This is a genomic window from Nitrosococcus wardiae, assembly GCF_004421105.1.
In the GTDB taxonomy this organism is placed as follows: domain Bacteria; phylum Pseudomonadota; class Gammaproteobacteria; order Nitrosococcales; family Nitrosococcaceae; genus Nitrosococcus; species Nitrosococcus wardiae.
Genome location: NZ_CP038033.1, coordinates 229,331 through 342,710, shown reverse-complemented (window position 1 = coordinate 342,710; position 113,380 = coordinate 229,331). Strand labels below are relative to the sequence as shown.

Sequence of the window (113,380 nt, the reverse complement as noted above, 5' to 3'; positions counted from 1 at the left end):
TGCCGGCGAGCGACTGGAGATCCAGGAGGTGACTCGTATCCGGGCGCTCGGGGAGCGGCGCCTCGCCGCCGGCGCGGCGCGCCAGATCGCTCAACTTAGCAATAAACTCTCCGGCTGCAGCCGCCTCTTCGTTCGGCTTGCAGGGCACTCCGGCCGTGGTGATGAGCTTGCGGACCTTGAGGCGCTGGCGGGTGTCGATGGTCGCGCTTTCGACTCGGAAGTCGGTAGCCGATATCTTCGCCTGATCGAGTTGCCCCGGCTTCAGCGGGGTACCGTTGGTGGTCGCCCGGAGATGTCCGGTGCCGAACAGGCTGATGAGCGCGGCATCGACGGCATCGCGCGACCAGCCATAAGGCGGATCGGAAAAATGAGCGCGGACGTCCTTGCCCTTTTTCCCTGAGCCCACGAAGGACAGGACCGCCGAGCAAACCGGGTGATCCTCCGTCTTGCCGCTGTAGTCCAGCACTTCCAGAGGGTGCTCGGCGCCTTTTCGGGCGCGCTCGATGACCTTGGGCCAGCGGTGGTGGTCGGCGTCCCTGAAATTGTAGAAGAGCCGGTCGAGGGAGGCATTTGCCGACTCCTTGACCTTGTCGAGCAGTGTCGCTTCAAGTCGCTCATTGCCGCCACCTTGGTACACCTTTGCACCATCGACCACCTCGGCAACCAGTGCTCGCAGACTGTTGCTGGCCTCGGTCAGCCGAGTTTCCATGCCCTGGCGGGCCTCGATGCCTTCCGGCGTCGAGGGCACACCCTTGTATTCGAGGGTGTCTTTCGCGGCGCTCTGGGCGGCGATAACCCGTGCCAGCGCCTCGGCACGGGACCTGGGCACAAAGACATGGATGGTCGGGCTGTCGGGCCCAGCCGCACGCGCATCGGCGATGACGCTTTTCTCATCCACGCCCCAGCCATCGCGTATCCAGACGGGGATCTCATGGGGGGCACCTTGAGGCGGCTCGGCACCGAAGTGCAACGCGAGCTTTCGGGGCTCCTTGCACTTGCCGTGGAGCAATTTTACGGAGCCAATCGAATCCTGCACTGCCGCGCCCAGCAGCTGAGCGCGCTTGCTGCTCATCCTAGTCGGATCGTTGACCAGTTTCGTTTGCCGGTTACGGAACTCCGCCTCCCACTCGCTGCTCTCCCGGGTCTGCAGGCTGTACTCGTTATCGAGCTTCATCAGCGTGCCGGTGGCGACGAGTTCATCGAGCAGCTTTGGCAGCTGACCGCGCAGGGAAGCACCATCCTTGGAGAGATCCTTCACCAGCAGATCGGCGAGCACTTCTGCCGTGGCTCGAACGCCGATGTCGACGCCAGCCTCACGGGGGAGCTTTCGAATCAGGAAGACCAGTGCGCACAAGCGCGACTTCAGACGACCATCCGGCGAACCATCGTCCTGGCTGGCGATAGTCTCGTTCACCTCCCGCAACAGCACACCGCTTTGCAGTAGGTTAGCGGAGATCTCCTCAAACAGGAAATCGGCGGGCACGACCGTGCCGAGCGGATCGTCGGTCGTGTGTCGGATGGCATCGTAGACGATCCGCAGTTGGGTGCGAAGCTGACCGGCCGTGCCCGCACGATCGACCGCGCGCAACGCATGCTCCCAGAAGCGGCGTCGCACCGGCAACAGCGGGTAATCCTCCACGAGAACGGGCTTATCTTCGCTGCGAGGACCGATCTTGGTCCCGACAAGATGCCGGTCCAGCTCGCCGGCATTGCCGTCCAGGGTCGCCTTGACGTCGTTGACACGGTCTGAGCGCTTCGCCAGCACCACCCGCCGGGTCACGGTCTCGACATCGGTGTCGGAGAGCTCGACGTTTACGGTGAATCGGCCTTGTAGGCGCTGGAGCGCCGGTGTGCCGGATAGCGCTGTCTGGCCAGTCCCCAGGAACAGGAGGCGATCGCCGAATCGCTTGCTGCAGGCCTCCACCACTTCCTGCACGACGTATGACCGACTGGTGTCGTCGCCGATGTACTGCTGTACCTCGTCGAGGATGATGACCGTGCAAGGCATTTTGCCGTCAGGCGCCAACGTGTCCTGGAGCGCAGTGACGAATTCGTCGGTGGTAATGTCCTTGGGTTTGGGGAACTGGGCTCGGAGTGCGGCCCTCGCGTCCTTCTCGTTGCCAGCGAAGTTGGGGTCGGCCGCCAGCAGCCCCTTGGCGATGAGCGGGCTCACATACATGTCGTTCAGCTCGCGCCGAAAATTGCGGTCTTCTGCCTCGACGGCGGCGCAAACCTGCTCGTAGATGTGGTTCTTCTTGAGCCAGAGGCAGAAGCGCGCCTGCGGATAGCTCTCGGGTAGATCCGCGGACTTGAACACGATACCGAGCAGCGCCAACCGAACGCTATCGCCAGCGCCGGCGCCCAATGTGCCCGCCGCCGCGTGAAGGCCGGCGGCGCGCTTACCCAGTGTGGTGATCTCCTTGAGCAGGTCCTGCACATCGGTCGGCAGCCGGGCCAGCCCCCGCGCACTCGCGCCATCTTCCGGAAAGGTGTAGTCGGTCCACAGGAAACGCAGCATCTTCGCGAGGTGGGACTTACCGCTGCCAAAGAAGCCGCTGACCCAAGCCGCCGGCTGCTCGGGTTGGCCCTGGTTGCTGACGTACGAGTCGAGGATGCGGACGAGGCCCCGCTGGTACTCACCCTCGCAGACAAAGTGCTCCAGCTCGAAGCGTAGGGTGCGGCGCTCGTCGTCGGTCAGGGCGTCGGCCATGGTTGCAACGCCGTTGTTCAACAAAGCGATCTTACTGGGGTTTCGCTGGTAGATATCCCGGTTTTTCATACCTGGTACACTTCTTGGTCTTCTTGCAAGGTTATCGGGACGGCGAGGTAGTTCCACCCATCCCGGGCATCCAATAACCGGTAGTTGCTGTTCTCATACTCTCCAGGGAAAAACACCACCACGCGACCTCTAATGTTTCCCTCGATCTCCCTCATGAGCTCCGACACGCGGATGAATCCAAATAGCGAAGCAATACCGTAGAGGCCCACGACCGAGTTCTCATCCACCTCAGGCGATATCAGCACTTCCCTCACACACCCGGCTACGTGCTCGAGAAAATCGTCCTCCAGCTTGAGATCAAGATCCTCCGGCGACTCGAAATAGCTGTCGCGGTACTCGGTTTCGGCCATCCACTGCGCGAAGACCCGGGACAGGTCACACTCGCTCCAGTTGTGCCCTGCCTCTCTGGTCACCAATGCAAATAAATCTTTGCGTGCCCGCAGCCGCCGTTCATCGGCTTTGTCATAGACAACAAATATGGCGCGCTGCGCACCCGCCAGGTCCTTTTGCCACGGAAGCGCAATGTAGCGCTTATAGTGGTCAGCTAGCTTCTCGATGCGTCCCATGGAGCAGCTCCCTTTCTTTCTCGGTCAATATTGTTGGAAACGACACGTCAATCATCGACCCAGATTGCTTGAGATTGAGTAGTCCTAGCTGTTTTGCATCAACTGCAGCATCAATGAGCTCATCGGGGCCGGCATCCAACACGACGGTCCACGGGGTCTCGAACAGCAGACGACCACGCTGGCCGACAGCGAAACCTAGCAACAATGCGTATGCAGTTGCAGCTGGCGTTGCCACAACACACCGCCTAGTCTTTCGTCCCCTTCCTCGTAAGTGGCCAGACTGGGTCCATGACGAAGAAGCATTGCGTATTACCTTATCGAGTGTCGCTTCGCTTAGGCGCTCCCCAACAGCATCAGAGAGGGCGTCCTTCATAGGTTGCCGCGCGAACTCGTGGCCATAGGGAGTGCCAACCACCGCCCGTGTTGTAGCCCGTAGCAGTGGATCCCGTGCAAGAGCAAGCAGGAGCGCCAGAAGGGGACGGCTAGTTTCAAATCGACCCCATAGGTCCCTAAGAACACGAAAGAGAATCACTCGACCATCAAGGCCATAGAGCTCGCTCAGCCGCTGGAGTGAAAGCTTGCGGGTTGCTGCCGTCCGCTTACCCAGACAGTTGGCTTCCATAATGGCATCCGCGTAGTCCTTGCGGGAAACCTCGCCTGGGACTGCCTCCAGAAGATCTGACAGCTCCTTAAGCATGATGGTGCGGCTGGTGTGGGTGCCGCGTTCACCCAAGCGGAATCCCCAAGCCAAGGCCTGGATAGGAGAGAGACCGGCAATCCCAGTTTCGAAATTCAAATCGGATATAACACCCATGATGGGACACTATAAAGTACTCTGACAAGATGTAAAGTTTCGCCGGCAAATTTGCCGGCGCTATTGTGGGTGCAATGACACACCGCACTGCTTTCACTATGGCCAGGACACCTCAGGTTATTCTCGTGGCGTTGAGCCGGTATAGGATGTACTTGCTCTGGTGGGCTGTTGCGAGGGTGGAGCGGGTGTATGACTCCAAATGAGGCTAAGGCCGCGGTTACTTGGCGAAGGTGTTCGACGACAATTAACCTGCCTGGTCAACGACAACTATCTTGGCCGGTTGAGTGAAACTGGCACCTATCCATGGGACTTTACATGTGGAGGGGTCAGGTGCCAGGTGCTCGAATTACTCAACGACAGGAGAAGATTTATATAAAAAGTCGTCAACAAGGATTGACCCAAGAAGCGGGAGTAGCAAAAACGGGCCTATCGGGGCGTTCTGGCCGCCGCATCGAGAAATCGGAACGGTTTTTACCCCCGGTATCCCGCCATTGGCGCACCCGTCCAGCTCCTTGGGAGGCGGTTTAGAGCTCTGGACGCCCCGTAGAGGGGCGATAAGAGGCCTTTACATTCCCTTCCATACCCCGACCTATCTTCCTCCACCGCCGCATAACTTATTGATTTTTTTGGAGCGGTTACATGGGCACAAATGAATTAAGTTGTTGATTCAATTAGAATGTAGCGGAAGATGGGCCCGACATCAGAAAACGCGACCAGAGGTTGCTGAAGCTGTTCTTTAAAGCGGGGCGTCTAGGGCCGATGATGAAGAGATCGCTTCTAGAGTCTATTCGGTGATTCTTCTTTGCTATTACGAGGCTGAGCAATAGGCAGGGTTACCTGATTCGGTAACCCTTTCCAAACCGGGGACAGCCACAGGGCTAACGCATGAAATTGGCCTGGAGAAGTTGGAGCATGTAATCGTCATCCCAGGCTGCCTTTTTGCGTTTGCCACGCAAACTGGTTTTGGTGGAGCGGTCCCGGCCGAGCAGGTTGATAGCGATCTTGCGGAGCAGGGCGAAGTGGCGTACTGCCGTGGGATCGCGAACACGACTATCATCCTCCCGGAAGGTGACATCCAACACCCAGTGCAGGTTGTTCTCGATCGACCCATGGCGGCGGATGGCCTGAGCCAGAACCAACGGATCACCCGTGAAGCTGGAGAGGAAGTAACGAATCTCAGCTTCAACCTTGCCGCTCCCGTTGACCCCACGAATCGCCTCAACCGCCAGTACGGTGTGCAATCGCGGCCAGTCCCCCAGCGTCTCCAATAAGGCGGCCTGAGGGCTGGCAAACACCCGCCGGCGCACCCGTCGGCCATGGCTCTCATCGAAGGCATCGAAAACGGGTTTAGCCGTGGCACCTCGCCCAAAACAATGTTGTTCGAAATGCTTCTGCACGGCCGCATAGTCATGGCCATGGTTGGCCTTGAGCACCCGCAGATAGTCCGCCTGGCGATCCACAATCCGCTGGGCAATGTCCTTCTGGCAGCCCATGGCATCCATAGTCACCAGGGTATTCTCTAGCGCCAGACTCTCCAGCAGTTCGGGAATGGCCGTGATCTCGTTGGACTTCTCATCTACACAATGCTGACCCAGCACTACCCCCTGCTCGCTGGCCCAGGCACTCACCAGGTGCAGCGGGGACTGTTCCCGGCCCCGGTCGAAGGATCGGCGCACCGTCTTACCGTCGATGGCGACCACTTCCCGCTCGCCGGGCGTGGCAACGGTACCGACCCAGGCCGTAAAGCAGGCTTCAAAGGCCTGCGGGTCGATTAGCATGAACACCCGACGAAATGTGTCGTGAGAAGGAATACCATTAGGAAGGGCGAGAAATTGGCGCAGCCAGGATAATTTGCTGCAACCATATAAAGCAATGTCTTCCCAATTCTCGGCGCAGGCGATCAAGCCACAGATCGCAATGACCAAAATATCGATCAGTTGGTGCTCGATCTTCCCTGCACAGCGCGGGTCTTCAAGGTCAGAAAATTGCTCAATTAGCTGCTCGATCACGGTGAGGCCTCTTCACAGAAATGTAAAAAGGCATTTTACCTCCGGGGTTAAGCTTCAGATCACTATTCTGCAATTTCATGCGTTAGCCCTGGAGACAGCCACTCTCTGCCGTGGGTGGCTTTGGGCAATCTTTCTTGCTCTTTCTTGATCAGCCAGCCGACGAGCATCTTGATTCAAGCTCGGTGGCGATGGGTGAAATCCAGGTCTGAGGAAATCCATAAGGCCAGTTCAATATTGAGTTGATAGACGGTACGGTGCTGGCGGTTTACTGAATCAACAAGCAAAAACAGGGGGGCAGGGAGCACAGTGGATAAGGCTAGAGAGGGGTTCATGGCCGTGCTCCCCAATCGGAGAAATCCAATTTTACAGTATACTTGGAATCAGCGTTTTCCTCCACACATCATCGGCATTGATAGGGGTGTCGTATTGTCACGGGTGATATTTTCGGCAGATGACATCTTGTCACCCCTAGCAGTATCGGGGGTGTCCTATTGTCATCCCTGGGCCTGTAGCCGGTCTTCACTCCTCTTGGTGGCCGGCATGGCCCCCAAGGGCCAAGAGGCGTGGTCGATCAGCGCTAGAAAGAGAAGTCGGGTAGGCAAACGGCGGAAGAGAAAAAAACAACACCTCCGCCGCTGCCTGGGTTTTGGAGTTATCACGCCGGTTTGTACCAGCTGGGAAGGAGGATAGTGTAAAAAGAAAACCCCAGCCAAACAGCACTAATCTTTGTGGCAGGCCGCTATAGTCACCGATTAGGGCAATCACCTATATTGATTTGCACACTTTGTAATTGCCTCATTTGAGGGTAATTCAAGACAGTGCCTAATATCAAAACTTGGGCGTTTTGTTTTTTCATCAGGCGCATGTGTCGGTGTGCTCTGCAATAGCATGGGTGGATTCGGAGGCGGCACAAGCTGAATTTGCTGTGGAGATTCAATATGAGAAGGCGGTGTAGGTTTATCCGTAACTATACTGTAGAGAAAGATAGCAATACCTATTAGAACGAAAATACCTCGAAGCCAAGACTTTTCTATCGTTCGTGGGAGTACAAGTGTCGGAGGTTCTGAACGTGTTGGGGTAGTTAGCTCTTGGTTGTTTATATAGCTTCTGCCTAACGCATAAGCTATAAGCACACCGATTAAGTCAGCGGCAATATATGTAGAGTTCCCCGTTACTGCGCCGATAGAACCGGCAATAATGGCAGCAAAAATCAGTGCTATCTTGCTCTTTGTCCATGCGCCGATGATGAATACAGGAACAGCGTGAAGCAATACGATAAAAAGAACCGTCATTGCCAAGCCCAAACGTCCCGAAATAAAGATAACGCACCAGCCACACTACTTGTCAGAGCCCGAACACTTCGAACTTTACTTGATCCGTCTACTGTCACCGATTGATCTCTCCGACTTCCTTGGAAACTAACTTTGGCACTCCTTGGCTCTGATCTGGAATGGAACCTCTAAAGGATTTTAAGTACATCGGCAGAAGTTTTTAGGTATTTAATTTTTTCTGGTGAGGAGAGCAAAGCCACGGTATGTTTGGCCTCAATTGGGAACGCGTAGCACTACTTTCCACGAGGCCCGCTCAAAGCAGAAAGCGTTATTGCTTTGGCTTCACCAAGACCAATAGAGGTCTGGTAACTAATTTCGCCGATTCTTTCACACATCCACACGACTGCACCAGCGTCCTCCCTGATATTTCCTTTTAAACTTGCTCAAGGATAGCAATGGAATGCTGATATATCCCCTATAGACGTTACTTTATTACGCCTTTTCATTTCAAAGGATTCTGATGAGCTATGTGAAAACTATTGTCTGCTTCGCAAACTCCCGAAAGAACTTCGGGAGATGCACTGCAGGAAAAGAGTGGATAAATGGTAAGCCAGGAGAGTGGGTACGTCCTATCAGTCGGCGCGTAACCCATGAAATATCCGAGGAGGAGCAAAAATTCGAAAATGGGTATGAGCCTCAGCTTCTCGACATTATCCAAGTACCATGCGAAAGTCGTTATCCTCTGAATCACCAACGGGAAAACCACATTATTGCTTCAAGATATTTTTGGTTAAAGCGGGGGAAATTAGAGTTCCAAGACGCCCACAACTGGCTTGACGCTCCCAATACACTCTGGGGTACCGGACAGGGGAGTTACACTGGTCTAAACAATCGTGTAGCTATCGGGGCGGAAAACGGCACTTCACTGCACCTTATTTCTGTCAAGCGCTTACAACTCTTAGTTGGACTTAAAGCCCCCGAGTATCCAGACTCAAAACGGGCCGTACGGGGACAATTCGTTTATCAAGGGAGTGCTTATCGTATGGACGTAACTGATCCAGTGATAGAGCGGAAATTTATGAGCCAAGCTGATGGCCACTATGAAATCCATCACCCCTTACTATGTGTCAGCCTCGGCGATCCATACAAAGGTTATTACTATAAACTCATAGCTGGAGTCTTGTATGAGGAAAGGTTTAGATGAATTTTGAGGTTTACACTATAGGTCATTCAAACCATGAGATGGCAGCGTTTATTGGGTTACTACGCCGGCATGCTATTACAGCTCTAGGGGATGTACGGTCCTATCCTTATAGTCGCTACGTACCACAATATTCCCGTGAGCTCCTTAAGGCCACGTTAGCGAGTTCTGATATTGCCTATGTGTTTCTTGGCAAGGAGCTAGGTGCACGGAGCAATAATCCTGCCTGCTACCGGCAGGGCAAAGTTCAATATAATCGCTTAGCTAAAGAGCCCCTATTTGCTGAAGGGGTAAAGCGTATAATGCAGGGCATAGAACGTTACCGTATCGCCCTTATGTGCGCGGAGAAAGATCCAATTGAATGCCACCGTGCATTACTGGTTGCCCGCAAGCTTTCAGAAATAGGAATCCCTATCAACCATATTCACGCTGATGGTTCTGTAGAAACTCACCAAGCAATAGAGTCCCGCCTATTAGCCATTTGTAACCTGCCAGAGGGGGATATGTTTAAGAGCAGAGAAGAGTTCCTTGCCGAAGCATACACGATACAAGGCAAGCGCGTTGCTTATCAAGACAAGAATATGGAACAAGGGGAGAGGAATGCAGAGCGATGAAGATTTTCACTATTGGATTTGCTAAGAAGAACGCAGAACAGTTTTTTTACGCGCTTGAAACAGCCTGGTCTGGAACGAGTGGTGGATGTACGTCTTAATAATGTCTCGCAGCTCGCGGGCTTTACTAAAAAAGAGGACCTCCGCTTTTTCCTCCCAAAAATCTGCGGTCTAAGCTACGTTCATTTGCCTGAATTGTCTCCTACTAAAGAGATTCTTGATGAGTACAAAAAAAGCGGTGGCGATTGGCAAACCTATGAAAAAAAGTTCTTGTCGCTTATGGACAAGCGGCATGTAGAGGAAGTATTAGATAAGTCATTGATTGATGGAGGATGTCTGTTATGCAGTGAACCTACTCCAGAACACTGCCATCGCCGGCTGATCGCAGAGTATCTTCGTAAAAAATGGGGTAACATTGATATTCGGCATCTTTAAGTCGACGTCAGTTCGACATAAGCTAGATCCCGATGGGTAAGGATTGATCGGGGTGAAAGCGAAGGTGAAGAGAGGGTTTTTTGTCCTGATAGGTGTAGGCAATCAGGGCGGCCACTAGATTGACCATAAAATTAGCGATGCTGCGATGGCGGGTGTGCTCAATTGGGGAGATATTTTTGAGCTGATCGTTGACCGTTTCAATGAGGGCCCGTTTTCGGGTGAGGATCTTATCAAACAAGGGAAGAAGTTTGTTTTTCATGTTTTTCTTGAGCTTGGTGATAAGTTGTAAGTCCCGCTCAAACAAGAGGTCGAAGAGGGGCTGAGAAATAGACCCCTTATCCCCGAAGAGCTTTCCAAACATCCCTCGGGTCATCTCGGGAACGGGTTGGCGGTCATCGACATTGGCCGGGGTCAGCTTGAAGGCGAGCAGTTCCCCTTCATCGTTGATGATCAAATGCAGCTTAAATCCATAAAACCATCCCATGGAATTCTTGCCCCAGTGGGACTTTTTTCTAAAGAGTTGATGGGTAGGAGCCCGTTGGCGATGGCAGACGATAATGGGCGTAGAATCAATAAAACCAATACCGCTGACCTGGCCTTTACGGGTGTGCAGATAACTGCACAAGGGAATCAACGCCGAGCTCATCAGTTCCACAAAGCGGGGATAACTGACCAGCATAGGAAAGGCTCCCCGCCAGTATTTCGCCACATAGCCGGTGTAATAGTGCTTAAATGTGCGATAGGTCGAGCGATGGAAAGCAATGATAATCGTCATCACCTCACTCAGTGACAGGCTTGAGGTTTTTCGCCGCTTTCTCTCGCCTGAGTGTAGAAGCTGCTGATGCCACTGGGGTTCAAACGCTTGGCAGAAATCATCGACCTCACAAAAAACCCGCTCTAAATCTATCATGACCCTCACCTGCTTCTTTGAATAACCCTCTGAACAGGCACATCCTATCTCCTACCCAGGACTATGAAAACAGCCCCCCGCTTATGTCGAACTGACGTAAGTCGACTAAATAGTCAACGACTTTCGTGGCAAGCTTCTAACTCGTGGAATTTCACAGCCGGAGCTCAACCACTTTCTTAACCTATGTGCTTGGGTAGGAAAATGGACATACTCATTATCACGATTACAGTTATATTTACGACTTGATAAAAGTTCTTATCCATCAGTATCCGCCAATGAGATGCTTCAAACAAAGATACGCAATATGATGTAGGTATTTCGCTAAATTATGGAGTTAATGGGATTATCGGTTTATCTCAGTCCCCAAATTTTAGAATCTGCCCTAAGGGGATGTCCTAGCAGAACTCGCTCCGATTCATGCTCGAGGGTAGCTAGTCATTCCGCAGCCATAACCCCTATAATCGCCTCCTTGTTGACCAGGCATCAAATTGAAGTTCATGCCCCACGAACACTCGAGGTGATGACCTCATAACGCTCTGAAAAAACAGCGTGGATACAGAATGACTGACAAACGAAAAACCTTACCCCAATTGTTTAAACCGGGCCAGTCTGGGAACCCTGCGGGGAAGCCTAAAGGTACCCGCAACCGCTTGTCCGAAGATTTCCTGAGGGATTTGCACGAAGACTGGCAAAAACAGGGCAAGGATGTGCTGGCGGCGGTTAGGAAGCGGAATCCTGCCGCATATCTCAAAGTGGTGGCCAGCCTTATTCCAAAGGAAGTGCCTGGGCATTTTCTAGATGAGTTGAAGGAAATGAGCACTGAGGAGATAGAGCAAAAGCTTGAGCGTCTGCGCAGGGAAAGGGAAAAGCTGACGAAGCACTGAGGGGAAGGTCCTCTCTTCACCGGAAAAACCGCTTCTGGTGCCGTGGAAGTAAGTATCATCCTTAAGCATGAATGTTTCTAACTTTCAAGCATTACGCTGGGCGCCGCTCTATCAAGGACTGGCAGTGCACTACGAGCTTACGACGTAAAAGGGTGCTTGACCACAAGTAAGGCTCTCAGCTTTCCAGAATTCAACTTGTTTTCAACCCTGCTATGGTTTCGCCCTGGCGGGGTTTTGTTACCTCATTGGGAGGCCTTGCATAGTTGCTGGCAGGGAAAATGCAGTTTACTCAGCACAAAGTGATGGATGCGTGCTGAGTTAAGCCATCCAAAACCCATGCCTGTGCTGGATGTGACGGAAATGACGGAAAATCCGTCAACTTTACCCCATACAGTAGTAAGTAATTCGCAAGGTTGCTCTTCCCAACGATGTTCTTGCTTTAAAAAATATATTAGGGCGGGTCGGGATTATCCGCGGCACTGCTGGACAAAGCCAACGAATGATTAACTTAGTCCTAAGTTGGTGCTGCAACTTTCTCCCGGCTCTTTATATATGGCTCGATTGCGGGAATAAGGAAGTTTTTTGTGGTGCCACTCTTCAGCGTGAAGGAGATTCAGGCTTTTTTAGAAAGAACTCGAACGGCGTCATCCTTGTAAGCTTTCTCGCCGAGCAAGGAAAAAAAGATGCTTTTTATGGATCGTGGGCTTGATATGGACTTGGAATTATCTAAGGTAAAGAAGGCCGCTTCGAATTAGGGAAATTTCATTGTTATAAGTTATTGTTTTCAATGACCTATAACTGGTGGAGCCGAGGAGGATCGAACTCCCGACCTTCGCATTGCGAACGCGACGCTCTCCCAGCTGAGCTACGGCCCCAGAATTTAGAACTAAATTTTACCCTGAAAAGTTTGGAGTGTCATCTCAAAGTTATAAATTAGGCGAGAAAGCTTGGAGTATTGCTTTTAAACTTAAACTCGTCCTAGGAGGGAGCGGGATGCTGAGGCAGAGGGCAGTAGATCACCTCCAGGGCCGTAAGCGGCAGGTTTAAGTTCCTGTCCACTCAGTATTGTTAGGGCTTGCAGAATTTGGTGACGATTGCGGTTTATCAGGCTGCCATTAAGTTGATTCTGATCGCAGCATTGCTGTAACCGCCTTTGTCGTTGTTCCCAAAAGGTCGAGAGAGGCTCTTGTCCCTGGGAGGCATTAGCCTGGATATAGGCATCAATGCCCTCGAGAGTGGAAGGTAGCCCGGAGGCTCTAAGTTGTTCTTCATAATTTTGAAAGATAGCTTCCAAGCATTTCATAGCATTTTGTTTCTTGCTAACTGCGGCATCAATATTGGTTACCTCCCTCTGGCATAGGGCAAGGTATTCATCTTGCAACGCTTGCCAGAGGTATTCGAGGCAACTTAACTCATCTTGGACGAGTCTTATCAGAACGTGGATCGACATGCCTGAATGACTATTTATTCAAGGCTTGTTCTAGGGCAATCAGTTTGTCCGCAATACGTTCAGAATCAATTTGGTAACTGCCATCCTGGATTGATTGTTTAATTTGCTCAACTTTTTGATTATCTACAACGGATACACTGGCTAGAGATGCCTCCGTCTCCCTAAGTTGTTCAGCCGTGTTAGTCAAGGTAACAGTTTCCGCGGCCGGATGACTTAAGGCGCTAGAACCTTCCGCTGACTTAGAGTGGGAGAGGTCATTAGTAGCTGTTTCTAGCGATTTTTGCACGGAGCCGTTACTATAGCCAGATAGTCCATTGATTTCTGTGGACATTTTGGCTTTCTCCTCAAATCTTTTGCCCATTGTTATCGGCGTTTAAGACTTCAGCTTTAAGAGTGTAGGTATTCTGCCTATTACATTTGCACTTGCACTATCCCGTTAGCCGTTACCGTCCCTTCGACAACACGCTGGGATGAAATGTTCCTGACACGAATCTGTTCTCCCGCGCCGGCATCTTCAAGAGCCTGGCCTTTCATGCGGACCTGTAGCCCAGGGACTTTAGCTATTAAAATGACTTGTTGCCCCCGCCGGACCAGTTTGGGAATTTTCAATACCTCAGGAGTAATGACTGCCCCCAAGCCCAATGGTCGCTTGAGGCGTTTACCCACCACTTGCGCTGGGTCGCTGAGATAACCTTGCCTTAGTCGTTCTAGATTGCGGCGCTCCAGATGGATATCAACGAGGCTTAGGGGGGAACCTGATCCTAGGGGGCGGGTTGCAACCACTACTTTACCATAGACAGCTACTTTGACAGAGAGGTATACCGTCCAGGGGGTGCCCCCAGTACAGCGGACACCTACTGTGGTGTTGCCTGTGGGGCGACTGCCACTAGGGAAGAAAGCCTTTAAGGGATGAGAGCATTTGGGGAGGCGTAAGCGCCGATCTAATGGGCCTGGGACGACTTCGATATTTCCTGGTAATGCTTCCGCCTGCCTGAGGACAAATTTGCGAGCTATCTCCTGGATTTCAGGCAAGGATTGATTATCCTTGGCCATGCCATGAGCAGGAGGGAACAGCATTAAGAAAAGCCAAAATAAGCAATAGAGAAGACGCATAAAAAGGTTATTGGGCATTAATAGCTTTATTATAGGAGGACACGGCACGCCGTGCCCTTCCAATAGCGTATCGGCACTAATGGGGTATCTTTAAATCGGCTATTTCGGTTTTTTGTAAGTAGGGGCGCGGCGCGCCGTGCCTTTGTTCAATTTCTCTTCCAATCTCCCGATTTTCCGCCGGTCTTCTCCACTAGGTAGATGTCTGTCATTGTCATCCCCCGATCTACAGATTTACACATGTCATAGAGGGTAAGAAGGGTGATCTGGACGGCGGTTAAGGCTTCTATTTCCACACCGGTTTGACCATGAGTCTCTACCGTAGCCCGGCAGTCAATGGCAGAAATTTCGGGATAGGGGAATAACTCAATGGCGACCCGGGTGAGCACAAGGGGATGGCATAGAGGGATCAAGTCGGCTGTTTTTTTGGCCGCCATAATTCCAGCTATTCGTGCAATGCCTAAAACGTCGCCTTTCTTATGGTGGCCCTCATTAATCATATTCAGGGTTTGAGGCTGCATCAGGATCCGGCCCGTAGCGATTGCAACTCGCTGAGTAATGGCTTTATTTCCTACATCAACCATATGCGCTCTACCGGACTCATCAAAATGTGATAACTTTTTCATTACATAGATCCGGTCATTAAGGATTAATAATCTAGTCTGTACCCATTAGCATTTATTCATAGGTACTTCTTCTTGGAACAAAATATATTACCTACTCTTAACCAAGGTGTGGAGTGATGAGTCATGGCGATCACAGTCAAGTTTTTTGCTAGCTTGCGCGAACGTCTGGGTTGTACGGAACGTCAGATTGATTTCAGCGAGCCAATAACGGTGGCGGAGGTTTGGACTCTTGTGGGTAGTGGTCAACCGATTTCAGAAAATGTATTAATAGCCGTAAACATGGAATATGCTGACGCTGAGACGGTGGTAAGGGATGGGGATGAAGTTGCTTTCTTTCCCCCGGTGACAGGTGGGGGTAGGCTGTGACTATTCACATTATTAATGCTCCATTTGAGCCTTGGCAAGAAGTTGCTAACTACCAGCAAGCCTATTTAGGGCAGATGGGGCGATTTGGGGCGACTGCCTGCTTTGTGGGCACCATGAGAGACTTCAATGAAGGGGAGAATGTCCAAGCTATGGAGCTAGAACATTACCCCGACATGACTGAAAAATACCTCGGCAAGCTTACCGAGGAGGCAAGACGCCAATGGCCTATTCTCGACTCTCTTATTATTCATCGCTATGGCCATTTACAGCCCAACGAACCCATTGTGCTTGTGGCGGTTTGGTCTGCCCATCGGGCGGCTGCCTTCAAGGCCTGTTATTATCTGGTGGAGGAGTTAAAAGCCAGCGCTCCTTTTTGGAAAAAGGAAACGCTTGCAACCGGTACCCGCTGGGTCGAGAGCAATACCTCCTCCTAAGGTGGGTATGCGTGTTTTCTGATAGGGGCGAAGCGCTATTGGGCACTAGGCGATGAAACAGGGAAGTGATTTTAAGGCCAAGAGGCCAACCATCCTCGAAGTTTTACGCCCTATTGCCCAGGCTGCGAGTGATCACGCCGATATAGACAGACTACTTGCCGTTGCCGTGGATTCTGTCTTTTTCCTCTTTAATTGTAACCGGGTATGGCTGCTTTATCCTTGTAGTTCCATCGCTACGAGTTATCGTGTTTGTTGCCAACGCTCAAAGCCGGGGTTTTCTCAAGTTCAAACTTTGAAGCAGGATCTCCCTGTGGATGAGTTTACAGGAAGGTTATTCCGTTTAGCCTTAGCCCGCCGGTCGCCGGTCGTTTTTAATGATGATTTCCCTCTTCCCGCTCGATTCGGCGAGCAAGAGCCCTTAGGTTCTCAAGCCCTCATGGCGATTGCCCTTTATCCTAACCAGGGTGAGCCTTGGCTGCTGGGGATGCACCGGAGTCAGCCAAATCACCTTTGGAACAAACAGGAGGAGGCTTTATTCCTGTCGGTGGCGGAATTTTTAACGGAAATTCTCAATACCTTGACGCGGCATAGCAATCTCTACGAGGTCTCGCAGAGATTGCTGGATTTATTAGCTCATGCAACCGATGAGGAATATTTGTTGCGAGGCGGAATGGATATCCTGCAGGAATTAGCACAGTCTGAATATGCTGTGGCGACTACACTGAATGCTGAGGATCACTTAAAGACCTTTGTTTTCTCTGGTGTGTCTAAGGAGAAAGCAGAAATTATCACTCAAATTTTAAGCAGTAAAGAACTCTTGGGAGCCCGGCTAGAGCGAGAGCGGGCACTGCGTGTTGATGATCTGAGTTCACATTCAGATTTAGTGGAGTTTCTGCCTCCTGATTTTTCCCTGAAGTCATTGCTTATGGCACCTATCATCAATGAAGGGAAGATCATCGGGCGGATTTATCTTTGTAATAAACGCAATCATCGCGGCTTTACTCTCGATGATGAAGTGTTATCAATGAGTTTTGCGAATGCTTTTGCCCAGACTCTCATCCGCTTTCGGAAGATCATGGTGAGTCAGAGGGCGCAAGAAGCTTTATTTTTAGACCATCAGCGGGCTCAGGTGACTTTGGAGTCGATTGGAGATGCGGTGATTACCATTGATTCTCAGGGCCGGATCGATTATCTCAATCCATTAGCAGAAGAACTTATTGGCACAACTCAAAGTCAGGCCCAAGGCAAGTCCCTGGAGAAGGTTGCTTGTCTTCTCGATGAAGAGAGCCGCTCTCATGTGATTCGTGATATTGCTGCTTGGTTAGCGCAGGAGCCTGTTGAGAGTCATTCCTGCACAGCCTTATTGCAGGACGCGCGGAATCAGGAATTAATTGTTCAAACATCTATTGCGCCTCTCCGTGATTCCCAGGACCGTATTTTCGGTGCCGTCCTGGTACTACGGGATATCAGCCCCCTGCGGGCGCTTGCAAGCCAGCTTAGCTATCAAGCGACTCATGATGCTTTAACTGGTCTCATCAACCGGCGTGAATTTGAAGTTCGGCTGCGGCAGGCATTGGATGATGTCCGCCAGAACGATACCCATCATGTCCTATGTTATTTAGATTTGGACCAATTTAAGGTAGTCAATGATACTTGTGGGCATTTAGCCGGCGATAAGTTACTTCGTCAACTGGCTACCTTGTTACAGGAGCGAATCCGCGAGGCAGACTGCCTGGGCCGGCTGGGGGGGGATGAGTTTGGTGTACTGCTGCTGGGATGCCATTTAGACCAGGCTCGAGGGATTGCAGAGAGTCTGCGGATTTTGATCCGTGATTTTCGCTTTAACTGGAAAGGAAAGGCTTTTCAGCTGGGTGTCAGCATCGGTTTGGTTTCCCTTGCTCGAGGCAGTGGAGGGCTGGAGGAAGTACTGAGTGCTGCAGACACAGCCTGTTACGTGGCCAAAGACCAAGGGCGTGATCGTATTCACACCTATCGCCTCGATGACTGCATCGTTGAGCGCCACCATGGCGAGATACAGTGGGTGGCTCGTATCCAGCAGGCCTTTGAGGAGAGCCGGTTTCTAATTTATTACCAGCCGATACATGCCTTAAATGAGGAAGAGCATATCTGCCACGGTGAGGTGTTATTGCGAATGAAAGGCGAGGACGAAGGCCTTATTCCGCCAATGGCTTTTATTCCGGCTGCGGAGCGGTACCGCTTAATGTCGGCCCTGGATCGGTGGGTAATCAGTAACACCTTTATTGCCTTAGAGAAGCACTCAATAGGGCATGGGCTGATAGGCATCAATCTTTCCGGTCAATCGGTTTGTGATGAATTATTTTTGAAGTTTGTGATTGAGCAACTGCAACGGAGTCCGATTAACCCTCGGATGATTTGCTTTGAGATCACGGAAACGGCAGCGGTGGCCAACTTTGATAGTGCGATTCGATTTATTCGAGAATTGAAGGAGATCGGATGTCGTTTCGCATTAGATGACTTCGGCAGTGGTCTATCGTCATTTAATTACTTAAAGAATTTACCAGTTGATTACCTAAAGATTGATGGTAGTTTCGTCAAAGACATGGTGGATGATCCTGTGGATTATGCCATGGTAGAGGCCATTCATAAGGTAGGTAAAGTGATGGGCTTGAAGACTATTGCTGAATTTGTCGAAAATGAAGCTGTCCTGGAAAAGCTACGAGGCATTGGAGTTGATTATGTCCAAGGCCTTGTCATTGGAGTTCCTCGGCCATTTCATAACAGGCCTTTGATAAAGAATAAAGAGAAAAAATGACTATTTCCCTTCGATGAGTTGACCCTTACCACCTCTGGGTCTTCTCCCAGATCCATGACAGGCCTACGTCTTGGCAGCAGTAGATAAATCGGCAGGTTTAACTTTCAACCCTAAGTTATTCCAGATAGCAAGGGTGGGGTCTGCCCGGTTTAGCGTATAGAAATGCAACCCTGGAGCACCAGATTCCAGCAAGCGATGACAGAGATCACTGATGACATCAAGAGCAAAGGCGCTCATGGCGGCCGGATCACGAAATTCCTCCAATCGTTTCCGTAGCCAGCGCGGGATTTCTGCGCCGCAGGCATCAGAGAAGCGGGCTAACTGCACGTAATTGTTAATCGGCATGATCCCAGGAACAATGGGGAGGTCGATGCCTACGCTTTCACAGCGATCTACAAAGCGGAGATAAGCATCGATATTGTAGAAATACTGGGTAATGGCACTATTAGCCCCTGCCTCGACCTTGCGTTTGAAATTCATAAGATCAGCGCGTGCAGAGCGCGCTTGGGGATGGACCTCGGGATAAGCCGCCACCTCAATGTAGAAATAATCCTCTGTTTCGGCGCGAATGAATTCCACCAATTGGTTCGCATAATGAAAATCTCCGGGATCAACCATTCCAGAAGGTAAATCGCCTCGGAGAGTGACCAGGCGTTTGACTCCCTGTTGTTGGTAAGCCTTTAGAATTTCTCGAATATTCCCGCGGGTAGCCCCCACACAAGAGAGATGGGGGGCAGCTTCAATACCAGTTTTCTTCGCTTCTGCCTGGATTGCTGAAATTGTCTCGAAGGTTCGGTCACGGGTAGATCCACCTGCCCCAAAAGTCACCGAATAGTAACGAGGATGGAGTCGGGCAAGCTTCTTTCGAGTCCGGCGCAGTTTAGAAGCGCCTTCATCACCCTTAGGGGGGAAGAATTCACAACTAAAAATTAAAGGGTAGTTCCGTTGAGAATGCATAATGCCATAATAAAAGTGTCAGTATTTACGCCAAATGCCCGGATTGTCATACCCGCGTAGGCAGGTATCTAATCACTCTCTGAAAAATCTGGATACCTGCCTACGCGGGTATGACAAACTGCATAAGTCCAGAGTGTGAGTAAATAACTGCCGGCAATGTAACTGCTTTAGCTGATTGCCGGCAGTTAGCCTGGGTATTGCACCTACTTAGAAAGTGATTTCCTTCCTATATTTTCTTGAAATATATTTAATATACAATAACTTAATATCGATAATAGTCTGGCTTATAGGGTCCGTCTAATGGAACACCAATATATTTGGCCTGTTCTTCGGTAAGCTGAGTTAATTGAGCACCGAGTTTCTTTAAGTGCAACTGGGCGACTTGTTCATCCAGTTTTTTCGGTAGCACATAAACTCGCCTCTCATACTTCTCTGGATTGTTCCATAATTCAATCTGGGCCAATACTTGGTTGGTAAATGAGTTGGACATGACAAAACTGGGATGTCCCGTAGCGCAGCCCAAGTTGACCAATCGGCCTTCAGCAAGGAGGATGATACGTTTCCCATCTGGGAAGATGATGTGGTCCACTTGGGGTTTAATGTTTTCCCAGGTATATTGCCGCAGGCTCGCCACATCAATCTCGCTATCAAAGTGGCCGATATTGCAAACGATGGCCTGATTCTTCATCGCTTGCATATGTTGGTGAGTGATCACGTGATAATTGCCGGTGGCTGTGATGAAAATATCCCCCTTGCTTGCCGCCTCTTCCATGGTGACAACGCGAAAACCTTCCATGGCTGCTTGGAGGGCACAAATAGGATCAATCTCGGTAACCCACACCGTGGCTCCTTGGCCACGGAGGGATTGGGCGCATCCCTTGCCGACATCGCCATACCCCAATATCACCGTGGTTTTACCTGCAATCATGACATCGGTTGCCCGCTTGATGCCGTCAAGGAGGGACTCCCGGCAACCATAAAGGTTATCAAATTTAGACTTGGTGACCGAATCGTTGACGTTAAAGGCAGGGACTTTCAGGGTTCCCTGCTCCATCATTTCGTATAAGCGGTGTACGCCAGTGGTGGTCTCCTCAGAAAGGCCGCGGACTTCTTCTAAAATCTTGGGGTATCGCTTATGCATGACGGCGGTGAGGTCACCCCCATCATCTAGCAGCATATTGGGTTGCCAGCCATTAGGCCCGTGGATGGTTTGATCAACGCACCACCAGTATTCCTCTTCGGTTTCACCTTTCCATGCGAATACCGGAATTCCTTTGGCAGCAATAGCTGCGGCGGCGTGGTCTTGGGTGGAAAAAATATTGCATGAGGACCAACGCACTTCAGCGCCGAGGGCCACTAGGGTATCGATAAGAACAGCCGTTTGAATGGTCATGTGGAGGCAGCCAGCAATACGGGCGCCAGCCAGGGGTTTCTGCCCTTGGTATTCTTCCCGTAAGGCCATAAGGCCAGGCATTTCAGTTTCAGCAATGGCAATCTCTTTATGGCCCCAGTCAGCAAGACTGATATCTGCAACCTTATAATCAGAGGCCAGATTTTCTGCGGTCTGTGTGCTCATAGGTTCTCCCAGATTTGTTTTGTTCAGGCATGACCCGATATTTAAATTTACCGCCTAAATTTTCCCTTGACTTCTAGGGTTAATGGCTTTCAGAGCGAGCGTTGACAACTTCAGCGGTAATAGGCCCTAAGCCCGCGGCATCGCGGAGTGCCTCGGCTTTATCGGTTTGCTCCCAAGTAAATTCGGGCTCTTCCCGGCCAAAGTGGCCATACGCCGCGGTTTTTCGGTAAATAGGTTGAAGCAGGTCTAGCATCCGTAGCAGACCTGCGGGTCGTAGATCAAAATGTGCTCGGATCAACTGGACGAGACGGGATTCTGCAACCCTGCCCGTACCGAAGGTATTGACGCTCACTGAGGTCGGTTCGGCGACACCGATGGCGTACGAGATTTGAACCTCACAGCGCTCAGCCAAGCCTGCAGCTACAAGGTTTTTAGCGACGTAGCGGCCAGCATAGGCAGCAGAGCGGTCTACTTTGGAGGGATCTTTGCCTGAAAAGGCACCGCCCCCATGGCGAGCCATTCCTCCATAAGTATCGACGATGATTTTACGCCCAGTCAGTCCACAATCGCCCATAGGACCCCCGATGGCGAAACTGCCGGTCGGGTTCACATGAATGTTTTCAGATTTACAGCGGGCCAACCATTCGGCGGGCAGTACGGGTTTGATAATGGTTTCAATAACCGCCTCACGCAAGGTGGTTTGCTTGATTTCGGGGCTATGCTGGGTGGATAAGACAACGGCATCAATTCCCACGGGCACATCGTCTTCATAAAGCAAGGTAACCTGGCTTTTAGCGTCTGGACGCAACCAAGGCAATTCGCCGCTACGCCGCACTTCGGCCTGGCGCTGTACCAAGCGATGGGAATAGGTAATGGGTGCAGGCATCAAAACATCGGTTTCATCGCTCGCATAGCCAAACATCATCCCTTGGTCGCCTGCACCTTGTTCTTCTTCTAATTCTCGGTCAACGCCCTGGGCAATATCAGGTGATTGCTTGCCGATGGCATTTAACACGGCACAGGTTGCCCCATCAAATCCCATTTCTGAACTGTCGTAACCAATTTTAATAATGAGTTCGCGGATGATTTGCTCATAATCGACTTGGGCTTGGGTGGTAATTTCTCCTGCCACGAGCACCATGCCGGTTTTCACTAAAGTCTCGCAAGCCACCCGTGCTTTCTTATCTTTGGCCAAGATGGCGTCTAGGATCGCATCCGAGATTTGGTCTGCAATTTTATCTGGATGACCTTCGGAGACCGATTCTGAAGTAAATTGTCTAGTTTCCTTCATGGACATATTTTTCCCCTTCTTTGAATTTTGGCAAACTTTAGCGGTACTAAGGTAAGAGTACAAGGGAGGGTTCGGTGGCGCTGCTGTCTACTTAAACCTTTTTTGGTGCTGTAATAAATTAATTTGATTAGTTAGCAGTATAAGCATGATCTTAAATCTAGCAACCGTTTTATTGGGCTCTAGCAGACTATCATTGTGCCTTTGTCTTCAAGCGGGAGGAAGCTCCTCCCCTGGAATATTCGGGTAGGGCACCTGTTTTAAGTGAGTGCTAGGTTCTAAACTGCTAATGCTACTTGAGTTCTTCTAGAGAGGCTAGACTTCCTCCTCAGGATCGAGTTGCCGCGCTTCCTCCTCGAGCATGACCGGAATGCCATCCCGGATAGGGTAGGCCAAACGACAAGCCTTACAGATGAGTTCCTCGTCTGTTTTCTGATAGACCAAGGAGCTTTTGCATACTGGGCAAGCAAGTATCTCAAGTAATTTTTTATCCATGGAGCATCCTGTTGTTGCTATGTTTAGCGTTTGGCTTTTTTCTAAAAGCCTGCTGCAGCAAGTTCAGCACCTGATCGCCAAAGGAGGCTGGTAGAGAAACATCCAAGGGAACATACCAATGGTTATCGCGGGCAAAATGGGTACATTTTACCGCATCTTTCTCCGTCATTAATACCGGTTGCTGATCTTCAAAGGTGAGATCGTTAGGCTGGAAACGGTGGTGGTCGGGAAAAGGATGTGGCTGAACGGTGAGACCTTGGGTTTGTAACTGGATAAAAAAGCGTTCTGGATTTCCGATTCCGGCGACTCCATGTATCTTGGAGTGGCGAAATTTTTTTAGGGGATAGGGAGTGCCGTCTGTGAGACGGCGAGCTGTTTGAAGTTGCAGGTGCATGGCAAACTCCCCCGCTTGAGGAAAACCATTGGTGACCACTAAATCCACAGTTTGCAGGCGATCTAAGGGTTCCCTTAAGGGGCCAGCGGGTAGACAGTGACCGTTACCAAAGCGGCGTGCCCCGTCCACCAACAGGATCTCGATATCTCGGCCTAAGGCATAATGCTGTAAACCATCGTCTGAAAGCAAGACATTACAGTCAGCGTGGGCTAAAAGGGTCCGGGCGGCAATGGCCCGATCAGGTCCTACAACGATGGGAGAGGTGGTGTGCCGGGCCAGGAGAATGGCCTCATCACCGACAAGATAGGGATCGCTGTCAGGATAGACGCGCTGGGGATAGTTTCGGGCTTGGCCCCCATAGCCGCGGCTGATGATTCCCGGCCGGTAGCCACGGTGCCTGAGAAATTGTGCTAACCAAATGACTAGCGGCGTTTTTCCCGTCCCTCCTAAGGTCAGATTGCCGATAACTAGGACGGGTACGGGGAATACTTGGATACCCTTCAGGCCTTGACGGTAGGCCCATTGACGCCCTTTTACCACCATTTGGAAGAGAGCACTGAGGGGAGTGAGCAACCAACGTGTGGGGTGAGTGCTATACCAATAGTTGAGAATGAGAGACCTATAATCCAACATTTGCGGCGAGGGGCAGGGCGTGTTCGTTGCCGTTGTGGAATTGCAGGCGGTAGAGCTCGGCATAGTGACCTTGCTGGGCGAGAAGCTGGTGATGAGTCCCTCTTTCAAGAATCCGGCCTTGATGAAGCACGATGATCTGGTCGGCATTTTCTATTGTGGACAGTCGATGGGCGATGACCAGTGTGGTCCGGCGGCGCATCAGGGTCTCTAGAGCCGCTTGGATATGCCGTTCGGCTTCGGTATCTAGGGAGGCAGTCGCCTCATCCAAAATGAGGATGGGGGCATCTTTAAGTAAGGCCCGGGCAATGGCAAGTCGTTGCCGTTGGCCTCCGGAAAGGAGGATGCCATTCTCGCCAATGACGGTCTCCAAACCCCTAGGCAGGCGGTTGATGAATTCCATGGCATGGGCAGCTTCAGCGGCGCGGATAATATCTTGTTTGCTGACCTGCCGGTGGCTTCCATAGGCGATGTTATGGGCAATGGTGTCGTTAAACAAGACGATCTGTTGGTTGACCAAGGCAATCTGTTTACGTAGTTCCGTGAGAGGGAGTTCTTGGATATCAATCCCGTCTAGAAAGATACGCCCACAATCAATCTCGTAGAGACGGGCAAGCAAGCTTACCAAAGTGGATTTGCCACTGCCTGAATGACCTACCAAAGCAACGGTTTGACACGGCATGATCTCCAAGTTGATGTTTTCGAGCACGGGGCCTTTGGTGGCGTCATAGCAGAAAGATAACTGCTCAAAGCGAACCGCCCCTTGGACGCACCCCAGTGTTTGCTGCCCGCCATTGGTTTCAGGGGGTTCTCCTAAGAGGCTGAAGATACTTTGGGCTGCGGCAATACCTCGCTGCAAAGTCCCGTTGATCTTGGTGAGACGTTTAACAGGGCCAAGTAGCATCATCATGGCGGTGACAAAGGAAATGAAGGTGCCGATGCTAATTTGAGTGAGCATGGTTTCGCGTGTGGCGAGATAAATGACGCCGGCTAATCCCAGTACGGCAATGAACTGAACTACCGGCTGGCTGATGGCATCAGTGGCCACCATTTTCATGGTTTGTTGGCGGTTTTGCTCATTGACGTGGTCGAAACGTTCGGCTTCATAGGCTTGCCCGCCAAAGATCTTGACCTCCCGATGGCCTTCAAGCGCTTCTTGGGCCACTTGACTGACATCACCCATGGAATTTTGAATCTTTCGGCTAATCCGGCGGAAGCGGTAACTGATCCACCAGACGATAAGGGCAATAATAGGCACGGTCACTAGAATGATTAGGGTGAGCAGACCATTTAAGTAGAGCATCCAGGCAAGGAGACCCAGGATGGTCAAGGAATCCCGGACGATGGTGAGGATGGCGTCCGTAGCCGCATTGGAAACCTGCTCTACATCATAAATGAGCTTCGCTAGGAGTTGGCCAGAAGAATTTTGGTCATAATAACGTGCCGGTAAGGTAAGAAGATGGCAGAACATGTCTTTCCGGAGGTCTTTTACAACCCGGCGAGCGACCCACCTGAGGCCATAATTGGTAGTAAAATTGGCGATACCGCGGATGACAAATAGACCAATTAAAAGCAGGGGAATAAGCTTGATGGTGGCTGGATCACGCTCCACAAAGCTCCCGTCCATCAGGGGTTTCATTAGTGCTGCCAGCCCGGTCTCGGTAGCCGCGTAGACGGCCATGGTGATGACAGAGACTGCGAAAATCCAGCGGTAAGGTCGGACATAACCCAACAGGCGGTGATAAACGACCAGTCCGGATTCCAAAGAGGAGGTTAGCGTCATGGACATGGGGAGAAAGTCAGGGCTCCTTTCGGCGTTGAGCGGTGGCTAGGCTCAGGCGTTCAAAGCCGAGTTGTTGAGCAACGTCCATTACCGTGACTACGGATTGATAATTAGTTTTGGCATCAGCGCTAATGATCACGTGGGGGTGTTGGCGATCACCTGCTGCCTCTTTCATCGCTGCCGCGAGGGTGGCAGACTGGTTATTAACGAGACGCTTTCCATTGATGGCAATCTTGCCCGCCCTATCAATAATCACCTGGATAGGGGTTCCCTGTTGCTCTATGGGGCGGGTGGTGGCTTTAGGCAAATCTACTTTCAGCTCCGATTCGTGGATAAAGCTGGTTGAGACCATAAAGAAAATAAGGAGCAAGAAAACCACATCAATAAGGGGGGTGAGATTGATTTCTGGTTCATTAGGGGGGGGCGGGTGTATGTTCATGATGTTCCAAGCCAGGTTTCTGCGTCTAAAGAGGCTTCACCAGATATTCAGGCGGCCGCATTTTCAACGGGATCAAGTTCCCGGTCCCCATGCATGACCTCCACCAGTTGGATCGCCTGTTCTTCCATGTCTACCACCAAGGCCATGACTTTGCCGCGAAAATAACGGTAAAACATCAAACTTGGAATGGCTACTGCAAGGCCTGCGGCGGTGGTGATGAGTGCCTCAGAGATCCCCCCCGCCAGCACTGCTGGGTTGCCTACGCCCTGGGTGTTGATAACGGTGAAGACTTTGATCATCCCTATGACCGTACCCAGCAAGCCAAGCAGCGGCGTAATAGCCGCAATCGTCCCCAAAGTATTGAGGAAACGTTCTAATTCCAGGGTGACATGACGGCCAACATCTTCGATGCTCTCTTTCATAATTTCACGGGAATGATTTCGGTTTACCAGCCCTGCAGCCAATATTCGACCGAGGGGGGAATTTTCCCGTACTCGTTTAATGTGAAGTTCATTGAGTTGATTGCAGCACTGCCATTGCCAAATTTGGCCTACGAGATGTTTGGGGGCGACCCGTTGCCGACGCAGGGACCAGAAACGTTCGATAATAATTCCAATGGCGACAATGGAACAGACAAGGATCGGTAACATTAACCAGCCGCCAGCTTTGATAATTTCAAGCACGGTTTGTGAGTATTCCTTTGCTGTAGTTGGGTGTTTTGGTTAGAAGCTTTACTTTAATTTGGTATCTACTTAAGCTCCCTCAATAATACTGTAACTAGTAGACAGTCCCAAATCCATAAATTTTAGCTTCCGGTCCAGTAATGCCGGTTGGATTGCCTAAAAGTCTCTGGTTGTCCTAGGGTTTTATTGTTTAAATGGAAGGTGATGGCCCCATGGCGGGCAGTACTCCATGATTTTGCCCCGTGGGCGAGATAACGTTGTACAATGGCCGGCTTAGGAAAGCCCCAACGATTACGATAGCCTACCGCAAACAGGGCGTGCTCGGGATTGACGGCCGCTATAAATTCAGGGCTTGAAGAAGTCAAGCTACCGTGGTGAGGGGCAACTAAAATAGTCGCGGCAAGTTCACCGGCATTCATTGCCAACAGAGTTTGTTCTGCAGAGCGCTCAATATCGGCGGCAATGAGGATGTGTTGCTCTCCGCTCGTAATGCGTAGCACGCAGGAATGATTATTGCCATGACCTTGGGGGGATTGGGGATGGAGAATTTGGAAGTCAACGCCGTCCCAGCGCCAGTGTTGGCCACGGACACATAGTTTGGGGTGAGCCCAGCGTAGTTGTTCGGGAACACTGGTCAAGATCTGTCGTGCTGGAGTATGACGCAGAAGGCCTGCTACTCCTCCGAGATGATCATTATCGCCATGGCTGACCACGAGAGTGTCGATACCACTGATGTTTTGGCTGCGTAAAAACGGGGCGACGACGGCTTCCCCCGTATTAAATCGGTTGCTATAGCGAGGTCCAGCATCGAATACGAGGGTGTGGTGCCGAGTACGGGCTACTGCGGCGAGCCCCTGTCCCACGTCGAGGAGCGTAAACCATAGCGTTCCATGGGTTGGGCGTGGCGGGGGGGTGAAGAATAAGGGAAGGAGTGCCACCAGCCCCAGCCAGCGGCCAGGCAGACCCCGGGGGGCTAACAGCAACAGGCTTCCGAAGATAGCGGGAGGGAGCACCCAAAGAGGGGGACTGTATTGTTCCCATTGGGCTATGGGAAAGGCGGCGCACCAGGTGAGCAAGTCCCAGAGCAAAGCCAGTAGAGTGTCGGCAAGACTGATGAGAGCTGCTCCCACAGGGGGAAAGGGAATAAGTAATACGGTGCCCAAAAGTAGGGGTGGGACGATGAGCAACCCTATCCAGGGGACAGCCACCAGATTGGCCAAGGGAGCCACCAGGGAAAGGTGTTGAAATTGGTATAGGAGCAAGGGAGCCAGTCCTATGGCGACCACCCACTGGGCCTTACCCCACTGCCGCCAAAGGCGCCCCAGGTGGTAAGAAGTGGTCTCGAAAGTTGCGCTTTGGGAGGGAGGCAAGGGGCGAAGTTCGGCCATCCCTATCATCAGTGCCGTAACCGCGCCAAAGGAGAGCCAAAAACCGGGGGCGAGAGCAGAGAGAGGGTCCCAGATTAATACCAATATCAGAGCCAGGGCGAGGGTACGAGAGGCACGGACAGGGCGTTTTACTAGGACCGCAAGCATAACTACGCTGACCATGATTAGGGCTCGTTGAGTAGGGATGGAGAAGCCGGCCAGGGCAGCGTAGAATAAAGCACTGATAATAGCACCTAGAGCTGCTGCTTGATGAGCCGATAAGGTCAGGGTATTGGTTGCTCGCAGGGACCATAGGCGTCGCCCCAAAAAATAGGCGAATCCTGCGAGTAAACCGATATGCAGTCCTGAAATGGCGACTAGATGATTGGTTCCGGTACGCTCTAGGATTTGCCATTGCGGGGGAGTGATGCCGCTACGCTCGCCTAAAGTAAGTGCTTGAACGAGCCCTTGTTGAGGACTGTCAGCGAGGATCGTGGCCATGCGCTCAAGCAGATGTTGGCGGACTCGATCAATGGGATAATGATGCCAGTGGGACTGGATAAAGCGATTTGCTGTTGCCGAGCGGACATAACCTGTAGCCCGAAAACCTTGGCGGAAGAGCCAGCCTTCATAATCGAAGCCGCCCGGATTCATAAATCCTCGTGGGCGTTTGAGGCGGACCGTCAGTTGCCAGCGGTCCCCCACGTTAAGTTCTGAAGGAGGGTCTTGGTACCAACTTAGGCGTACCCGTTTGGGGACATGCCAAGTTTGGCCTTTGAAAAGTAAGCGCTCAACAGCAAAGGCAAAGCGTAGGCTGTGAGCCTGGGACTCTGGGATAGAAGCTACTCTACCCTCAAGCAGAACGTCCTGTCCTTCTACTGCTGGAGGGAGTTCTTGGGAGAGTAATAAATGGGCACGGAATAGGGCCCAGAGGAAGCCGATGACAATCAGCAACACCGGCCTTAGGCGCTTAAGGGAGAGCGCCAAAGGAATGAGTCCCCCTAGGAGTAGGGACCATTTTGAATCTGGCAGCAGAGGCAGCTGCTGCAGAATAACTATCCCCGTGAGAAAGGTGAGCGCATTTAACACTATGGGTTGAGGATCCTGATCATGGATATTTAACACCATGCCTTTAGGATTCAGATCATAATCGTAAATTTATGGACGTAATGCGAATTTCGTAGAGTTTATGACGTTATGCCACGCCGATTTCTTAGACGCTATTTACCCCCCCCTCACCGACTCAAAGAGCATAAGCAGTTGCAATATCTTGGGGAGTGGCTCTCTGTGCCTAACCTTTGGCACCTCAATCGCCGTTCAGTGGCTGGAGCCGTAAGCATCGGCCTATTTATTGCCTTTCTCCCCTTACCTGGCCAGATGCTAGTGGCAGCCATCGCAGCTGTGTGGGCTCGAGTGAATTTACCCGTTTCTGTCTTGATGGTCTGGGTCACCAATCCTTTGACAATGGGGCCAATATTTTTCTTTGCCTACAAGGTTGGGACCTGGCTGTTAGGCATTTCAGTCCAAGAAGTAACGTTTGAACTGACATGGCAGTGGCTACAAACTCGGCTGGTGGCCATTTGGGAGCCATTTTTGCTGGGCTGCTTAGTTGTAGGTCTAGTTGTGGGCCTGACGGGAGGGTTGCTAACCCTTGGCTTATGGCGAATGGAGGTGGGCCGGCGCTGGAAAGAGCGTAAACGGCGTAAGATAATAGCGAAACCGGGAGATAAGCGTTGTGCTTAACGGAGCTTTCCGCTTAGGGTAATAATCCGGGCATTAAGCGCCCATCTACTAGGGTAAGTGCCCGATCCAGCTGTACCGCCAAATGAGGATCATGGGTCACCACTACCAGCGCAGTATTGAGATTGCTGTTCAGTGTCAGCATAAGATCGAAGACTTGCTCAGCGTTTTTTCGGTCTAGATTGCCCGTGGGTTCATCGGCCAGCACGCAGCGAGGATCAGTAACCAGTGCCCGAGCCACAGCGGCCCGCTGGCGTTCACCCCCTGAGAGCTCTCCCGGTTTGTGATGAAGTCGTGCTTCCAGGCCAACCCGTTGTAGCAATGCTGTGGCTTTCTCTTGGGCATGGGTTGTTTTAGTACCAGCAATGAGCAGGGGCAGAGCAACATTTTCCAATGCGGTAAATTCAGGTAGTAAGTGGTGAAGTTGGTAGATAAAACCGAGGGCGTGGTTACGTAACCGGCCACACGCTGCATCACTGAGCTGAGCTAGATTTTGGCCAGCGATCCAAACTTGGCCTTGGGTCGGGCGATCTAGACCTCCCAGCAAGTGGAGCAAGGTGCTTTTGCCTGAACCCGAAGCGCCGACGATGGCCACACATTCTCCAGGAGCAATACATAAATTTACCTCCCGCAGTACTTCTACTGAAAGGTTGCCATCGGTAAAACTCCGGGCTAAATCACGGCAGCAAAGTACCGCTTCTTTTTCAGTATTATTCATAACGCAGGGCCTCGGCAGGCTGAGTGCGAGCGGCTCGCCAAGCAGGATAGAGAGTCACTAGAATACAGAGTAGGAAAGCAGTGCTACAGATGGTAATGACATCGCTCCAGTTCAATTCCGAGGGAAGCTCGCTAATGTAGTAGACATCCGCTGGAAGGAATTGCACGCCAAACAAGGCTTCAATTTGGGGCACTACGGTTTCTACATTAAAGGCTAGGGCAACCCCCCCTACCATTCCCAAGAGAGTACCGATAAAGCCGATGGCGGTGCCCTGAACCATAAAGATTCCCATGATACTCCCTGGTGTGGCTCCCAAAGTGCGTAGAATAGCGATGTCTGCTTGCTTGTCTGTCACCACCATCACTAAGGTCGATACAATGTTAAAGGCGGCAACGGCCACAATAAGAAACAAAATGACAAACATGACCGTCTTTTCTGTTTTCAAAGCACGAAAAAAATTGGCGTGTTGGTAAGTCCAGTCCGCTGTCCGGTAGTCGCCGGGTAAAGCTTCCTGCAGTTCGCGAGCGACATAGGGAGCATTAAATAAATTATCGAGTTTAAGGCGGAGCCCACTGATTTTCCCCGGAATGCGGAAGAGTACGGCGGCGTCTTCCAGATTCGTAACGGCAAGGGCGCTGTCATATTCGTACATTCCAACTTGGAAGATTCCCGCCACCGTAAGCCGCTTAAGGCGAGGAATGATTCCTGCGGGAGTGGTGGTTGCATGGGGCGTGACTAGGGTAATCTTGTCGCCGACAAAGACTCCTAGGGCGCGGGCCAAATCCATGCCTAACACGATTTGAAAGCTTCCAGGGCGTAAAACATCTAGGCTGCCCACCACCATCTTGCTGCGGATATCGGCAACTTGATCTTCTTGTCGAGGCAGAATCCCCCGTACCAATGTTCCTCGCACTTGGCTGCGATAAGTCAGCATTCCTTGCCCTTCCACAAAAGGGGCTATGCCGACTACCCGGGAGTCTTTTTCTAGTTGGGCCTTGAGTGCTTGCCAGTTTTCAAGAGTTCCATCGGGGCCGGTGACAATGATATGGGAGACCATTCCCAAGATGCGGGTGCGCAGTTCTTTCTCAAAGCCATTCATCACCGAGAGTACGGTAATTAAAGCCGCTACCCCTAGGGCGACGCCAAGCATAGAGGTCAGGGAAATAAATGAAATGAAATGGTTACGCCGTTTAGCCCGTGTATAACGCAGGCCGATATAAAAGGGTAGGGGTTTAAACATTCGCAATGATGATGCCAGTTCTGAGCGTTAATTCTTTTCGCAAAACAGAAGCGCCTCAACACTCTTGCTGTTTATGCCGTCAGAAAATGGCCGATATAGTAATCTGAAGTCCAAAATAAAGTTACTCCGCTTCTAGTTCTTCAAGGAGTGTTTATGGTTGAAAAGCGAAAATCAGAACGCCTGCCGGTTGCAGTAGAGGTCCAGGTTGAATGGGCACCTTCCACGGCAGGTCCGCTCATATTTAAAACACGCGATCTGAGCGATAGCGGGATTCTGCTCCATATTGATGGCCAGGCTATCCCACCGGTGGGGCAGGTGGTGACTATACGACTCAAAGATCTTCTCGCCGATGGTGAAACCCCGCCCCTACTCAAGGCGGAAGTCGTTCGCCAAGATAACCAAAGTCTCGGCCTCAAGTTTCTTAATTAGCGCTAAAAAACGCGACACTTTACCGGTTATCATTTGGAGTAAACGGTGTTAGCGCCCTCTGGGGTGCCTAGGATAAGCACGTCCGCCGGGTCTATGGCGAAAAGGCCATTGGTGACAACGCCTGGAATATTATTGAGTTGCCCTTCCAGTTTTGCGGGCTCCATGATTGAAAGCCCGTGAACATCTAGAATCTGGTTGCCGTTATCAGTGACAAAACCTTCCCGATAAACGGGTTCTCCACCCAGTCTGACAATTTGCCGCGCGACATGGCTTCGCGCCATAGGGATAACTTCCACCGGAAGAGGAAACTCGCCCAATACGTCAACCAACTTTGACTGGTCTGCAATGCAGACAAACTTTCTACTGGCAGCGGCAATGATTTTCTCCCGGGTGAGGGCCCCCCCTCCTCCTTTGATAAGTTGCAGGTAATGATTGGATTCATCGGTACCATCCACATAAAGGGGAATTTCTCCTACCGCATTTAAGTCATAAACGGGAATGTTGAGGGCTTTAAGCCGCTCAGTGGAAGTTTCAGAACTGGAGATAGTGCCATCGATCTTGCCTTTGATCGTCCCCAGCAGGTCAATAAAGTGATTGACTGTAGAGCCAGTGCCAATACCGATAACAGCGCCAGGTTCTACATACTCAAGGGCGGCTTTGGCCGCTAGCTTTTTCATTTCATTGGGACTCATCATCCTGCTCCTGATTATATTGTTCATCGCCCGCGTGAATTAATTAAATTAATTATATGTGAAACAGGAAGTCGCTGACACTGTTGCTCATTGTTGTTAATGTATAGTAATGCTGTACAGTTACCTAGAACGTATTCTCAAGGCCCGTGTTTATGAGGTTGCAAGGGAGACGCCGCTGGAGCCCATGCGGCGCCTTTCCCTGCGATTAAAAAATGCGGTGTTGTTGAAGCGGGAAGATCTCCAGCCGGTTTTTTCCTTTAAACTACGGGGTGCCCATAATAAGCTTGCTCACCTGTCAGAAGAGGCACGCCTGCGAGGGGTGATTGCCGCTTCGGCGGGGAATCACGCCCAGGGGGTTGCCCTTTCCGCCCGCAAACTAGGGATTAGCGCTCGGATTGTGATGCCTCGGACGACGCCGCCCATTAAGATTGAAGCCGTGCGTGATCTGGGGACTGAGATCGACCTGGTGGGGGATACTTATGATGAAGCCTGCCAATACGCACTGGCTTTGGCTAAAGGCGAGGGGCGTACCTTTATTCATCCCTATGACGATCCTGAGGTCATTGCGGGACAGGGGACTATCGCGATGGAGATTTTGCGTCAACACCCGGATCCATTGCAAGCCCTATTTGTGCCCGTCGGTGGTGGGGGGCTTATTGCCGGGGTGGCCGCTTATGTCAAAGCCCTCTCACCTGAAATCCGAATTATCGGGGTGGAGCCTGATGATGCCCCCAGTCTTTATCAGGCACTACAAGCAAAAGAGCGGGTCGTGCTTGACCATGTGGGCATTTTTGCCGATGGTGCCGCTGTTCGCCAGATAGGGAAGGAGCCCTATCGTATCGCACGGGAGACGGTGGATGAGGTGATTCTGGTCGATAGCGATGCCATTTGTGCCGCTATTATGGATATTTTCGAAGACACCCGCTCTATCGCGGAACCGGCGGGTGCCCTTGCGGTGGCGGGGTTAAAGCGGTATGTGGAGCGAGAAGGGCTACGGGGTCAGCGTTTGGTGGCGATTGACAGCGGGGCCAATATCAATTTCGATCGTCTGCGCCATGTCGCCGAACGGGCTGAATTAGGGGAACGGCGGGAAGCTTTATTTTGCGTCACCATTCCCGAGCAGCGGGGCAGTTTCCTTGAGTTTTGTAAGGCGATTGGTAAACGGGGAATCACCGAGTTTAATTATCGTTATGCTGATTCCAATGAGGCCCATGTGTTTGTAGGGGTCCAGATGTGTGACGGCGGCCAGGCTAAGGATCAGTTACTGCAGGAACTTCGCGCTAAGCGCTATGTTGTGCTCGATATGACGGACAATGAAATGGCTAAGCTCCATATCCGCTATATGGTCGGTGGGCGGGTGCCAAAGCTGGAGGATGAGGTATTGTACCGGTTCGAGTTCCCTGAACGTCCGGGTGCGCTGTTGCGTTTTTTAACCTGCATGGGTAGTCGCTGGAATATCAGCTTGTTCCATTATCGTAACCATGGTGCAGCTTATGGCCGAATATTGGTCGGCATTCAAGTGCCTGCGGCTGAAAAAATGGAGTTTCAGACTTTTTTAAATGAGCTTGCCTACGATTACCAAGAGGAAAGTGATAATCCGGCTTATCGGTTATTTCTTGGTCCATCGACCACCGGATAAGTGAGTGGTCGGAGCTCGATATTCTCGGTTTTCTCTTTGATTCAAGTCATTTTGTTAGTGAACTTATTAAACTTCGATGGAAGAACATTACCAAGCTACTCAGATTGAAGCCGAGGCTCAGGCCTATTGGGAACAACACCAAAGCTTTCGTGTTAGTGAAGACTCGACCCGGGAGAAATTCTACTGTTTGTCCATGTTTCCCTACCCTAGCGGGCGACTACACATGGGGCATGTACGGAATTACACCATTGGGGATGTCATCGCCCGGTATCAGCGTATGGGAGGTAAAAACGTGCTCCAGCCCATGGGTTGGGATGCCTTTGGTTTACCTGCTGAGAACGCGGCTATGCAAAACCGGGTGCCACCGGATCAATGGACCTATCAAAACATTGATTACATGCGGGGACAATTGAAGCGGTTAGGGTTTGCCTATGACTGGTCCCGGGAATTAGCCACTTGCCACCCCACTTATTACCATTGGGAACAATGGTTGTTTACGAAATTATTCGACAAGGGGTTGGTTTATAAAAAAACATCTCTGGTTAACTGGGACCCCGTCGATCAGACTGTTTTAGCCAATGAGCAAGTCGTTGATGGCCGGGGTTGGCGTTCGGGTGCAGTTGTAGAACGGCGTGAAATACCCCAATGGTTTTTGAAGATCACGGCCTACGCGGAGGAATTGCTTACCGGTTTGGATCAACTTAGCGGCTGGCCGGAGCAGGTCCGCACCATGCAGCGCAATTGGATTGGTCGCTCTGAAGGGGTTGAAGTGCAGTTCCAGGTGGAGGGAAAGGAGCCCTTGTTGGTCTTCACCACCCGCCCCGATACTTTGATGGGGGTCACTTTTATCTCGGTGGCAGCAGAACATCCTCTAGCCCGGGAAGCGGCGAAAACCAACCCCGTATTGGCGGCTTTCATCGAAGAGTGCCAGCATACGGTAACTTCAGAGGCGGTTCTAGAAACCTTGGAGAAAAAGGGGATGGATACCGGCTTTAAAGGAATTCATCCTATTACGGGGGAAACGGTACCTATCTGGGTCGCCAATTTTGTTCTCATGAGTTATGGCACCGGGGCAGTAATGGCCGTCCCAGCCCATGACCAACGTGATTACGAGTTTGCCCAGGTGTATGGGCTGCCTATTCAACAGGTGATTGCCCCCAAGGATGATCAGAGTGACTGTCATTTAGAGCAGGCGGCTTTTGTAGAAAAAGGGGTATTAATAAACTCGGGCCAATTTACTGGCCTTGATTTTGACCAGGCCTTTGCAGCCATTGCCCAACAATTGGAAAATCAGAGCAAGGGACAACGGGTAGTGAATTACCGGCTGCGGGATTGGGGCGTGTCACGCCAGCGTTACTGGGGTACCCCTATCCCAGTAATCAATTGTCCCTCCTGTGGTGCGGTACCCGTACCCGAGAAAGATCTGCCGGTGGTACTGCCCGAGGGAGTTTGCTTTGATGGAGTCCGTTCACCCCTTAAGCAGATGCCTGAGTTTTACCAGACCGCTTGTCCCCAGTGTAGTGGCAAAGCTGAGCGGGAAACGGATACTTTTGATACTTTTTTTGAATCTTCCTGGTATTATGCCCGCTACTGTTGCCCAGATAATGATGCTGCCATGGTAGATGAGCGAGGGCATTATTGGCTTCCGGTGGATCAATATATTGGCGGCATTGAACATGCGGTATTGCATCTGCTCTATGCGCGCTTTTTCCATAAGCTGATGCGGGATATGGGTTTGGTGCGGGGCGATGAACCTTTCACCCATCTATTAACTCAAGGGATGGTGCTCAAAGACGGCGCTAAGATGTCCAAGTCCAAGGGCAATACGGTGGATCCTCAAGCGCTTATTGAACAATATGGGGCGGATACCGCACGCTTGTTTATCATGTTTGCCGCGCCACCAGAGCAGTCGTTGGAGTGGTCCGAGAGTGGCGTGGAAGGCGCGCACCGATTTCTCAAACGCCTCTGGCGGATGGTGGCCACTCATGTCGCCCAGGAGCAGGGTTCAGTCCCTGCGCTGGAGGCTAAGGTTCTGAACGCTGAACAAAAACTTCTCCGGACCAAGGTCCACGAAACCATTGCTAAGGCCAGTGATGATATCGGTCGGCGCTATACCTTTAATACCGCAATTGCGGCGATCATGGAATTGATGAATGCCCTGGCAAAGTTTGATGACAATACCCCTCAGGGACAAGCGGTACGCCAGGAGACCCTAGAGGTTGTGGTGCTGTTGCTTTCGCCGATTACTCCCCATATTTGCCACCGGCTGTGGCGGGAACTGGGACATGAGGGGGCCGTGATCAATGCCCCATGGCCGGAAGCTGATCCCGCAGCCCTGGTTAAGGAGACTGTTGATTTAGTCGTCCAGGTCAACGGCAAGCGGCGTGGGCAAATTACGATAGCGGCAGAGACGTCACGGGAGGTGATTGAAGCCCAAGCCCAAAGTGAGCCGAATGTGCAGCGGTTTATTGAAGGGAAGACGGTACGCAAAGTGATTATCGTTCCTGATCGCCTTGTCAACCTGGTCGTCAGGTAAGTCATTGAGATTTTCTGCTATGGTTAGGCAATGGCTAGGAAGAGCATCTTTATTCTTGCTGTTGTTGCTAGCAGGTTGTGGTTTTCATCTGCGTGGTGATACCCAACTTTCACCTTTATTGGAACGCACCTATCTGCAAGGGGTTGTGCCTTACAGTGATTTGGGGGTCGGCCTTAAGCGTAGCCTTGAGGCTTATGGGGTTACCGTAACCGCAGTACCCGCAGAAGCCAGCGCCATATTAAGCGTGACCTACAACCAATTGCAGCGGCAAGTGCTTTCTGTGGGGACAACGGGTAAGGTGCAAGAATATGCGCTTAAATATATATTGCAGTTTCAAGTCACCAATCCTCAGGGAGAAATATTGCTACCGTCCCAGCAGCTGGAGTTGATGCGGGAGTATCAGTTTGACGAGCGCAGTGTGCTTTCAGCCGGAGAGCAAGAAGCGCTGTTGCGCGAGGTCCTGCAAGAAGAAATGGTACAGCAGATTCTCTGGCGTTTAGAGGCATTACCGCCCACTCTAAATGGATGAGAGTTAAGTTAGAACAGCTTGCTGTCCACCTGGAGCGTGAACTTGCTCCCGTTTACCTGCTCTTCGGCGATGAACCGCTGCTAATAGAAGAATCGGCCGATCTGATTCGTTCCCAAGCCCGCTCTCAAGGCTTTAATGAGCGGGAGGTGATGCATATTGACCGTGGGTTTGACTGGGGACAATTGCAATTGGTCACCGCGAGTCTTTCTTTGTTCGCCTCCCGCCGTTTTATTGAGTTGCGCCTGTCGGGAGGGGGGCTTGGGGAAGCTGGGGGTAAAGCATTACAAGCTTATGGGAAAGACCCAAGCCGGGACACCCTTGTGCTGATAATTAGTGATAAATTGGAGCGCCGACACCAGAGGAGTTCATGGTTTTCTGTGCTTGAGCAAGTGGGGGTTGTGGTCCAAGTATTTAAAATCGAGTCCTCCTCGCTGCCCCGGTGGATTGAGCGTCGGATGCAGAGCAAAAACCTGCATCCTACCCCGGAGGCTGTCACTGCGTTGGTGGAGCGTTTGGAGGGCAATTTGCTTGCCTGTGCCCAAGAGATTGATAAGTTGACCTTGTTGTACTCGGAAGGAACGATTGATGTCCATGGGGTAGAAGAGGTCGTTGCCGATAATGCCCGTTATGATGCTTTTCGCCTCGTGGAGAGTGCCTTGGCGGGCGATGTGGTCCAGATACTACGGATCTGGCGTGGGCTGCGTGCCGAAGGTGTGGAACCCACTGTGGTTTTGGGGGCCTTGGCCTGGGAACTGCGGCGGTTGGTTGGTGTCGCTAGTGCTTGTGCTCAGGGAACCCCGGTAGATCAGGCCTTGAGAGAACAGCGAGTATGGGAGCGACGTAAGGCCCTGAGCAAACAAGCCTTGTCCCGCCATTCAGCGCATCGTTGGCAGGTTTTTCTGCAGCAGCTGGGCGACATCGATCGGATGATTAAGGGTGCGGCAAAGGGTCGTCCTTGGGAGGCAATCCTGCAATTATGTGTCGCTATTGCGGGGGTTGAACTCTTTCCTCCGCGCCAGGGAAGTTTGGGCTATGAGCTAGGCAGGGCATAATTCTCCCGATGGTCAAGAGGCAACCTCAACGCCTAGAGACGTGACTCAGTTTAAGAAGCGGTTAGAGTAAATTATGGACATCAAAGATTACATGCAGAACCTAGGTCGCCGCGCCCGTGAGGTAAGCCGGATTTTGGCCCGGGCTAGCACGGCAGACAAAAATCGGGCCCTGGAGAGAGCGGCTTCTATTCTTGAGGCGGAAGGGCAAACTTTGGATGAAGCCAATCGTAAGGACTTGGCCGCAGGTCGGAATAAAGGGCTAGACGATGCTTTGCTGGATCGGCTGACGCTGACAGAGGCAAGAATTAAGGCGATGGCCGAGGGATTGTGCCAGATTGCCTCTCTGCCTGATCCGGTGGGTGCGATTAGCGACCTCAACTACCGGCCTTCGGGTATCCAGGTAGGGCGGATGCGGGTTCCCCTTGGAGTAATTGGCATCATCTATGAATCCCGACCCAATGTTACCGCTGATGCTGCCGGTCTATGCTTAAAGTCGGGGAATGCGGTTATCCTTCGGGGGGGGTCCGAGGCACTCCATTCTAATCAAGCCATTGCCCGTTGTATCCACCAGGGGCTGGAACAGGCGGGATTACCGCAGGAGGCAGTGCAAGTGGTCGAAACCACCGACCGCTCGGCCGTCAGTGAGCTGATTACTCAGGAAGCCTATGTGGATGTGATTGTCCCGCGGGGAGGTAAGGGCCTGATTGAACGTATTAGCCGGGAAGCAAAGCTACCTGTCATTAAGCACCTGGATGGGGTCTGTCATGTCTATATTGACGGCAGAGCCGATCTGGACAAGGCGGTGGCTATTGCGGTGAACGCAAAATGCCAGCGCTATGGGGTCTGCAATGCCATGGAAACTTTATTGGTTGCCCGTGGGATTGCTCCCAAGGTGCTGCCGATTTTAGGGGAACATTACCGAACCGCCGAGGTGGAACTGCGGGGCTGCTCGGAAACCCAAGGCCTATTGCCCCAGGTCAAGCCTGCCACAGAGGAAGACTGGTACACTGAGTATTTGGCCCCAATTCTTGCTATCCGGGTGGTGGCTGGACTGGATGAGGCGATTGAGCATATTACCCATTATGGTTCCCATCATACTGAAACCATTGTGACTGAGGATTTTACTCAAGCGCGACGTTTTCTCTCCGAAGTGAATTCTAGCTCGGTGATGGTGAATGCATCGACCCGCTTTGCTGACGGTTTCGAATATGGTCTGGGTGCTGAAATTGGGATTTCCACCGATAAGCTTCATGCCCGTGGGCCGGTAGGTCTGGAGGGGTTAACTTCACAGAAGTGGATCGTATTCGGGAACGGCCATATCAGGGAATAAGATGTTGTGATTCTGCCTAAAACTTTTGCTGCTAAACCTCCTCACCCTACGGCCGCCATAGGCATCTTCGGCGGGACCTTTGACCCCGTTCATTTTGGTCACCTGCGCCCTGCTCTGGAATTGCTTGAGCAACTTCCTTTGACCGAGATACGGTTTATTCCTTGCCGTCATCCCCCTCACCGTCAAGCGCCGATGGCCAGTCCGGGGCAACGTTTAGCGATGCTCGAGCTTGCGATTGCTGAAGAGCCGAGATTTACCGTTGATGATCGGGAGCTTGCCCGATCCGGTCCCTCTTATATGGTGGATACCCTGGCCTCACTACGGGCGGAGCAGGGGAATGGGCCCTTATGTTTGATATTAGGGACGGACGCTTTTCGAGGACTGCCTCAATGGCACCGTTGGGCAGAGCTTATGGAATTGGCCCATCTTTTGGTGATGAAACGCCCGGGTGAGCCCCTTCCTCAAGAGGGTGAACTTAAGCATTTTCTAGAATCGCGCTGTATCTATGATCCAGCCCAACTGGCGCAACAACCTCGAGGGTTAATTTTCCCTCTGGAAGTCACTCAGTTGGCGATATCTGCCACCCGCATTCGGAGTTTGATTGGGGCTGGACGGAGCGCCCGCTACCTTCTTCCTGACGCTGTTTGGGATGATATTCGAAAGAAGCGCTTGTATTCTGCCCCCCTTTTTATGCCGGAGCAATAGAATGTCAGCAGTGGAGCTCAAAGAATTAGTGGTGACGGCCCTAGAAGCCTTAAAGGGCCGTGATATTCAGGTTTTAGATGTGCGAGATCTCACCGATGTGGTTGATTATATGGTGGTGGCTAGTGGGGCCTCCAATCGTCAAGTCAAGGCGTTAGCCAATGAAGTCGTTGAAAGATGTAAGGCAGCAGGGTATCGCCCCTTGGGCGTGGAGGGCGAGTTGCACGGAGAATGGGTGTTAGTGGATATGGGGGATGTCGTTGCCCATATTATGCTCCCCCAGGTGCGCGCTTTTTATAATCTGGAAAAACTCTGGAATGTCTCCCCTTCCCCTGGAGTTAAAGAACAACAATAAACGGGAATGAATATCTATGTAGTTACTGTGGGGCAACGTCTGCCAAGCTGGATTGGAGAAGGCTACCGGGATTATGCTCGGCGCCTGCCTCAACAATGCTCTCTTCATTTGGTGGAAGTGGCCACTGCCCGGCGTGGCAAGAGTGGGAATCCTGCTCAGTGGCAACAAGATGAATGCCGTCGCCTATTAGCCGCCATCCCGGCAAATAGTCAGGTGATCGCTTGTGATGAACACGGAGAACCCTGGACCACTGAAGAGGTAGCCAAATACTTACAGACATGGATGAATGAAGGCCGGGACGTCGCATTATTAGTGGGCGGGCCAGATGGCTTAGCCCCCTTGTGCTTAGAGCGGGCTACGCGCAAGTGGGCCCTGTCTGCGCTTACCCTCCCTCATGGTTTAGTGCGCGTGATCTTAGCAGAACAGATCTATCGTGCTTTCAGTCTTCTTAACCACCATCCCTACCATCGAGCTAGCTAATCCTGAAAATTTTCCAGCATGAATTTTCTCCCGGGGAAAGGGACTAATACAATTTTTAACCTTTAAGGCTTATTCGCATTTTGGGATAGAGAAATTTGAGAGGACCCTTGGAGACCTTATATTGCCCTTTTTCCCCTATTGCGCTTGCTTCTGCTTCACCGCGACGCCAAGCCCTATTAACTCAGATTGGGGTTGAATTTAAACGCCTCGACGTCAGGGTGAATGAAAGCTCTCAACCGGGGGAGATGCCTGCGAGTTATGTTCGTCGTCTGGCTGTGGCTAAAGCCCGAGCAGGCTGGGAGCAGCAATTACTCCAAGGCCGATTGCCTGTCTTGGGGGCCGATACGGCAGTAGTTATAGAGGATGAAATCCTGGGTAAGCCCACAGATCAAATTCATGCTGAGGCCATGCTTGCACGGCTCTCGGGTCGTAGCCATCAGGTTTTGACGGCCGTGGCTTTAGTCAATGGCGGCATACAATGCCAATTAAGCATCAGTACGGTGACTTTCAAACCGCTCACCAAAACTGAGCGCCAGGCCTATCTTGCCTCGGGTGAAGGGTTGGATAAGGCCGGGGCTTATGCCATCCAAGGCCAAGCGGCGCTGTTTATCTGTCATCTTGAAGGGAGTTATTCTGGGGTTATGGGGTTGCCTTTGTACGAGACAGGAGAACTACTTAGAAGTTTGCCATCAAGGAAAGAAATCGCTGGTGAGTGAGGAGATCCTCATTAATGTGACCCCCAGCGAGACCCGGGTCGCCGTGGTTGAAAATGGTGTGGTGCAGGAATTATATATTGAGCGGAGTAGTCGCCGGGGTTGGGTCAGCAATATCTATAAAGGACGGGTGAGCCGGATTTTGCCTGGCATGCAGGCCGCCTTCGTGGATATTGGTTTAGAACGAGCCGCTTTCCTCCATGCTTCCGATATTCGATTACCGCCAGGCCAGATGGGGGATTTGGAAAGTGAAGTAGGGGTCCCCTCTATTACCTCCTTGCTCTCAGAGGGACAAGAGGTATTGGTACAAGTGATTAAAGACCCCATCGGAACCAAAGGGGCGCGCCTGACGACCCAGATCTCCGTGGCTTCCCGGTATTTGGTCTATATGCCGGAGATGTCTGGTATTGGGGTTTCGTTGAAAATTGAGGATGAAGAAGAACGTCAGCGACTTAAGAATTTATTGGCCTCCATATTGCTCGAAGATGACCAGGGGGGGTATATCATTCGCACGGTAGCAGAGGGAGCCATTGCAGACGAACTCCAGACGGATATGGAGTTTTTGCACCGCCTATGGCGCACTATTAAAGAACGCAGCCAAACCGTTAAAGCCGGTCATGTCGTTCATGAAGATCTATCTTTGGTGATGCGGACTATGCGTGATCTTGTCCACGAGAGAGTCGAGCGGGTTCGCATCGATTCCCGCGAAACTTATCATAAATTGGTTGATTTTGCTGAACATTTCGTCCCTGATTTACTCGCTACCTTGGAATGTTATCAGGGAGAGCGACCGATTTTTGATCTCTATGGTATTGAGGATGAAATCCAAAAATCCTTAGGCCGCAAAGTGCAACTTAAATCGGGTGGCTATCTTATTATCGACCAGACAGAGGCCATGACGACCATCGATGTAAATACGGGTGCTTTTGTGGGTCACCGTAATTTAGAGGAGACCATTTTTAAAACAAATCTGGAGGCGGCCCAGGCCATCTGCAGGCAACTGCGATTGCGCAACCTGGGTGGAATTATCATTATTGATTTTATTGACATGGAGGAAGAGGACCACAAGCGGCAGGTATTGCGGGCTCTAGAAAAGGGATTGGAAAAGGATCATGCTAAGACCCATATTAGCGAGGTTTCTTCCCTGGGATTGGTGGAAATGACCCGCAAGCGCACCCGGGAGAGCCTGGAGCAAATCCTCTGCGAGACCTGTCCTACCTGTGGCGGTCGGGGTACTGTCAAAACAGTAGAGACCGTATGTTACGAAATTTTGCGCGAGATTTTGCGAGAGGCCCGACAATTCGAGGCGAGCCAGTATTTGGTCATTGCTGCCCAAGAAGTCGTTGATCGCTTAATGGATGAGGAATCCGCCAGTGTGGCTGAACTGGAGGCCTTTATCGGCAAGCCTATCAAATTCCAGGCAGAATTGCTCTATATGCGTGAGCAATTCGATGTTGTGATGATGTAACCGCTCATCTAAGAACTGGTATTTATGGTTGCTATCCGTTTTTCTTTTCGCTGGCTTTATTTTTTCCTCGGGATACTCGCTTTTTGCACTGTGGCTATTGTCGGCATGTGGTGGGTGTTATGGATAGCGGTGGGAGAGGAGCCGGCCACAGCCTCCCGTTGGATCAGCACTTTCCTTGGGCGAGAGGTTCAGATTGGGCACATCGATGTAAGTTGGCGGGGGCTTGAGCCTAAATTACGGCTCACTGAGGTGCGGGTTTTGGACCCCAAAACTGAGCAACAATTGCTGAGTTTCAGGGAAGCTTATCTGGGGGCCTCGCCTTATCGCTCTCTCAGGGAAGGGGAGTGGCTTCCGCGGCATCTGACCCTTATTGGAGGGCAGCTCACCGTTGAGCGGAAACCAGAAGGATGTATTCGCGTCCATGGTTTGCAGAGCCTCGAGTCCCCTTGCCCCGATCCTCCCCGTTTACCGGCGTGGCTGCTTGAACTGAAGCGGTTGACGCTAGTGGATGTGGATATCCGCTGGCTTGATCCTGCTTTGGAAAGAAAGCCCCTAGGCTTAAAAGTGGGGGAATTACGGCTAAAGAATAAGGGGGACCTTCATCTGCTTGAGGGGAAGGCAACCTTGCCGGAGGAATTGGGTAGAGAAATTACTATCAAGGCAAAATTTACCGGCAGGAGTATCCAGGATCCCGAAAGCCAGGGTACTCTTCACCTTAAGGGGGAAAGGCTACAATTGGCTCCTTGGCAAGCCCATGATTTCCTTTATGGACTGTATTTCACCCGGGGTACGGGTAATTTAGAACTGGGTCTACGCTGGGGGAAGGCGGCTTTGCGCCAAGCGGTAGTTAAGTTTGATTGGAAGAACCTGCAAGTTGCTGGTAAGGCTCAAGGGGCAGAGGCTCCTACCTCTATCGCTTTTCAGCAACTGGCAGGCATGGCCCATTATCATCCATTGGCACAGGGGTGGTCTCTGAAGATACCCCAGTTAGTAGTGGTCCGAGGGGGTAAGGCCTGGCCAGCCACGGCGCTGCAGGTCAAAATGGAAAGGGAGCCCCTCTTCAAATTGCAAGGTCAATTTACGTTTCTTCGATTGCAGGATGTTGCCGCCCTCTTTCAACTTAGCGACCAGTTGGATCCTCAACTGCGACTCTTTCTAGTAGAGACCCGGCCGGTGGGAGAACTGCGGGATGTCAAACTAGTTTTGCCCTTGGGGGAAAAGCAAGGGAAAAAGTGGAAATTTTCTGCTAACACAGCGCAATTGGGGGTTCGGCCTTGGCAGCATTGGCCGGGTTGCCAAGGGCTGTCCTTTGAAGTGCAGTTAATTGATGGCGGCGGGCAATTGCACATCGATAGCCGCCATGTCCAGCTCTTTAGTGACGATTTGGAAAAGCCGGTGATGTTGGACAGGCTTAGAGGGAGAATCACCTGGCTGCAGAAGGGGGGGGATTGGCGAGTCCTTGCTGACAATGTTCAATTGCAAAACTCTGATCTGGCCTTAACTGCCGCACTGCGCCTGAAGGAGCTGCCAGGGGCCAATAGCCCCCATCTGAATCTGTCCTTGGGGCTGGAAAAACTGGATCTCGCGGCATTATCTCAATATCTCCCTTCACGCTCTATGAAACCGGGCTTAGTACGGTGGCTGAATCAAGCTTTTCCCAAGGGCGGGAGCGCGAAAGGCAGTCTCGTTTTTCAGGGGCCCATGGATCGCTTTCCTCCCTCTCAGGACCAGGGCCGGTTTACTGCGGAATTGGACATTCATGGGACTAGGTTGAACTACGCTAGGGGATGGCCAGCATTGGAACAAGTGGATGCCCATCTCTATAGCGATGGTCGGCATATCACTATCCATGCGGCTGAAGGCCAAATGTTCAATGCCCAGGTGACAGAGGCGACGGTTCGGCTCGCTGATCTTGGCTCTGAAACAATCCCGCTAACGGTGGTGGGTTGGATCCAAGGAGATGCTGAAGATGCTAGGCGCTTTATTCAGCACAGTCCCTTGGAGAAGAAATATGGAGGATTTCTTAAAGAGATAAAACTTAGCGGTGATACTCGCCTGAAGCTGAAGTTAATGATGCCTCTAGGAAAAAAGAAAAAACGGCCAGAAGTGGATGGAGAATTGATTTTTGCGGATGCTCATTTACGCCAGGGGGATAGTCCATTCTTAGAGTTCGCTGCTATTAAAGGCAGTTTGTCCTTTACTCAAGCGGGGCTTAAAGCGGAAGGCTTGGTTGCCCAGTTCTTAAAACAGCCGATTAAGGTCGATCTTCGCAGCTTATCCAACCAGCAGGGGGGGGTAGGGGTTCGGTTGCGTCTCAAAGGTCATCTGGACGCGCCACGGCTTGCGGAGAAATGGTTCTCCTCCTGGTCACCCTGGTTCCGTGGTGCTGCTGACTTTACCGCCTATATCACTTTTCAAAAAGCCAAAACAGGGGGAGACAAGATTACCACGGTTCGGGTGAGTTCCGCGTTGCAGGGGATCGAAGTGGCTTTGCCACCGCCGCTGGCAAAGCCAGCTGACCAGACGCAACAGTTGCTATGGGAGCTTCGTGGAACCCATGGAGACAAAAAGCAAATTACTCTCACCTATGGCGATGGGCTACAGGGGGTATTCGAGGTTACAGGAAGTGGGCAGTCATTACGCCTTCTAAAGGGGAAGGTAAGGGTGGGAAGTGGTCTACCTATACTGCCTGAGCAGGGGGCTTGGCTTGTGGGTACGCTGCCTCAACTTTCAATAGATGCCTGGCGGGAAGTACTGACGAAGGCTACTCAAGGGGACTCCAGCAAGTTGACGCAGCTCGATCACATTGCCTTACAAATCGAGCAGGCGGAACTGTTTGGGTGGCATTTTGGGGAGGTCACAGTTAAGGCCAACCGAGAACTCTCCCATTGGCAAACTCAGGTATCGGGACCTTCTTTGAAAGGAAGCATCACGATACCTACTCAGGGTTCGAAAGGACCTTTAACCGCTGATTTGGATTATTTGTGGTTACATTCGAGGTCATCAGAGGGTGAATTTCAACTTGCCCATCCCCAGGCGTGGCCAACGCTTGATCTGATCTGCCGTCGGTGCCAATTCGACAGTTATGATCTGGGTGTGATCAAAGTGTATGCCAGTCCCTATGCCAACGGTTTACATTTGGAAGAGCTGGAAATGGTCTCACCGCTCATGCAACTTAAGGCCAGTGGAGATTGGACAGTGCACGGGGAGGCCCAATGGTCCCACCTGGATATCAAGGCCCATAGCCCAGATCTTGGCCAACTGCTGACTGAATTGGATTATCAAACCAATATTGCTGGCGGAAAGGCGGAGGTTGATATTGTCGCCGGTTGGCCCGGCGCGCCCACTTTATTCGACCTTGAGCGGCTAGATGGCAGTATGCGGCTGACAGTGGGCAAAGGCCGTTTATTGAATGTGGAGCCTGGAGCGGGGCGGTTATTTGGCCTACTTAGTGTTTCAACGCTTCCTCGACGGTTGGCGCTGGATTTCAGCGATATTTTTGGTAAAGGCTTTGCCTTTGACCGAATTCAAGGTACATTTGCCATCCGTCAGGGAAATGCTTATTCCAATCAATTGGTTATGGAAGGTCCCACTGCTCGAGTCCAGGCAAGCGGAAGGATTGGCTTGGCAACTCAAGACTATGACCAGATAATAGCGGTAACCCCCAATGTCTTTTCAAGTTTGCCACTCGCTGGGGCGGTGGCCGGTGGGCCAGTGGGCCTGGGGGTCGGTACTGCCATTATGCTAGCGGATAAATTAGTGAATAAGATGTTCGGCACTCAGGTGGGACAGCTGCTGACTTATTATTACACGGTTTCTGGTCCTTGGGCCAAACCGCTCGTGACCCGAGTCAATAAACTTCTTCCGTCCCCAGAAGGCGACTAGCAAAATAAGGTTGAGGGGGAAAATCTAACTGGGGTGGGAACTTAGGGGTTGCTATGCTTATCCCATATCTATAGATATTCCTACCTAGATATTGGATTAAATATAAACAAATAGGAGAGAGCGTGTGAGTGTTGTCGCGGCCATTCAAATGGCATCGGGGCCAAATGTAGGGGCCAACCTGCTCGAGGTAGAGCGGCTTATTGCCCAAGCCGCTGCCGAAGGAGCAAATTTGGTGGTACTCCCTGAAAACTTCGCCCTCATGGGGGAAAAGGATGATGCCCTACTGAGTATTGTTGAGGAGGAAGGCGAAGGCCCCCTTCAGAGTTTCCTGGTGCAGCAAGCAGTTAGGCATAAACTTTGGTTGGTGGGAGGCACAGTTCCATTGCGGGCTTCTGAAACGGGCAAGGTCCGCGCAGCATGTCTGCTCTTTGATGCCAGTGGCCGGCGGGTAGCACGCTACGATAAACTTCATTTATTTGATGTTTCTCTGCCCGGTGGAGGGGAGAGATACTGTGAGTCCCTGACTATTGAACCTGGACAAGAGGTAGTCGTTACTGATACTCCCTTTGGCAAAATAGGGCTTGCTGTTTGTTATGATTTACGTTTTCCAGAGTTATTTCGTTGCCTAGTGGAACAAGGGATGGAAATCCTAGCTTTGCCATCGGCTTTTACTGCGCTGACAGGTCGGGCTCATTGGGAACCCTTAGTGCGGGCACGGGCGATTGAGAACCTGTGCTATGTGGTAGCAGCAGGTCAGGGAGGTTTTCATGCTAGCGGGCGAACGACTCATGGGGATAGCATGATTGTTGACCCTTGGGGTGTCGTGCTAGCCCGTTTGCCCCGTGGTTCTGGCGTGATCACCGCTGAGCTAGACCCAGAGCGGCTGCGTAGCACTCGCCGGAATTTTCCAACTATTGAGCATCGACGCTTTAGTTGCAGGCTATCATTCTAGAAACGGCCGTTGACCGCTTAGAAGTATAGGAAAAGTTTCATGAATTTTGACTTTCTAGCCGTTAACCCGATTCCCTTGTTAGGTGGCACGCCGATGTGCCTGATGGCACGATTAGCGGATCGGTTGGCGGTGTTATTCCTTTTGTGGGGGATGGCCCCACGGCGTCGTTGCGCTTTGCCATCCTGCAGGCTCACCGCACGCTGGGGCATGTCCAACCGCTATTTCTAGAATTATGAGTCAAATGGAAGTCAAGGAAACGGCCAAGGCGTTGCTGTTGGTGCCTGCTGGCCTTAGTGAGACAGATCTGGAGCGGGTGCTAGGGCAATTGATGAGTCGGCATATTGATAGCGCTGATCTTTACTTTCAATTGAGACGACAGGAAAGTTGGGTACTCGAAGACGGGATGGTCAAGGAGGGAAGTCATAGCCGGGATCAAGGGGTCGGCGTACGGGCCATCAGCGGGGAGAAGACAGGATTTGCTTATTCTGACGAAGTGTTATTACCCGCTTTAACTCAGGCCGCAGTCGCAGCCCGTGCTATTGCCCATAGCGGTGCCCAGGGGAGTCTCCAGACTTGGCGTAGCCAGCCGAATCGAAAGTTGTACGCGCCCATTGATCCTTTGGAGAGTTTTTCAACAGAGGATAAAGTGTCCCTGTTGCAGCAAGTTGATCAAGAAGCGCGCCGCCAAGATCCCCGAGTCAAACAGGTGGTGATCAGTTTGCTGGGGACCCAAGATGTGGTGCTAATCGCTGCCAATGATGGCACTCTAGCGGCTGATATTCGTCCCCTCGTGAGGCTTAACGTCAGTGTCATTGTGGAACAATCAGGACGGCGGGAACAGGGGAGCGCCGGAGGTGGTGCCCGTTTTGGCTACGATTATTTCCTGGAACAGGAGCGGGCCTTAGGTTATGCTCGCGAAGCCACTCGCCAGGCCCTCATTAACTTAGAAGCTAGGGAAGCGCCTGCAGGAACCATGATCGTCGTATTGGGGGCGGGTTGGCCAGGGGTGCTGTTGCACGAAGCCGTAGGCCACGGTTTGGAGGGAGACTTTAATCGTAAGGGCAGTTCTGCGTGTGCAGGACGGATCGGGGAGAAGGTTGCTTCAAAATATTGTACTGTGGTGGATGATGGTACCTTGGCTAACCGTCGTGGTTCGCTTATGGTTGATGATGAGGGTACTCCAGCACACTGCACCCTGTTAATCGAGAATGGGGTACTTCGAGGCTATATGCAGGATAAGCTGAACGCCCGGCTTAGCGATACCCAACCTACCGGTAATGGGCGCCGCCAGTCCTATGCCCATTTGCCTATGCCACGTATGACCAATACTTACCTGCTGCCAGGAGAACATGATCCGAGCGATATTATTGCCTCGGTAGAGAAAGGATTGTATGCGGTCGATTTTGGGGGCGGCCAGGTGGATATCACCTCTGGAAAATTTGTTTTTACCACCAGTGAAGCTTACCTCATTGAAAACGGTAGGGTCACTTGCCCGGTCAAGGGGGCGACTTTAATTGGAAATGGGCCTGAGGTAATGGCGCGAGTGGCGATGGTGGGCAATGATCTAAGGCTCGATCCGGGGGTGGGAACCTGTGGCAAAGAAGGCCAAAGGGTGCCTGTCGGTGTGGGACAGCCTACCTTGCGGATCGATGGTTTAACCATAGGTGGGACTTCGATATAAAAGTCAGCAACAGAGAGGTTATGGAAAAACAGCGTAAAGCCGTAGCCCTAATTTCAGGAGGGCTAGATTCCATGCTTGCTGCCAAGGTCATGCAGGAGCAGGGTATCCACGTAGAGGGAATCAATTTTTTTACTGGGTTCTGTGTAGAGGGGCATACCCACGCCATTCGAAACAAGGATAAGAATCGAGTCAAGCGCAACAATGCCCTATGGGTCGCTGAGCAACTAGGAATCAAGTTGCACATGGTAGAGGTTATCGATGAATACAAGGACGTTGTGCTCAATCCAAAATATGGTTATGGGGCTCATCTCAACCCCTGCCTGGATTGTAAGTGCTTTATGGTGACTAAGGCGTTGGCATGGATGAAAGAGAATGACTTTGATTTTATCGTCACGGGTGAAGTCGTGGGTCAGCGGCCTAAATCTCAGCGGGCAGACACCATGCCAATTGTAGCGCGAGAATCGGGGGCCTATGATTTATTATTGCGGCCTCTCTGCGCTAAGAATCTACCGCCAACTCTTCCGGAACGTGAAGGCTGGGTGGATCGGGATAAGCTCTATGATTTTAGTGGGCGTTCGCGCAAGCCACAAATGGCTTTAGTCGCCCGTTTTGGGATTGAAGATTACGCTCAGCCTGCGGGCGGTTGCTGTTTCCTGACTGATGCGAACTATTCGGCTAAGCTGGCTGATTTATGGCAGGCCCGCCGTGCCCGAGATTACGATTTAGACGATATTATGCTGCTCAAAGTAGGACGGCATCTGCGGCCACGTCCCCATTTTAAACTCATTGTGGCGCGCGATGGGGGGGAGAGTAATTATTTGGAAGGCTATGCCAAAGAGTTTATTCACTTGCGAACCGTCAGTCACAAGGGGCCACTGACGTTGGTTGATGGTGCACTGGAAGAAGAAGATATGATTCTGGCTGGCCAATTGGTGGCCCGTTTTAGCCAAGGACGAGAGGCGCAGCAAGTACAGGTAAAAGTCATCCGTCCCGGTGGATTGACACAGATCTTGGAGGTTGCGCCTCTCTCTAATGAAGACATACCTAAAGGGTGGTATGTCTGATTACTCTCATTAAGCTGTAGTTGGTTTTAGAATTAGCCATCCTGAGGAGAATTTGATGAACGTGCAAACATTGGATGTTCGCCATTTACTCTGCCCACTACCTGTGATCCGAACCCAACAAAAAGTTAAGGGACTGGTCTCAGGGGATATTTTGGAGGTAATAAGCACCGATCCGGGGGCGTTGAACGATATTCCCGCATGGTGCCGGGTCAATGGCCATCGCGTGCTTAAAGCTACCGAACGTGACCGGGAGGTGGTGGTACGTTTGGAAGTGGGTAAAACAGCAAATTAAATTATGAAAGCACTTATCATGGTGCACTATGATATTTTCGAACCTAAATAGATCTTGACCGGAGGGGACTTCGATGGCTGTTGATGATGTGTTTAAAACCATTAAGGAGGAGGAGGTAAAATTTGTTGATTTCCGCTTTACGGATAGCCGAGGAAAAGAACAACATCTTTCCATGCCTGCCTACCGCTTAGATGAGGAGGCCTTCAGGGAGGGTAAGATGTTTGATGGTTCTTCCATTGCAGGTTGGAAGGCGATTCAAGAATCAGACATGATTCTGATGCCAGATCCAGAAACGGCAGTGCTTGATCCTTTCATGGAGGAGAAGACCTTGGTGCTCCGTTGTGACATTGTGGAGCCGACGACCCTGCAGGGCTATGAACGAGATCCTCGGTCTGTTGCAAAGCGTGCCGAAGCCTATTTGAAGTCCACGGGTATTGCTGATACGGCTTATTTTGGTCCAGAGCCTGAATTTTTCGTGTTGGATGATGTGCGCTGGGGAGCGGATATCTCAGGAGCTTTCTATAAGATTGATGCTGAAGAGTCCCATTGGAATTCTGAGCGGGTCTATGAGAGAGGTAATATTGGACACCGACCCACCATTAAAGGTGGGTATTTCCCTGTGCCTCCAGTTGATTCCCTCCAGGATCTTCGCTCCACCATGTGCTTGATCATGGAGCAAATGGGGTTGCCTGTTGAGGTGCACCATCACGAAGTGGCTACGGCAGGGCAGTGTGAAATCGGGACCCAATTCAATACCTTGGTACGACGAGCCGATGAACTCCAAATTCTTAAATATGTGGTGCTCAATGTCGCCCATTCTTTTGGTAAAACCGCTACCTTTATGCCTAAGCCCTTAGTAGGGGATAATGGCAGTGGCATGCATACCCATCAGTCCCTAGCTAAAGAGGGGAAAAATCTTTTCGCCGGCGATAAGTATGGCGGTTTATCCGAGATTGCCTTGTACTATATCGGGGGTATTATTAAACATGCCCGGGCACTGAATGCCTTCACCAATGCCTCGACCAATTCCTATAAGCGTTTAGTCCCCGGTTTCGAAGCGCCAGTATTGTTAGCTTATTCTGCCCGGAATCGCTCTGCATCGATCCGGGTGCCTTATGTGACGAGCCCCAAAGCACGGCGGATAGAGGTCCGGTTTCCAGATTCAACGGCTAACCCCTATTTTGCTTTTACCGCAATGCTAATGGCCGGGCTTGATGGTATTCAAAATCAGATTCATCCTGGTGATGCCATGGATAAGAATCTTTATGACTTACCCCCCGAGGAGATGAAAGAAATTCCGACGGTTTGTTTTTCTCTTGAACAAGCGCTGGAGGCCTTGGATCGGGATCGGGATTTTCTTAAGGGAGGAGGGGTATTCACTGATGATGCTATTGATGCTTATATTGCGCTAAAGATGAACGATGTTACCCGCTTGCGGATGACTACTCATCCCATTGAGTTCGATATGTATTATAGCCTTTAATACTAACAGGCATTAGATATTGAAACGCCCCCTTTGTGGGGGCGTTTTTTTAGAGCTATTGGATTTGTGTTCAATCCTACAATAATGGGCTAGGCCAGGCAAAAATAAACCGTTCTTTTAAACTAAATTCAATTGTTGCCGAATATATTTGTAGGCTTCTATTTATTTGCTTTTGAATATGCGAATACTTTTTCTGTTGTTTGGTTTAATGCCGGCTATTGCAGTGGCTGGTATCTACAAGTACGTTACTCCAGATGGGCGAGTTGAGTACTCTGATCAACCGCGGGAGGGAGCCGCAGAAGTGGAAGTCACGCCGCTGCAGACATATACGCCGCCGCAATTGCCTAAAATTAAAACGACCGATGAGATTAAAACTCAAGCCCAAGCTGTGCCATCCTATCGGGTTAGCATCGTCACTCCCGAAAATGATGCTACTGTGCGGGAAAATACCGGTAGGGTTGAAGTCGCCCTTCAGGTAAGCCCCCCCCTTGACGCCGATTCTAACTACACACTCCAATTTCTGCTTGACGGTCAGCCAGTAGGCCAGACAAGTACCAGCCTCACCTATACCCTGACTAATGTGGATCGGGGTACCCATACGCTACAGGCAAAATTACTTGCTCCATCAGGGGTTTCAATTGCCCAGTCCGAGACCATCACCTTTCATATGCGACGTATATCCATTCTGTTTCGCAAAGATAGCAATGGCCAGCCAGGGGGCGTGCAGAGAGCACCGAGGGCACCGCAGATGCCAAAAATGCCTGGGCCACCTAATCCCGGTGGTGTTCCTACCCCTTAGCGCTTACCTCTAAGAAACAGGAACTTTAGCCTGGCTTTTTTCTGTTTGAGATACCTGACCTTAAGATTTTATTTGGCTTGCAACAAGTGCCAAAATCTCTTGGTCGCTGCTCTGTTGAGCATAGGGCTGCATGGGCGACAGGGAACCGCGATAATTCTGAGGAGGCCTATAATTATCAGGTTTGGTGAGCCAGCCGATGATATTAATCAAGACGATAATAATTGCGATAGTAATAAGGATTTTAGGTATACTCATAAGCTTTTACTTCCAAGGTAACGTAGGCTTTAGTCGAACATGCAATTCCAGTCCGTCTTGCAAATGTTCTGGGTTGATGCTTTGTAGGTATATCTTCACCCGCAATAAGGCCAACGATTTCTACATAGAGGGAAAATCTTACCATAACTGGCAGTATAATCTACCTTTATGTCTGAGCGGCCAAGGAAAAATATGTGAATATCGTGTGGCGGCCCGGATCAATGCTGGCATTGGGCGCAGTAGTAACTGGTCCGTTGGCCAATACGATCAACGCGGATGGGATTTCCACAAGTAGGGCAAGGATGAGCCGTACGGCCATAGATTTGGAGCTGATGGCTAAAATAGCCGGGCTTGCCATCGCTGGTGACAAAATCCCGCAGCGTTGTTCCGCCTGCTTGGATGGCCTGATATAACACCGTTTTAATAGCTTCGACTAATCGTTGGTAGCGGCCTAAACTGATACGGCCTGCTGCACGCCGGGGGTGGATACCCGCTTGAAACAGTGCTTCGCTAGCATAGATGTTGCCAATACCGACAACCACCCGATGGTTCATGATAAAAACTTTGATGGGGGCTCGTCTATGACGAGATCGTTTAAAAAGGTAGGAGCCATCAAACAAAGGATCGAGTGGTTCCGGTCCTAAGGGTTTTAAGAGGGGGTGGGATAAGGGATTCTCCTGGATCCAGAGCACTGATCCAAATCGGCGGGGATCATTGAAGCGTAAGCAGCAGTCATTGCTCAATACGATATCGAGATGGTCATGTTTCCCGGGCGGTACATTGTCTGGTACGAGGCGGAGGCTGCCCGACATCCCAAGGTGGAGAAGCACTGTGCCTTGTGGACAGTTCAGAAGGAGGTATTTACCGCGACGTTGCACAGTTAAGAAAGATTGGCCCGTAAGCTTTTGGGATAAGGATAGGGGCACGGGCCACCGCAAGCGCGGTTCACGGATAATGACTGTACGCACATAGTGGCCTACCAGGTGGGGCTCAATGCCGCAACGAACGGTCTCGACCTCCGGCAATTCGGGCATGTGGCTTGCCTGCTGATAGGTCCTCTAAGCTACTTCTGGGGCAATTGGAATAGGGTATTCCAGGCTGGGGGAGGTAGATGGTATTGCACTCCGAGATCTGAGCGCACCAGGATGAGGCGTGGCAGGGAGGCCTGGAGATCAAAGTAGATCGGGGGAGCCCCTTCTCGCTGTATTTCGATAGTCGTCAGGGTTGCCCGGTCTCTTTTTAGTTTAACTTGCTGGGCGGTATGCTGCTGCCATGCCTCCACCAATTTAGCAATTGCTTCGCTAGTGACCTCGCCATTGGTGCCCTCGGCAATCCAACCGTCCTGATTTCGGCGCAATGTGATGATGCCTTTAGGGCTAACTTTGGGGTTGCCCCCGTAGTCTGTGACCTGGGGGAGGCGAATTTGGGTGATAGGATGATTGCCAGGTAGCAGTGCTGGATCGACAAAACTGGCAGTGCTTGAAGCGACAGTTTGAAAGGCGTCGTTACCAATGAGGTGAATGGTGTCTTCTCGCAAAGCATAACGGCGTTGATTCAGTGGCTCAATAGTGCCAAAGGCGATAGCTACGTCATCCAGGGACAAGCGGGCTTCAGGGGGCTCTAGACCTAGGTTAGCCAGGTCTAAGTCTTGCATTGGATAGCGGCTGAGGCTGGGGGTTTGAGCAATGCCTAATAGGGTTTCAACCATGGATTCCTTAGCAGGTGCTTGGATGGGGGCGGTAATGAACCACTTTCCTTCCTTGCGCTCCAGTTGAATCTCTTCGCGGAACTTATGAGCTATGTGAATAGCCTGAATGTGTTCGGGGTCCAATGGGGTCAATGGAGAGGAAGGTGGTTCAGGGGGGATGCCTGGCTTATAAAAGACGACCCATCCTAGGAGGAGGGCAATGGCCACGAGGACAAGATTAAGTAAGGTGCGCGTATTCATCGGGATTTCGCTTTAGCGTTGACGCCGCCGCCACCAGATAAGCAACCCTGTTCCTAGCAAGATTACAGGTAATACCAAGAGGAACCCAAGGCCTATTACCCACGAAGTTATGGAAGAGAGTTGGAGAGAGGTATCTGGACGCGTTCGTGCTGGAATGGTAATAAAGCGATCTTCATGGGCAAGCCAGTTAATAAGGCTCAGACCCAGATCCAGATTGGCACCAATGCCAAGGTAGGCATTGGAGAGGAAATCTCCATCGCTGATGATGGCTATTCGCTGAGTCCTGTTCTCAGGTTTGTTTTGGTCTTTGCTGGCCGCCCCCTGTTTAGAGGAGGAAGGTTCTCGGTTTAAGGCCAGGCCGATGGTAAAGGGGCCAACGGCATCTTCTCCTTTATCAAATTCAATGTCTCCTTCTAGGCTGGAAGTTTCTAGCCAGGTTCGGGATAAGGTGGAAAGGATGGGTTGCGGTTGCCATTCACTCTCTTGCGCGGCTTCCAGGGCGGTTGCCCGGGGGAATAATGTGGCTGAAGTGAGGCGTTCACTGACAGGATGATTCCCATATTCTGGGACTAGGGCAAAAGCGGTGCTGCCACGACCCATTAGTAATTGGGCGCTGGGATCGATGATCGTCCCAGGGAGGATCTTGATGCCGAGATCTTCCGCCAGGGGGTCTAGACTAGGCAAGGGGCCTGGTTCGGTGAGCCAAAGCAAATGGCCGCCATGGTTAACATGGCTTTGGATCAACGCTACTTCACCAGGTAGGAAGTCAACCTGAGGGCTGGCAATAACCAGGATCTGGGTATGATCGGGAAGCTGGGGCTGTGCCGATAGATTTACTGATTGGATCTGGAATCCCTTGGTTTTCAGGTGCTGGCTAAAATTTCCCAAATCAAAATTAGCTCTTCCCTGAGGGTCGCGTTCACCATGACCCTCGAGGAAAACGATCGATGTTTCAGCGCTACGGGCAATCCGGTTTAGGGCATTGGTTAAGCCTTCCTCAGACAAATCCTGCAGCTTTTCCTGCCGGCCATCTTTTTTAATCACTACTTCCGTATCAGAGGCAACCCCGAGTTTTCGGACTTGATCAGGGGCTGTTTCCGGATTGATATACGCTAATTCCAGATCCGGTTTGTAACGCTGGTAGCGTTCAATGAGTTGGCTAATTTGCTGCTTGGCACTGGGCCCCTGGGCAAAACTAATGATGGTGACTGGACCCTCAAGTTGTCTCAGAAGTGCTTGGCTTGCTTCAGAGAGGGTATTGCGCCCGCTAGCGGTCCAGTCAGCCTGATAATTATAGCGTATGCTAAGGGCTGCGATTAGGCCAACAATAGTGAGAATTAGGAGAGTAAAAAAAAGATTTTGCAGTCTGATTTGCCAGTGGGTTTTTCGAGTGACGCGCATACGCTGTCCCGGTTTGCTCCTCAATACCTATGCAATCAAAAAAAATCAATGGGGTAGCCGATCAGCATCAAGCCGACGGATACTAAACGTGAGAAAGGTGATAATAATCAATAGGTAGTAGATGATATCGCTGCTGTTAAATTGACCTTCCAGCAAAGCTTGGTAGTGTTGCAGTAGGGAGAGATAATTGAGTACTTCGTTCCCTTTAGCTAAAAGGCCGCTACTGCCTGCCCAATCGATAATCCAAAGCAACAGCAATACCCCAAAAGAGCCGACGGCTGCTACCGTGGCCTGCTGGGTTAAGCAGGAAAGAAATAACCCAATGGCAGTGAAACTAGCGAGAAGGAGTCCTAATCCAAGCAGTCCTGCGGCCAACAGTCCCAAATCTAGGGTGCCGCCTACGAGCAAGGAAAGTGGCATTAAAGTAAGCAAGAGAATCATAATGACAAAGAAAGCCAATGTTCCCAGGTACTTACCCAGCACAATTTCGGTCATGGAGAGGGGGGCTGAGAATAATAAAGCCAGGGTATGGCCCCGTCTTTCGTCGGCCACCAGGCGCATGGTCATCAAGGGGACTATCAAGAGCATAACCACGGCGGCATTTTGATACAGGGGCATGGCCACTACCTCAGTGACGCCAGGCATCTCGGGAAGGCCCATTAGGCGGGACTGGACCTGCAGAAAGTAGGCTACCTGGGATAAGAACATATAGCCAAGAAGGATTTGGCTGACAGCGAGGGTCGCCCAGGCCAAGGGTGACAGAAATAAACGACGCAATTCGTGCAATGCCAAGGTAAAGACCATCATGCTGCAGCCTCTTGTTGGTCTTCGGTCTGGGTAATGGCAACGAAGATTTCTTCTAGCGTGCGCCGCTCTGGAGTAAGTTCCCGCAAGCGCCAATTCTCATTAACGGCGCGGCGAACCAATTCATCCACCGGATCCTGTTCGGGTCGGTAACGAATCCGGATCCGCCCATCTTCTTGGCTTTCTATACTTTCTATACCACTAAGAGACATAAGGGTCTCTGTTGCCGGGGGGGTGTCAAATCTGACTAAGATGCTGGTGGATTCCATCCGCTGACTTAGCCCTGCGATGGTGTCAGTAAGGACTAACTCTCCTTGATTGATGATCTGTACCCGATCGCAGATGGTTTGAACTTCTGGCAGGATGTGGGTGGAGAGGATAACGCTATGCTCCTGGGCTAGCTCCCGGATAAGTTGGCGGATCTCTCGGATTTGGATGGGATCTAAGCCCACGGTTGGTTCATCTAGGATGATCACGGAAGGGGAGTGGATAATAGCTTGGGCGATCCCTACCCGCTGTTGGTAGCCTTTAGAAAGGTTACCGATTAGTCGCTTAGCCATGTCTTTTAAGCCGCAGCGCTCTACCGCTGATGCGATGGCTTTGCCCTGCTGGTTTCGTGGTATGCCGTTGAGGCGGGCGCAGAAGTCAAGATACTCCTTTACCGTAAGTTCCCGATAAAGTGGAGGGGTTTCAGGGAGATAGCCTAGACCTCGCTTGGCTTGTTTTGGCCTATCTAACAAGTCTAAGCCATTGATCCATACTTGCCCAGAACTGGGGGCTAAGTTGCCCGTCAAGATTTGCATGGTGGTTGATTTCCCAGCACCGTTAGGACCCAGGAAACCGAGGACTTCACCTCGCCGAACGTCAAAACTCACGCCTTTAACCGCGCAGTGTTCGCCGTAATACCGATAAAGCTGCTCTGCGCGTATGAGTACATCTTGTTTCATGGGCCGCTATTATATTCGTTGTTTGCTATTTTGCCACTACCTTTTTGCCACGCTATTGTTAGCTTGAACCTGGATGATGAATGGGCGCAAGTTCTCCAATAGAGCGATAACGGGCATAATCGGTTAAGATTTGACGGTGGTCGAAAGCTAAATTTCTTGGCAGTTTGTCCAGTGAAAATAAGGCTGCTTCGGCCGCATCATCGGCCGCTTTAGGCGTTCCAGAAGCGTTGGCTATGTAAACTGCGCTGACCGTATGACCACGAGGATCCCGCGTTGGATCAGAGTAACAGCCCAAGAGTGTTTCAAGTTTAACACTAAGCCCGGTTTCCTCTCTCGCTTCCCGAGTTGCTGCCTGCTCCAGCATTTCGCCCACATCGACAAAGCCACCTGGCAGGGCCCATCCTAAGGGAGGGTTGCGGCGCTTGATAAGAACAATAGGCTGATTAGGCTGATCTTTTAGAGTAATGATAATGTCGACTGTCAAAAGAGGAGTCATAGGTTTGGGCATGATTTCGTCCTGAATGACGGGTGGTTAGGAATAAGGTGCAAGAGTATTGCGTCTTTTATAGACGCTGATTGCCACATGGGCTAGTATTCAGCTTCCGTTGGGAGAATAAGTATAAGTATTAATATAAAAATTATTAAAATTGGAGAATTGAATTCCATGTTTTTGGGTCTTTTGGAGTTATCTTTTTGGGGCTATATTGCCGCCATTCTGCTGCTTACCCATATCACGATTATCAGTGTTACCATTTATCTTCATCGCCATCAAGCCCACCGGGCATTGGATCTTCATCCGGCACTCAGTCACTTCTTCCGTTTTTGGCTCTGGTTGACCACCGGGATAGTCACCAAGGAGTGGGCTGCGGTGCACCGCAAACACCACGCCAAATGTGAGACGGGGGAAGATCCCCATAGCCCGCAAATGATGGGCATTCATAAGGTGTTATGGCAGGGCGCTTCCCTTTACCGGGTTGCAGCGAGAAACCCGGAGGTGACGGAAAAATATGGTCATGGAACCCCTGATGATTGGATAGAACGCCACCTTTATACTAAGCATAGCTACTCAGGGATTGGCTTGATGTTATTGATTGACCTGGCGTTGTTTGGAGTCCCTGGGTTGTTGGTATGGGCTGTTCAGATGCATTGGATTCCCTTCTTTGCAGCGGGGGTGATTAACGGGCTTGGCCATTACTGGGGCTATCGCAATTATGAAGTGGCCGATGCCTCCACCAATCTTTTCCCCTGGGGCATTCTCATTGGCGGTGAGGAGCTGCATAACAACCATCACGCTTACGGCAGTTCGGCCAAGCTCTCCTCCAAGTGGTATGAGTTTGATATAGGGTGGATGTACATTCGGGTATTTCAGGCATTGAAATTGGCCCGGGTGAAAAAGGTCGCCCCCAAGCTGCTCATCAAGCCCGAGAAGCAGTGGGTGGATTTGGACACCGCCCGGGCGGTGGTGGCTCACCGCTTCCATCTGATGGCTTCCTATGGCCGGAAGGTGATGCTGCCGGTGCTGAAAGAGGAAGCGGCCCATTTTTCAGGCAACGAGCTGTATCAACGGGCCCAGAATTGGTTGATCCGCCATGAGGCTTTAGTGGATGCTAAAGCCCGGCAGGAATTGAACGCTCTCTTGGAAGAAAACCATCGATTGGAGACGGTGTATCAATTTCGCCAGCAGTTGCAAGAAATTTGGTCTAAGGCTTGGGCTAGCCAGGAGGCGTTATTACAAGCCCTGCAGGATTGGTGTAAGCGGGCCGAAGAGTCCGGCATCAAGGCCTTGCAGGATTTCGCCTTTACATTGCGGGGATATTCCCTCCAGCAGGCTTAAATCCGGGGCTATTGTAAGTATCTCAGTGAAAGTTTTGAAGTATTCCTGAAACGAGCCGGTGGCGTGGAGCCAGGGGACAGGGAAGTCCCCACACCGATTCGCTGGGAGCGAATCGGGACATCCGGAGGATGCTCTCAGGGAGGGCGCGCATCACGGAACATCACCGGCTCATTCCTAAAACACCTCATTCTGGCAGGGTTTTAGTGGGGGGATCTAAGCAAGGAGAGTTATTTTATTTTAGCTTCTTTATAAATGACATGCTTACGCACCACAGGATCATATTTTTTCTTTTCTAGCTTTTCCGGCGTGGTGCGTTTGTTTTTGGTTGTCGTGTAAAAATGGCCTGTACCGGCACTAGATACCAGCTTGATTTTATCGCGCATGATGTTTTCTCCTTATACTCTATACTCTCTCACCCCGAGCTCGCATATCCGCTAAAACTTGATCGATACCCTGTTTATCAATTATACGGAGCCCTTTGCTGCTTACTTTGAGTTTTACCCAGCGCTTTTCGCTCTCTACCCAGAACCGGTGGGTATGGAGATTAGGTAAAAACCGGCGCTTGGTTTTATTATGGGCATGGGAAACATTATTACCGCTTACGGGACGCTTGCCCGTTACCTGACATACTCTGGACATGAGTAATTACTCCTTGATATGGTTCTGGAGGGCTTTCTTGGCATTTTATGCCAAACAGCTCCAAAAAGGTCTTTTATATCAAATCTGAGACAAATTTTGTAGCAGGTTAAAGCCTAAGCAACTTTTTGGCTAACCTCAGGGTTGCTTTTTGCGGGTAAACCGGGTGCGTTTTCACCCCATAGTCCTATCTCCGCAGGAACCAGGATTTCTGTCGCCAATGGAAGGTGATCAGAAACGGTATGCTCTAAAGCACAAACCTGAGTTACCTCTAGCGAGGGACTCACCAAGATATGATCAATATGCCGTTTTGGCCGCCAGCTGGGGTAGGTTGCAATTTTGGTTGCCGGCGCTTTTAACCCTGTTTTTCGCAATAAGGCGCTTAACTCTGGGCTGTGAGGTTGGCAATTTAAATCCCCCATAACTACGACATACGGATGCTTGTGGACTAAGTTGCTGATTAGGCTAAGTTGCTGAATTCGTGAGCGACGGCCTAGGGCGAGGTGGATGATGAGCACGATTAAGGGATTTTTAGGGTTGCCAAAATGGGCCAGGATAGCGCCCCGGCCGGGCACGAGGCCCGGTAGTCGATAGGAGCGAACTTCGTTGGGTTGGATTCGACTAAGAAGGGCATTGCTTTGTTGAGCGATGTTAGCAAAGCGGCGAGTGGCTTGTTGGTGCCAATGGGGGAAATGGCAGAGTTCAGCGAGTAGCTCTGCTTGGTTGACGAAGCCAGTGCGCAAACTGCCAATATCCGCCTCTTGTAAACCCACAATATCAAAATCAGATATTACCCCGGCAATGCTAGCCATGGTCTTATGACGGTGTACATCGGGGAGTACATGTTTCCAGCTACGGGTGAGGTAATGATGGTAGCGGCTAGTGGTGACGCCAGCTTGGATATTATAGCTTAACAAGCGTAAGCGGTGTCTTTTATCAGTAGAGACCAGCGACGAATGAAGGGCTAAAGTGGGCATCCTACCTTTCCTCAAGAAAATATTCTTATTTTACTTTGAAAGTGCGCAGGGCGCATAATGTTCCCTAGCGATATCGCGCAGTGAAGAATCGCCACCCGACTCAATCGGTACGCTAGCAGTGGGGTCAACGCCATGTGGTGAGGTATTTCAACGCTGAAGGTAGGGGCACGGCGGCGTCGTGCCCCTACTTGGTTCCGGACTGTGGGGGGTATCCAAAAATGCTCATGGTGAGCAAAGACCCTTACAGACACTTAATTCCTTTTTCCCTTAAAACTTTCCACGACATAGTAATCCTTATACCAGGTGACAAAGCGAGCAATTCCCTGTTCAATAGGTGTGGCAGGATGGAACCCCACATCCCGTATTAAATCATCCACATCGGCATAGGTCGCAGGGACATCACCAGGCTGCATCGGCAGTAAATTCTTTTTTGCTTCACAACCCAGACACTCTTCTAATATTTTAATAAAATCAGAGAGTTCTACAGGCTGGTGATTGCCTATGTTGTAGATCCGATAGGGGGCGGTACTCGTGCTAGGATCAGGGGTTGCCCCATTCCAGCGAGAATTAGGAGTAGGAAGCCGATCGAGCGTACGAGTTACTCCTTCTACAATATCATCGATATAGGTAAAATCTCGTTGATGATGGCCATAATTATAGACGTCAATAGGTTTGCCTGCCAGGATATTGCGAGTGAACTTAAATAGGGCCATATCCGGTCGTCCCCAAGGGCCGTAGACGGTAAAAAAACGCAATCCGGTGGTTGGAAGTTGATAAAGATGGCTATAGGTATGGGCCATTAATTCATTGGCCTTTTTAGAGGCCGCGTAAAGGCTTAAGGGATGATCCACATTATCATGGACAGAATAGGGCATTTTGGTGTTGGCCCCATAAACGGAACTAGTCGAAGCAAAGACCAGGTGTTCTACCTGATAATGGCGGCAGTTTTCTAGGATATTGAGGAAACCCTGCAGGTTGCTATCTACGTAAGCATAAGGATTTTCTAAAGAATAACGGACGCCGGCCTGGGCTGCCAAGTTAACTACCCGTTGGGGGCGATGTTTGGCAAAGACAGCGTTTAAGGCTTCACGATCCTCCAGACCCATACGGGCTTCGGTAAAAGCAGGGTGGTCTTGAAAACGGGCAAGGCGAGCAAGTTTGAGATTAACGTCATAATAGTCATTAAGGTTATCAACACCAATAATCTCATCACCGCGTTCTAATAATTTTTCGGTCAACGCGGCGCCAATAAAGCCAGCACTTCCAGTCACCATAATTTTCATTTAGACATTTCCTGAGATTTGTCTCAAAAGGGGGCAAATTTGGAATTGCCTAAAGGCGACCGTCCACGGTCTCCTTTGGGAGCAGATGTTTGACATCGTAGAGAATGCTGTCTGACTTCCCTAATGTACGAATGCCCTCGATGCCGAGTTCTGCAAATTGTTGGTGGGCAACCGCCACAATGATGGCATCGTAATAACCTTTGTTTAAAGTATTCACAAGAATGATCCCATATTCTTTTAGGGCCTCTTTGGCGTCCGCCCAGGGATCGTAGACATCGACTTGGGCATGGTATCCTTGGAGTTCGGCGATGATATCTGTGACCCGTGTGTTCCGCAAATCAGGGCAGTTTTCCTTGAATGTGAGTCCTAGGATCAATATCCGGCTATCGACCACATGGATGCGGCGTTGAGTCATGAGTTTAACCACTCGGCTGGCCACGTAGCTTCCCATGCCATCATTGACTCGGCGTCCAGCAAGGATCATCTCTGGCTGGAAACCGATAGCCTGTGCTTTGTGGGTAAGATAGTAGGGATCAATGCCGATGCAATGTCCCCCGACCAGGCCGGGATGGAAGGGCAAGAAATTCCATTTGGTGGCTGCTGCTTCCAAGACTTCCTGGGTATCGATACCCAGGCGGTTAAACAACATTGCCAATTCATTGATCAGAGCAATGTTGACATCCCGTTGGGTATTTTCAATCACTTTAGCAGCTTCAGCAACTCGGATACTACTGGTTCTATGGGTGCCCGCGGTGATAATGCTGCCATAGAGTTGATCAACAAACTCTGCTGCTTCAGCCGTGGAAGCCGATGTTATTTTGCGGATAGAGGTCACCCGATGTTGCTTGTCCCCCGGGTTAATTCGTTCGGGACTATAACCGGCAAAAAAATCTCGGTTGTAGACAAGCCCTGATTCCCGCTCCAGAATGGGAACGCAAACTTCTTCTGTAGCCCCTGGATAGACGGTGGATTCAAAAATGGCGATATTGCCCTGTTTGAGTACTTTGCCTACCGCACCACTGGCGTTTTCGAGAGGGCGAAGATCAGGACGTTTATGGTCGTCAATGGGAGTAGGAACGGTAATGATGTAGACATTACAGTCAGCTAAATCTTGGAGCTGGTGAGTGTACTGGAGGTGGGTAGCGGCTGCAAGTAGTTCCGGTTCTACTTCCAAGGTATTGTCATAGCCTTCTTTTAACTCCGCAATGCGCGTTGAATTGATGTCAAACCCTAGGGTAGGCAGTTTTTTGCCGAACTCTACTGCCAGGGGTAGCCCGACGTAACCTAGGCCAATAACCCCGATCCGTACTTCTCCCAATGTTAGCACCGCATACGTCTCCCTTATGTTAGCCGTTCGGCAACGTGTATGGTCACTTCCTTTCTTCCGCTCCCACGGGCTATCGGACGGGTGGTTAAATTCTTAATAACCCATAGGGGTATGGCGATGCCAGTCCGTTCTTTGTTGGTAGCGATGGGCGATGTTAAGAAGATGCGCCTCGCTGAAATAATTACCAATAATCTGCAAGCCCACGGGCAGCCCTTGGGTAAAGCCTGCTGGAATAGAGAGTGCAGGCAACCCGGCCAAGTTAACGCTGATAGTGTAAATATCGGCTAAGTACATCGCAACCGGATCGTCGGTTTTCTCCCCCAGTTGAAAAGCCGGCGTGGGTGAAGTGGGGCCCATAATCACATCCACTTCGGTAAAGGCTCGTTTAAAATCATCGCTGATAAGACGCCGCAACTTTTGGGCTTTGAGGTAATAGGCATCGTAATAGCCCGCTGAGAGAACATACGTGCCTATCAAAATCCGGCGCTTCACTTCAGGGCCAAAGCCTTCACCCCGGGAGCGACAATAAAGATCGAGGAGATCTTTCGGGTTATGGCAGCGATAACCAAAGCGAACGCCATCATAGCGAGAGAGGTTAGAAGAACATTCCGCCGGAGCAACCACGTAATAGGTGGGGACGGCCAGCTCCGTATTAGGTAAGCTGATTTCCCGGAATTGAGCACCGAGGCCTTCGAATTCTTTGATAGCCGTTTCGATGGTTGCGGCGATACTGGAATCGAGACCTTCGCCGAAATACTCCTTAGGGAGACCAATTTTAATGCCTTCAATACTTTCCTCGAGGGAAAGGGTGTAATCAGGAACTTCTTGGGCTACCGAGGTGGAGTCCGATGGGTCAAAACCGGCCATGGCGTTAAACAGAAGAGCCACATCCTGAGCACTGCAGGCCATCGGTCCTCCCTGGTCAAGGCTAGAGGCAAAGGCAATCATTCCGTAACGGGAAACCCGGCCATAAGTGGGTTTTAGTCCGGTAATGCCACATAAAGCCGCTGGTTGGCGGATAGATCCGCCCGTATCCGTCCCCGTGGCGGCGGGGGTTAGCCTTGCCGCTACCGCTGCTGCCGAGCCTCCTGAGGACCCGCCCGGGACCCGCTCGTGAGCCCAGGGATTCTTGACTGGACCATAGAAACTGGTTTCATTACTGGAGCCCATGGCAAATTCGTCCATGTTGGTTTTGCCAAGCATGACGGCACCGGTCGCTTTGAGGCGGGAAACCACTGTAGCATCATAGGGCGCGATAAAATTGTCTAGCATCTTCGAGCCGCAGCTCGTTTTTATTCCTGCCGTGCAGAAAATGTCTTTATGGGCTAAGGGAATGCCCGTCATGGGGGTGCCTTCCCCGGATTGCAAGAGGGCATCAGCAGCCTTGGCTTGCTGCAGGGCCTCTTCCGCCGACACCGTAATAAAGCTATTTAAGTTCTCATCCCATTGCTCAATACGTTTGAGATAATGTTGGGTGAGTTCTTCACTTGAAATTTCACGAGCTTTTAGAGCGCTGGCCAATTCAGCTAAAGACTTATGGTGCATAGGTTATTTTCCAGAGAACTGCGGTAGTCTAATCAATGACTTTGGGGACTAAGTAGACGCCTGCCTCGACCTGGGGAGCCGTCGCTTGGAAAATCTCCCGCTGATCGATTTCAATCACTTCATCAGGTCGCAGTCGTTGGATAGCCTCCAGGGGGTGAGCCATGGGCTCGATGCCGGTAGTGTCGACTTTATTCATTTGCTCCACAAACTCAAGGATGCGACTTAGGTCGCGCACGTAATTAGGAATAGCCTCCGCGTCGATAGCGAGGCGAGCGAGATGGGCAATATATTCAACATCAGCTGTTTTTAATGCCATGATTTTTTTCCCTGCAAATGGTACCCAGAATTTTGACACAGTTCCTTGCTTGCTCAAAAGGCTTTGCCATTGCTAAAGTACGGCGCTTTCAGTATTAGGGCTCGGATACCGCCATGTTCTTTGATCATCTTCGGGGGCTTTTCTCGAACGATCTTTCCATCGATTTAGGCACCGCCAATACCTTGATCTATGCCCGGGGGCAAGGGATCGTTCTCAACGAGCCCTCGGTAGTTGCCATAAGGCAAGAAAGAGGGCCTGGAGGTCCTCGCTCTATTGCCGCAGTAGGGATAGAGGCCAAGCGTATGCTTGGTCGGACACCTCTCAACATCACTGCCATCCGCCCTCTTAAGGATGGCGTTATTGCTGATTTTACTGTCACCGAAAAAATGCTCCAGCATTTTATTCGAAAAGTCCATGATTCCCGTTTTTTTCGTCCTAGCCCTCGGGTATTAGTTTCCGTACCCTCTGGTTCGACCCAGGTAGAGCGGCGCGCGATCCGCGAGTCTGCAGCTGGCGCTGGGGCACGGGAGGCCTATTTGATTGAGGAACCTATGGCTGCCGCAATGGGGGCCGGTTTGCCGGTTGATGAAGCTAGCGGTTCCATGGTTTTGGATATTGGCGGGGGGACTACAGAAGTTGCGGTAGTTTCGTTGAATGGGATCGTTTATTCCTCTTCGGTGCGTATTGGCGGCGATCGTTTTGATGAGGCTATTGCCAATTACGTACGGCGTAATTACGGTATCCTCATTGGCGAAACGACTGCGGAGCGAATCAAGCACGAAATCGGTTCTGCCTATCCGGGCGCGGAAGTCAAGGAAATTGAGGTGCGGGGTCGCAACATGGCCGAAGGCGTTCCGCGGAGCTTTACTCTCAATAGTAATGAGATTCTGGAGGCCCTACAGGAACCCATCTCCGGTATTGTGAGTGCAGTGAGAACGGCTTTAGAGCAAACTCCGCCTGAGTTGGGGGCGGATGTAGCCGAGCGGGGTATCGTGGTGACTGGGGGAGGGGCCCTGCTGCGGGATATTGATCGACTTTTGAGGGAGGAAACCGGATTGCCAGTCATTATTGCCGAAGATCCCCTGACTTGTGTGGTTCGGGGGGGAGGACGGGCGTTAGAGCTTATTGATGAACGCGGCCTCAGCCTCTTTGCTACCGAATAAAACACTATACGGAGCAAGCCGTTGTCGTTATCATCTTTTGCTCCTGGGCGGGTCTTTTAAATTATAAGTGATATAAGTCGCTATTTATTGTGGGACCTTCATTAACCGCGCGCCTTATCATCTGCGCCATACTCTCTCTTGCACTCATTGTGTTGGACCAGCGACTCCATTACCTCGCCTCCCTGCGGTCTACACTTTTGGCGATCACCTATCCTTTACAGGTGGTTATTGATGCGCCGGCAAGCATGGGCGAGTGGTTGAGTAAAATGTTTGCTTCCCGCACCGAGCTGCAGGAAGAGAATATGACCCTGCGTTCCCGTAATCTGTTACTTGAGGCAAGATTACAAAAAATGGCTGCTTTGGAGCGGGAAAACCGGCGACTTCGGGAGTTGCTTGATGCCTCCTTCCGATTGCCCGATCGGGTTTTAGTGACGGAATTGCTGGCGGTTGACTTAGAGGTTCTTTCCCATCGTGTGGTGCTCAATAAGGGGAATTTGCAGGGGGTATTCGAAGGGCAGCCACTGTTGGATGCCAAAGGGATTATGGGACAGGTCGTCCAGGTAGGGCCGTTGTCTAGTATTGCGCTTTTGATTACTGATCCTAGCCATGCGCTACCTGTAGAAGTTAACCGCAATGGTCTTCGGGCCATTGCGGTTGGAACGGGGACCACGGGGGGGTTGCAACTTTTGCATATCGCCCATAATGCGGATATTCGTAAGGGAGACTTGCTGGTTTCTTCAGGGTTGGGTGGACGTTTCCCATCCGGTTATCCTGTGGGAACGGTGACCCGGGTAGTCCATGGGGCCAGTGCAGCATTTGCGCAAGTTTTCGCAAGTTCTGCCGCCGAGTTGGAAAAAGGCCGGGAAGCGTTATTAGTCTTATCTGCTGCGCCCCGTCACCAGGCCAGAGAAAAAATAACCCGGGATCTTTCCCGGGTAAAGAGTACTATGGAAGCAGCGGATACCTCCCCATTACCGACTACTCTGAACAGCACAGCTCCAGATGCCATCCAATGACTCGACGACATTCCGGTGGTGAAGTCATTATTCTTAGTTTCGTGGCTGCCTATATATTGACCCTGGTTCCCCTCCCTAGCTGGGCGGTCTTTTTCCGTCCCGAATGGGTGGGATTGATATTGATTTATTGGTGTCTGTTTTTACCTCAACGGATCGGTGTGGTGAGAGCCTGGTTAGTTGGGCTGCTGATGGATGCCTTGACAGGGGCGGTACTAGGCCAGTATGCCCTGGCTTTAGCTTTAATCGCTTATATTACGCTGCGCTGGCATCGTCGCCTCCGTCAGCAAACACTTTGGCAACAGACGGTTAATGTGTTGTTTCTAGTGGCTTTGATGCAGTTTTTGGAGGCCTGGGTGCGTGGACTCGATAGCCAATTTATGGGAGGTTGGCGCTTCTGGATGCCCGCAGTGACAAGTATGCTGCTGTGGCCTTGGTTATATGCCGTTCTTAGCAATATTCAGCAGCGTTTTGCGGTTCATTAATTAGGGACTGTCATGGGGGCTTGGTTTGAGATCAAAGACCATTTCCAGGAAAACAGGCTATTCCAAGAGCGCATCATTGTTGCCCTGGTGCTTAGTGCTTTCTTGGTTTTGGGCGTATTGGCCCGATTGATCTATCTGCAAGTTTACGCCCATGAGCATTTTACCATGCTCTCCCATGGCAACCGCGTCGACATAAGACCATTGCTTCCTAGGCGGGGCCTCATTTACGACCGTAACGGAGTATTGCTTGCCGAAAATATTCCCTCCTTTAGCCTAGAAGTGGTGCCAGAGCGAGTGGGGAATTTGGATAGCACCCTCGCTGCCTTGCAGGAGCTTATTCCCCTAAGAGATGAGGCGATGGCTGATTTTCGCCGGCGCCTGAAAAAAAAAGGGACTTTTGAGAAAGTGCCCTTAGCTCTCCATTTAAGTGAAGAAGCGGTGGCCCGCTTTGCCGTCAATCGGCACCGCTTCCCAGGGGTCTCCGTTGAAGCGCGACTGATTCGGTACTATCCCCAAAAAGAATTATTTGCCCATGTAGTAGGGTATGTTGGCCGGATTAATGAGGCTGAGCTGCAACGACTGGACCCTGTGAACTATCGCGGTAGTCGCTATCTTGGCAAGACGGGGGTAGAGAAGGCTTATGAGGCCATTTTGCATGGTTCTGTGGGGTTTGAACAGGTGGAGGTTAACGCCCAGGGACGGGTAATCCAGATCCTCAGGCGGATGCCGCCAGTTCCTGGTCATGATCTCTATTTAAGTCTTGATAGCCGATTACAGGCGGTTGCCATTGATGCCTTGGGTGAATATAACGGAGCGGTAGTGGCGCTGGACCCGAAGACCGGCGATGTTTTGGCCATGGTGAGCCGTCCTGGTTTTGATCCTAATGTTTTTGTGACCGGCCTAAGTGACAAGTCCTTTGCTGCGCTTAGGGACTCGCCGGACCGCCCCCTCTACGACCGGGCCCTCCGGGGCTTGTATCCACCCGGGTCGACCTTGAAACCCTTCATGGCGCTAGCTGGCCTGGAGTGGGGATTAGCTAGGACCGATAAGGTTACCTATTGCCCGGGTTGGTATAAACTTCCTGGGCACAGCCGCCGTTATCGGTGTTGGCGTCGTAGGGGGCATGGCTCCGTCGATTTGGCCAAGGCGGTGGCGGAATCCTGTGATGTCTACTTTTATGACCTGGCGGTGGCTTTAGGAATCGATCGTATTTATGCATATTTGGGTCGTTTTGGGTTTGGGCGCAAGGTGCAGATTGATATCCCAGGGGAACGTGCCGGTCTTCTGCCTTCTAGGGACTGGAAGCGGCAGGTTCATCAACTCCCCTGGTTTCCAGGGGAAACCGTGATTACGGGGATTGGGCAAGGCTTTATCCAGGCGACCCCCTTGCAATTAGCCACCATTGTGGCTGTATTGGCGGAACAAGGTGTAAAGCGGGCCCCTGGTGTTGTTTATGCCAGCCGTGCACCTGGGGCGGAAAAGATAACCCTTCGTCCTACCCGGGCAGCAGAGCTCGTCAGCATTAATAAAGCCAAATATTGGGAGCAGGTCGAAGCGGCCATGGTGGAAGCGGTCCACGGTGAGCGTGGGACCGCCCGTCGGATAAGCAAAGACTTATCCTTTCAAATAGCTGGTAAAACGGGGACGGCCCAGGTTTTTAGTGTGAAGGAGAACGAACGCTACACAGAAGCTGAGGTCCCCATGAAGTTACGGGACCATGCCCTATTTATCGCCTATGCCCCTGTTGCTGATCCTGTCATTGCGGTTGCAGTGGTCGTAGAGAATGGTGGCCATGGCGGCAGCGTGGCTGCACCTATTGGACGTCGCTTGATTGATGTTTACTTAGATTCCTAGGCCAGTGAGATGACTCAGGTGCGGATAGATTCTTCCGGATGGTTGGAGCGGCGGCGGCGGCCAAACAGCGGCTTACTCTACAGCCTCCACTTGGATGCCTCCTTGCTGCTGGGACTGATATTGCTCTCGAGCTTTGGGCTAGTTGTCCTTTTTAGCGCGGGTGGGCAAGATATTGATTTGCTCCAACGCCAGCTGTTGCGCTTAGGGGTGGCTTTAGGGGCCCTCATTGGATTAGCCCAAGTTCCTCCATGTCAATTTGAACGGTGGGCGCCATGGCTGTATGGTCTAGGTTTAGGGCTGTTAATTTTCGTGTTGATTTATGGTCATGTGGGCAAGGGGGCTCAGCGTTGGCTTGGTGTTGGCATATTTCGCTTCCAGCCCTCTGAAATCATGAAGATCGCTGTGCCGATGATGATAGCGTACTTTCTGGCTCAGACAACTCTACCCCCGCGCTGGTGGCAACTGCTATTGGCATTGCTCTTGATAGTCCTGCCGGCGGGACTTATCGCTAAGCAACCGGATCTGGGGACGGCGTTGTTGATCGTTTGTGCTGGATTATGGGTGTTATTCCTGGCGGGAGTCGCCTGGCGTCTTATTATGGGGTTTGGTGGAGTTGTTTTAGCCTTGGTACCGGTGCTGTGGTATCAGATGCACGACTATCAGCAACAGCGGGTACTGACTTTTCTTAATCCTGAAAGCGACCCACTGGGCGCAGGCTACCATATGATTCAATCAAAGATTGCCATCGGTTCGGGCGGACTCTATGGTAAAGGGTGGCTAAATGGGAGTCAGGCCCATTTGGATTTTCTGCCTGAACAATCTACAGACTTTATCTTTGCGGTTATCGGGGAGGAATTCGGCTTGGTAGGGGCCTTCCTCTTAGTGCTGCTTTATTGGTTGCTAGCTGCGCGTGGCTTATACATAGCTTTCCAAGCCCAGGATAGCTTTAGCCGACTATTTGCTGGTAGCCTTTCGCTGACATTTTTTGTTTATGTTTTTGTAAATGTGGGGATGGTCACTGGTCTGCTCCCCGTAGTCGGGGTACCGTTACCCCTGATTTCTTATGGTGGAACCTCAATGGTGACCTTGTTTTCAGCTTTCGGCATTTTGATGTCGATCCACACTCACCGTCGGTTGATCCCCAGGTAGATGTTGCTGCGGAATAAACAATGAGAAAGACAATCACTTTTCTTATAGTCATCGTATATGCCTTTTTACCGCTAATGGTTGCTGCCGCCGATAATGATTTGCCTGGTATCGATGACTTTATCGACGACATGGCTATCCAACACGGCTTTGATAAAGCCAAGCTCAATCAACTATTTGCTGAAGTTGAAGTCCAACCGAACATCCTTCAGGCAATTTCCCGGCCTGCGGAGAAGAGCAAGCCTTGGTATGAGTATCGCCGTATCTTTCTTACTCCCGAGCGCATTCAGGGGGGAGTCTCATTTTGGGAGCTGAATCAACATAGCCTTGCCCGTGCGCAAGAAGTCTTTGGGGTAACCCCAGAAGTCATTGTGGCCATCTTGGGGGTAGAGACCCGCTATGGCCGTTTTACGGGGCGCTACCGGGTTATTGATTCCCTTGCCACGCTGGCTTTTCGTTATCCACCGCGCAGCCGCTTTTTTCGCCAACAATTGATGGAATTCTTATTACTTACGCGGGAAGAAAACCGGGATCCGCGCCAATTTACTGGATCCTATGCGGGGGCTATGGGACTTGCCCAGTTTATGCCAGACAGCTTTCGCGATTATGCCGTGGACTTTGATCAGGATGGTTGGCGTGACATCTGGGAAAATCCAGAAGATGCAGTGGGCAGTATTGCTAATTTCCTGAAGCGGAAAGGGGGTTGGCAAGCAGAGGCACCCGTGGCCAGTGCTGCTTCAGCCAATGGGGTTGACTATCGCCATTGGCTGAAGCAGGGGCTTAAACCATCCATACCTTTGCGGCAATTGCTCCAGGAGGGGGTTGAGGTGGCAGATCCGATCCCTCAAGATAAACTGGCTTCCCTGTTCCTACTGGAACAGGAGGAGGGTCCCGAGCTTTGGGTAGGATTTCGTAATTTTTATGCCATTATCCGCTACAATCCCAGCCCTCTCTATGCTATGGCAGTTTACCAACTGGCCGAGGCAATCAAGGCCCAGCGGGAAGGGCGTAGCTCATGAGGCCGGTAGTTCCCTCTCTCATTCTTCCTCTGGTGGTGTTATTCAATGTTTCCTGTAGCAGTGTTTCTGAAACTCGCGGGAGCAAGTTGCCTGCCAATGATAAACTAGGCGATAGTTTAGATCCCCTTTCCCGGTTTGAGCCCCTCAGCAAGTACGGTAATCCTCCTTTTTACGAGGTCAATGGTCAGCGCTACTATACCCTTCGTAGTAGTCGAGGTTATCGGAAAAAGGGCATTGCCTCCTGGTATGGATCTAAATTCCATGGCCGTCGTACTTCCAGTGGCGAAATTTACAACATGTATGGGATGACCGCAGCCCATCGTAGTTTGCCCTTGCCCTCTTATGTGGTCGTTACCAATCTAAGTAACCAGCGCCAGGTGGTTTTGCGGGTCAATGATCGAGGACCGTTTCACTCCGATCGGATCATTGATCTTTCCTATGCTGCTGCGGTAAAGCTCGGTTTGGCGAGGCAAGGTACGGGTTTGGTGGAGGTACGCTCCATTGAGCCAAGATCCCTTCCGGGCCGAAAGGGGGGGATTGCTGAGAGAGAGATCTATCTCCAAATTGGTGCTTTCCAGAGCCGCCGCCATGCGGAGCGATTACAAAAGCGGCTACAGGCAGTCCTTGATACGGGGGTGAACGTCAGTCCAACACCCGCGCAGCAAGTCCCTTTCTATCGGGTGCGTATTGGCCCTCTGGCAAATGTTGAAAAGCTTGATAATTTGGCTAAGCGCCTGGCTGAGTTAGGTTACCCCGATCATATCATTGTTCACTAAATGGATTGCCGCTATGCTGTAGCCCGATTGAATTTACCCTAGCTCGCTTTGGATATTTCTTATAGCCCATGCAATCTAAGACAAAGACAATGAAATCACTTGGTTCTCTTTTCTTTTGGTATTGGCTTCTCTTGCTTTTCATGGGGGGGACTGTCTGGGGACAGCCCTTGCCTATTCCAGCGGCGCCCTCCCTCAGTGCTAAGACTTATATTCTTCAGGACTTTGCAACCGGTCAAGTGCTTGCTGAGACCCAGGCCGATCAGCGGGTTGAGCCTGCGAGTATCACCAAGTTGATGACGGCCTATGTGGTATTCGCCGAGCTCAAGCGTGGCAACATCCATCTTGAAGATAAAGTCCTCATTAGCGAAAAAGCTTGGCGTACCGGGGGATCGCGAACCTTTATCGAGGTCGATAGCCGGGTTTCTGTAGAGACCCTTCTGCAGGGAATGATCATCCAATCAGGCAATGATGCCAGTGTGGCCCTAGCGGAATATGTGGGGGGAACGGAAGAAATTTTCGCGGCCTTGATGAACCAACAAGCGCAAGCGCTGGGAATGACAGGTTCCCACTTTGTCAATAGTACAGGGTTACCCCATGAAAATCATTATATGACGACGCGGGATATCGCGACTTTGGCAAGGGCGCTCATTCGAGATTTTCCCGAATATTACAAGTGGTATTCTGAACGAGAATTTACTTATAACGATATTACTCAGTATAACCGTAATATTTTGTTGAGGCGCGATCCCAGCGTCGATGGTTGTAAGACGGGTTATACGGAAGCCGCAGGGTATTGCCTCGTTTCTTCAGCGATGCGGGAAGGGATGCGGTTGATTGCGGTAGTCATGGGAACGAAGAGCCCTAAAACCCGCGCTCGGGAGTCCTTGGCTTTGTTGAACTATGGTTTTCGCTTTTATGATACCCGCAGCCTTTACGCTGCTAGAGAGCCCGTGACCAGCGCGCGAGTTTGGCAGGGGACAAATAAGGAGTTGTCATTAGGGGTGATGGATGATCTTGCAGTGACCCTGCAGCGGGGACGTTGGCAGGAGTTATCCTCCTCAATAGAGTTGCAAAATCCTATTACGGCCCCTATTACCGAAGGGCAAAAATTAGGTGTGGTGATTGTGAAGTTGGGTGAGAAAGCCTTGCTTAAAAGGCCGCTGGTAGCTCTAACGGCTATCCCGGAAGGAAGTTGGTGGCAACGGTTTGTTGACTGGCTGCTGTCCTTTTTTACTTAAGAGATACTTTGGCTCTCGTTTATCTCAACGGCGAGTTTTTGCCCTTAGCGCAGGCAAAGGTTTCTGTGCTAGATCGGGGGTTCCTGTTTGGTGACGGGGTCTATGAAGTGATCCCAGTCTATGGCGGGCACTTTTTCCGTTTATCCTTGCACCTGCAGCGTCTTGAACACAGCCTCCAAGCCATCCGTTTAGAAAACCCCCTTTCGCCTAGCCAGTGGCAAGAAGTTCTCCAGTACCTAGTGGCCCGTAACGAAGGTCTGGATCAAGCGGTTTATCTACAGGTAACCCGGGGGCCTGCGGCGCGGGATCATGCTTTCCCGAAACCGGCTGAACCCACAGTATTTGCTATGAGCAATCCTCTCAAACCTTTACCGACGGAGTGGCGGGTGAAGGGGATGGTTGCTGTGACCCGGGAAGATATTCGTTGGAAATATTGTCACATTAAATCGGTCGCCTTGCTAGCTAACATTTTATTGCGTCAAGAGGCAATTGAAGCAGGGGCTCAAGAGGCGCTCCTGCTGCGGGATGAGCAATTGACTGAAGGAGCGGCGAGCAATGTATTTATAGTTCGCGGAGGAGTACTTGCGACGCCCCCTAAAGGTCCTCTTTTATTGTCTGGGATTACCCGGGATCTCATACTGGAATTAGCAAGAGAAGGTGGGATTCCTTGCCAGGAGAGGGTGATTTCTGCCTGGGATTTGACTCAAGCGGATGAGATTTGGCTAACCAGCTCTACCCGAGAAATTGTCCCCGTGACTCGGCTCGATGGAATCGAAGTCGGTAGTGGCAAGCCTGGTCCTTTATGGCGGCAAATGGATATACTGTATCAAGAGTATAAGGCGAGGGTGCGAGCAGGTCTCTACGAAAATTGAAACCCTAGATGAGGAGACTGCGGTGTCCATGGATACCCTGCGGATACGGAATCTTCACCTGCAAGACTACGGTGCCGTATGGCAGGCGATGCGGGATTTTACCGCTAGCCGTGACAGTGCCACCGTCGATGAATTATGGTTGGTGGAACATCCCTCCGTCTTTACCTTAGGATTGAATGGCAGAGAATGTCATTTGCGAGAAGTGGGTGACATTCCCGTGGTGCACTGTGATCGGGGTGGCCAGGTCACTTACCATGGACCCGGGCAAGTGGTGGTCTATGCCCTGATTGACTTGCGGCGCCGGGCTTTGGGGGTACGGCAACTGGTGGATGCGTTGGAGCTATCCGTGGTTGACTTGCTACAATTCTATGGTATTGAGGGAAGCCGCAGGACAGAGGCCCCTGGGGTTTATGTCCAAAATAGAAAGATTGCATCCCTGGGGCTGCGGGTGCGAGGAGGCTGTTCTTATCATGGGCTTAGCTTGAATGCCGCGATGGACTTATCACCCTTCGATTATATTGATCCCTGCGGTTACCCCGGCATGAAAGTGATTGATCTCAGGGGCTTAGGGGTGATTGTTCCTGTGGCGACCCTCCGACGGACGTTATCTCAGTATCTGGCGCGGCGGTTGGAGTATCCAGCCCCGCTGTATGAGGAATGAAATTAGGATTAGTAGATGAATCCAAAAACGCCACCACCTACCGGTGAGTTAAAGCGGGATATTCGGGCTTTGAAGGGCGCTTCTAAAGTCGCCCGGATCCCGGTGAAGGTTGAACCGACGACAGAACGCCAACGCAAACCCCGCTGGATCCGGGCTAAGGCACCTATAGGTTCAGAAGTCTTACGGCTCAAAGGGTTATTGCGCGAGCATGGACTTCATACGGTTTGCGAAGAAGCTTCTTGCCCTAATCTTGGGGAGTGCTTTGGCCACGGCACGGCGACTTTCCTGATCATGGGGAATATTTGTACCCGCCGCTGTCCCTTTTGCGATGTGGCCCATGGGCGGCCAGATCCCCTCGATTCTGAGGAACCCATGCATTTGGCTCAAGCCGTTCGTGCCATGGGGCTTCGTCATGTGGTGGTCACATCAGTGGATCGGGATGATTTGCGTGATGGTGGTGGGGCCCATTTTGCACGCTGTATTCAGGCGCTTCGCACCCAGGCACCCCAGACCCGTATTGAAGTCTTGGTGCCGGATTTTCGAGGACGCATGGACCGGGCTTTGGAGGCATTAGCAGTGGTGCCCCCCGATATTTTTAACCATAATCTGGAGACGATCCCCCGCCTCTACAAGGCCGTCCGTCCCGGCGCCGATTACCAGTGGTCTTTGCGCTTGCTAGAACGTTTCAAGGAGAGACATCCCACTGTGCCGACCAAATCAGGTTTGATGCTCGGCTTGGGAGAAGAATTAGCGGAAGTAGAGCAAGTGATGAGGGATCTGCGTGATCATGGTTGCGATATGCTCACCCTAGGCCAGTACCTGCAACCCAGCCTCCATCATTTGCCGGTGCATCGTTTCGTTACCCCAGAAGAGTTTGATGCATTAGGGGAGAAAGCCCGCGCCATGGAGTTTTCCCATGTGGCCAGTGGTCCCATGGTCCGTTCTTCTTATCATGCTGATCGTCAAGCTGCCGGTGAAGCTATTACTTAGCACTAAGCTTCTCCTCAGAAAACGGTCTGTTTTCTGCTATTATTACTTTAACATTTGAGGTATCTCAGCCCTGCTAGGGGAGGCGGCCCTATTTTTGTTTGCCCTGTTGTCAAGGGTTATCCTAGAGGGATTCACTGCTACGACATTGGGGATGTAGATACTAAGCGAGGAGGCCTACATGAGTGAATATCTGCCCGGTCTCGAAGGGGTTCCGGCGACCCGGTCCAATATCTCAGAGGTAGATGGTGAGCGCGGCATACTGACCTATCGGGGTTATCCTATTGAAGATTTAGCTGAGCATAGTACCTTTGAAGAGACAGTTTTACTGTTGTTGGATGGGGAATTGCCAACAGCTCAACGTCTTGAAGAATTTACTCGGGAATTACGGCAGAATTATCGGGTAAAGTACAATATCCGGACTCTGATGACAGCATTGCCGAGTACTGGGTCTCCGATGGAGATGCTACAGGCGGGTGTTTCTGCACTGGGCATGTTCTATCCGGGCAATGAGTGTTTAACAGGCTCTGCTTCTTGTGCCGATCGCAATTACGTCGATAACATGACGGTCAAGATCATTGCCCGTATGCCTGCTTTAGTGGCGATGTGGGAGCATATCCGCAACGGCTATGACCCGGTTCCTCCTCGCCCCGATTTGCCCATTGCCCAGAACTTATTGTATATGTTCCATGGTGAAGAGCCGGATCCGTTGATGGCAAAAATTATGGACACCTGCTTAATACTTCACGCCGAGCACACGATCAATGCCTCGACTTTCGCCACTTTAGTGGCCGGTTCCACTTTAGCCAGCCCCTATGCTGTGATTTCCGGCGCCATTGGGACCCTGTCGGGCCCCTTACATGGGGGAGCCAATGAACGGGTGATAGAGATGCTGCGGGAAATTGGCCGCCCCGAGAAGGTAAAATCATGGCTCGATGAGAGACTTGCCCATAAGCAAAAAATTTGGGGTTTTGGGCATCGGGTTTATAAAACCAAGGATCCCCGGGCTAAAATCCTGCAAAAGTTGATGGAGCGATTGCCAACCGAACGGGGCGGTAAGCTTAGTCCGTTATTTGAAACAGCTCTTGCCTTAGAAGAAGCGGCCACGGAACGGTTGGGTCATAAAGGCATTTATGCCAATGTAGATTTTTACTCGGGCATTCTTTATCGGGAATTGGGGATACCTACCGACCAATTTACGCCCTTATTTGCCGTCTCTCGCTCAGGGGGATGGTTGGCCCACTGGCGTGAGCAACTCTCCGATAACCGCATTTTCCGGCCGACTCAAGTCTATGTGGGCAGTCCCCTGCGGCATTATGTTCCGTTGAACGAACGAGGTTAGGATTATGCTTACAGGGGCAATTTACTAGGTGCGCCTGCCAGCTCTTGCACCAGCAAGGGCACTAAATAGCCTGGTAAGCGGGCGCGCAGTGTTTGGTATAGGCATTGGGCGGTGAGAGTATCCACTTCAAAATGGGCGGCCCCCTGGACTCTGTCCAAGAGATGGAGGTAATAGGGGATGACGCCGGCATCGAACAAGCTTTCGCTCAAATCACATAGAGTATTTATCTTATCGTTAATTCCCCGTAACAGCACCGTCTGATTGAAGAGCCGGCATCCGGCGCGGGAAAGCCCCTCAAGCGCCTCGCCTACCCTATCATCAAGCTCGTTAGCGTGATTGGCATGGATAACCACCACTTTTTGCAGGGGAGTATGCTCAAGCCACTGGAGCAAGCGACTATCGACTCGCTCTGGCAATACCACTGGCAAGCGGGTGTGGATGCGCAGCCGCTTGACATGGGAAATGGCGGCCAGGGCCTGGGCCAGTTCGGCTAAGCGGTGATCGGTGAGGGTTAAGGGATCGCCGCCGCTCAAAATCACCTCCCGCGTGCTTGGGTTCTGGGCAATATATTGCAGCGCTTGCTCCCACTGACTTGGGGCCGGGTTATGGTCGGCATAAGGAAAGTGGCGGCGAAAGCAATAGCGGCAGTGGATGGCACAGGCCCCCGTGGTGACTAGGAGCACTCTCCCGGCGTATTTTTGTAGGACTCCAGGGGCGGGCATGGCGGCTAAATCGCCGACGGGATCGGCGCTAAAACCGGGTGAAATTTGATCTTCGGCAATCAAGGGAAAAACTTGTCGGAAGAGCGGATCGTCAGGATCACCCTTTTTCATGCGGGCGATGTAACCGCGGGGCACTCGGAGGGGAAATTGCCGACGGGTAGCCTCACTGGCAAGTTGCGGATGGTTATTTAAGCCTATAAGGGCGAGCAATTCTTGCGGATCGCGGACAGCCCGGGCAAGTTCTGTTTGCCAAGCTGGCCTCTGCAGAGGGCGAGGTGATTGAGTTATCATAGTGCCTTTTTGTAACTAGAAAGCCTAATTAATCTTAAATAATTTTTGCAGAGGGTAGTATGGCAGCTTATAGTACCAATGAATTCAAATCTGGCCTCAAAGTCATGATGGATGGGGATCCCTGTACTATTGTGGAGAATGAGTTTGTCAAGCCAGGTAAGGGGCAAGCCTTCAATCGGGTTAAGCTGCGCAACTTGAAAACGGGTCGGGTGATTGATCGGACCTTTAAATCTGGGGAAACCCTGGAGGCAGCGGATGTCCTCGAGACCCAATTGCAGTACCTTTATTCAGATGGAGAGCTCTGGCATTTTATGTCGCCAGAGACCTTTGAGCAGTATTCAGCCGATGGGGCTGCTGTGGGCGATGCGGTCAAGTGGCTCAAGGAACAAGATATTTGTACTGTTACCCTGTGGAATGGGGTACCTCTCTCGGTGGCACCTCCCAATTTTGTCACCCTTCAGGTGACCGAAACCGATCCAGGCCTCCGTGGAGACACCTCTAGTGGTGGCAACAAACCCGCCACATTAGAGACAGGTGCAGTGGTACGGGTTCCTTTGTTCATTGATGTGGGGGAAGTGCTTAAAATCGATACCCGCACGGGCGAGTATGTGGAACGGGCCAAGGAATAACCGAGGCGCCCCTCTTTCTCATCATTACCCTTCGTATTGGTCTGATGGCTGAGACAGAGACTCGGTGGCATCCTTCAGCCAATAGGAGGGCCTTAGAGGCTAGGGCACGGCTTCTGGCGGACATTCGCCGTTTCTTTGCGGAGCGTGGAGTCTTAGAGGTAGAAACGCCTATACTTTCAACGGCAGCAGCAACTGCGCCTCACCTCCATAGTCTAGCGACTCACTATCAAGGGCTTCAGACCTCGGAAGGTCTGCGGCTTTTTTTGCAGACTTCCCCTGAACATGCCATGAAACGCCTGTTGGCCGCCGGGAGTGGTCCCATTTATCAGCTCGCACGGGTATTTCGCAATGGGGAAAGTGGACGGCGGCACAATCCCGAATTTACCCTGCTAGAGTGGTACCGGCCTGGTGTTGACCACTGGACCCTCATGGAAGAAGTCGATATCTTTTTGTCACGGCTTTTGGGAACACCCAAAGGGGAACGCCTTAGCTATAAAGAGGTTTTTCAGCACTACCTAGAAGTCGATGTCTTTGCCGCCAGCAACAAGGTATTGGCAGGGCTTGCTAGAGCCCATGGCTTCCAGGGAGGAACGGTAAATGGTGAAGAATCAAGGCAAATCTCTCTAGATTTTTTGATGGCAGCGGTTATAGAGCCCCAACTTGGACAGGGCCGGCCCTGTTTTATTTACGACTATCCGGCCTCTGAAGCTCAATTAGCCCGTATTCGTCCTGCCTCAAAGATTTGCTTGGTTCCTCTGGCGGAGCGTTTTGAGGTGTATCTTAATGGTATGGAATTGGCCAATGGCTATCATGAGTTGAGTGATGTTGCAGAACAGCGCCAACGTTTCCAGACAGATATCGCCTACCGAAAGGCGTGGGGGCTTGAGGAAGTGCCCCTGGATGAGCTTCTGCTAGCAGCCTTAGCCCAGGGATTGCCAGATTGCGCCGGGGTGGCGCTAGGGGTGGATAGGTTACTTATGGTCCTGCTAGGAAGCTCGCGCATCGAGGAAGTTTTGGCTTTCCCTGTTGATCGGATCTAACCTGAATTTTTCACCACCAAGACACAAAGGACACGAAGGTGAGGAAATCTCAGTTCTCCCCATTTAAAACACAACCCTCCCTCTAAATGGCAGCCGCTATAGATATTAACCTCCGAGCCCTTGCCAACGGTCCATGGTGGCAGGTAGCCAAAGTCCTAGTTCAGGAAAGCTCAAAAGGAGTACCAGGGCGATGAGCTGGATAGCGACAAAGGGCAGTATGCCGCGGTAGATATGGCTGATTTGAACCTCAGGGGGAGTGACCGCCTTCAGATAAAATAGAGAAAAGCCAAAAGGTGGAGTGAGAAAGGAAGTTTGCAAATTCACAGCAATCAGTACCGCAAACCAGAGCGGATTGAGTCCCAGGTGGATGGCCACCGGCGTAAGGATAGGCACCACGATAAAACAAATTTCAAGAAAATCAAGAAAAAAACCTAACAGGAAAATGAGTAACATGCTGATGGCTAGAAAGGTCCAGGTTCCCCCAGGTAACCCAGACATTAATTCCAAGACCAAGGCATCGCCCCCCATCCCGCGAAAGACTAAACCAAAGGCAGTGGCACCAATTAAGATAATAAAAACCATGCTCGTCAGACGCATGGTCTGAGCACTGGCATCGCGCAGATTATCCAGGGTCAGTCGCCGGTGGGAAAGCGCCAGGAGTATGGCACCAAGGGCGCCCACTGCGGCTGACTCGGTGGGGGAAGCAATTCCAAAAAAGATCGAGCCTAGTACCGCAATCACTAAGGCCAGGGGAGGAATGAGGCTTTTGACGATCTGCAGCCCTAAGCTGGGATGGCCCAGGGTAGCTGTTCTATTAAGGGCTGGAGCGACCTCTGGCCGTCGCCAGGCAGTAACCACAATATAGGCGATATAGAGCAGAATAAGCAAGATCCCAGGAACAACGGCGGCTATGAAGAGCTGACCTACTGGCACCCCCATGACATCTCCTAATAGGATTAATACAATGCTGGGGGGAATGATTTGTCCTAAGGTTCCTGCAGAGGCAATAGTCCCGGTTGCCAACTCCTTGGCGTAGCCATGCTTAAGCATGGAGGGCAAAGCGATAATCCCCATGGTGACCACAGTAGCCCCGACTACCCCGGTGGTTGCGGCGAGGAGCGCACCGACCATCACGATGGAGATTCCCAGTCCTCCCCGTAGTCGGCCAAATAATAGGCCCATGGTTTCAAGCAGTTCTTCGGCTAGACCGGATTTCTCCAGGATGACTCCCATAAAGACAAACAGGGGCACCGCTAAGAGGGTGAAATTGGTGATGATGCCCCAAATCCGCAAGGGCAAGAGTCGAAAAAAATCTATATCCAGGAATATCGTCCCGAAGGCTAGGGCAACGCCGCCAAGGGTGAAGGCAACCGGATAGCCTAAAAGCAGCAGTGCAAATAGCACGGCAAACATCACGAGAGCCCACACTTCCATTATTCAGTCGCCTCCGAATGCTGTCTTAATTTCAATAAGTTGCGAATAAGATCGGCAATACCTTGGAGGGCGAGCAAACTAAAAGCGAGGGGAATAACCGCTTTCAGAAGGTAGCGGTAGGGGAGGCCACCTGGATCAGGCGAACCTTCATTTTGTAAGAAAGCATTGCGGACAAAGGGCCAGGAGGCAGTAATCACCACAAGGCAGAAAGGGAGCAGGAAGGCGAGGGTTCCGAGGAGATTAATCCAGATTCGAGTTCGAGGGCTAAACCAATGACTTTGGTAGAAGACATCGACCCGTACATGGCCATCATTTTTTAGGGTAGGCGCAGCACCTAGCAAAAAGATCAGTGCAAAAAGGTGCCACTCCAACTCCTGCAAGGCTACGGAGCCACTTTGGAAAAGATAGCGCATACTGACGTCATAGCATACCAACAACACCAAAAGCAGCACCAGCCAGGCCACTAAGCGGCCTGTCCAACTGTTTAATTTATCGATGGTGGTCGCGAATTGCTGAAGTTTTTGTTCTGGAAATCCCATATTTTTGCTTATATCGTTGTTGTTTGAACTTCTGGTGGAACCCGCAAAGTAAAGGTGACTGGACCATCATTGGTCAGAGAGACCTGCATGTGGGCGCCAAAGCGGCCTGCGGCAAGTCTGGGATAGCGGGCTTTAGCTTGAGCAAGCAAGTATTCAAATACTTGTTGGCCCAGTGCGGGCGGTGCGGCTGGGGTAAAGCTGGGGCGTGTTCCCTTGCGGGTGTCAGCCGCTAAGGTGAATTGGGGTACCAATAAGAGACCACCCTCCATGTCGGTCAAACTCCGGTTCATGTGCCCTTTGGAATCGGCAAATACACGGTAGCTTAGCAGGCGCTCTAGTAGCCGCTCGGCTTGGGGGGCGCCGTCACCCCGCTCAATTCCCACCAGCACTACTAACCCGGGGCCGATATTAGCAATGGTTTCTCCATCGACAGTGACTTGGGCATTAGTGACCCGCTGCAATAATGCAATCATGGGCGATCTTTAGCCCACCCGCCGAGCCATGAGGTTTGTGGCCCGGACCAGGGCATCCACAATTGTCGGCTCAGTGGCCGCATGACCGGCTACGGGCACGATCTGCAATTCGGATAGGGGCCAAGCTTGGTGCAATTCCCAAGCATTGCCCACTGGGCAGACCACATCATAGCGACCATGGATGATAACGCCAGGGATATTCGCTAGTGGGTGGGCATGACTTAATATCTGATTGGGCTTGATAAAGTAATGATTCCTGGCATAGTGGATTCGCAGCCGGGCCTGGGCTAGAAGTGCGGGGTGAGCCTGAGGGGGGGAGCGCTTACCGCTGACAAGACGACTACAACTGGACTCCCAGGCATTGAGCGCTTTAGCCGCTGCCATTTGGGCCAGCTCATCAGGGCTATTAAGAAGGCGGTGGAAGGCCTCCATTAGATTATTTCGTTCCCCAGGAGGAATATCCTCCACCAAGGAAGCCCAGGCATCGGGAAAAATTTGGGGAGTGCCCTCCTGAAGGAACCAGCGGATATCTTGATCCCGGCCCAGGAAAATACCGCGCAATAGTAGCCCCAGGACTCGGTTTGGATAGGCTTCTCCGTAGAGCAGCCCTAGGGTGGCCCCCCACGACCCTCCGAAAATAAGCCAGCGCTCGATTCCGAGATGTTTGCGGATGTGTTCCATGTCGGCCAGGAGCGCTGTAGTGGTGTTTTTTTCCAGTTCGCCGTGGGGTTGAGATCTACCGCAGCCGCGCTGATCGAATAAAATCACCCGATAGAGATCGGGATCAAAGAAACAGCGCTGATGGGGTTGGCAGCCATTGCCAGGTCCTCCATGGAGAACGAGTACGGGCAGCCCTCCCGGATGACCACATTCTTCAACGTAGAGTTGATGGGGTGGCTCCACCGCCAGGGTGTGGCGGACGTAAGGCTTAATATCAGGATAGAGAGTCAGCATTCAATTATTTTGCCTAAAATTTATACTTAAGAACACCATTGTACCCAAACAGGTTCAGAATATGATTTTGCATGAATTTCAGGCCAAACGCTTATTTGCGGATTATGGGATTCCCGTTCCCCCTGGAGGCCCTGCGGGGTCTGTCGAGGAAGCGGGTGCGCGGGCACAGGAATTGGGCGGTGAGCGCTGGGTCGTCAAAGCCCAAATCCATGCCGGTGGGCGAGGCAAGGCCGGCGGGGTGCGGGTAGTTTCCAGTGTGGAGGAACTGTCGGATTTTAGCGCGCAACTGCTGGGAACCCGTTTGGTGACGGCGCAAACCGATGCCGCGGGGCTGCCTGTCCAAACTCTTTTGGTGGAACAGCCAGCGGCAGTGGCCCGAGAACTTTATCTTGCCGCGACGGTGGATCGCCAATTAAAGCGAGTAGTGATCATGGTTTCAAGCCGTGGTGGGATGGATATTGAGCAGGTGGCGGCGGAGCACCCGAGTGAAATTCTCCAATTGGTGATCAATCCCCTCATGGGGTTGCAACCTTATCAGTGCCGGGAGGTGGGGTTCGCTCTCAGATTAACAGGGGAGCAGCGCCGGCAGCTGGGGCAAATTATGGAAAAAATGTACCAGTTGTTTCTGGAACAAGATGGGAATTTAGTAGAGATGAACCCCTTGGTGGTCACTGAACAGGGGAATCTGTTAGCCTTGGATGCCAAGGTGATATTGGATGATAACGCCTTCTTTCGCCATCCCGCTTGGAAAGCATTACGTGACCCTACTCAGGAGGATCAAAAAGAAGTTCAAGCCCGGGCCCATGGCTTGAGCTACATTGCCCTGGAAGGGGATATTGCCTGTATGGTCAATGGCGCAGGTCTTGCTATGGCCACTATGGATTTGATTAAGCTCCAGGGCGGAGAGCCGGCTAATTTCCTTGATGTGGGGGGGACGGCGACGGCTGACCGGGTGGCCGAAGCCTTTAAGTTGATCCTTGCCGATAGCAAAGTGAAGTCCATTCTGGTCAATATTTTCGGCGGTATCGTACGCTGTGACCTGATTGCGGAAGGAATTATTCAAGCAGTACAAGAAGTGGCTATCCAGCTGCCTGTGGTGGTGCGTTTGGAAGGCACCAATGCCAGGCAGGGCCGTACCCTGTTGCAGGATAGCGGAATGAATCTGATCACGGCGGATGATCTGACGGATGCTGCCCGCAAAGCCGTAGCTGCGGCAAGGGAGGAAAAATGAGTATTTTGGTTGACAAGCAGACGCGGGTAATTTGCCAAGGCTTTACCGGCAAACAGGGTACCTTCCATTCTCAGCAAGCCTTAGAGTATGGTACTCAACTGGTGGGGGGGGTGACGCCGGGTAAAGGTGGACAGACTCACCTGGAACGTCCCGTCTTTGACACGGTGACAGAAGCCGTGGAGGCGACGGGTGCTGATGCCACGATGATTTATGTCCCCGCAGCGCTTGCCGCCGATGCGATTTTAGAAGCAGCGGCGGGGGGGATCAGCCTGATTGTGTGCATTACCGAAGGAATTCCAGTGCTGGATATGCTTAAGGTCAAAGCGGTCTTAGCAGACACCCCATCCCGTCTGGTGGGCCCTAATTGCCCCGGTGTCATTACGCCTGACGCTTGTAAAGTTGGTATTATGCCGGGGAATATTCACCAGCCAGGCCGAATTGGGATTGTCTCCCGTTCGGGCACTCTCACCTATGAGGCGGTCTACCAAACGAGTCAAAAAGGGTTAGGTCAAAGTACCTGTGTGGGAATTGGTGGTGATCCTATTCAGGGGATGAGCTTTGTTGATTGCCTCGCTCTTTTTGAGCAAGATTCCCAGACTGAGGGGGTGATCCTGGTAGGTGAAATAGGCGGCAGTGCTGAAGAAGAGGCAGCCGAATATATCCAGCATCATGTCAGCAAGCCGGTCGTTGCCTATATTGCGGGGATTACGGCCCCCAAGGGTAAGCGCATGGGCCATGCGGGAGCCATTATTAGTGGTGGCAAGGGAACCGCCGAGGGCAAGGTGGAAGCCCTCTCAGCTGCGGGAGTGGTGATAGCCCAATCACCGGCAGAGATGGGAGAGTGTATGGAGCAGGCCCTCGCTGGGCATGGAAGATAACCCACGGTGAGTGAATCCTTGATTGCTGGGCCGTTGGCTGCTAAAAATGGCCGGATTTTTGTGCGTTGGTGAAGCAGCAGCGATAACTGACGTGTCGAGAGCCACTTTTTAGGGAGTAGTTGTAATTAATGAAGAAGATTGAGGCGATTATCAAACCGTTCAAGCTTGATGATGTGCGCGAAGCCCTATCAGAAATCGGAGTTTCAGGGATGACGGCCATTGAGGTGAAGGGATTCGGCCGCCAGAAAGGCCATACGGAACTCTATCGTGGCGCTGAGTATGTCGTAGATTTTCTGCCGAAAATAATGCTGGAAATTATTGTCGGTGACGAGCAAGTGGATGCCTGTATTGAGGCGATTACTAAGGCGGCCCAGTCCGGTCGTATTGGTGATGGCAAGATTTTTGTCACTAATGTAGAACGTGCTGTTCGTATCCGTACTGGTGAAGAAGGGGAAGACGCGATTTAGCAAAACCCAGAGTAAGCCCTTGATCCATAATAATAAGGTGGAGGGGCGGTCCGGCTTGGTCAGTGGCGGCTTGCATCGACTGGTAAACCTCAGCAACGGCCTGCGAAGCTGGAAGCCTCTCCCAATAGGGCAGGGAGGTTACGGATTAAGCCAACAGGCAAGAAGATAGGTGGGCAAGTTGCACGAACCCCGCTGGTCAAACCAGCGGGGTTCTATTGCTCTATTATTTTGATTTGCCTGGCCTGGGCAATGCCAGGATGGCCTGGGAAGTTGGTTTCTAATACCCGCAGGGTATCTCCCGCCAACTCATCTAAGCCCAGGACCTTGTAGCCTCGGGCCATAATAGTTAGGGCCTCAGGTACGATGGGAGTGCGTTGATAATTCTCCACAACATATTTGGCCCGGTTAATGGCACCAATATAGGCGCCTCGTCGCATATAATACTGAGCGACGTTAATTTCATGCTGGGCTAGCCGATTGCGCAAGTAGACAATGCGCTGAGCGCCATCTTTGGCATACTGGCTGTCGGGGAAGCGCTTTACTAAGGTTCTGAAATCCTTTAAGGCATCCCGGGCCGATTCGGGGTCCCGCTGGGATTCATCCCGAGGAATATATTTTTCGATAAGCCCAATCCCGCGATGGAAATTTACCAATCCTTTAAGATAATGGGCGTAATCCATATGGGGATTGAGAGGATAAAGACGAATAAAACGGTCTAATGCCGCAATTGCCGATTCCGGCTCATCGAATTTGTAATAGGCATAAGCGGATTCTAGCAATGCTTGTTGGGCATAAACGCCAAAGGGGTAACGGGCCTCTAATTGCTCATAAAGAGTAATTGCCTGTTGGTAATCGCCGGCATTAAGTGCAGCTTTGGCTTCGGAATAGTATTGTTCAACATTCCAGTCACTTTCTGGCTGTTCTTGGGGTTTGCTAAGCCAGGAACAACCTCCGAGCCAGAGGACGAGACATAGAGAAAGAAAGTAAAAAATTCGCATACCGTTAGATTACCCCAACTAGGCGCAGGAGCAAAGCTCATAGTGAGTAAGGTCAGGGAGAGTTGAGGCTCTTTACTAAGAAAAGTAAGCTTTTTATGTTCAAATTAAAAATAACTCCTCTTATTACTGCTATTGTCAATTTTTATGTGACTATGATAGCTGTCAGCATCTTATGGACGAGTGCTGTTTCGGCGGCCACTTTTGTATTGCCCTCATCAGGGGAGTCTGTGGTGGGACGCAACTTTATCGTGCCTGCAAAAGCCTCCGAGACTTTGTTGGATATCGCTCGCCGCTATGATGTGGGTTACCGTGAAATTAAAGCCGCCAATCCCAATATCGATCCCTGGCTACCTAAGGAAGGCAGTCCGGTCGTAGTCCCCACACAGTATGTGTTGCCCCAGGCTCCCCGCAGAGGGATTGTTATCAACCTTGCTGAGATGCGGTTATATTATTTTCCGGAATCTCAACTGGGACAGCCAGGAGTCGTGGTGACCCATCCTATCGGCATTGGACGAGAAGGTTGGTCGACCCCCTTAGGGAAGACTTCGGTCATTAGCAAGAAGAAGAACCCCACTTGGATTCCACCCGAGTCGATACGGGCAGAGCATAAAGCTAACGGGGATCCCTTACCGAAAGTGGTCCCCCCAGGGCCTGATAATCCTCTTGGAAAGTTCGCCTTACGCTTGGGTATGCCAGGATATTTGATTCATGGCACCAACCGTCCTTGGGGAGTAGGAATGCGCGTAAGCCATGGCTGTATACGGCTCTACCCGGAAGATATTGCCAGCCTCTTTGCTCAGGTTAAGGTGGGGGTTTCGGTCAATATTGTTTATCAGCCCTTTAAAGCCGGGATCAAGGACACCATACTTTATCTTGAGGCCCATGTTCCCCTTCCAGAACTGGAGAACCCGGAAGGGGGTGGATTGACTAACATGGTGGCAACCATCGTTGCTGCCACTGAAAAACCCATTCCTGAAATGCATTGGGAGGCGGCTAAGCGTGTCGCTGATGAGCGTACGGGAATCGCTACTCAGGTAGGTGAGGTTGGGGCTGAGGAGGCCCTCTAGTAGAGTGGTTGAAATACCATCTAACCCGGATGTTGGCCTCAACCAGCGCAACATCCAGGTTAGACAAGCAAGCATGCTTATTTGCTCATGGCTTTTTCAAACATGCGATCGACTTTAGCGCAACATTCAGTAACTGCCTGGAAGGCCTCATCAGCTGTCCGCTGGGCGTCATCAGCTCTGGCGGAGGCATCTTCAGCCCTTTGTGTGGCAGAATCGGCAGCCCTTTGGGCATTGCGGGCAGCGGTTTGAGCTTCATCAGCCGCGCTTTGCGCTTCTTGGACTAGGGATTCTAGCTGTTCCACCCGGGCTGTACCGGCACAGGCGCCAAGCAGCACCAAAAGGGTTATAGCAGTACTTAATTTCAAGACGTTACTAAAGCCTTTTTTCATTGCAGAACCTCCTTAATTATTTTTGGGAGAAATTGTTGTGGAGAGGGTAGGGTTGAAAGCATTAATTGTTCTCTTAAAGGAGCCCCTATGAAAATTAGCAGGAAACATGGAAAAAGTCCAATAAGAGTCTTGTAGTTACAGCAACAACTTATTGCTATACGAGAATATCTCCATTTCCCTCTGTCAAGGGCTTGTTTTTCCTTGAACAGGCGAGTTCAAGCTGGGTTTATAGACCCTCCGCAATGTCTTCCCTGACTTTAGCTAGGGGAGGAATTGCGCTATACTAAACCAGGGCTGGCCCTTATCAATTAGGAATGCCGGACCGTTTGATTTTTAACCCGCGTCTTCAAAAAGGCTCTATTCATGCATCCCCTCCTTAATATTGCAGTGCGCGCGGCGCGCAGTGCCGGTAACCTGATTGTACGCTCTCTAGACCGAGTCGATCACCTTGAGGTGACGATAAAGGATCGCAACGACTTTGTCAGTGACGTCGATCGGCTGGCTGAGCGGGAAATTGTCGGCACCATCCGTAAAGCCTATCCTAGCCATGGGATTCTAGCCGAGGAAGGGGGAGTACAGGCGGGGGATGATACCGTTTGGGTGATCGATCCCTTGGATGGGACAACTAACTTTTTGCATGGGTTTCCCCAGTTTGCCATCTCTATTGCGGTAAAACATAAAGGTCGTTTGCAGCATGCCGTCATTTATGATCCCCTACGACAGGAGCTCTTTACAGCATCCCGAGGTAGTGGGGCTCAACTTAATGAGCGGCGCATACGGGTAAGCCCACAAAAAGGGCTAGAAGGCGCCTTATTGGGGACAGGTTTTCCTTTTAAAAAGCACCACTATTTGGATTGCTATTTAGCCACTTTTAAGGCTTTGTTTCGTGATACCGCCGGTATCCGCCGGCCAGGTGCGGCATCTTTAGATTTGGCCTATGTGGCGGCTGGACGCTTGGATGGGTTTTGGGAGCTCAGCCTTGCCGAGTGGGACATGGCTGCCGGGGCGCTGCTTATTCAGGAAGCAGGGGGTATTATCACTGATTTTTCTGGAGGCCACGATTTCTTAACCACCGGCAATGTGGTGGCTGGAAATCTTTCAGTTCATAAGGCTATCCTTCAAACTATTCAACCTTTGCTGGTGGAGGGGCTTGCGCGGTGATTCTTATCCGTTCAACCGTCTAGCCATTAACGCCAAGTTATTTCTCCTTTTGATTGCTTTGTGCTCTTAGTGCCCTTGTAGTGATCTCATGAATTATCCAGGTTAACCCGGGTATTAACAGAAGAGGGTTATCATGCCTGGAGCAATGCCCCTACATTGCTCTCTATTTCACAGATTTCATCTTTTTATCAAGGTAAATTCATAAATCGGTTGTTACCTATGGTCGATAAACTTCGTAATATCGCTATCATCGCCCATGTGGATCATGGCAAAACCACCCTGGTTGATCAGCTACTGAAGCAATCGGGTACTTTTGGTGAGTGGGAGACCGTCGCTGAACGGGTACTCGACTCCAATGATCTCGAACGGGAGCGGGGAATCACCATCCTGGCTAAAAATACCGCCATTGAGTGGAACGGCTACCGGATTAATATTGTGGATACCCCTGGCCATGCGGATTTTGGGGGCGAGGTGGAACGGGTCCTATCTATGGTGGACTCCGTGCTATTGCTGGTTGATGCAGTGGATGGTCCCATGCCCCAGACCCGTTTTGTCACCCAGAAGGCTTTTGCCCTGGGCCTTCGTCCTATTGTCGTGATTAATAAAATCGATCGGCCGGGCAGCCGTCCAAATTGGGTATTGGATCAAACTTTTGATTTATTTGATCGGCTTGGTGCCACGGACGAACAGCTAGATTTCCCGGTGGTTTATGCGTCGGCGCTTCAGGGCTATGGGGGATTGACGCCGGAGGTAGACACGGGAGATCTGACTCCTCTCTTTCAGACCATTGTCCAACAGGTTCCTCCTCCTCAGGTGGACTTGGCGGGTCCTTTCCAAATGCAAATTAGCAGTTTGGATTATAGTCCCTATGTGGGGGTTATCGGGATTGGTCGTATTCAACGGGGTACGGTAAAAACCAACACCCCAATGGAAATCTTAGACCGGGAAGGGCGTCGACGTAAGGGACGGGTGCTTCAAGTCATGGGCTTTAGAGGGCTTGAGCGGGTTGAAATTCCTGAAGCTAGAGCGGGGGATATTATCGCGATTTCGGGGATCGAGAATCTGCGGATCTCCGATACTCTCTGTGATCCTGCCCAGGTTGAGGGCTTGCCGCCTCTAACGGTGGATGAACCTACGGTGAGCATGACCTTTCAAGTCAATAATTCCCCTTTTGCCGGTCGGGACGGAAAGTATGTGACCAGCCGTCAGTTGCGGGAGCGCTTGCTCCGGGAGTTGATCCATAACGTCGCCCTGCGGGTTGAGGAGAGCGATGACCCGGATAAATTCAAGGTTTCTGGGCGTGGCGAACTCCACCTTTCCATCTTGATCGAGAATATGCGACGGGAAGGGTATGAACTGGGCGTATCTCGGCCCGAGGTGATTGTCAAGGAAATTGAGGGTGAACTGTGTGAGCCCTATGAACAGCTGGTGGTGGATGTGGAGGAGCAACACCAGGGCGCAGTCATGGAAAAACTCGGTGAGCGCAAAGGGGAACTCGCGGACATGGTTCCCGATGGCAAGGGCCGGGTGCGCTTGGAGTATTCCATTCCATCTCGGGGACTCATCGGCTTTCAGACCGAATTTCTGACTGCGACTTCCGGCACCGGGTTGATATACCATGTTTTCGACCATTACGGCGCCATTAAAAAGGGCGCGGTGGTTCACCGCAAGAATGGGGTTCTAGTGGCCAACGGTGTGGGTAAAGCTTTGGGGTATGCCCTCTTTAACCTCCAAGAGCGGGGCCGGCTTTTTATCGGACCAGGTACCGAAGTTTACGAAGGGATGATTGTAGGCATTCATTCACGGGAAAACGATTTGGTGGTCAATCCCATGAAAGCCAAGCAACTTACCAATATCCGGGCGGCAGGAAGCGATGAGAACATCCTCCTAACTCCTCCCTTGCAGCTTAGCTTGGAACAAGCATTAGAGTTTATTGATGAGGACGAATTGGTGGAGGTGACGCCTAAGCATATTCGTTTGCGCAAAAAATTACTGCTGGAACATGAGAGAAAGCGAGCAGCGCGAAGCAAGATAGCCGTGGGGGAATAGCGAATGCGATTATTACTTTTTGTCTTGATCGTGTTATTCGCCTATTTATTTCTAAGAAAGTTGCTAAAGGATTATCAATCTGGCCGAAAGACTCAAGAAACAGATCCCCGACATATGGTTCGCTGCGCCTACTGTGGGGTTTTCCTTCCAGAGGGCGAAGCTCTGACAGAGGACAGGAACAATTTTTGTTGCCGTGAACACCGTGAATTGGCGAAGAGGGATAAAAACTAAGATAACCACTGCGCTCAAGGACCAAAATCTAATCCCCGCCTGGCGGCCGCTAGCTGTTTTTTGCGTCTATCGTTTGCTGATTGTTTTTTTGCTTCTAGGGGTAGTCATTACCGATATCGGCCCAAGTTTTCTTGGCCAGTCTCAACCCGATCTATTTGTCATCACTTGCCTTGTTTATGGGGCTGCCGCCATTGCCCTCAGTGTGGCGACTATCGCCCGGATTGGCGGGTTTTATTTCCAAGTTTTGTTGCAGTTGTCCTTGGACATCGGTGCCATCACCCTGTTGATGCATACTAGCGGTGGCGCGCCCAGTGGCCTAGGGATGTTGTTGGTGGTGGTCATTGCCGCCGGGGGTATTTTAACCGTGGGGCGTACCGCCAGTGCCCTCGCTGCCCTCGCGACATTGGCGGTATTGTTTGAGCAGTCTTACTCCCTGGTGTCCCGTGATTTTGACGCTGTTCACTATACTCAGGCAGGTTTGTTAGGGGCCACCCTTTTTGCGACGGCCCTATTGGCGCAGGTTTTGGCGGCGCGGATTCGAGAAAGCGAAGCCCTGGCGGCTCAACGAAGCCTGGACCTTGCGAATATCAGCCAGCTCAATGGCTATATTATTCAGCGCTTGCAATCTGGAGTCCTGGTGGTGGATAGGGAGGAGACCATCCGGCTTATCAATCAGGCCGGGCAGGAGCTATTAGGACTGAAACCGGGGCGGGAAGGCGATCCCCTGGCCATGGTGGTGCCCCCCCTGGCTGAGCAGCTTGCCCGCTGGAGGAAAGGACAACACTCTTATCAACCTAAAGCTTTTCAGTCGGCCTTAGAACAGGCCGAGATATTACCTAAATTCATCAGTCTGGGGGCTCCCTATGGGACCCTGATTTTTTTAGAAGACACTTCAGTTCTGGCGCGCCAGGCCCAGCAATTGAAGCTGGCTTCCCTAGGACGTCTCACGGCGAGCATTGCCCATGAGATTCGCAATCCCTTGGGTGCGATTAGCCATGCCAGTCAGCTCCTCAGGGAATCTTCCACCTTAAACCCACGTGAGCGGCGGTTATTGGAGATTATTCTGAATCACTGTGGGCGGGTAAATGGCATTATCAAAAATGTTTTACAGCTTAGCCGCCGGAAGCCTAGCCGCCGGGAAGCATTGCTTCTCAAACCCTGGTTGCTGCATTTTCTAGCGGAGTTCTGCCGTACCCATAGGATTGACCGATCAGCGGTGGTGCTCCGGGTAGACCCGGGAAAGATCCAGGTTCATGCGGATCTTTCCCAACTTCACCAGATACTGTGGAATCTTTGTGACAATGCCCGGCGGTATTCCCAAGACTCAGACGGCTCTCCCTGTCTGCAAATTTCAGTGGGGATCAAAGCCAATAGCGGCCAGGTTTTTTTGGATGTGATTGATAGGGGGCCGGGTATCCCTGAGGAGGCGGTAGACAAAATATTCGAACCCTTTTTCACCACCCAAGGCGCAGGTACCGGGCTGGGGCTTTATTTGGCTCGAGAACTTTCCGAGTGTAATGACGCCAGCTTGGAGTACCGTCCCGTTCCCGGAGGGGGAAGCTGCTTCCGACTCTGCTTTGCCCCCCTGGGTGTGGGGGCGAATGCCGCATGAAAGAATGTCCCTTGGCCCTTCTTGTGGACGATGAGCCGGATATTTTAGAGTTACTTGAACTCACCCTGGCGCCCATGGGTGTGGCCTGTCAAAAGGCGGTTAATCTTGCCGAAGCCCGCCAATATTTGCAGCAACATTCCTTTGATCTCTGCCTGACGGATATGCGCCTTCCAGATGGGGATGGTATCGAGCTGGTTAGGCTCATTGGCCAGCATTACCCGGAGACTCCGGTCGCGGTGATTACGGCTCATGGCAGTGTGGAGACCGCAGTTGACGCTTTGAAGTCGGGTGCTTTTGATTTTATCTCTAAACCGGTGGACTTGCAGGCGCTTCGTAATCTGACCCATGCAGCCCTTAGACTCCCGCTTCGTTATCCCCAAAAAGAGCGGCGGACCCGCTACCGGTTACTAGGCGAGTCGGCTGCCATGCGGGCGGTACGCTCCAAAATCGCCAAGCTGGCACGGAGCCAAGCGCCGGTCTACATTAGCGGTGAATCGGGCACCGGCAAGGAACTGGTCGCCAGGCTTATCCATGAGCAAGGGCCTCGCTTGGAAGCGCCCTTTGTGCCGGTAAACTGTGGCGCTATCCCCAATGAGCTGATGGAAAGCGAGTTTTTCGGCCATAAAAAGGGCAGCTTTACCGGCGCTACCCATGACAAGCGGGGGTTATTTCAAGCCGCCAATGGAGGCACCCTGTTTTTGGATGAGGTGGCCGACTTACCTTTACCTATGCAGGTTAAACTTCTGCGGGCTATCCAGGAAAAGAATGTGCGGCCTATTGGCAGCGAAAAAGAAATCTTCGTGGATGTGCGTATTCTCTGTGCTACCCACAAGGACTTAGCCGCCTTAGTCAAGGAAGGTAGCTTCCGTCAGGATCTCTTCTACCGGCTTAATGTCATTGAATTGCCTGTTCCGCCCTTAAGACAGCGGGCCAGCGATATTCCCCAGTTGGCCGAGCATATTTTGAGTAAGCTTGCCGGGATTAATCAAATCACTTGTCCTAAGTTGACTCCTGATGCCCTAGAAGCGCTACAAGTTTACCCTTTCCCGGGCAATGTCCGAGAGTTGGAAAATATCCTCGAGCGCGCCATGACCTTGTGTGAATCCGAGATCATTGCGGCCAAAGATTTGCACCTACCTAAGGCGGAACCCCCCAGTGCCCCAACCTCCCTGCCGGTAGGTTCGTTGGAAGAGTGTTTAGAAGGCGTGGAAAGGCAGGCCATTCTCCAGGCTTTGGAACAAACCCATTATAACAAGACCGCTGCCGCCAAGCTTCTTGGCATTACCTTTCGGGCTTTGCGTTACCGTTTAAAAAAGTTGGAGTTGGAGTAAGTTGGCAGCCTGGTTTTTTTATCACCGCAGCGCTAGGGTGCCGGTAAGTTTTTCCAGTGGATCTGGTTTTTCACCAAGTGTCCCGTTTGGGGGTTCAGCAATTAGGTTTCGAATAAGCGCCGATAAACTTATCCCCCTTTCTTTTTATGCTGGTTAGGTGGATTTTGCTTTTCTCAAAGAAGGCCGGTAAGATTTTATCTTACATAGTCTTATCCAAAAGGAAGCATCATGGAGACGACCCGCCTCTCCAGTAAAGGGCAAGTGATTATCCCCAAGTCTATTCGGGCGGCACATCATTGGGATGCCGGAACGGAATTTATTGTTGAGGAGCAAGGCGATAGCATTATTTTGAGACCTCTAAAACCTTTTCCTCCCAGCCGTTTGGAAGAAGGACTAGGTTGTACGGATTATCAAGGCAAAGCGAAATCCCTAGAGGAAATGGATAAAGGCATTGCCGAAAGCCTACGCCGGCGTTGGTCCAAAAAGGAAAAAAGATGATCGCTGTAGATACCAACGTGCTGGTACGCTACGTGACCAATGACGATGAGATCCAGGCACGGCAGGCAATGGAGCTGCTTGGTTCCAATGAGATTTTGGTGACTAAAACGGTACTGCTAGAGCTAGGATGGGTTTTGGAAGCTGTTTATGAGCTATCGCTCGAGGCAGTATTGAGGGCTATGCGTCATATCCTCGGTTTACCTAATGTGCGAATCGAATCGCCGGGCGAGGTTTCTCTCGCATTGGAACTCTATCGGAAAGGGTTAGATTTTGCCGATGCCATGCATTTTGCGAGCGCTGGAGCTGTTAGTGCCTTCTATACCTTCGATGCCAAATTCTCTGGTCGTGTGCGCGCCCAAGGAGATCCTGTCGTACCTGTGGAAGAAGCAATCTCGGCCAAGAAATAGAGAGCAGACAGCGTGGTCTTTAAAGGAGGGGAGTCCCTCATGACCGTTACACTACAAAAACACCGTTTGACCGTTGATGACTATCACAAAATGGGGGAGATCGGTATTCTGTCAGAAGATGACAGAGTGGAAATGATTGAGGGGGAAATCATTGATATGGCGCCGATTGGAAGTGCCCACGCCGCCTGTGTGCGCTATTTATTGCATTCTTTTGCTCCCCACCTGGGGGAGGCCGCCATGCTTGATATTCAGAACCCCCTTCGGCTTAGTGATTACTCGGAACCCCAACCCGATCTGATGCTTCTAAAACCCCGGTCCGATTTTTATCGCCGGGTTCATCCCCAGGTTCAGGATGTGCTTTTGTTGGTGGAAGTAGCGGAAACCTCAGTGGCCTATGATCGAGAGGTAAAGATTCCTCTCTATGCTTGCCACCAGATCCCGGAAACCTGGTTGTTTGATTTAAAAGCACGGCGGTTGGAAATTTTTTTAGATCCCTCATCGGAAGGGTATAAAAAAATCCTGCGCCCTGGGCGAGGGGAGCGGGTTGCACCGGGCTTATTGCCAGGGGCAATCATTCACTGGGCAGAAGCCCTCCTAGACTGATAATGCCAAGGGTGGGTTGAGGGGAGCGAAACCTACCGATTGAGTGGTTAAGCTTGTAAACAGACCCTATAATGGGATGCATTGACATTCAATGCATCCCAATGGTGTTTTTATGCCTCAAATTACTACCCGGCTTCCCGATGAGGTTCTCCAGTCCTTAGAAGAAGCAGCGCGTATATTAAAACGCTCTCGAGCGGAGATCGTGCGTGATGCCATAGAGCGTTATCTTGAGGACTTTGATGATCTGCATATAGCCCTCGAACGTCTCCAGGATCCAAACGACCCGGTCCTAGAATGGGAAGATGTAAAACGTGGGCTACTTGCTCAGGATTAAAGGCAGTGCTCGCAGGGAGCTGGCTAGGATAGACAAACCCCAGTGTGAACGCCTCATCCATGCTATTGACAAGCTAGCGGTTAACCCTTACCGGGGTAGCTTATTAAAGGGAGAGCTGAGTGGCCTTCGGCGGATTCGCGTTGGTGAATACCGTGTGATTTACGAAATCGATGGCGGCAAATTAACTGTTTTGGTTGTCCGGGTTCGGCATCGTCGTGACGCCTACCGCCGTTCGCGGTAATGGGCAAGAAAAAAGCACAGCGGTTGGAAATTTTCTTGGAACCCCCATTGGAAGGGTATCCAAAAATTTTGCGCCTTGGGGAAGGGGAGTGTGTCTCATCGTGTTTATTGCCGGAAGCCACCATTTAAGTCTCTTTATCAAGGCAAAGCCAAACCCCTAGAGGAAATGGATAAAGACATTGCCGAAGGTCTACGCCGTCAGGGTTTTTCCGGAAACGCTCACGCTTATTCCAGCCTACTAAAGCTGGAAAGATGCTATGGGTAAATCGACAGAATAAATTTGGTTAGAATATTGGTAGATACGCTTATTTCTTAGCAAAATCCCGCGTAAACTCTCGCCCAATCGGGCGGGGATACAAGCGGGAACCGCGCAGCGGTTCTATTCAGGTGTGACTTGGCTTTGCACGTACTCTCTTAAAGTTTCAATAGTCGCACCCCCGGCGCTGCAAGCAAAGTACGAGCGTGACCACAACGCAGCACTTTTACTCTGCCGGGGTATATGTGTGTTGAGTATGCATATCCGGCGTGACGAGACGGATTTCAAGTTGTTCACTAATACACTGACTGCCAGCTTTGGCGGGTAGGCTATGAGCAGGTGAACATGGTCGGTTTCACCCTCCATTTCTAACAGATTGCACTCCAACTTCTCGCAGGCTGACCCAAAAGCCTCCCGCAGTTGCTCGATCATTTGAGCATCAAACAGCTTACGGCGGAACTTGGTGGTAAACACTAAATGTACAACGAGCTTGGTGACGCTGTGGCGCTTCCGAAGATAGTTCGAAAGGTGGCTTTTCTCTTGTACACTCACTTGAAAATGGCCTTTTGTGGTTTATAATTAAAGAATTCTATCTGTGAGCACTGAAATGTTAAAGGCCACAAAGGTACGCATTTATCCCACACCCGAACAGGCGGGATTTCTAAACCGCCAGTTTGGTGCTACGCGGTTCGTGTACAACAAGGCCCTGCACATCATCGGCTCACAATACAGACGCCACGGCTTGAAACTGAAGGCGAAGAAAGACCTAAAGCCTCTGCTGGCGGTGGCTAAGAAGTCACGCAAATACCACTGGCTGAGTGGCTTCGATTCTATCACCCTCCAGCAAGTCTGCCTCAATCTGGATAAAGCGTTTCAGAACTTCTTTGATCCAAAGCTCGCTGCCCGTTACCCGAAGTTCAAGCGCAAACACGGCAAACAGTCGAGCTACCACTGCATGAGCGTTAAAGCAGGTGAGGGATGGATTAAAGTGCCGAAGCTAGAACCGATCAAAGCCCGGATTCATCGGGATATTGCTGGTACACTGAAAAGCATCACGTTGTCCCGTACCGTCACCGGCAAATACTATGCCTCGCTGTTGGTAGAGGACGGTTCGGAGGCTTCTGCACCTCTGCGAACTGTGAGTACAGTGCTGGGTGTTGATATGGGGTTGACCCATCTTGCTATCGACTCCAACGGCAACAAGACGGCTAATCCGCGCTTCCTGAAACGTGCGCAGGCCAATATGCGCCGCAAACAGAAAGCCTTATCCCCCGCTGCCAGAAAGGCAGCAAGGGAGGTATGAAAGCACGTCTGAAGCTCGCTAAGGCCCATGAGCGTGTTGCGAGTACCCGTGCAGATTTCCAGCACAAACTGTCCCGACAACTCATTGGCGAAAACCAAGCGGTGGTAGTCGAGAGATTAAAAGTGAAAAACATGCTGAAGAACCGCAAGCTGGCGAAGCATATTGCAGATGCCGGTTGGTACGGCCTGATAAAAAAGCTGGAGTACAAGGCTAAGGAACAGGGAAAGCATCTGGTCAAGATCGACCAATGGTTTGCCAGCTCCAAGACCTGTTCCTGTTGTGGCCATAAGGCCGAGTCGCTGCCATTGAAGGTTCGTAGCTGGACATGCCCTGCTTGCACAGCGGAGCATGACCGCGACATCAATGCCGCGGTCAATATCCGCCAGCAGGGTATTTTGAAATTACGCGCCGAAGGACTGTCGGTGCCTGCCAATGGAGGCTTGCGTAAATCCGGCCACGTGCCGGTTGCTGCCTAAGAAGTTGGAAGCCTCGCCCGTCAGGGCGGGGAGCAGTCACCTTCTATATCTAGCTCGTCAAGTAAAGCGTGCACTTGATCCTCCAGTTCAGGTAGATCTTTCTCAACCACTTTCCAGACCGTGTTCAAGTTTACTTTGAAATAGCCGTGAATCAACCGGTGGCGCATTCCAGCAATGTCTCGCCAGGGAATTGCATCATGCTTGGTTGAGAACTCGGAAGATATGCGGCTTGCCGCCTCGCCAATGATCTCGATATTGCGGATTATAGCGTCTTGCATCATTTCATCCTGCAGGAAACCGATTTTGCCCTTATCTTTGGCATAGCGCTTGATACGGTTAATAGCTTGTAATATATGCCGTAAATAGTCAGTATTGCGAAGATCTTTGTTCATACCGGGACTGCTTCGGTGAGTACATTCGAGCGAAAGGAATCGGGTAAATCATCAGAGGTCAGCAGGTCAACCGAGATACCAAGGGCATCTTCTATTTCGTGTTGAGCCTTTACCAAGTCAAGCAGAGATGTGTCTGGTTCAATGTCAACAAGTAGATCAAGGTCGCTATTGTCGGTATCGTTACCATGCACCACCGACCCGAATACGCGAACATTCGACAAACCATGTCGAGTAGCAACTCTCAAGATAGTCTCACGGCCTGAGCGGAGGGCAATAGATGGACGCATCTTAAATTTCTCGCTAATTGCACCATCAATTATAAATTATATGATATGTCACAGACAGAAAGTGACATAGAGTGTCACTTTCTGTCCTCCCTCGGCACCTCAAGCCCTGCCTTCTCTTTATTACTCCCAAAATCCTAGACCATCTCTCAAGCCTCACCTTGCGCTGTTAACCCCTAATTTTGTGAACCAGCCCCCATAAAGCCATCGCTTCTCTTGCCGAAATATAGGGGTGGCATGCTGATTGCTCGATGGTAGTGTGCAGGCAGGTAAAGGATTTATCTGCCGCCAATATACAGATTTGGGTTTCCGTCAAATTAATTTCAAGGAGTCGCTCGTAATGAGAAAAGTACAACAAGGTTTTACGTTGATTGAATTGATGATCGTGGTGGCGATCATTGGTATTTTGGCTGCTGTCGCCATTCCGGCATACCAGGATTACACTATTCGTGCGCAGGTGACAGAAGGGCTCAACTTGGCCTCGGCAGTCAAGCAGGGTTATGCTGATTTTATCCAGCATCGTGGCCGATTTCCTTCAGTAGCAGCTGCTAATCAGTCAGTTGGAGTGGCTACTGCCGCAAGCATTCAGGGTACTTACGTGACGAGTATAGCTGCTGATAACCAAGGCAGTATTCTGGTTACGTTTGGAAACCGGGCGAATGCGGCTATTGCAAATTCAACGGTCAACCTACAAGTGGCCGCAGATGGAATGCCGCCAAGTGGCCCCATTGCATGGGTTTGTGGTTCAGCCCCAGCTCCTGGTGGCCTGTCGGTGCAGGGTACTCAGGGGACAACCAACGTAATAGATAAATATCTTCCTGCAGACTGCCGTAGCTAAACAGTTATAGCATTTGGCACGAGGGCCATCTGATTATACAGATGGCCCTTTTCTTTATACAAACTAGGCCGATATCCACCCTGATACCTGCAGCGATTAAAGAGTAAATGTCATGATATTGGCAAAAAAAATTTCATCACTATGGAGGGTAACCCAGCGGCCATACATTGGGCTTATTTTAGTGCTTCTGCTTGCTTGGGGTATTTATGCGCCGGGGCTTTATGGTGGATTTTTGTTTGATGATGAACATAATATTACCGACAATACAGCCGTTCAGATTGAAGAACTTTCCGTGGAAAGCCTTTGGCAGGCCGCCTTTTCCACTGAGTCTGGACCCCTCAAGCGCCCATTAAGTCTCCTGAGTTTTGCCTTTAACCATTATATAAGCGGGTTAGACCCTTACGCTTTCAAGCTGGTTAACCTTTTCGTTCATCTGGCCACCGGCATTCTCGTTTATCTTGCTGTCTGGCAATTGCTTGCCGCCTACCGGCGTTGTCGGCAGAAGACATTGAATGACATTACCATTTCCTGGATGAGCTTTGGCTGTGCAGCTCTGTGGTTGTTGCATCCGCTAAATCTGACTCCGGTGCTTTACGTGGTGCAGCGGATGACCAGTCTTGCGGCCTTTTTTACCTTTGCCGGTCTTGGCCTCTATGCTTGGGGTCGTCGCCGGCAGATGGAAGGCAAAAACGGCTGGATCGCCATCGGCTTAGCTTTATTTATCGCCTTGCCCCTAGGCGCATTGAGCAAGGAAAACGCTCTCCTACTGCCGCTGTTTATCTTGCTGGCAGAATTGACACTGTTCCAGTTTAGCGCTGTTCGCCAAAGCACGCGGCGACTGCTTATTGCCGGTAATCTGCTTATTGTTGTACTGCCTGTTATCCTTGGTACCCTTTATTTGTTGTTCTATGCCGATTGGTGGCTGCGTGGCTATGAGATTAAGGAGTTTACTCTAGGTGAACGCTTGCTGACCGAGGCCCGCGTTTTTTGGTATTACTTGCAGCTTATTTTTTTCCCGCGATTGGCCAATTTTGGTTTGTACCACGACGATTTCGCGATTTCCCACGGTTGGTTAGAACCCACCACAACTTTACCTGCGGTTCTAGGGGTCATGGCCCTGGGGATGGCTTGCCTTCTATTGCGCAAACGAGCGCCTGTGTTTGCTTTTGGCCTGGGATTTTTTCTCATCGGCCACAGTATGGAATCCACTATCTTTAGCCTAGAGTTGGTTCATGAGCATCGCAATTATACGCCCTTGTTTGGAATTGCCTTGATGCTTGCCTATGGCGTAGGGGTGTTGATCCCCCAAAGGAGTTTGCGAATTTTTGTGGCGAGTACAATCCTTGTTTTGCTTTCGACGATAACCGCCATCCGTGCCGATATCTGGGGTAATCCTTTGGAACATCTGCTAGTCAGTGCCCGCCATCATCCCCACTCAGCCCGTACTCATTACGATGCGGGGCGATTATTCTTTCAACTGGCCTTGGCTGAAAAAGCTGAAGCTGGCCGGGAAGTATATTATCAACGGGGAAAAGAATTTTTTTCCCAAGCTTATCGCAATGATCCGCGCTTCCTAAGCGCTCCCCTAGCTATGTTGGCAATGGACCATGCCCTTACTAAACCCGTCGATGAGGCACAGGTAAAGTTGCTGGCCCAAGAATTAGCGACTACACCGTTAACTCCCTTTACGATTCATAATTTACAGAAAATCAATAAATGTTATCTTGAGAAGCAATGCCAGTGGTCACAGGAACATTTGGGGATGTTCTTTAGTGCAGCGATTGAGAACCCGGCGCTTGTCCATCAGGCAAAGACGGTGTTGCTGACAGAATATTCCATATTTTTGTTGGCGAAGGGGGATTTGAGTCAGGCATTGCAGTTGGCGGAGAAAGCAAAAAAAGTTAATCCGAAAGACCCCCAGCTTGCGCTCAATTATGCAGCCCTGTTGCGCTATACGGGTCGTTACCAAGAAGCGCAAGCTGAGTATGCTGCGCTTGGTGCCTTACCCCTTTCGGACCTTCATGCACGGCGCTTACAGGGGGAGAAGAAAGCACTAGAAGAGTTGCTAGATAATTTGGATAAAGGGGTATCTACTAGAAATAGGGATGAATAGCGCTGAGGAAAGGAAATCGGGGGCCGATATAACTAGCAAATCCCCTGCAAGTTAGGACAAACCCATGGAGCAGCAAACCCTTAGCATTGTTTTGCCAGCGAAGAATGAGGCGAGCAGCCTGAAGAAGCTGCTTCCTGTGCTCCAAGAAAGCTATCCTGATGCGGAGATTCTCGTCGTCAATGATGGATCTAGAGATGAGACCTTAGAGGTATCCCAGGCTGCGGGTGTAAAGCTAATCACCCATGCCTATAGCATGGGTAATGGTGCAGCAATAAAACATGGTGCGCGCGCGGCTAAAGGAGAATGGATTGTTTTTATGGATGCCGATGGTCAACATGATCCTGCGGATATATCCCGTTTGTTAGAACGACTCTCCGAAGGTTTTGATATGGTTGTAGGGGCTCGGGATTCCGCTTCTCAGGCCTCTTTAAGCAGGCGCTTGGGCAATGGTTTCTACAACTGTCTTGCTAGTTGGGTCACAGGGCATCGAATTGAAGATTTGACCTCAGGCTTCCGGGTTGTGCGCGCTAAACGTTTCCGGGAGTTTCTATACCTCTTACCCAATGGTTTTTCCTATCCTACGACGAGTACCATGGCCTTTTTCCGTGCAGGCTATTTAGTAAGTTATGTCCCTGTCTGTGCCAATAAACGTGAAGGAAAAAGCCATATCAACCTACTTAAGGATGGGGTGCGCTTTTTTTTTATTATATTAAAAGTGGCGACCCTTTATTCACCCCTGAAAGTATTTACACCGATAAGTTTCGGTTTTTTTGTTCTCGGTATCAGCAATTATTTTTATACTTATATGACGGCGGGTCAGTTTACTAATATGAGTGCACTGTTATTTATTACTTCGGTTCTGGTTTTTTTGATGGGGCTTATCTCGGAGCAGATTGCTAATCTGTTATATGCTAATACGGCTAGACAATAAGGTTAAAGAGTCAGATTACGGTAATATTGCCTAGTTTATAATAAACTGTGATTTAAGCATGATAGTGGATAATAGCTGTTATCTAGAAAGTATCAGGTCCTATGAGCTTAATTTAGCAATGGGCTATATGCCAAAGGGCGCTCGAATTCTAGAAATTGGTGCTGGTGCTGGTTGGCAGGCAAAGATGCTCGCTGAGCATGGATATTGGGTCAAAGCAATTGATGTGCAAAGCAGTCGTTATCTGCCCTATACTGTATTTCCTGTGCAATTCTATGATGGATATACAATCCCTTTTGCCAATGATACATTCGATATTGTATTCAGCTCTAATGTTCTAGAACATATACCACATTTAGTTGACTTTCAAGACGAAATTAAACGTGTACTGAAGCCTGGCGGTTTAGCAGTTCATGTTATTCCTACATCCACATGGAGACTTTGGACTTCTTTGACACATTATATCTATATCGTCAAGCTCATTTTTCGTGCATTAAAGTATTCTATTTTCAAGATCTTCACCCAAGAAAACTTTGCGTATATGACAGCTAAACGCTTACCTCTAGTAAGGCTTGTTTGTATAATGCTTTGGCCTCACCGTCATGGGGAACATGGCGGCTCATTATCGGAGTTGTACCTTTTTAGCCGCTATGGTTGGAAACGTTTATTCAAACAAGGTGGATGGGCAATTAAATATACTCGCTATACAAGTATTTTCTATACTGGTAATGCCATCTTTCATCACAATTTATCTCTTAAGGTGCGGGCAAGCTTAAGTTGTATCCTGGGAAGTTCGACCAACATTTTTTGTCTGCACGATACTTCAAAGATTATAAAATAATTTTATAGCAAGTTTTGCTCCGAAGTGAGAATCAACTAATGAAAATGTATACCGTTAGCCGCATAGCTAGGGCCATGAAATGGCTCATAACGGGAACATCAGCACAACGTAGGCGCATACGTCAGGAATTAGCAAGAATATCGGCATCTGCTTTTGGCGATTTTCCCATAAGTGATGATTACAAGCTATGGCGTGAGGATAAAGATTTTCTTGCTAATTTTAGGCGCCTTTCACCTCAGAATGTATATTCTGAAGATCGAAAATATACTCTCCGGGAGTTCGTTAAATTTACGCGGTATATTCCTGGTGAGATGGCTGAATGTGGCTGTTACCAAGGGGCTTCAGCATGGTTTATGGCTGCTACTTCTCCTGAAACACCTTTGTATTTATTTGATTCTTTTGCTGGTCTTTCTCAACCACAGGAGATCGATCGTCCGCTTAAAGGTGATCACTTTGAATGGTCTCAAGGTAATCTATGTGCGACGGAAGATAAAATTAGGGAAGTATTAAAGGAATTTTCAAATATAGCTATTTACAAAGGTTGGATACCGTCAAGATTCAAAGAAGTCAAGGATAAAAGATTTCGTCTCGTGCACATTGATGTTGATCTCTACCAGCCCACTTTAGATAGCCTTGCTTTTTTCTATCCCCGGCTAAACTCTGGAGGTGTATTTGTTCTTGACGATTATGGTTCGACTGTATGCCCTGGAGCTTATTCTGCGGTACAAGAATTTATGTCAGATAAATCCGATTATGTAATATTGCTTACTACAGGACAAGGGATAGTAATTAAGCAGTAGTGAAGAAGTGCGAGCAGCAACGATGTTATCCCTTTTCTCCAGTGTGCTGCATTACAGTCTAAGCTAAATTTCTATATTACCACAACCAGCTAATTTACATTTTTCTGCAAATTCAGAACCATAGAGATATTAATCGCGGATTGTGAAAAATTAAGCAAGCAGAGTATCAACGGTAAGGACGTATCCACAAAAGGATTAGCCCACATGCCAAGATATGGGCCAAGCGTAAGAGAATAGTAAGACTTAATGCTTCACTTACAGTTAAGCCATAGAGGTGGGCGCTGTATCCGTACAAAGCATCTTGAATTCCAAGGTTGTTTGGTGTAACAGCAACCAATGTAGATAATGTGCTTGCTACGGCAAGCAAAAATGCATCTTGAAGATTAATTTGTGCGTGAAAGCCCCAATAAACAACATATAAGCTAAGTGCACCTAGGATATATTGGCTAATTACGAGGAGCAATGTGCGTGTTGGAGCTAATGTAAAGAATAAAATTAGTGTGCTTTTATGTCTGTCGATAAACTCAATGTGCGATGATGACCAAAGAAGTGCTAAATGGGAAATACGCAGCCACAGGGGCCATAGAAAAAATAAAATTGCACTAAAAAATGCAACGGGGCGAACCGGTTCGTAATGACTAAAAGACCCTGCAACTGCAGCTATACCGGTTGCAACCCAAAAGCTGAGCTGCAACTGAGTCAATGTCGCGCGGGTTGTGGTGGCAACTCCTATCCCATGCCGTTTAAAAAAGGCCATTCGTACGGCAATCCCTGGTTGGAATGGACCGAGATAATTCACAATATTGGCCAAAGCCCAAGCGTGCAATGTATCCTGGAAGGGAGGCTTTTTTGATGCCTCTATAAGTTGTAAGAAATTCAGGGTCTGCGCTGAAAAACCGAGAATGGTTATTGCAGTAGCATACAATAGCACCCATCCATGGGCAATAAAGGTATTCATCACCTCGAGTCGATGTTTATAGAACAAAAATGCAAACAGAGCTACAACACTTAAGTAGAGCACCCACCGCATAATTTTTCGCAGTAATTCAAATATCGGAGCTTTACTCAAGGTTTAGCTCCTGCCTGTGATGGCAGCATGACAGCAAGATATCTTAAGGCTGTAGAAGCTGGTGAGAAATACTCTGCTCGCGTTTGCAATACTGTTGCTTTAGTAGCATGGTCTAGAGCATCCGATATAGCTCTAAATAGTGCTTGGGTATGACCTACGGGCACTAAATTTCCAAAGCGGCCCTCTTCCAAAATTTCCCGTGGCCCGCTATGGCAATCGGTTGCTACGACTGGTACGCCAAAAGCTAGAGCTTCTAGGATGACACTTGGCATTCCTTCCCAACGAGAAGATAGGACAAAAAGCGCTGCTTGTTGCAGATAGGGGTAGGGGTTAACTTTAAAACCAGGTAATGTTACGTCAGTAACAAGATCAAGTCTGCTGACTAACGCTTCGAGTTTACTGCGCTCTTCTCCTTCCCCCAAGATCATGAGGCGTGCAGCTCGAGTCTGTCGCAAGCGGGCGAAGGCGTAAATTAGCGTAGTAAAATCTTTTTGCCTAGTTAGACGACCTAGACTGATAATGACCGGTGACTGTCCTTTGTAAAACCAAGGATGGTTAATCTCTTCTTCTGCCTGGCGTGTAATAGTGGCAATATCTACTGGATTAGGAATATGGGTTATTTTGTCCGGCGAGATACCAATCCTGTCGATTAAGTCCTTCTGCACCCCTTGAGAAACTGCTACTATGGCATCTGCACAGGGATAAAGAATTCGCACAGCGAATTGCGTCAAGAAGCTACGGTGATTAAGAGCAGTATTGGCTTCTCGCAAAACAAGGCGAGTAGGAGATCGTGCTAAAATCTTTGCTAATACAGCAATTATATTTGCCCCGGTGAGGGTACTCATCAAGGTGGTTGGCTGCTCACGACGCAGATAGCGAGTGAGCCCCCATAGTGCGCTAAGTGCTAATCCTATTCTACTAGAAAAGCGGGATCCATCGCTTAAACTATACAAGCTAACACCTTGAGTCACTAAATCAAGCAAAGGCCCCACGGCGTGAGCAAGCACAAGATCCACTTGGATACCCCTTTCTAGAAAGCCTTGGGCAAGTGTGAGCATCACCCGTTCTGCTCCCCCCCCATTAAGGTCAGGCAGAAAGAGCGCGAGCCGGGGCTTCACAGGCTTATGCTCCGACGCTAGCTCTGTTAAGGTGCCAATTACCATCGCTTAAATCGCTGGTGGTGGATAAGTGATGGTCAATTTGTTGTACTTGGCGAGAGCGCCAAAGGAGATAAACATAAATTTGCCATAAACGGTAACCATGATCCCGTTGCTGTTTACGGTGAGCCGTGAGCAGGGCAAGGACTTGGGAACGATTTAAGGGGCTGTCTCCTTCCTGCAATAGCTTTTCCAAGTCATTGCCCATGGCGCCTCGAAACCAGCTATGGATGGGGACAGCAAAACCTTGTTTTCGGCGTTGCCAGATCTCGGTGGAAAGGCACCCTGCAAAGGTCTCTTTCAAAAGATGCTTGCCTTGTAAGCCGTGTCGATGCCAATGGCGGGGTAGGGAGAAGGCTAGTTCCACGACTTCTTTGTCCAGGAAGGGGGCTCGGGATTCGAGACCATAGGCCATGGAAGCTCGGTCGACTTTAGTGAGGATGTCTTGCGGCAGATAGATGAGGGCATCGGCAGTCATCATTGCCTGGATGTCATCTAGGCGACTTTCTTCAGGCAACTGGGGGGGAGTATGGCCATATCCTACCAGTTCGGGGGCCAGCCGTTGAAAGTCCGTGGGGGAATAGAAAAGTGGAGCGAGATAGGGCGTTTCAGCGTCCATGCGCTGCACGATATCTTCGAACAGATGGGCCTTTTTCAATAAGCTGCGGCTATGATGAACCATCGGTTCTGGCAAGGCCCGTATAATTTGACCAATCCCTTTTCGGAGCCCCTTAGGCAGGCGTGTGTACCAGCGCAAGATGGCGCGGGCCTGATAACGCTGGTAGCCACTGAAGAGTTCATCACCGCCATCACCGGAAAGGACAACCTTGACATGCTGGGCGGCGAGTTCAGAAACTAAAGCCGTGGGCAGCAGTGAAGAGTCGGCAAACGGCTGGCCGATATGATCGAGTATTAGTTGTTGCAGCCTAGCAGCATCCCACTGCTCCAAGCACTGCTCATAGTGTTGGGTTTGGCACCTTTCTGCAATGATGCGAGCGTATCGCCGTTCATCATAAGCGATTTCGGAAAAACCTATGGTGAAGGTTTTGGGAGTGAAATTTAATTCCTGACTGAGCAGGCTGACAATGAGCGAAGAGTCAATGCCGCCGGAGAGAAAGGCGCCGACTTCCACGTCTGCCACTAGACGCCGTTGTATTGCCTGAATCAATTTATCATGCAGCAGCGCTCGGGCCTGCTTCTGGGTGCCGGTGAAGTGGGTGAGGGGGAGGGACCAGTAGGATTGGGAATGAGTGTTGCCATGGGGGGACCAGGTTAAAACATGTCCGGGTAATACCTCGAAGACGTCCTGATAAGCCGTGGTGCCAGGAAGATAGTAGCCGTACCGAAAATAATCTGCAGTGCTGTTTAAGTCTTCAGTCCAGACTTGATCACTAAGACAGGATAATGCAGAAAGTTCTGAGGCACAGCAAATAGCTTCTTTTTGCGGTTGATAGTACAGGGGCTTTTTGCCCATTCTATCCCGTGCCAGTAATAAATTCCGTTCCTGCCTGTCCCAGAAGGCCAAGGCCCACATCCCCTCCATCTGATGGAGGAAGTCTGGGCCATAGGTGACAAGGCCTGCGAGCACGGCCTCGGTGTCGCCCTGGGTCCGAAACGACCAGTTGCTTAGCAGGCCAGCACGCAACTCGCGGTAGTTATAAACTTCTCCATTATAGGTCAAAAAGTAACGTCCTGTAGGATCGCTGATAGGTTGCTGGCTGCATTTCTGATCAATAATGGAGAGCCTGCGGTGCCCCATTGCCCATTGTCCCTCGGCAGAGATGCCCTGGTCATCAGGTCCTCGATGGGCAATTCGAGTAAGCCCAGAATAAACTTTTATGATCCTTTCAGAGGGCTCAAGATGGGGAGAATACATAAAAATTAAGCCGCACATGGGAATTACCGAATGGGTTTTATGAGGCTCTGTCGGTAGAGTTCAGCATAGCGGGAACCAGTATGAGCCCAAAAGAGGCCTTGATCTAAAATAAACTGCCTCGCATTTTTGACGAGTTGCTGCCTTAAATGATTGTCTTGAGATAAACGCCGTAGCTGATCTGCAAGAATTTCTACCGCACTCGGCGGAAACAAAAGCCCTGTTTTCTTATCTTGCACAATTTCTTTGATGCCTGGAATGCTCGTTGCAATAATGGGCAAGCTCGCTGCCATGGCTTCTAGCAAGACATTGGGGCGTCCTTCACTGTGGCTTGCGAAAACGAATACATCTGCCTTTTCGAGATATTTGGGGATATCATCAGGCGTCACATTGCCGGTGAAATAAACTTTTTTATCCAGGCCCAAAGAGGCTGCTAGCTTTTGTAACTTTTCTTTCTCTGGGCCGCTACCGACAATAGTGAGGTTTAAGCCGATTTCACCTTGCAATAGATTGACTGCCTGAATAATCCGTTCAACTCCTTTTGAGGGGATTAAACTTGAAATAGTGATAAGGCTTAGGCCTTGCGTTCTTGTTTGTATGCGTCGTTCACCGATATCTAAAAAATATTGTTCGACACCATTAGAAATGACGGTAAGCTTATTGTTTTGGACCGGAAATTTTTGCGCTGCCGTGAATCGAACGGATTCACTTACTGCCACAACGTGGTTGCTTAGGCGCATACAAAGCCCTAGTATAAGTTGATAGGCCCACGATGACTGAGAACGATTAACATCTTGTCCTCGAAGTGTGGTAATGACGGGTTTTCCGGTAAGCCAGCCGACAATTCCTGCGATGATACCGTTCACAGACCAATTCGCATGGATGAGATCAACCTCTCTGGCGGTGCGTAAACAAGTCAAGAACATTGATCCTAGGAATACTGGTAGGAGAAGGTAAAAAGTTCGACGTTGTTTTAAAGCTGCTGGAATGCCCCCCGGCTGATGGGCAAGTTGCTGCCAGGTCCGGGGGGCATAGCGGAAGCAACGCAATTGGTAATTGGCATCAGCTCGTAATTGCTCCGATTCAATGCCGCTGGGTGTAATGACAATCGCTTTCACTGAAGGGGGTAAACTCTGAACTAAGCGCAACACGAATGGCCCGCTCACTGCCGTGGGTGTTAAGGGAAAAGAAGTGGTGAGTACAGCGACGCGGAGGGGCGGCTTTTGTGAAGAAGGAGACGGAAGATGAGGGGACATTGAAGCAGTAGTCTCCTTAATTGTTATTTCGTATAGCCGCTTGTGACATAAATACGCCTAAACCCTAATTTGGGTGATGATTGCCTATTGAGCAATAGTCTTTAGGTCGTGCTAATTCCAGCTATTAAAGCTCAAATTGTTGAGAGATTTTACACAGCACAATTAACGGCCTGGGGCTAAAAACCTTGAATACCCGATTGATAATTGATACCAAAGCGAACGGTGGTCCCTCTATGCTGGCACGTTATGGCTGGGGAATGTCGCTTGAAATTCGATAGAACTCGATTTTATAGCGGTGTTTGCAGAGAAAGGCTATGGGGATCGTGCCCTGGTCAGACCTATTGCGGCGCCAGCAGCGCCACCGTTGGAAAATAAGCGCGGATGCGTGCAGTATCCCGCGTCAGCAGCAGAATTTCCCGTACCGCCGCGTGGGCACCGATAAAGAAATCCGGCAGCACGCTGGTCTGTGTTCCCCGTCGCGCGCGGTATTGCCGGAATGCCTTGCCGGCCAGGAACAGGGCTTCCCGCGGTAATTCCTCAAGGGCGGTATCGAAGCCGATAAGGATTCGCTCTAGTTCTTCCATGTCGTCATACCACACCGAGAACTCGGCATACACGACTGGGTTGATCACCAGGTTGCCGCGTTCTGCGGCCCATTCCAGTTGCGCCAGTGACCAGTCCGCCCAACTCGGATCGTTTTGCACCACATCGAGCAGCACGCAGGTGTCGACCAGGA

The 113,380-nt window shown here is 50.9% G+C and carries 115 protein-coding genes, 1 tRNA gene and 1 pseudogene (2 of these 117 cut by a window edge); 64 read left to right on the top strand and 53 right to left on the bottom strand.

Features of this window, described 5'->3' with window-relative positions:
• The 3 genes in view from brxC to E3U44_RS01685 are tightly spaced (each overlapping or abutting the next) and all read right to left on the bottom strand, a layout consistent with a single transcriptional unit that may run on beyond the window.
• A protein-coding gene (brxC, locus tag E3U44_RS01695) for a BREX system P-loop protein BrxC (RefSeq protein WP_134356376.1) crosses the window boundary here: on the bottom strand, window positions 1-2,779 show its 5' portion. Its footprint begins 665 nt before the window's first position; the window shows 2,779 of its 3,444 coding nt (coding positions 1-2,779); it begins with the start codon at window positions 2,777-2,779; the stop codon falls past the left edge of the window.
• Window positions 2,776-3,345 (bottom strand): BREX protein BrxB domain-containing protein, encoded by a 570-nt coding sequence (locus E3U44_RS01690; protein ID WP_134356375.1) that lies wholly within the window; start codon window positions 3,343-3,345, stop codon window positions 2,776-2,778. The genes brxC and E3U44_RS01690 overlap by 4 nt, the downstream gene beginning before the upstream one ends.
• Entirely contained in the window at window positions 3,320-4,159 is an 840-nt protein-coding gene (locus E3U44_RS01685) for a hypothetical protein (protein ID WP_134356374.1), read from the bottom strand. The genes E3U44_RS01690 and E3U44_RS01685 overlap by 26 nt, the downstream gene beginning before the upstream one ends.
• A gap of 315 nt (window positions 4,160-4,474) precedes the next feature.
• On the opposite strand from E3U44_RS01685, the gene E3U44_RS01680 reads away from it, so the two are divergent.
• Window positions 4,475-4,687, top strand: coding sequence for a hypothetical protein (locus E3U44_RS01680; RefSeq protein WP_134356373.1), 213 nt, complete (start codon window positions 4,475-4,477; stop codon window positions 4,685-4,687).
• Between the two features lie 350 nt (window positions 4,688-5,037).
• Here E3U44_RS01680 and E3U44_RS01675 read toward each other — a convergent pair whose 3' ends face one another.
• A complete protein-coding gene (locus E3U44_RS01675) occupies window positions 5,038-6,168 on the bottom strand; it encodes an ISAs1 family transposase (RefSeq protein ID WP_276321953.1) in 1,131 nt (376 codons plus the stop codon).
• A 173-nt stretch (window positions 6,169-6,341) separates the two neighbouring features.
• Entirely contained in the window at window positions 6,342-6,500 is a 159-nt protein-coding gene (locus tag E3U44_RS19170) for a hypothetical protein (RefSeq protein WP_166804980.1), read from the bottom strand.
• A gap of 4 nt (window positions 6,501-6,504) precedes the next feature.
• On the opposite strand from E3U44_RS19170, the gene E3U44_RS01670 reads away from it, so the two are divergent.
• The gene (locus E3U44_RS01670; protein WP_134356372.1) at window positions 6,505-6,858 is read left to right on the top strand and encodes a hypothetical protein; all 354 of its coding nucleotides are present in this window, start codon (window positions 6,505-6,507) and stop codon (window positions 6,856-6,858) included.
• 71 nt (window positions 6,859-6,929) lie between these two features.
• Here the strand turns inward: E3U44_RS01670 and E3U44_RS01665 are convergent, their stop codons facing one another.
• The gene (locus E3U44_RS01665; RefSeq protein ID WP_134356371.1) at window positions 6,930-7,466 is read right to left on the bottom strand and encodes a hypothetical protein; all 537 of its coding nucleotides are present in this window, start codon (window positions 7,464-7,466) and stop codon (window positions 6,930-6,932) included.
• A gap of 493 nt (window positions 7,467-7,959) precedes the next feature.
• Here E3U44_RS01665 and E3U44_RS01660 point away from each other — a divergent pair, with 493 nt between their 5' ends.
• From E3U44_RS01660 to E3U44_RS01650, 3 genes are read left to right on the top strand one after another with little or no spacing between them, the layout of a single operon-like run.
• Window positions 7,960-8,643 (top strand): dual OB domain-containing protein, encoded by a 684-nt coding sequence (locus E3U44_RS01660; protein ID WP_134356370.1) that lies wholly within the window; start codon window positions 7,960-7,962, stop codon window positions 8,641-8,643.
• A complete protein-coding gene (locus E3U44_RS01655) occupies window positions 8,640-9,254 on the top strand; it encodes a DUF488 domain-containing protein (protein WP_134356369.1) in 615 nt (204 codons plus the stop codon). The genes E3U44_RS01660 and E3U44_RS01655 overlap by 4 nt, the downstream gene beginning before the upstream one ends.
• 12 nt (window positions 9,255-9,266) lie before the next feature.
• Complete coding sequence (locus tag E3U44_RS01650; protein WP_476703566.1) at window positions 9,267-9,686, top strand: DUF488 domain-containing protein; 420 nt, start codon at window positions 9,267-9,269, stop codon at window positions 9,684-9,686.
• Between the two features lie 22 nt (window positions 9,687-9,708).
• Here E3U44_RS01650 and E3U44_RS01645 read toward each other — a convergent pair whose 3' ends face one another.
• A complete protein-coding gene (locus tag E3U44_RS01645) occupies window positions 9,709-10,596 on the bottom strand; it encodes an IS982 family transposase (protein WP_134356368.1) in 888 nt (295 codons plus the stop codon).
• A 560-nt stretch (window positions 10,597-11,156) separates the two neighbouring features.
• Between E3U44_RS01645 and E3U44_RS01640 the strand changes: the two genes are divergently transcribed.
• Window positions 11,157-11,480 carry a DUF5681 domain-containing protein gene (locus E3U44_RS01640; protein WP_134356367.1) on the top strand — a complete coding sequence of 108 codons (324 nt, stop codon included), beginning with the start codon at window positions 11,157-11,159 and terminating at the stop codon, window positions 11,478-11,480.
• Between the two features lie 799 nt (window positions 11,481-12,279).
• Here E3U44_RS01640 and E3U44_RS01635 read toward each other — a convergent pair.
• The 5 genes from E3U44_RS01635 to moaC form a co-directional block, all read right to left on the bottom strand.
• A tRNA-Ala gene (locus E3U44_RS01635) sits at window positions 12,280-12,355 on the bottom strand.
• A 92-nt stretch (window positions 12,356-12,447) separates the two neighbouring features.
• Window positions 12,448-12,930 (bottom strand): flagellar protein FlgN, encoded by a 483-nt coding sequence (locus E3U44_RS01630; protein ID WP_134356366.1) that lies wholly within the window; start codon window positions 12,928-12,930, stop codon window positions 12,448-12,450.
• Window positions 12,931-12,940: 10 nt separating this feature from the next.
• Window positions 12,941-13,261 carry a flagellar biosynthesis anti-sigma factor FlgM gene (gene flgM, locus E3U44_RS01625; protein WP_134356365.1) on the bottom strand — a complete coding sequence of 107 codons (321 nt, stop codon included), beginning with the start codon at window positions 13,259-13,261 and terminating at the stop codon, window positions 12,941-12,943.
• A gap of 80 nt (window positions 13,262-13,341) precedes the next feature.
• Window positions 13,342-14,007, bottom strand: a complete 666-nt coding sequence (gene flgA, locus E3U44_RS01620) for a flagellar basal body P-ring formation chaperone FlgA (RefSeq protein WP_240761685.1) — start codon at window positions 14,005-14,007, stop codon at window positions 13,342-13,344.
• A gap of 182 nt (window positions 14,008-14,189) precedes the next feature.
• A complete protein-coding gene (gene moaC, locus E3U44_RS01615) occupies window positions 14,190-14,666 on the bottom strand; it encodes a cyclic pyranopterin monophosphate synthase MoaC (protein ID WP_134356364.1) in 477 nt (158 codons plus the stop codon).
• Window positions 14,667-14,789: 123 nt separating this feature from the next.
• On the opposite strand from moaC, the gene moaD reads away from it, so the two are divergent.
• Genes moaD through E3U44_RS01600 form a run of 3 tightly spaced genes read left to right on the top strand, consistent with a single transcriptional unit; the run spans window position 14,790 to window position 18,260 of the window.
• Complete coding sequence (moaD, locus tag E3U44_RS01610) at window positions 14,790-15,032, top strand: molybdopterin converting factor subunit 1 (protein ID WP_134356363.1); 243 nt, start codon at window positions 14,790-14,792, stop codon at window positions 15,030-15,032.
• Window positions 15,029-15,466, top strand: coding sequence for a molybdenum cofactor biosynthesis protein MoaE (locus E3U44_RS01605; RefSeq protein ID WP_134356362.1), 438 nt, complete (start codon window positions 15,029-15,031; stop codon window positions 15,464-15,466). The genes moaD and E3U44_RS01605 overlap by 4 nt, the downstream gene beginning before the upstream one ends.
• A 52-nt stretch (window positions 15,467-15,518) precedes the next feature.
• Window positions 15,519-18,260 carry an EAL domain-containing protein gene (locus tag E3U44_RS01600; RefSeq protein ID WP_206054866.1) on the top strand — a complete coding sequence of 914 codons (2,742 nt, stop codon included), beginning with the start codon at window positions 15,519-15,521 and terminating at the stop codon, window positions 18,258-18,260.
• 63 nt (window positions 18,261-18,323) lie between these two features.
• Here the strand turns inward: E3U44_RS01600 and metF are convergent, their stop codons facing one another.
• The 9 genes from metF to E3U44_RS01555 form a co-directional block, all read right to left on the bottom strand.
• Complete coding sequence (metF, locus tag E3U44_RS01595) at window positions 18,324-19,217, bottom strand: methylenetetrahydrofolate reductase [NAD(P)H] (RefSeq protein ID WP_134356361.1); 894 nt, start codon at window positions 19,215-19,217, stop codon at window positions 18,324-18,326.
• A 262-nt stretch (window positions 19,218-19,479) separates the two neighbouring features.
• Entirely contained in the window at window positions 19,480-20,793 is a 1,314-nt protein-coding gene (gene ahcY, locus E3U44_RS01590; RefSeq protein ID WP_134356360.1) for an adenosylhomocysteinase, read from the bottom strand.
• Between the two features lie 79 nt (window positions 20,794-20,872).
• The gene (gene metK, locus E3U44_RS01585) at window positions 20,873-22,084 is read right to left on the bottom strand and encodes a methionine adenosyltransferase (RefSeq protein ID WP_134359621.1); all 1,212 of its coding nucleotides are present in this window, start codon (window positions 22,082-22,084) and stop codon (window positions 20,873-20,875) included.
• A 312-nt stretch (window positions 22,085-22,396) separates the two neighbouring features.
• Window positions 22,397-22,576 carry a Trm112 family protein gene (locus tag E3U44_RS01580; protein ID WP_134356359.1) on the bottom strand — a complete coding sequence of 60 codons (180 nt, stop codon included), beginning with the start codon at window positions 22,574-22,576 and terminating at the stop codon, window positions 22,397-22,399.
• Window positions 22,569-23,603, bottom strand: coding sequence for a tetraacyldisaccharide 4'-kinase (lpxK, locus tag E3U44_RS01575; RefSeq protein ID WP_134359619.1), 1,035 nt, complete (start codon window positions 23,601-23,603; stop codon window positions 22,569-22,571). Before lpxK ends, E3U44_RS01580 begins: the two co-directional genes overlap by 8 nt.
• A complete protein-coding gene (gene msbA, locus E3U44_RS01570; protein WP_134359620.1) occupies window positions 23,590-25,383 on the bottom strand; it encodes a lipid A export permease/ATP-binding protein MsbA in 1,794 nt (597 codons plus the stop codon). The genes lpxK and msbA overlap by 14 nt, the downstream gene beginning before the upstream one ends.
• 16 nt (window positions 25,384-25,399) lie before the next feature.
• Window positions 25,400-25,822 (bottom strand): ExbD/TolR family protein, encoded by a 423-nt coding sequence (locus E3U44_RS01565; RefSeq protein ID WP_134356358.1) that lies wholly within the window; start codon window positions 25,820-25,822, stop codon window positions 25,400-25,402.
• A 47-nt stretch (window positions 25,823-25,869) separates the two neighbouring features.
• Window positions 25,870-26,505 (bottom strand): MotA/TolQ/ExbB proton channel family protein, encoded by a 636-nt coding sequence (locus E3U44_RS01560; RefSeq protein ID WP_134356357.1) that lies wholly within the window; start codon window positions 26,503-26,505, stop codon window positions 25,870-25,872.
• A gap of 122 nt (window positions 26,506-26,627) precedes the next feature.
• Complete coding sequence (locus tag E3U44_RS01555; RefSeq protein ID WP_134356356.1) at window positions 26,628-29,000, bottom strand: DNA internalization-related competence protein ComEC/Rec2; 2,373 nt, start codon at window positions 28,998-29,000, stop codon at window positions 26,628-26,630.
• 69 nt (window positions 29,001-29,069) lie between these two features.
• Between E3U44_RS01555 and E3U44_RS01550 the strand changes: the two genes are divergently transcribed.
• Window positions 29,070-29,615 carry a DUF2062 domain-containing protein gene (locus E3U44_RS01550; RefSeq protein ID WP_134356355.1) on the top strand — a complete coding sequence of 182 codons (546 nt, stop codon included), beginning with the start codon at window positions 29,070-29,072 and terminating at the stop codon, window positions 29,613-29,615.
• Window positions 29,616-29,628: 13 nt separating this feature from the next.
• On the opposite strand, the gene lolD is transcribed toward E3U44_RS01550, so the two are convergent.
• A complete protein-coding gene (gene lolD, locus E3U44_RS01545; protein WP_134356354.1) occupies window positions 29,629-30,330 on the bottom strand; it encodes a lipoprotein-releasing ABC transporter ATP-binding protein LolD in 702 nt (233 codons plus the stop codon).
• Window positions 30,323-31,570 (bottom strand): lipoprotein-releasing ABC transporter permease subunit, encoded by a 1,248-nt coding sequence (locus E3U44_RS01540; protein ID WP_134356353.1) that lies wholly within the window; start codon window positions 31,568-31,570, stop codon window positions 30,323-30,325. Before E3U44_RS01540 ends, lolD begins: the two co-directional genes overlap by 8 nt.
• A gap of 153 nt (window positions 31,571-31,723) precedes the next feature.
• Between E3U44_RS01540 and E3U44_RS01535 the strand changes: the two genes are divergently transcribed.
• The gene (locus tag E3U44_RS01535; RefSeq protein ID WP_134356352.1) at window positions 31,724-31,999 is read left to right on the top strand and encodes a PilZ domain-containing protein; all 276 of its coding nucleotides are present in this window, start codon (window positions 31,724-31,726) and stop codon (window positions 31,997-31,999) included.
• Between the two features lie 29 nt (window positions 32,000-32,028).
• Here E3U44_RS01535 and rpiA read toward each other — a convergent pair whose 3' ends face one another.
• The gene (rpiA, locus tag E3U44_RS01530) at window positions 32,029-32,691 is read right to left on the bottom strand and encodes a ribose-5-phosphate isomerase RpiA (RefSeq protein ID WP_134356351.1); all 663 of its coding nucleotides are present in this window, start codon (window positions 32,689-32,691) and stop codon (window positions 32,029-32,031) included.
• Between the two features lie 109 nt (window positions 32,692-32,800).
• Between rpiA and ilvA the strand changes: the two genes are divergently transcribed.
• The 18 genes from ilvA (at window position 32,801) to E3U44_RS01440 (ending at window position 53,651) form a co-directional block, all read left to right on the top strand.
• Window positions 32,801-34,330: a threonine ammonia-lyase, biosynthetic gene (ilvA, locus tag E3U44_RS01525; protein WP_134356350.1), complete on the top strand. Its 1,530-nt coding sequence runs from the start codon at window positions 32,801-32,803 to the stop codon at window positions 34,328-34,330.
• A gap of 76 nt (window positions 34,331-34,406) precedes the next feature.
• Window positions 34,407-36,866 (top strand): leucine--tRNA ligase, encoded by a 2,460-nt coding sequence (gene leuS / locus E3U44_RS01520; protein WP_134356349.1) that lies wholly within the window; start codon window positions 34,407-34,409, stop codon window positions 36,864-36,866.
• A 19-nt stretch (window positions 36,867-36,885) separates the two neighbouring features.
• Window positions 36,886-37,395 (top strand): LPS-assembly lipoprotein LptE, encoded by a 510-nt coding sequence (locus E3U44_RS01515; protein ID WP_134356348.1) that lies wholly within the window; start codon window positions 36,886-36,888, stop codon window positions 37,393-37,395.
• Entirely contained in the window at window positions 37,392-38,447 is a 1,056-nt protein-coding gene (holA, locus tag E3U44_RS01510; RefSeq protein WP_134356347.1) for a DNA polymerase III subunit delta, read from the top strand. The genes E3U44_RS01515 and holA overlap by 4 nt, the downstream gene beginning before the upstream one ends.
• A 73-nt stretch (window positions 38,448-38,520) precedes the next feature.
• Complete coding sequence (locus E3U44_RS01505; RefSeq protein WP_134356346.1) at window positions 38,521-39,777, top strand: glutamate-5-semialdehyde dehydrogenase; 1,257 nt, start codon at window positions 38,521-38,523, stop codon at window positions 39,775-39,777.
• Between the two features lie 6 nt (window positions 39,778-39,783).
• Complete coding sequence (gene nadD, locus E3U44_RS01500) at window positions 39,784-40,482, top strand: nicotinate-nucleotide adenylyltransferase (protein WP_134356345.1); 699 nt, start codon at window positions 39,784-39,786, stop codon at window positions 40,480-40,482.
• A gap of 1 nt (window position 40,483) precedes the next feature.
• Complete coding sequence (rsfS, locus tag E3U44_RS01495; protein ID WP_134356344.1) at window positions 40,484-40,834, top strand: ribosome silencing factor; 351 nt, start codon at window positions 40,484-40,486, stop codon at window positions 40,832-40,834.
• 6 nt (window positions 40,835-40,840) lie between these two features.
• Window positions 40,841-41,314, top strand: coding sequence for a 23S rRNA (pseudouridine(1915)-N(3))-methyltransferase RlmH (gene rlmH / locus E3U44_RS01490; protein ID WP_134356343.1), 474 nt, complete (start codon window positions 40,841-40,843; stop codon window positions 41,312-41,314).
• 95 nt (window positions 41,315-41,409) lie between these two features.
• Window positions 41,410-42,030, top strand: a complete 621-nt coding sequence (locus E3U44_RS01485) for a Maf family protein (RefSeq protein ID WP_240761684.1) — start codon at window positions 41,410-41,412, stop codon at window positions 42,028-42,030.
• On the top strand, window positions 42,023-43,495 hold the full coding sequence (gene rng / locus E3U44_RS01480) for a ribonuclease G (protein WP_134356342.1): 1,473 nt from the start codon (window positions 42,023-42,025) through the stop codon (window positions 43,493-43,495). The genes E3U44_RS01485 and rng overlap by 8 nt, the downstream gene beginning before the upstream one ends.
• A 24-nt stretch (window positions 43,496-43,519) precedes the next feature.
• The gene (locus tag E3U44_RS01475) at window positions 43,520-47,380 is read left to right on the top strand and encodes a YhdP family protein (RefSeq protein WP_134356341.1); all 3,861 of its coding nucleotides are present in this window, start codon (window positions 43,520-43,522) and stop codon (window positions 47,378-47,380) included.
• Window positions 47,381-47,504: 124 nt separating this feature from the next.
• Entirely contained in the window at window positions 47,505-48,332 is an 828-nt protein-coding gene (locus E3U44_RS01470) for a carbon-nitrogen hydrolase family protein (protein WP_134356340.1), read from the top strand.
• Window positions 48,333-48,371: 39 nt separating this feature from the next.
• Window positions 48,372-48,560, top strand: coding sequence for a hypothetical protein (locus E3U44_RS01465; protein ID WP_134356339.1), 189 nt, complete (start codon window positions 48,372-48,374; stop codon window positions 48,558-48,560).
• 13 nt (window positions 48,561-48,573) lie between these two features.
• The gene (tldD, locus tag E3U44_RS01460) at window positions 48,574-50,013 is read left to right on the top strand and encodes a metalloprotease TldD (RefSeq protein ID WP_420812629.1); all 1,440 of its coding nucleotides are present in this window, start codon (window positions 48,574-48,576) and stop codon (window positions 50,011-50,013) included.
• 20 nt (window positions 50,014-50,033) lie between these two features.
• Entirely contained in the window at window positions 50,034-51,077 is a 1,044-nt protein-coding gene (locus E3U44_RS01455) for a tRNA (5-methylaminomethyl-2-thiouridylate)-methyltransferase (RefSeq protein ID WP_134356337.1), read from the top strand.
• 55 nt (window positions 51,078-51,132) lie between these two features.
• Window positions 51,133-51,369, top strand: coding sequence for a sulfurtransferase TusA family protein (locus E3U44_RS01450; RefSeq protein WP_134356336.1), 237 nt, complete (start codon window positions 51,133-51,135; stop codon window positions 51,367-51,369).
• 73 nt (window positions 51,370-51,442) lie between these two features.
• Window positions 51,443-52,852 carry a glutamate--ammonia ligase gene (gene glnA / locus E3U44_RS01445; RefSeq protein WP_134356335.1) on the top strand — a complete coding sequence of 470 codons (1,410 nt, stop codon included), beginning with the start codon at window positions 51,443-51,445 and terminating at the stop codon, window positions 52,850-52,852.
• Window positions 52,853-53,030: 178 nt separating this feature from the next.
• A complete protein-coding gene (locus E3U44_RS01440; RefSeq protein ID WP_134356334.1) occupies window positions 53,031-53,651 on the top strand; it encodes a DUF4124 domain-containing protein in 621 nt (206 codons plus the stop codon).
• 60 nt (window positions 53,652-53,711) lie between these two features.
• Here E3U44_RS01440 and E3U44_RS01435 read toward each other — a convergent pair whose 3' ends face one another.
• From E3U44_RS01435 to E3U44_RS01405, 7 genes are all read right to left on the bottom strand, one after another.
• Window positions 53,712-53,906, bottom strand: a complete 195-nt coding sequence (locus E3U44_RS01435; RefSeq protein ID WP_134356333.1) for a hypothetical protein — start codon at window positions 53,904-53,906, stop codon at window positions 53,712-53,714.
• Window positions 53,907-54,124: 218 nt separating this feature from the next.
• A complete protein-coding gene (gene mutM / locus E3U44_RS01430) occupies window positions 54,125-54,940 on the bottom strand; it encodes a bifunctional DNA-formamidopyrimidine glycosylase/DNA-(apurinic or apyrimidinic site) lyase (RefSeq protein ID WP_134356332.1) in 816 nt (271 codons plus the stop codon).
• 29 nt (window positions 54,941-54,969) lie between these two features.
• Entirely contained in the window at window positions 54,970-55,854 is an 885-nt protein-coding gene (locus tag E3U44_RS01425; RefSeq protein WP_134356331.1) for a DUF4340 domain-containing protein, read from the bottom strand.
• Window positions 55,855-55,866: 12 nt separating this feature from the next.
• Entirely contained in the window at window positions 55,867-57,255 is a 1,389-nt protein-coding gene (locus tag E3U44_RS01420) for a GldG family protein (RefSeq protein ID WP_134356330.1), read from the bottom strand.
• Window positions 57,256-57,300: 45 nt separating this feature from the next.
• Entirely contained in the window at window positions 57,301-58,062 is a 762-nt protein-coding gene (locus E3U44_RS01415; RefSeq protein WP_134356329.1) for an ABC transporter permease, read from the bottom strand.
• On the bottom strand, window positions 58,059-59,006 hold the full coding sequence (locus E3U44_RS01410; RefSeq protein ID WP_134356328.1) for an ABC transporter ATP-binding protein: 948 nt from the start codon (window positions 59,004-59,006) through the stop codon (window positions 58,059-58,061). Before E3U44_RS01410 ends, E3U44_RS01415 begins: the two co-directional genes overlap by 4 nt.
• A 58-nt stretch (window positions 59,007-59,064) precedes the next feature.
• Window positions 59,065-59,514, bottom strand: coding sequence for an NUDIX domain-containing protein (locus E3U44_RS01405; RefSeq protein ID WP_134356327.1), 450 nt, complete (start codon window positions 59,512-59,514; stop codon window positions 59,065-59,067).
• A 156-nt stretch (window positions 59,515-59,670) separates the two neighbouring features.
• Between E3U44_RS01405 and E3U44_RS01400 the strand changes: the two genes are divergently transcribed.
• Window positions 59,671-60,840 carry a DesA family fatty acid desaturase gene (locus tag E3U44_RS01400; protein ID WP_134356326.1) on the top strand — a complete coding sequence of 390 codons (1,170 nt, stop codon included), beginning with the start codon at window positions 59,671-59,673 and terminating at the stop codon, window positions 60,838-60,840.
• Window positions 60,841-61,067: 227 nt separating this feature from the next.
• Here the strand turns inward: E3U44_RS01400 and rpmG are convergent, their stop codons facing one another.
• The 7 genes from rpmG to gatC all read right to left on the bottom strand — a co-directional run bounded on the left by rpmG (window position 61,068) and on the right by gatC (window position 66,924).
• Window positions 61,068-61,223, bottom strand: a complete 156-nt coding sequence (rpmG, locus tag E3U44_RS01395) for a 50S ribosomal protein L33 (RefSeq protein ID WP_013031640.1) — start codon at window positions 61,221-61,223, stop codon at window positions 61,068-61,070.
• 19 nt (window positions 61,224-61,242) lie between these two features.
• Window positions 61,243-61,479, bottom strand: coding sequence for a 50S ribosomal protein L28 (gene rpmB, locus E3U44_RS01390; RefSeq protein ID WP_134356325.1), 237 nt, complete (start codon window positions 61,477-61,479; stop codon window positions 61,243-61,245).
• A 113-nt stretch (window positions 61,480-61,592) separates the two neighbouring features.
• Window positions 61,593-62,453, bottom strand: a complete 861-nt coding sequence (locus tag E3U44_RS01385) for an endonuclease/exonuclease/phosphatase family protein (RefSeq protein ID WP_134356324.1) — start codon at window positions 62,451-62,453, stop codon at window positions 61,593-61,595.
• Window positions 62,454-62,704: 251 nt separating this feature from the next.
• Window positions 62,705-63,736 carry an NAD-dependent epimerase gene (locus tag E3U44_RS01380; protein ID WP_134356323.1) on the bottom strand — a complete coding sequence of 344 codons (1,032 nt, stop codon included), beginning with the start codon at window positions 63,734-63,736 and terminating at the stop codon, window positions 62,705-62,707.
• A gap of 49 nt (window positions 63,737-63,785) precedes the next feature.
• On the bottom strand, window positions 63,786-65,063 hold the full coding sequence (tviB, locus tag E3U44_RS01375) for a Vi polysaccharide biosynthesis UDP-N-acetylglucosamine C-6 dehydrogenase TviB (protein WP_134356322.1): 1,278 nt from the start codon (window positions 65,061-65,063) through the stop codon (window positions 63,786-63,788).
• A gap of 93 nt (window positions 65,064-65,156) precedes the next feature.
• Window positions 65,157-66,608, bottom strand: a complete 1,452-nt coding sequence (gene gatA / locus E3U44_RS01370; RefSeq protein ID WP_134356321.1) for an Asp-tRNA(Asn)/Glu-tRNA(Gln) amidotransferase subunit GatA — start codon at window positions 66,606-66,608, stop codon at window positions 65,157-65,159.
• Between the two features lie 28 nt (window positions 66,609-66,636).
• Window positions 66,637-66,924, bottom strand: a complete 288-nt coding sequence (gene gatC, locus E3U44_RS01365; RefSeq protein WP_134356320.1) for an Asp-tRNA(Asn)/Glu-tRNA(Gln) amidotransferase subunit GatC — start codon at window positions 66,922-66,924, stop codon at window positions 66,637-66,639.
• A gap of 113 nt (window positions 66,925-67,037) precedes the next feature.
• Between gatC and E3U44_RS01360 the strand changes: the two genes are divergently transcribed.
• The 12 genes from E3U44_RS01360 (at window position 67,038) to E3U44_RS01305 (ending at window position 79,480) form a co-directional block, all read left to right on the top strand.
• Complete coding sequence (locus E3U44_RS01360; protein ID WP_134356319.1) at window positions 67,038-68,087, top strand: rod shape-determining protein; 1,050 nt, start codon at window positions 67,038-67,040, stop codon at window positions 68,085-68,087.
• An 89-nt stretch (window positions 68,088-68,176) separates the two neighbouring features.
• Window positions 68,177-69,103, top strand: a complete 927-nt coding sequence (gene mreC / locus E3U44_RS01355) for a rod shape-determining protein MreC (RefSeq protein WP_134356318.1) — start codon at window positions 68,177-68,179, stop codon at window positions 69,101-69,103.
• The gene (gene mreD / locus E3U44_RS01350) at window positions 69,100-69,585 is read left to right on the top strand and encodes a rod shape-determining protein MreD (RefSeq protein WP_134356317.1); all 486 of its coding nucleotides are present in this window, start codon (window positions 69,100-69,102) and stop codon (window positions 69,583-69,585) included. The genes mreC and mreD overlap by 4 nt, the downstream gene beginning before the upstream one ends.
• Window positions 69,586-69,597: 12 nt before the next feature.
• Entirely contained in the window at window positions 69,598-71,439 is a 1,842-nt protein-coding gene (gene mrdA / locus E3U44_RS01345) for a penicillin-binding protein 2 (protein ID WP_134356316.1), read from the top strand.
• 9 nt (window positions 71,440-71,448) lie between these two features.
• The gene (gene rodA / locus E3U44_RS01340; protein WP_206054865.1) at window positions 71,449-72,588 is read left to right on the top strand and encodes a rod shape-determining protein RodA; all 1,140 of its coding nucleotides are present in this window, start codon (window positions 71,449-71,451) and stop codon (window positions 72,586-72,588) included.
• 20 nt (window positions 72,589-72,608) lie between these two features.
• Window positions 72,609-73,604, top strand: coding sequence for a lytic murein transglycosylase B (gene mltB / locus E3U44_RS01335; RefSeq protein WP_134356315.1), 996 nt, complete (start codon window positions 72,609-72,611; stop codon window positions 73,602-73,604).
• On the top strand, window positions 73,601-74,380 hold the full coding sequence (locus tag E3U44_RS01330; protein ID WP_134356314.1) for a septal ring lytic transglycosylase RlpA family protein: 780 nt from the start codon (window positions 73,601-73,603) through the stop codon (window positions 74,378-74,380). The genes mltB and E3U44_RS01330 overlap by 4 nt, the downstream gene beginning before the upstream one ends.
• A gap of 89 nt (window positions 74,381-74,469) precedes the next feature.
• The gene (locus E3U44_RS01325) at window positions 74,470-75,618 is read left to right on the top strand and encodes a D-alanyl-D-alanine carboxypeptidase family protein (protein WP_134356313.1); all 1,149 of its coding nucleotides are present in this window, start codon (window positions 74,470-74,472) and stop codon (window positions 75,616-75,618) included.
• An 8-nt stretch (window positions 75,619-75,626) separates the two neighbouring features.
• On the top strand, window positions 75,627-76,490 hold the full coding sequence (locus tag E3U44_RS01320; protein WP_134356312.1) for a D-amino acid aminotransferase: 864 nt from the start codon (window positions 75,627-75,629) through the stop codon (window positions 76,488-76,490).
• 28 nt (window positions 76,491-76,518) lie between these two features.
• Window positions 76,519-77,151: a lipoyl(octanoyl) transferase LipB gene (gene lipB, locus E3U44_RS01315; protein WP_134359616.1), complete on the top strand. Its 633-nt coding sequence runs from the start codon at window positions 76,519-76,521 to the stop codon at window positions 77,149-77,151.
• A 15-nt stretch (window positions 77,152-77,166) separates the two neighbouring features.
• On the top strand, window positions 77,167-78,141 hold the full coding sequence (gene lipA / locus E3U44_RS01310; RefSeq protein WP_134356311.1) for a lipoyl synthase: 975 nt from the start codon (window positions 77,167-77,169) through the stop codon (window positions 78,139-78,141).
• Between the two features lie 178 nt (window positions 78,142-78,319).
• Window positions 78,320-79,480, top strand: a complete 1,161-nt coding sequence (locus tag E3U44_RS01305; protein ID WP_134356310.1) for a citrate synthase — start codon at window positions 78,320-78,322, stop codon at window positions 79,478-79,480.
• A gap of 8 nt (window positions 79,481-79,488) precedes the next feature.
• On the opposite strand, the gene epmB is transcribed toward E3U44_RS01305, so the two are convergent.
• On the bottom strand, window positions 79,489-80,493 hold the full coding sequence (gene epmB, locus E3U44_RS01300) for an EF-P beta-lysylation protein EpmB (RefSeq protein WP_134356309.1): 1,005 nt from the start codon (window positions 80,491-80,493) through the stop codon (window positions 79,489-79,491).
• 59 nt (window positions 80,494-80,552) lie between these two features.
• Between epmB and efp the strand changes: the two genes are divergently transcribed.
• Window positions 80,553-81,122 carry an elongation factor P gene (gene efp, locus E3U44_RS01295; protein ID WP_134356308.1) on the top strand — a complete coding sequence of 190 codons (570 nt, stop codon included), beginning with the start codon at window positions 80,553-80,555 and terminating at the stop codon, window positions 81,120-81,122.
• Between the two features lie 44 nt (window positions 81,123-81,166).
• Window positions 81,167-82,162 (top strand): EF-P lysine aminoacylase EpmA, encoded by a 996-nt coding sequence (gene epmA / locus E3U44_RS01290; protein ID WP_134356307.1) that lies wholly within the window; start codon window positions 81,167-81,169, stop codon window positions 82,160-82,162.
• A gap of 105 nt (window positions 82,163-82,267) precedes the next feature.
• Here the strand turns inward: epmA and E3U44_RS01285 are convergent, their stop codons facing one another.
• The 4 genes from E3U44_RS01285 to pip are packed head-to-tail and all read right to left on the bottom strand — an operon-like array spanning window position 82,268 to window position 85,562.
• On the bottom strand, window positions 82,268-83,596 hold the full coding sequence (locus E3U44_RS01285; RefSeq protein WP_134356306.1) for a TRAP transporter large permease: 1,329 nt from the start codon (window positions 83,594-83,596) through the stop codon (window positions 82,268-82,270).
• Window positions 83,596-84,135 (bottom strand): TRAP transporter small permease subunit, encoded by a 540-nt coding sequence (locus tag E3U44_RS01280; RefSeq protein ID WP_134356305.1) that lies wholly within the window; start codon window positions 84,133-84,135, stop codon window positions 83,596-83,598. Before E3U44_RS01280 ends, E3U44_RS01285 begins: the two co-directional genes overlap by 1 nt.
• An 8-nt stretch (window positions 84,136-84,143) precedes the next feature.
• A complete protein-coding gene (dtd, locus tag E3U44_RS01275; RefSeq protein WP_134356304.1) occupies window positions 84,144-84,608 on the bottom strand; it encodes a D-aminoacyl-tRNA deacylase in 465 nt (154 codons plus the stop codon).
• A gap of 9 nt (window positions 84,609-84,617) precedes the next feature.
• A complete protein-coding gene (gene pip / locus E3U44_RS01270; RefSeq protein ID WP_134356303.1) occupies window positions 84,618-85,562 on the bottom strand; it encodes a prolyl aminopeptidase in 945 nt (314 codons plus the stop codon).
• Window positions 85,563-85,623: 61 nt separating this feature from the next.
• Between pip and sucC the strand changes: the two genes are divergently transcribed.
• The 3 genes from sucC to E3U44_RS01255 all read left to right on the top strand — a co-directional run bounded on the left by sucC (window position 85,624) and on the right by E3U44_RS01255 (window position 88,138).
• The gene (gene sucC / locus E3U44_RS01265; protein ID WP_134356302.1) at window positions 85,624-86,793 is read left to right on the top strand and encodes an ADP-forming succinate--CoA ligase subunit beta; all 1,170 of its coding nucleotides are present in this window, start codon (window positions 85,624-85,626) and stop codon (window positions 86,791-86,793) included.
• Window positions 86,790-87,671 (top strand): succinate--CoA ligase subunit alpha, encoded by an 882-nt coding sequence (gene sucD / locus E3U44_RS01260; RefSeq protein ID WP_134356301.1) that lies wholly within the window; start codon window positions 86,790-86,792, stop codon window positions 87,669-87,671. Before sucC ends, sucD begins: the two co-directional genes overlap by 4 nt.
• Before the next feature lie 128 nt (window positions 87,672-87,799).
• Window positions 87,800-88,138, top strand: coding sequence for a P-II family nitrogen regulator (locus E3U44_RS01255; RefSeq protein WP_134356300.1), 339 nt, complete (start codon window positions 87,800-87,802; stop codon window positions 88,136-88,138).
• Between the two features lie 212 nt (window positions 88,139-88,350).
• Here E3U44_RS01255 and E3U44_RS01250 read toward each other — a convergent pair whose 3' ends face one another.
• On the bottom strand, window positions 88,351-89,136 hold the full coding sequence (locus E3U44_RS01250; RefSeq protein ID WP_134356299.1) for an outer membrane protein assembly factor BamD: 786 nt from the start codon (window positions 89,134-89,136) through the stop codon (window positions 88,351-88,353).
• 95 nt (window positions 89,137-89,231) lie between these two features.
• On the opposite strand from E3U44_RS01250, the gene E3U44_RS01245 reads away from it, so the two are divergent.
• Window positions 89,232-90,203, top strand: coding sequence for a L,D-transpeptidase family protein (locus E3U44_RS01245; protein ID WP_134356298.1), 972 nt, complete (start codon window positions 89,232-89,234; stop codon window positions 90,201-90,203).
• 77 nt (window positions 90,204-90,280) lie between these two features.
• Here the strand turns inward: E3U44_RS01245 and E3U44_RS01240 are convergent, their stop codons facing one another.
• Window positions 90,281-90,592, bottom strand: coding sequence for an Lpp/OprI family alanine-zipper lipoprotein (locus E3U44_RS01240; protein WP_134356297.1), 312 nt, complete (start codon window positions 90,590-90,592; stop codon window positions 90,281-90,283).
• A 363-nt stretch (window positions 90,593-90,955) separates the two neighbouring features.
• Between E3U44_RS01240 and suhB the strand changes: the two genes are divergently transcribed.
• From suhB to E3U44_RS01190, 10 genes are all read left to right on the top strand, one after another.
• Window positions 90,956-91,753, top strand: coding sequence for an inositol-1-monophosphatase (suhB, locus tag E3U44_RS01235; RefSeq protein WP_134356296.1), 798 nt, complete (start codon window positions 90,956-90,958; stop codon window positions 91,751-91,753).
• Between the two features lie 219 nt (window positions 91,754-91,972).
• The gene (gene typA / locus E3U44_RS01230) at window positions 91,973-93,802 is read left to right on the top strand and encodes a translational GTPase TypA (protein ID WP_134356295.1); all 1,830 of its coding nucleotides are present in this window, start codon (window positions 91,973-91,975) and stop codon (window positions 93,800-93,802) included.
• Window positions 93,803-93,805: 3 nt separating this feature from the next.
• A complete protein-coding gene (locus E3U44_RS20250) occupies window positions 93,806-94,033 on the top strand; it encodes a PP0621 family protein (protein ID WP_134356294.1) in 228 nt (75 codons plus the stop codon).
• Window positions 93,996-95,645 (top strand): two-component system sensor histidine kinase NtrB, encoded by a 1,650-nt coding sequence (locus E3U44_RS01220; RefSeq protein WP_240761683.1) that lies wholly within the window; start codon window positions 93,996-93,998, stop codon window positions 95,643-95,645. The genes E3U44_RS20250 and E3U44_RS01220 overlap by 38 nt, the downstream gene beginning before the upstream one ends.
• Window positions 95,642-96,976, top strand: a complete 1,335-nt coding sequence (locus tag E3U44_RS01215) for a sigma-54-dependent transcriptional regulator (RefSeq protein WP_134356292.1) — start codon at window positions 95,642-95,644, stop codon at window positions 96,974-96,976. Before E3U44_RS01220 ends, E3U44_RS01215 begins: the two co-directional genes overlap by 4 nt.
• Before the next feature lie 228 nt (window positions 96,977-97,204).
• Window positions 97,205-97,474: an AbrB/MazE/SpoVT family DNA-binding domain-containing protein gene (locus E3U44_RS01210; RefSeq protein WP_134356291.1), complete on the top strand. Its 270-nt coding sequence runs from the start codon at window positions 97,205-97,207 to the stop codon at window positions 97,472-97,474.
• Window positions 97,471-97,881: a type II toxin-antitoxin system VapC family toxin gene (locus tag E3U44_RS01205; protein WP_134356290.1), complete on the top strand. Its 411-nt coding sequence runs from the start codon at window positions 97,471-97,473 to the stop codon at window positions 97,879-97,881. The genes E3U44_RS01210 and E3U44_RS01205 overlap by 4 nt, the downstream gene beginning before the upstream one ends.
• A gap of 39 nt (window positions 97,882-97,920) precedes the next feature.
• Window positions 97,921-98,484: a Uma2 family endonuclease gene (locus E3U44_RS01200; RefSeq protein WP_134356289.1), complete on the top strand. Its 564-nt coding sequence runs from the start codon at window positions 97,921-97,923 to the stop codon at window positions 98,482-98,484.
• A gap of 112 nt (window positions 98,485-98,596) precedes the next feature.
• On the top strand, window positions 98,597-98,818 hold the full coding sequence (locus tag E3U44_RS01195; protein ID WP_134356288.1) for a ribbon-helix-helix protein, CopG family: 222 nt from the start codon (window positions 98,597-98,599) through the stop codon (window positions 98,816-98,818).
• The gene (locus E3U44_RS01190) at window positions 98,796-99,059 is read left to right on the top strand and encodes a type II toxin-antitoxin system RelE family toxin (protein WP_134356287.1); all 264 of its coding nucleotides are present in this window, start codon (window positions 98,796-98,798) and stop codon (window positions 99,057-99,059) included. Before E3U44_RS01195 ends, E3U44_RS01190 begins: the two co-directional genes overlap by 23 nt.
• A gap of 378 nt (window positions 99,060-99,437) precedes the next feature.
• Here E3U44_RS01190 and tnpA read toward each other — a convergent pair whose 3' ends face one another.
• Window positions 99,438-99,866, bottom strand: coding sequence for an IS200/IS605 family transposase (gene tnpA / locus E3U44_RS01180; RefSeq protein WP_134356286.1), 429 nt, complete (start codon window positions 99,864-99,866; stop codon window positions 99,438-99,440).
• A gap of 55 nt (window positions 99,867-99,921) precedes the next feature.
• On the opposite strand from tnpA, the pseudogene E3U44_RS01175 reads away from it, so the two are divergent.
• Window positions 99,922-101,093, top strand: a pseudogene (locus E3U44_RS01175) (RNA-guided endonuclease InsQ/TnpB family protein).
• Window positions 101,094-101,113: 20 nt separating this feature from the next.
• Here E3U44_RS01175 and E3U44_RS01170 read toward each other — a convergent pair.
• Together E3U44_RS01170 and E3U44_RS01165 are read right to left on the bottom strand one after the other, a co-directional pair.
• On the bottom strand, window positions 101,114-101,485 hold the full coding sequence (locus E3U44_RS01170) for a HepT-like ribonuclease domain-containing protein (RefSeq protein ID WP_134356285.1): 372 nt from the start codon (window positions 101,483-101,485) through the stop codon (window positions 101,114-101,116).
• Window positions 101,482-101,772, bottom strand: a complete 291-nt coding sequence (locus E3U44_RS01165; RefSeq protein WP_134356284.1) for a nucleotidyltransferase family protein — start codon at window positions 101,770-101,772, stop codon at window positions 101,482-101,484. Before E3U44_RS01165 ends, E3U44_RS01170 begins: the two co-directional genes overlap by 4 nt.
• Before the next feature lie 337 nt (window positions 101,773-102,109).
• Here E3U44_RS01165 and E3U44_RS01160 point away from each other — a divergent pair, with 337 nt between their 5' ends.
• The 5 genes from E3U44_RS01160 (at window position 102,110) to E3U44_RS01140 (ending at window position 107,289) form a co-directional block, all read left to right on the top strand.
• Window positions 102,110-102,607, top strand: coding sequence for a pilin (locus E3U44_RS01160; protein ID WP_134359615.1), 498 nt, complete (start codon window positions 102,110-102,112; stop codon window positions 102,605-102,607).
• 112 nt (window positions 102,608-102,719) lie between these two features.
• A complete protein-coding gene (locus tag E3U44_RS01155) occupies window positions 102,720-104,720 on the top strand; it encodes a tetratricopeptide repeat protein (protein ID WP_134356283.1) in 2,001 nt (666 codons plus the stop codon).
• Window positions 104,721-104,784: 64 nt separating this feature from the next.
• Window positions 104,785-105,651, top strand: a complete 867-nt coding sequence (locus E3U44_RS01150) for a glycosyltransferase family 2 protein (RefSeq protein ID WP_134356282.1) — start codon at window positions 104,785-104,787, stop codon at window positions 105,649-105,651.
• 58 nt (window positions 105,652-105,709) lie between these two features.
• A complete protein-coding gene (locus E3U44_RS01145; RefSeq protein ID WP_134356281.1) occupies window positions 105,710-106,489 on the top strand; it encodes a class I SAM-dependent methyltransferase in 780 nt (259 codons plus the stop codon).
• 38 nt (window positions 106,490-106,527) lie between these two features.
• Window positions 106,528-107,289 (top strand): TylF/MycF/NovP-related O-methyltransferase, encoded by a 762-nt coding sequence (locus E3U44_RS01140; RefSeq protein ID WP_134356280.1) that lies wholly within the window; start codon window positions 106,528-106,530, stop codon window positions 107,287-107,289.
• A gap of 166 nt (window positions 107,290-107,455) precedes the next feature.
• On the opposite strand, the gene E3U44_RS01135 is transcribed toward E3U44_RS01140, so the two are convergent.
• The 5 genes from E3U44_RS01135 to E3U44_RS01115 all read right to left on the bottom strand — a co-directional run.
• Entirely contained in the window at window positions 107,456-108,358 is a 903-nt protein-coding gene (locus E3U44_RS01135) for a lysylphosphatidylglycerol synthase domain-containing protein (protein WP_134356279.1), read from the bottom strand.
• Window positions 108,355-109,476, bottom strand: a complete 1,122-nt coding sequence (locus tag E3U44_RS01130) for a glycosyltransferase (RefSeq protein WP_240761682.1) — start codon at window positions 109,474-109,476, stop codon at window positions 108,355-108,357. The genes E3U44_RS01135 and E3U44_RS01130 overlap by 4 nt, the downstream gene beginning before the upstream one ends.
• Before the next feature lie 4 nt (window positions 109,477-109,480).
• Window positions 109,481-111,409 (bottom strand): asparagine synthase (glutamine-hydrolyzing), encoded by a 1,929-nt coding sequence (gene asnB / locus E3U44_RS01125; protein WP_134356277.1) that lies wholly within the window; start codon window positions 111,407-111,409, stop codon window positions 109,481-109,483.
• A gap of 5 nt (window positions 111,410-111,414) precedes the next feature.
• Entirely contained in the window at window positions 111,415-112,506 is a 1,092-nt protein-coding gene (locus E3U44_RS01120; RefSeq protein WP_166804979.1) for a glycosyltransferase family 4 protein, read from the bottom strand.
• Between the two features lie 476 nt (window positions 112,507-112,982).
• Window positions 112,983-113,380, bottom strand: the 3' portion of a protein-coding gene (locus E3U44_RS01115; RefSeq protein ID WP_134356275.1) for a type II toxin-antitoxin system VapC family toxin. It continues 4 nt past the right edge of the window; 398 of the gene's 402 nt are visible here — the last part of the coding sequence; its start codon lies beyond the right edge, outside the window — the gene reads right to left on this strand; its stop codon occupies window positions 112,983-112,985.

Coding starts and splice junctions, on each gene's coding strand:
- E3U44_RS01360 (WP_134356319.1), top strand. CDS start 67,038: ATGTTCTTTGATCATCTTCGGGGGCTTTTCTCGAACGATCTTTCCATC.
- rpmB (WP_134356325.1), bottom strand. CDS start 61,479: ATGTCCAGAGTATGTCAGGTAACGGGCAAGCGTCCCGTAAGCGGTAAT.
- E3U44_RS01330 (WP_134356314.1), top strand. CDS start 73,601: ATGAGGCCGGTAGTTCCCTCTCTCATTCTTCCTCTGGTGGTGTTATTC.
- E3U44_RS01565 (WP_134356358.1), bottom strand. CDS start 25,822: ATGAACATACACCCGCCCCCCCCTAATGAACCAGAAATCAATCTCACC.
- lipB (WP_134359616.1), top strand. CDS start 76,519: ATGGATACCCTGCGGATACGGAATCTTCACCTGCAAGACTACGGTGCC.
- E3U44_RS01555 (WP_134356356.1), bottom strand. CDS start 29,000: ATGGTGTTAAATATCCATGATCAGGATCCTCAACCCATAGTGTTAAAT.
- E3U44_RS01200 (WP_134356289.1), top strand. CDS start 97,921: ATGACCGTTACACTACAAAAACACCGTTTGACCGTTGATGACTATCAC.
- E3U44_RS01680 (WP_134356373.1), top strand. CDS start 4,475: ATGTGGAGGGGTCAGGTGCCAGGTGCTCGAATTACTCAACGACAGGAG.
- lpxK (WP_134359619.1), bottom strand. CDS start 23,603: ATGTTGGATTATAGGTCTCTCATTCTCAACTATTGGTATAGCACTCAC.
- E3U44_RS01240 (WP_134356297.1), bottom strand. CDS start 90,592: ATGAAAAAAGGCTTTAGTAACGTCTTGAAATTAAGTACTGCTATAACC.
- E3U44_RS01325 (WP_134356313.1), top strand. CDS start 74,470: ATGAAATCACTTGGTTCTCTTTTCTTTTGGTATTGGCTTCTCTTGCTT.
- E3U44_RS01285 (WP_134356306.1), bottom strand. CDS start 83,596: ATGGAAGTGTGGGCTCTCGTGATGTTTGCCGTGCTATTTGCACTGCTG.
- flgM (WP_134356365.1), bottom strand. CDS start 13,261: ATGTCCACAGAAATCAATGGACTATCTGGCTATAGTAACGGCTCCGTG.
- rsfS (WP_134356344.1), top strand. CDS start 40,484: ATGTCAGCAGTGGAGCTCAAAGAATTAGTGGTGACGGCCCTAGAAGCC.
- rlmH (WP_134356343.1), top strand. CDS start 40,841: ATGAATATCTATGTAGTTACTGTGGGGCAACGTCTGCCAAGCTGGATT.
- E3U44_RS01250 (WP_134356299.1), bottom strand. CDS start 89,136: ATGCGAATTTTTTACTTTCTTTCTCTATGTCTCGTCCTCTGGCTCGGA.
- E3U44_RS01655 (WP_134356369.1), top strand. CDS start 8,640: ATGAATTTTGAGGTTTACACTATAGGTCATTCAAACCATGAGATGGCA.
- holA (WP_134356347.1), top strand. CDS start 37,392: ATGAGAGTTAAGTTAGAACAGCTTGCTGTCCACCTGGAGCGTGAACTT.
- ilvA (WP_134356350.1), top strand. CDS start 32,801: ATGCTGTACAGTTACCTAGAACGTATTCTCAAGGCCCGTGTTTATGAG.
- E3U44_RS01305 (WP_134356310.1), top strand. CDS start 78,320: ATGAGTGAATATCTGCCCGGTCTCGAAGGGGTTCCGGCGACCCGGTCC.
- glnA (WP_134356335.1), top strand. CDS start 51,443: ATGGCTGTTGATGATGTGTTTAAAACCATTAAGGAGGAGGAGGTAAAA.
- ahcY (WP_134356360.1), bottom strand. CDS start 20,793: ATGAGCACACAGACCGCAGAAAATCTGGCCTCTGATTATAAGGTTGCA.
- mreD (WP_134356317.1), top strand. CDS start 69,100: ATGACTCGACGACATTCCGGTGGTGAAGTCATTATTCTTAGTTTCGTG.
- E3U44_RS01455 (WP_134356337.1), top strand. CDS start 50,034: ATGGAAAAACAGCGTAAAGCCGTAGCCCTAATTTCAGGAGGGCTAGAT.
- E3U44_RS19170 (WP_166804980.1), bottom strand. CDS start 6,500: ATGAACCCCTCTCTAGCCTTATCCACTGTGCTCCCTGCCCCCCTGTTT.
- E3U44_RS01255 (WP_134356300.1), top strand. CDS start 87,800: ATGAAGAAGATTGAGGCGATTATCAAACCGTTCAAGCTTGATGATGTG.
- E3U44_RS01660 (WP_134356370.1), top strand. CDS start 7,960: ATGAGCTATGTGAAAACTATTGTCTGCTTCGCAAACTCCCGAAAGAAC.
- metK (WP_134359621.1), bottom strand. CDS start 22,084: ATGAAGGAAACTAGACAATTTACTTCAGAATCGGTCTCCGAAGGTCAT.
- E3U44_RS01690 (WP_134356375.1), bottom strand. CDS start 3,345: ATGGGACGCATCGAGAAGCTAGCTGACCACTATAAGCGCTACATTGCG.
- E3U44_RS01475 (WP_134356341.1), top strand. CDS start 43,520: ATGGTTGCTATCCGTTTTTCTTTTCGCTGGCTTTATTTTTTCCTCGGG.
- E3U44_RS01400 (WP_134356326.1), top strand. CDS start 59,671: ATGTTTTTGGGTCTTTTGGAGTTATCTTTTTGGGGCTATATTGCCGCC.
- E3U44_RS01405 (WP_134356327.1), bottom strand. CDS start 59,514: ATGCCCAAACCTATGACTCCTCTTTTGACAGTCGACATTATCATTACT.
- E3U44_RS01645 (WP_134356368.1), bottom strand. CDS start 10,596: ATGATAGATTTAGAGCGGGTTTTTTGTGAGGTCGATGATTTCTGCCAA.
- E3U44_RS01410 (WP_134356328.1), bottom strand. CDS start 59,006: ATGAAACAAGATGTACTCATACGCGCAGAGCAGCTTTATCGGTATTAC.
- rodA (WP_206054865.1), top strand. CDS start 71,449: ATGACTCAGGTGCGGATAGATTCTTCCGGATGGTTGGAGCGGCGGCGG.
- flgA (WP_240761685.1), bottom strand. CDS start 14,007: ATGCTGTTCCCTCCTGCTCATGGCATGGCCAAGGATAATCAATCCTTG.
- E3U44_RS01150 (WP_134356282.1), top strand. CDS start 104,785: ATGGAGCAGCAAACCCTTAGCATTGTTTTGCCAGCGAAGAATGAGGCG.
- moaD (WP_134356363.1), top strand. CDS start 14,790: ATGGCGATCACAGTCAAGTTTTTTGCTAGCTTGCGCGAACGTCTGGGT.
- gatC (WP_134356320.1), bottom strand. CDS start 66,924: ATGGCATTAAAAACAGCTGATGTTGAATATATTGCCCATCTCGCTCGC.
- E3U44_RS01630 (WP_134356366.1), bottom strand. CDS start 12,930: ATGTCGATCCACGTTCTGATAAGACTCGTCCAAGATGAGTTAAGTTGC.
- E3U44_RS01145 (WP_134356281.1), top strand. CDS start 105,710: ATGATAGTGGATAATAGCTGTTATCTAGAAAGTATCAGGTCCTATGAG.
- E3U44_RS01420 (WP_134356330.1), bottom strand. CDS start 57,255: ATGCGCGTCACTCGAAAAACCCACTGGCAAATCAGACTGCAAAATCTT.
- leuS (WP_134356349.1), top strand. CDS start 34,407: ATGGAAGAACATTACCAAGCTACTCAGATTGAAGCCGAGGCTCAGGCC.
- msbA (WP_134359620.1), bottom strand. CDS start 25,383: ATGACGCTAACCTCCTCTTTGGAATCCGGACTGGTCGTTTATCACCGC.
- E3U44_RS01205 (WP_134356290.1), top strand. CDS start 97,471: ATGATCGCTGTAGATACCAACGTGCTGGTACGCTACGTGACCAATGAC.
- E3U44_RS01550 (WP_134356355.1), top strand. CDS start 29,070: ATGCCACGCCGATTTCTTAGACGCTATTTACCCCCCCCTCACCGACTC.
- E3U44_RS01685 (WP_134356374.1), bottom strand. CDS start 4,159: ATGGGTGTTATATCCGATTTGAATTTCGAAACTGGGATTGCCGGTCTC.
- E3U44_RS01380 (WP_134356323.1), bottom strand. CDS start 63,736: ATGAAAATTATGGTGACTGGAAGTGCTGGCTTTATTGGCGCCGCGTTG.
- E3U44_RS01435 (WP_134356333.1), bottom strand. CDS start 53,906: ATGAGTATACCTAAAATCCTTATTACTATCGCAATTATTATCGTCTTG.
- E3U44_RS01450 (WP_134356336.1), top strand. CDS start 51,133: ATGAACGTGCAAACATTGGATGTTCGCCATTTACTCTGCCCACTACCT.
- E3U44_RS01280 (WP_134356305.1), bottom strand. CDS start 84,135: ATGGGATTTCCAGAACAAAAACTTCAGCAATTCGCGACCACCATCGAT.
- tldD (WP_420812629.1), top strand. CDS start 48,574: ATGGAAGTCAAGGAAACGGCCAAGGCGTTGCTGTTGGTGCCTGCTGGC.
- E3U44_RS01540 (WP_134356353.1), bottom strand. CDS start 31,570: ATGTTTAAACCCCTACCCTTTTATATCGGCCTGCGTTATACACGGGCT.
- rpiA (WP_134356351.1), bottom strand. CDS start 32,691: ATGAGTCCCAATGAAATGAAAAAGCTAGCGGCCAAAGCCGCCCTTGAG.
- E3U44_RS01165 (WP_134356284.1), bottom strand. CDS start 101,772: ATGCGTCCATCTATTGCCCTCCGCTCAGGCCGTGAGACTATCTTGAGA.
- E3U44_RS01245 (WP_134356298.1), top strand. CDS start 89,232: ATGTTCAAATTAAAAATAACTCCTCTTATTACTGCTATTGTCAATTTT.
- E3U44_RS01415 (WP_134356329.1), bottom strand. CDS start 58,062: ATGATGGTCTTTACCTTGGCATTGCACGAATTGCGTCGTTTATTTCTG.
- moaC (WP_134356364.1), bottom strand. CDS start 14,666: ATGAAAAAGTTATCACATTTTGATGAGTCCGGTAGAGCGCATATGGTT.
- typA (WP_134356295.1), top strand. CDS start 91,973: ATGGTCGATAAACTTCGTAATATCGCTATCATCGCCCATGTGGATCAT.
- metF (WP_134356361.1), bottom strand. CDS start 19,217: ATGCATTCTCAACGGAACTACCCTTTAATTTTTAGTTGTGAATTCTTC.
- E3U44_RS01505 (WP_134356346.1), top strand. CDS start 38,521: ATGGACATCAAAGATTACATGCAGAACCTAGGTCGCCGCGCCCGTGAG.
- lipA (WP_134356311.1), top strand. CDS start 77,167: ATGAATCCAAAAACGCCACCACCTACCGGTGAGTTAAAGCGGGATATT.
- E3U44_RS01170 (WP_134356285.1), bottom strand. CDS start 101,485: ATGAACAAAGATCTTCGCAATACTGACTATTTACGGCATATATTACAA.
- E3U44_RS01215 (WP_134356292.1), top strand. CDS start 95,642: ATGAAAGAATGTCCCTTGGCCCTTCTTGTGGACGATGAGCCGGATATT.
- E3U44_RS01385 (WP_134356324.1), bottom strand. CDS start 62,453: ATGCCCACTTTAGCCCTTCATTCGTCGCTGGTCTCTACTGATAAAAGA.
- asnB (WP_134356277.1), bottom strand. CDS start 111,409: ATGTGCGGCTTAATTTTTATGTATTCTCCCCATCTTGAGCCCTCTGAA.
- E3U44_RS01140 (WP_134356280.1), top strand. CDS start 106,528: ATGAAAATGTATACCGTTAGCCGCATAGCTAGGGCCATGAAATGGCTC.
- E3U44_RS01465 (WP_134356339.1), top strand. CDS start 48,372: ATGAATTTTGACTTTCTAGCCGTTAACCCGATTCCCTTGTTAGGTGGC.
- E3U44_RS01425 (WP_134356331.1), bottom strand. CDS start 55,854: ATGAATACGCGCACCTTACTTAATCTTGTCCTCGTGGCCATTGCCCTC.
- epmA (WP_134356307.1), top strand. CDS start 81,167: ATGGCTGAGACAGAGACTCGGTGGCATCCTTCAGCCAATAGGAGGGCC.
- mrdA (WP_134356316.1), top strand. CDS start 69,598: ATGGGGGCTTGGTTTGAGATCAAAGACCATTTCCAGGAAAACAGGCTA.
- gatA (WP_134356321.1), bottom strand. CDS start 66,608: ATGCACCATAAGTCTTTAGCTGAATTGGCCAGCGCTCTAAAAGCTCGT.
- E3U44_RS01440 (WP_134356334.1), top strand. CDS start 53,031: ATGCGAATACTTTTTCTGTTGTTTGGTTTAATGCCGGCTATTGCAGTG.
- sucC (WP_134356302.1), top strand. CDS start 85,624: ATGATTTTGCATGAATTTCAGGCCAAACGCTTATTTGCGGATTATGGG.
- E3U44_RS01600 (WP_206054866.1), top strand. CDS start 15,519: ATGAAACAGGGAAGTGATTTTAAGGCCAAGAGGCCAACCATCCTCGAA.
- E3U44_RS01195 (WP_134356288.1), top strand. CDS start 98,597: ATGCCTCAAATTACTACCCGGCTTCCCGATGAGGTTCTCCAGTCCTTA.
- E3U44_RS01580 (WP_134356359.1), bottom strand. CDS start 22,576: ATGGATAAAAAATTACTTGAGATACTTGCTTGCCCAGTATGCAAAAGC.
- lolD (WP_134356354.1), bottom strand. CDS start 30,330: ATGAATAATACTGAAAAAGAAGCGGTACTTTGCTGCCGTGATTTAGCC.
- sucD (WP_134356301.1), top strand. CDS start 86,790: ATGAGTATTTTGGTTGACAAGCAGACGCGGGTAATTTGCCAAGGCTTT.
- efp (WP_134356308.1), top strand. CDS start 80,553: ATGGCAGCTTATAGTACCAATGAATTCAAATCTGGCCTCAAAGTCATG.
- mltB (WP_134356315.1), top strand. CDS start 72,609: ATGAGAAAGACAATCACTTTTCTTATAGTCATCGTATATGCCTTTTTA.
- pip (WP_134356303.1), bottom strand. CDS start 85,562: ATGCTGACTCTCTATCCTGATATTAAGCCTTACGTCCGCCACACCCTG.
- rpmG (WP_013031640.1), bottom strand. CDS start 61,223: ATGCGCGATAAAATCAAGCTGGTATCTAGTGCCGGTACAGGCCATTTT.
- E3U44_RS01640 (WP_134356367.1), top strand. CDS start 11,157: ATGACTGACAAACGAAAAACCTTACCCCAATTGTTTAAACCGGGCCAG.
- dtd (WP_134356304.1), bottom strand. CDS start 84,608: ATGATTGCATTATTGCAGCGGGTCACTAATGCCCAAGTCACTGTCGAT.
- E3U44_RS01210 (WP_134356291.1), top strand. CDS start 97,205: ATGGAGACGACCCGCCTCTCCAGTAAAGGGCAAGTGATTATCCCCAAG.
- E3U44_RS01535 (WP_134356352.1), top strand. CDS start 31,724: ATGGTTGAAAAGCGAAAATCAGAACGCCTGCCGGTTGCAGTAGAGGTC.
- E3U44_RS01155 (WP_134356283.1), top strand. CDS start 102,720: ATGATATTGGCAAAAAAAATTTCATCACTATGGAGGGTAACCCAGCGG.
- E3U44_RS20250 (WP_134356294.1), top strand. CDS start 93,806: ATGCGATTATTACTTTTTGTCTTGATCGTGTTATTCGCCTATTTATTT.
- E3U44_RS01160 (WP_134359615.1), top strand. CDS start 102,110: ATGAGAAAAGTACAACAAGGTTTTACGTTGATTGAATTGATGATCGTG.
- E3U44_RS01515 (WP_134356348.1), top strand. CDS start 36,886: ATGGTTAGGCAATGGCTAGGAAGAGCATCTTTATTCTTGCTGTTGTTG.
- mutM (WP_134356332.1), bottom strand. CDS start 54,940: ATGCCCGAATTGCCGGAGGTCGAGACCGTTCGTTGCGGCATTGAGCCC.
- suhB (WP_134356296.1), top strand. CDS start 90,956: ATGCATCCCCTCCTTAATATTGCAGTGCGCGCGGCGCGCAGTGCCGGT.
- epmB (WP_134356309.1), bottom strand. CDS start 80,493: ATGATAACTCAATCACCTCGCCCTCTGCAGAGGCCAGCTTGGCAAACA.